At 60.3% G+C, this 112,879-nt stretch carries 108 protein-coding genes and 2 tRNA genes (2 of these 110 cut by a window edge); 64 read left to right on the top strand and 46 right to left on the bottom strand.

Annotated features, from left to right (window positions below):
• Both BS629_RS10170 and pdeM read left to right on the top strand, forming a co-directional pair.
• Positions 1-538, top strand: partial view of a ligase-associated DNA damage response DEXH box helicase gene (locus BS629_RS10170; protein WP_018244672.1) — the end only. 1,973 nt of this gene lie to the left of the window's left edge; 538 of the gene's 2,511 nt are visible here — the last part of the coding sequence; its start codon lies beyond the left edge, outside the window; the stop codon is at positions 536-538.
• An 89-nt stretch (positions 539-627) separates the two neighbouring features.
• Positions 628-1,353, top strand: coding sequence for a ligase-associated DNA damage response endonuclease PdeM (gene pdeM, locus BS629_RS10165; protein WP_032981568.1), 726 nt, complete (start codon positions 628-630; stop codon positions 1,351-1,353).
• 54 nt (positions 1,354-1,407) lie between these two features.
• On the opposite strand, the gene BS629_RS10160 is transcribed toward pdeM, so the two are convergent.
• From BS629_RS10160 to BS629_RS10120, 8 genes are all read right to left on the bottom strand, one after another.
• Complete coding sequence (locus tag BS629_RS10160; protein WP_018244674.1) at positions 1,408-1,989, bottom strand: transglycosylase SLT domain-containing protein; 582 nt, start codon at positions 1,987-1,989, stop codon at positions 1,408-1,410.
• Positions 1,990-2,153: 164 nt separating this feature from the next.
• The gene (locus tag BS629_RS10155) at positions 2,154-2,711 is read right to left on the bottom strand and encodes a dihydrofolate reductase family protein (RefSeq protein ID WP_026188614.1); all 558 of its coding nucleotides are present in this window, start codon (positions 2,709-2,711) and stop codon (positions 2,154-2,156) included.
• A gap of 225 nt (positions 2,712-2,936) precedes the next feature.
• Positions 2,937-3,737 carry a TIGR02186 family protein gene (locus BS629_RS10150; RefSeq protein ID WP_018244677.1) on the bottom strand — a complete coding sequence of 267 codons (801 nt, stop codon included), beginning with the start codon at positions 3,735-3,737 and terminating at the stop codon, positions 2,937-2,939.
• The gene (locus tag BS629_RS10145; protein ID WP_017966911.1) at positions 3,737-4,660 is read right to left on the bottom strand and encodes a sulfite exporter TauE/SafE family protein; all 924 of its coding nucleotides are present in this window, start codon (positions 4,658-4,660) and stop codon (positions 3,737-3,739) included. The genes BS629_RS10150 and BS629_RS10145 overlap by 1 nt, the downstream gene beginning before the upstream one ends.
• Before the next feature lie 368 nt (positions 4,661-5,028).
• Positions 5,029-8,808: a peptidoglycan-binding protein gene (locus tag BS629_RS10135; protein ID WP_018244678.1), complete on the bottom strand. Its 3,780-nt coding sequence runs from the start codon at positions 8,806-8,808 to the stop codon at positions 5,029-5,031.
• A gap of 330 nt (positions 8,809-9,138) precedes the next feature.
• A complete protein-coding gene (locus BS629_RS10130) occupies positions 9,139-9,504 on the bottom strand; it encodes a VOC family protein (protein WP_018244679.1) in 366 nt (121 codons plus the stop codon).
• An 86-nt stretch (positions 9,505-9,590) separates the two neighbouring features.
• Positions 9,591-10,292, bottom strand: a complete 702-nt coding sequence (locus tag BS629_RS10125) for an SDR family NAD(P)-dependent oxidoreductase (RefSeq protein WP_018244680.1) — start codon at positions 10,290-10,292, stop codon at positions 9,591-9,593.
• A 186-nt stretch (positions 10,293-10,478) separates the two neighbouring features.
• The gene (locus BS629_RS10120) at positions 10,479-10,838 is read right to left on the bottom strand and encodes a hypothetical protein (RefSeq protein WP_018244682.1); all 360 of its coding nucleotides are present in this window, start codon (positions 10,836-10,838) and stop codon (positions 10,479-10,481) included.
• Positions 10,839-11,203: 365 nt separating this feature from the next.
• Between BS629_RS10120 and BS629_RS10115 the strand changes: the two genes are divergently transcribed.
• From BS629_RS10115 to BS629_RS10090, 6 genes are all read left to right on the top strand, one after another.
• Positions 11,204-13,000, top strand: coding sequence for an acyl-CoA dehydrogenase C-terminal domain-containing protein (locus tag BS629_RS10115; RefSeq protein WP_018244683.1), 1,797 nt, complete (start codon positions 11,204-11,206; stop codon positions 12,998-13,000).
• Between the two features lie 159 nt (positions 13,001-13,159).
• The gene (locus BS629_RS10110) at positions 13,160-14,368 is read left to right on the top strand and encodes an acetyl-CoA C-acetyltransferase (RefSeq protein ID WP_018244684.1); all 1,209 of its coding nucleotides are present in this window, start codon (positions 13,160-13,162) and stop codon (positions 14,366-14,368) included.
• A 2-nt stretch (positions 14,369-14,370) separates the two neighbouring features.
• Entirely contained in the window at positions 14,371-14,754 is a 384-nt protein-coding gene (locus BS629_RS10105; RefSeq protein ID WP_017990215.1) for a cupin domain-containing protein, read from the top strand.
• Between the two features lie 16 nt (positions 14,755-14,770).
• Complete coding sequence (locus BS629_RS10100) at positions 14,771-16,984, top strand: FAD-dependent oxidoreductase (RefSeq protein ID WP_018244685.1); 2,214 nt, start codon at positions 14,771-14,773, stop codon at positions 16,982-16,984.
• A gap of 119 nt (positions 16,985-17,103) precedes the next feature.
• Positions 17,104-17,667, top strand: a complete 564-nt coding sequence (locus tag BS629_RS10095; RefSeq protein ID WP_018244686.1) for a YdeI/OmpD-associated family protein — start codon at positions 17,104-17,106, stop codon at positions 17,665-17,667.
• A 279-nt stretch (positions 17,668-17,946) separates the two neighbouring features.
• Positions 17,947-18,156, top strand: coding sequence for a cold-shock protein (locus tag BS629_RS10090; protein WP_003545273.1), 210 nt, complete (start codon positions 17,947-17,949; stop codon positions 18,154-18,156).
• 166 nt (positions 18,157-18,322) lie between these two features.
• On the opposite strand, the gene BS629_RS10085 is transcribed toward BS629_RS10090, so the two are convergent.
• Positions 18,323-18,823, bottom strand: coding sequence for a MarR family winged helix-turn-helix transcriptional regulator (locus BS629_RS10085; RefSeq protein ID WP_018244688.1), 501 nt, complete (start codon positions 18,821-18,823; stop codon positions 18,323-18,325).
• A 58-nt stretch (positions 18,824-18,881) separates the two neighbouring features.
• Here BS629_RS10085 and BS629_RS10080 point away from each other — a divergent pair, with 58 nt between their 5' ends.
• Both BS629_RS10080 and BS629_RS10075 read left to right on the top strand, forming a co-directional pair.
• Positions 18,882-19,286 (top strand): GFA family protein, encoded by a 405-nt coding sequence (locus BS629_RS10080; RefSeq protein ID WP_018244689.1) that lies wholly within the window; start codon positions 18,882-18,884, stop codon positions 19,284-19,286.
• Between the two features lie 118 nt (positions 19,287-19,404).
• The gene (locus BS629_RS10075; RefSeq protein WP_018244690.1) at positions 19,405-19,848 is read left to right on the top strand and encodes a YybH family protein; all 444 of its coding nucleotides are present in this window, start codon (positions 19,405-19,407) and stop codon (positions 19,846-19,848) included.
• Positions 19,849-19,857: 9 nt separating this feature from the next.
• Here BS629_RS10075 and BS629_RS10070 read toward each other — a convergent pair whose 3' ends face one another.
• Entirely contained in the window at positions 19,858-21,060 is a 1,203-nt protein-coding gene (locus tag BS629_RS10070) for an MFS transporter (protein ID WP_018244691.1), read from the bottom strand.
• Between the two features lie 137 nt (positions 21,061-21,197).
• On the opposite strand from BS629_RS10070, the gene BS629_RS10065 reads away from it, so the two are divergent.
• Positions 21,198-21,755 (top strand): TetR/AcrR family transcriptional regulator, encoded by a 558-nt coding sequence (locus tag BS629_RS10065; protein ID WP_018244692.1) that lies wholly within the window; start codon positions 21,198-21,200, stop codon positions 21,753-21,755.
• 8 nt (positions 21,756-21,763) lie between these two features.
• On the opposite strand, the gene BS629_RS10060 is transcribed toward BS629_RS10065, so the two are convergent.
• Positions 21,764-25,288: a hybrid sensor histidine kinase/response regulator gene (locus tag BS629_RS10060; RefSeq protein ID WP_018244693.1), complete on the bottom strand. Its 3,525-nt coding sequence runs from the start codon at positions 25,286-25,288 to the stop codon at positions 21,764-21,766.
• A 206-nt stretch (positions 25,289-25,494) separates the two neighbouring features.
• Here BS629_RS10060 and mscL point away from each other — a divergent pair, with 206 nt between their 5' ends.
• The 5 genes from mscL (at position 25,495) to BS629_RS10035 (ending at position 31,680) form a co-directional block, all read left to right on the top strand.
• Positions 25,495-25,932 carry a large conductance mechanosensitive channel protein MscL gene (mscL, locus tag BS629_RS10055; RefSeq protein ID WP_012755977.1) on the top strand — a complete coding sequence of 146 codons (438 nt, stop codon included), beginning with the start codon at positions 25,495-25,497 and terminating at the stop codon, positions 25,930-25,932.
• A gap of 122 nt (positions 25,933-26,054) precedes the next feature.
• Positions 26,055-27,221, top strand: coding sequence for a pyridoxal phosphate-dependent aminotransferase (locus tag BS629_RS10050; RefSeq protein ID WP_018244694.1), 1,167 nt, complete (start codon positions 26,055-26,057; stop codon positions 27,219-27,221).
• Between the two features lie 220 nt (positions 27,222-27,441).
• A complete protein-coding gene (gene galE, locus BS629_RS10045; protein WP_026188615.1) occupies positions 27,442-28,476 on the top strand; it encodes a UDP-glucose 4-epimerase GalE in 1,035 nt (344 codons plus the stop codon).
• 108 nt (positions 28,477-28,584) lie between these two features.
• Positions 28,585-30,546, top strand: a complete 1,962-nt coding sequence (locus tag BS629_RS10040; protein WP_026188616.1) for a putative bifunctional diguanylate cyclase/phosphodiesterase — start codon at positions 28,585-28,587, stop codon at positions 30,544-30,546.
• 81 nt (positions 30,547-30,627) lie between these two features.
• Positions 30,628-31,680, top strand: coding sequence for an enoyl-CoA hydratase/isomerase family protein (locus tag BS629_RS10035; RefSeq protein ID WP_018244697.1), 1,053 nt, complete (start codon positions 30,628-30,630; stop codon positions 31,678-31,680).
• 11 nt (positions 31,681-31,691) lie between these two features.
• On the opposite strand, the gene BS629_RS10030 is transcribed toward BS629_RS10035, so the two are convergent.
• Positions 31,692-33,752 (bottom strand): ATP-dependent helicase, encoded by a 2,061-nt coding sequence (locus BS629_RS10030; protein ID WP_018244698.1) that lies wholly within the window; start codon positions 33,750-33,752, stop codon positions 31,692-31,694.
• A 107-nt stretch (positions 33,753-33,859) separates the two neighbouring features.
• Positions 33,860-34,126 carry a PQQ-binding-like beta-propeller repeat protein gene (locus tag BS629_RS10025; protein ID WP_026188617.1) on the bottom strand — a complete coding sequence of 89 codons (267 nt, stop codon included), beginning with the start codon at positions 34,124-34,126 and terminating at the stop codon, positions 33,860-33,862.
• A 179-nt stretch (positions 34,127-34,305) separates the two neighbouring features.
• Between BS629_RS10025 and BS629_RS10020 the strand changes: the two genes are divergently transcribed.
• Both BS629_RS10020 and BS629_RS10015 read left to right on the top strand, forming a co-directional pair.
• Entirely contained in the window at positions 34,306-34,566 is a 261-nt protein-coding gene (locus tag BS629_RS10020) for a BON domain-containing protein (RefSeq protein ID WP_018244700.1), read from the top strand.
• A gap of 116 nt (positions 34,567-34,682) precedes the next feature.
• Complete coding sequence (locus BS629_RS10015; RefSeq protein ID WP_018244701.1) at positions 34,683-34,943, top strand: hypothetical protein; 261 nt, start codon at positions 34,683-34,685, stop codon at positions 34,941-34,943.
• Positions 34,944-35,234: 291 nt separating this feature from the next.
• Here the strand turns inward: BS629_RS10015 and BS629_RS10010 are convergent, their stop codons facing one another.
• The gene (locus tag BS629_RS10010; RefSeq protein ID WP_018244702.1) at positions 35,235-35,477 is read right to left on the bottom strand and encodes a DUF982 domain-containing protein; all 243 of its coding nucleotides are present in this window, start codon (positions 35,475-35,477) and stop codon (positions 35,235-35,237) included.
• A gap of 257 nt (positions 35,478-35,734) precedes the next feature.
• A tRNA-Thr gene (locus BS629_RS10005) sits at positions 35,735-35,809 on the bottom strand.
• A gap of 154 nt (positions 35,810-35,963) precedes the next feature.
• On the opposite strand from BS629_RS10005, the gene BS629_RS10000 reads away from it, so the two are divergent.
• The 10 genes from BS629_RS10000 (at position 35,964) to BS629_RS09955 (ending at position 42,185) form a co-directional block, all read left to right on the top strand.
• Positions 35,964-36,158, top strand: coding sequence for a hypothetical protein (locus BS629_RS10000; RefSeq protein ID WP_018244703.1), 195 nt, complete (start codon positions 35,964-35,966; stop codon positions 36,156-36,158).
• Between the two features lie 107 nt (positions 36,159-36,265).
• Positions 36,266-37,558: a UDP-N-acetylglucosamine 1-carboxyvinyltransferase gene (murA, locus tag BS629_RS09995; RefSeq protein ID WP_018244704.1), complete on the top strand. Its 1,293-nt coding sequence runs from the start codon at positions 36,266-36,268 to the stop codon at positions 37,556-37,558.
• Between the two features lie 157 nt (positions 37,559-37,715).
• Positions 37,716-38,147, top strand: coding sequence for a DUF2948 family protein (locus BS629_RS09990; RefSeq protein WP_018244705.1), 432 nt, complete (start codon positions 37,716-37,718; stop codon positions 38,145-38,147).
• 56 nt (positions 38,148-38,203) lie between these two features.
• Positions 38,204-39,502: a histidinol dehydrogenase gene (gene hisD, locus BS629_RS09985; protein ID WP_018244706.1), complete on the top strand. Its 1,299-nt coding sequence runs from the start codon at positions 38,204-38,206 to the stop codon at positions 39,500-39,502.
• Positions 39,503-39,506: 4 nt separating this feature from the next.
• Positions 39,507-39,980 (top strand): UPF0262 family protein, encoded by a 474-nt coding sequence (locus BS629_RS09980; protein ID WP_018244707.1) that lies wholly within the window; start codon positions 39,507-39,509, stop codon positions 39,978-39,980.
• The gene (locus BS629_RS09975) at positions 39,977-40,462 is read left to right on the top strand and encodes an arsenate-mycothiol transferase ArsC (RefSeq protein ID WP_018244708.1); all 486 of its coding nucleotides are present in this window, start codon (positions 39,977-39,979) and stop codon (positions 40,460-40,462) included. Before BS629_RS09980 ends, BS629_RS09975 begins: the two co-directional genes overlap by 4 nt.
• A 123-nt stretch (positions 40,463-40,585) precedes the next feature.
• Positions 40,586-40,804: a translation initiation factor IF-1 gene (infA, locus tag BS629_RS09970; protein WP_003545338.1), complete on the top strand. Its 219-nt coding sequence runs from the start codon at positions 40,586-40,588 to the stop codon at positions 40,802-40,804.
• 57 nt (positions 40,805-40,861) lie between these two features.
• Positions 40,862-41,482, top strand: coding sequence for a Maf-like protein (locus tag BS629_RS09965; protein ID WP_012755992.1), 621 nt, complete (start codon positions 40,862-40,864; stop codon positions 41,480-41,482).
• Between the two features lie 132 nt (positions 41,483-41,614).
• On the top strand, positions 41,615-41,827 hold the full coding sequence (yacG, locus tag BS629_RS09960; protein ID WP_018244709.1) for a DNA gyrase inhibitor YacG: 213 nt from the start codon (positions 41,615-41,617) through the stop codon (positions 41,825-41,827).
• Between the two features lie 282 nt (positions 41,828-42,109).
• A tRNA-Phe gene (locus BS629_RS09955) sits at positions 42,110-42,185 on the top strand.
• A 977-nt stretch (positions 42,186-43,162) separates the two neighbouring features.
• On the opposite strand, the gene BS629_RS09950 is transcribed toward BS629_RS09955, so the two are convergent.
• The 4 genes from BS629_RS09950 to BS629_RS09935 form a co-directional block, all read right to left on the bottom strand.
• Positions 43,163-43,441 (bottom strand): IS3 family transposase, encoded by a 279-nt coding sequence (locus BS629_RS09950; RefSeq protein WP_018244711.1) that lies wholly within the window; start codon positions 43,439-43,441, stop codon positions 43,163-43,165.
• Between the two features lie 7 nt (positions 43,442-43,448).
• A complete protein-coding gene (locus BS629_RS09945) occupies positions 43,449-44,873 on the bottom strand; it encodes an HlyD family type I secretion periplasmic adaptor subunit (protein ID WP_018244712.1) in 1,425 nt (474 codons plus the stop codon).
• 14 nt (positions 44,874-44,887) lie between these two features.
• On the bottom strand, positions 44,888-46,603 hold the full coding sequence (locus tag BS629_RS09940; protein WP_018244713.1) for a type I secretion system permease/ATPase: 1,716 nt from the start codon (positions 46,601-46,603) through the stop codon (positions 44,888-44,890).
• 103 nt (positions 46,604-46,706) lie between these two features.
• Positions 46,707-47,282 carry a hypothetical protein gene (locus BS629_RS09935; RefSeq protein ID WP_018244714.1) on the bottom strand — a complete coding sequence of 192 codons (576 nt, stop codon included), beginning with the start codon at positions 47,280-47,282 and terminating at the stop codon, positions 46,707-46,709.
• Positions 47,283-47,884: 602 nt separating this feature from the next.
• On the opposite strand from BS629_RS09935, the gene BS629_RS09930 reads away from it, so the two are divergent.
• The 4 genes from BS629_RS09930 to BS629_RS09910 all read left to right on the top strand — a co-directional run bounded on the left by BS629_RS09930 (position 47,885) and on the right by BS629_RS09910 (position 52,360).
• The gene (locus BS629_RS09930) at positions 47,885-48,973 is read left to right on the top strand and encodes a hypothetical protein (RefSeq protein WP_018244715.1); all 1,089 of its coding nucleotides are present in this window, start codon (positions 47,885-47,887) and stop codon (positions 48,971-48,973) included.
• Positions 48,974-49,689: 716 nt separating this feature from the next.
• Positions 49,690-50,454 (top strand): LuxR family transcriptional regulator, encoded by a 765-nt coding sequence (locus BS629_RS09920; protein ID WP_018244716.1) that lies wholly within the window; start codon positions 49,690-49,692, stop codon positions 50,452-50,454.
• 424 nt (positions 50,455-50,878) lie between these two features.
• Positions 50,879-51,652, top strand: coding sequence for a fumarylacetoacetate hydrolase family protein (locus BS629_RS09915; RefSeq protein WP_018517297.1), 774 nt, complete (start codon positions 50,879-50,881; stop codon positions 51,650-51,652).
• A 174-nt stretch (positions 51,653-51,826) separates the two neighbouring features.
• Positions 51,827-52,360, top strand: a complete 534-nt coding sequence (locus BS629_RS09910) for a carboxymuconolactone decarboxylase family protein (protein WP_018244718.1) — start codon at positions 51,827-51,829, stop codon at positions 52,358-52,360.
• A gap of 206 nt (positions 52,361-52,566) precedes the next feature.
• On the opposite strand, the gene BS629_RS09905 is transcribed toward BS629_RS09910, so the two are convergent.
• On the bottom strand, positions 52,567-53,568 hold the full coding sequence (locus BS629_RS09905; protein ID WP_018244719.1) for a LacI family DNA-binding transcriptional regulator: 1,002 nt from the start codon (positions 53,566-53,568) through the stop codon (positions 52,567-52,569).
• Between the two features lie 373 nt (positions 53,569-53,941).
• On the opposite strand from BS629_RS09905, the gene BS629_RS09900 reads away from it, so the two are divergent.
• From BS629_RS09900 to BS629_RS09860, 9 genes are all read left to right on the top strand, one after another.
• Positions 53,942-54,793: a branched-chain amino acid ABC transporter permease gene (locus BS629_RS09900; RefSeq protein ID WP_077988127.1), complete on the top strand. Its 852-nt coding sequence runs from the start codon at positions 53,942-53,944 to the stop codon at positions 54,791-54,793.
• Between the two features lie 2 nt (positions 54,794-54,795).
• On the top strand, positions 54,796-56,538 hold the full coding sequence (locus BS629_RS09895; protein ID WP_018244722.1) for a branched-chain amino acid ABC transporter ATP-binding protein/permease: 1,743 nt from the start codon (positions 54,796-54,798) through the stop codon (positions 56,536-56,538).
• Positions 56,528-57,235 (top strand): ABC transporter ATP-binding protein, encoded by a 708-nt coding sequence (locus tag BS629_RS09890; protein WP_018244723.1) that lies wholly within the window; start codon positions 56,528-56,530, stop codon positions 57,233-57,235. Before BS629_RS09895 ends, BS629_RS09890 begins: the two co-directional genes overlap by 11 nt.
• A 139-nt stretch (positions 57,236-57,374) precedes the next feature.
• Positions 57,375-57,818 carry a cupin domain-containing protein gene (locus tag BS629_RS09885; RefSeq protein ID WP_018244724.1) on the top strand — a complete coding sequence of 148 codons (444 nt, stop codon included), beginning with the start codon at positions 57,375-57,377 and terminating at the stop codon, positions 57,816-57,818.
• Positions 57,819-57,863: 45 nt separating this feature from the next.
• Complete coding sequence (gene eno, locus BS629_RS09880) at positions 57,864-59,180, top strand: phosphopyruvate hydratase (protein ID WP_026188619.1); 1,317 nt, start codon at positions 57,864-57,866, stop codon at positions 59,178-59,180.
• 98 nt (positions 59,181-59,278) lie between these two features.
• Positions 59,279-60,280: a VOC family protein gene (locus tag BS629_RS09875; RefSeq protein WP_018244726.1), complete on the top strand. Its 1,002-nt coding sequence runs from the start codon at positions 59,279-59,281 to the stop codon at positions 60,278-60,280.
• 134 nt (positions 60,281-60,414) lie between these two features.
• Positions 60,415-61,554 (top strand): amino acid ABC transporter substrate-binding protein, encoded by a 1,140-nt coding sequence (locus BS629_RS09870; protein ID WP_077988130.1) that lies wholly within the window; start codon positions 60,415-60,417, stop codon positions 61,552-61,554.
• 109 nt (positions 61,555-61,663) lie between these two features.
• On the top strand, positions 61,664-62,782 hold the full coding sequence (locus tag BS629_RS09865; RefSeq protein WP_018244728.1) for an alcohol dehydrogenase catalytic domain-containing protein: 1,119 nt from the start codon (positions 61,664-61,666) through the stop codon (positions 62,780-62,782).
• Between the two features lie 53 nt (positions 62,783-62,835).
• Positions 62,836-63,387, top strand: a complete 552-nt coding sequence (locus tag BS629_RS09860) for an NADPH-dependent FMN reductase (protein ID WP_018244729.1) — start codon at positions 62,836-62,838, stop codon at positions 63,385-63,387.
• 314 nt (positions 63,388-63,701) lie between these two features.
• Here the strand turns inward: BS629_RS09860 and BS629_RS09855 are convergent, their stop codons facing one another.
• The 4 genes from BS629_RS09855 to BS629_RS09840 form a co-directional block, all read right to left on the bottom strand.
• Positions 63,702-64,697 carry a phosphotransferase family protein gene (locus BS629_RS09855; RefSeq protein WP_026188621.1) on the bottom strand — a complete coding sequence of 332 codons (996 nt, stop codon included), beginning with the start codon at positions 64,695-64,697 and terminating at the stop codon, positions 63,702-63,704.
• A gap of 21 nt (positions 64,698-64,718) precedes the next feature.
• Positions 64,719-65,681, bottom strand: coding sequence for a C-terminal binding protein (locus BS629_RS09850; RefSeq protein WP_018244731.1), 963 nt, complete (start codon positions 65,679-65,681; stop codon positions 64,719-64,721).
• A gap of 88 nt (positions 65,682-65,769) precedes the next feature.
• Positions 65,770-68,526, bottom strand: a complete 2,757-nt coding sequence (gene ppc, locus BS629_RS09845) for a phosphoenolpyruvate carboxylase (protein WP_018244732.1) — start codon at positions 68,524-68,526, stop codon at positions 65,770-65,772.
• Positions 68,527-68,719: 193 nt separating this feature from the next.
• Positions 68,720-69,634 (bottom strand): LysR family transcriptional regulator, encoded by a 915-nt coding sequence (locus BS629_RS09840; RefSeq protein ID WP_018244733.1) that lies wholly within the window; start codon positions 69,632-69,634, stop codon positions 68,720-68,722.
• A gap of 117 nt (positions 69,635-69,751) precedes the next feature.
• Here BS629_RS09840 and BS629_RS09835 point away from each other — a divergent pair, with 117 nt between their 5' ends.
• From BS629_RS09835 to BS629_RS09815, 5 genes are all read left to right on the top strand, one after another.
• Positions 69,752-70,927: an acyl-CoA dehydrogenase gene (locus tag BS629_RS09835; RefSeq protein WP_018244734.1), complete on the top strand. Its 1,176-nt coding sequence runs from the start codon at positions 69,752-69,754 to the stop codon at positions 70,925-70,927.
• Positions 70,928-70,988: 61 nt separating this feature from the next.
• The gene (locus tag BS629_RS09830) at positions 70,989-71,876 is read left to right on the top strand and encodes a 3-hydroxybutyryl-CoA dehydrogenase (protein WP_018244735.1); all 888 of its coding nucleotides are present in this window, start codon (positions 70,989-70,991) and stop codon (positions 71,874-71,876) included.
• A gap of 42 nt (positions 71,877-71,918) precedes the next feature.
• On the top strand, positions 71,919-73,583 hold the full coding sequence (locus BS629_RS09825) for an electron transfer flavoprotein-ubiquinone oxidoreductase (protein ID WP_018244736.1): 1,665 nt from the start codon (positions 71,919-71,921) through the stop codon (positions 73,581-73,583).
• A 43-nt stretch (positions 73,584-73,626) separates the two neighbouring features.
• A complete protein-coding gene (locus BS629_RS09820) occupies positions 73,627-74,772 on the top strand; it encodes a CaiB/BaiF CoA transferase family protein (protein ID WP_077988126.1) in 1,146 nt (381 codons plus the stop codon).
• Between the two features lie 174 nt (positions 74,773-74,946).
• Positions 74,947-75,204 (top strand): hypothetical protein, encoded by a 258-nt coding sequence (locus BS629_RS09815; protein WP_018244738.1) that lies wholly within the window; start codon positions 74,947-74,949, stop codon positions 75,202-75,204.
• 3 nt (positions 75,205-75,207) lie between these two features.
• On the opposite strand, the gene BS629_RS09810 is transcribed toward BS629_RS09815, so the two are convergent.
• The 6 genes from BS629_RS09810 to BS629_RS09785 all read right to left on the bottom strand — a co-directional run bounded on the left by BS629_RS09810 (position 75,208) and on the right by BS629_RS09785 (position 80,519).
• Positions 75,208-75,933 carry an SDR family oxidoreductase gene (locus BS629_RS09810; RefSeq protein WP_018244739.1) on the bottom strand — a complete coding sequence of 242 codons (726 nt, stop codon included), beginning with the start codon at positions 75,931-75,933 and terminating at the stop codon, positions 75,208-75,210.
• 11 nt (positions 75,934-75,944) lie between these two features.
• The gene (locus BS629_RS09805; protein ID WP_018244740.1) at positions 75,945-77,006 is read right to left on the bottom strand and encodes an ABC transporter ATP-binding protein; all 1,062 of its coding nucleotides are present in this window, start codon (positions 77,004-77,006) and stop codon (positions 75,945-75,947) included.
• Between the two features lie 55 nt (positions 77,007-77,061).
• The gene (locus BS629_RS09800; RefSeq protein ID WP_018244741.1) at positions 77,062-77,268 is read right to left on the bottom strand and encodes a DUF2160 family membrane protein; all 207 of its coding nucleotides are present in this window, start codon (positions 77,266-77,268) and stop codon (positions 77,062-77,064) included.
• A 4-nt stretch (positions 77,269-77,272) separates the two neighbouring features.
• Complete coding sequence (locus BS629_RS09795) at positions 77,273-78,109, bottom strand: carbohydrate ABC transporter permease (protein ID WP_018244742.1); 837 nt, start codon at positions 78,107-78,109, stop codon at positions 77,273-77,275.
• Between the two features lie 4 nt (positions 78,110-78,113).
• Positions 78,114-78,989 (bottom strand): carbohydrate ABC transporter permease, encoded by an 876-nt coding sequence (locus BS629_RS09790; RefSeq protein WP_017966968.1) that lies wholly within the window; start codon positions 78,987-78,989, stop codon positions 78,114-78,116.
• A gap of 96 nt (positions 78,990-79,085) precedes the next feature.
• Complete coding sequence (locus BS629_RS09785) at positions 79,086-80,519, bottom strand: extracellular solute-binding protein (RefSeq protein WP_018447076.1); 1,434 nt, start codon at positions 80,517-80,519, stop codon at positions 79,086-79,088.
• 297 nt (positions 80,520-80,816) lie between these two features.
• Between BS629_RS09785 and BS629_RS09780 the strand changes: the two genes are divergently transcribed.
• The 12 genes from BS629_RS09780 (at position 80,817) to BS629_RS09725 (ending at position 92,710) form a co-directional block, all read left to right on the top strand.
• Positions 80,817-81,701, top strand: a complete 885-nt coding sequence (locus BS629_RS09780; RefSeq protein ID WP_018244744.1) for a sugar phosphate isomerase/epimerase family protein — start codon at positions 80,817-80,819, stop codon at positions 81,699-81,701.
• A gap of 62 nt (positions 81,702-81,763) precedes the next feature.
• Complete coding sequence (locus BS629_RS09775) at positions 81,764-82,978, top strand: ROK family transcriptional regulator (protein ID WP_018244745.1); 1,215 nt, start codon at positions 81,764-81,766, stop codon at positions 82,976-82,978.
• A 30-nt stretch (positions 82,979-83,008) separates the two neighbouring features.
• A complete protein-coding gene (locus tag BS629_RS09770) occupies positions 83,009-83,986 on the top strand; it encodes a tagatose kinase (RefSeq protein WP_018244746.1) in 978 nt (325 codons plus the stop codon).
• Positions 83,986-85,263, top strand: a complete 1,278-nt coding sequence (locus tag BS629_RS09765) for a D-tagatose-bisphosphate aldolase, class II, non-catalytic subunit (protein WP_026188622.1) — start codon at positions 83,986-83,988, stop codon at positions 85,261-85,263. Before BS629_RS09770 ends, BS629_RS09765 begins: the two co-directional genes overlap by 1 nt.
• A gap of 29 nt (positions 85,264-85,292) precedes the next feature.
• Entirely contained in the window at positions 85,293-86,018 is a 726-nt protein-coding gene (locus tag BS629_RS09760) for an SDR family oxidoreductase (RefSeq protein WP_018244748.1), read from the top strand.
• Between the two features lie 11 nt (positions 86,019-86,029).
• Positions 86,030-86,803 (top strand): SDR family NAD(P)-dependent oxidoreductase, encoded by a 774-nt coding sequence (locus BS629_RS09755; RefSeq protein WP_018244749.1) that lies wholly within the window; start codon positions 86,030-86,032, stop codon positions 86,801-86,803.
• A gap of 157 nt (positions 86,804-86,960) precedes the next feature.
• Entirely contained in the window at positions 86,961-87,785 is an 825-nt protein-coding gene (locus tag BS629_RS09750) for a class I fructose-bisphosphate aldolase (protein ID WP_018516852.1), read from the top strand.
• A gap of 21 nt (positions 87,786-87,806) precedes the next feature.
• A complete protein-coding gene (locus BS629_RS09745; RefSeq protein ID WP_018244751.1) occupies positions 87,807-88,961 on the top strand; it encodes a Gfo/Idh/MocA family protein in 1,155 nt (384 codons plus the stop codon).
• The gene (locus BS629_RS09740) at positions 88,961-89,632 is read left to right on the top strand and encodes a D-lyxose/D-mannose family sugar isomerase (protein WP_018244752.1); all 672 of its coding nucleotides are present in this window, start codon (positions 88,961-88,963) and stop codon (positions 89,630-89,632) included. Before BS629_RS09745 ends, BS629_RS09740 begins: the two co-directional genes overlap by 1 nt.
• Positions 89,632-90,690 carry a carbohydrate kinase family protein gene (locus BS629_RS09735; protein ID WP_018244753.1) on the top strand — a complete coding sequence of 353 codons (1,059 nt, stop codon included), beginning with the start codon at positions 89,632-89,634 and terminating at the stop codon, positions 90,688-90,690. The genes BS629_RS09740 and BS629_RS09735 overlap by 1 nt, the downstream gene beginning before the upstream one ends.
• A gap of 132 nt (positions 90,691-90,822) precedes the next feature.
• On the top strand, positions 90,823-91,611 hold the full coding sequence (locus BS629_RS09730; protein ID WP_018244754.1) for an L-iditol 2-dehydrogenase: 789 nt from the start codon (positions 90,823-90,825) through the stop codon (positions 91,609-91,611).
• 88 nt (positions 91,612-91,699) lie between these two features.
• Positions 91,700-92,710, top strand: a complete 1,011-nt coding sequence (locus tag BS629_RS09725) for a zinc-dependent alcohol dehydrogenase family protein (protein ID WP_018244755.1) — start codon at positions 91,700-91,702, stop codon at positions 92,708-92,710.
• Positions 92,711-92,743: 33 nt separating this feature from the next.
• On the opposite strand, the gene BS629_RS09720 is transcribed toward BS629_RS09725, so the two are convergent.
• From BS629_RS09720 to BS629_RS09675, 10 genes are all read right to left on the bottom strand, one after another.
• Complete coding sequence (locus tag BS629_RS09720; RefSeq protein ID WP_018244756.1) at positions 92,744-93,763, bottom strand: LacI family DNA-binding transcriptional regulator; 1,020 nt, start codon at positions 93,761-93,763, stop codon at positions 92,744-92,746.
• Positions 93,764-93,944: 181 nt separating this feature from the next.
• Positions 93,945-94,805, bottom strand: coding sequence for a Pnap_2097 family protein (locus BS629_RS09715; protein ID WP_018244757.1), 861 nt, complete (start codon positions 94,803-94,805; stop codon positions 93,945-93,947).
• 2 nt (positions 94,806-94,807) lie between these two features.
• Complete coding sequence (locus BS629_RS09710) at positions 94,808-96,082, bottom strand: MSMEG_0569 family flavin-dependent oxidoreductase (RefSeq protein WP_077988125.1); 1,275 nt, start codon at positions 96,080-96,082, stop codon at positions 94,808-94,810.
• 11 nt (positions 96,083-96,093) lie between these two features.
• Positions 96,094-96,381, bottom strand: coding sequence for an MSMEG_0570 family nitrogen starvation response protein (locus BS629_RS09705; protein ID WP_018244759.1), 288 nt, complete (start codon positions 96,379-96,381; stop codon positions 96,094-96,096).
• On the bottom strand, positions 96,374-97,543 hold the full coding sequence (locus tag BS629_RS09700; RefSeq protein ID WP_018244760.1) for an MSMEG_0565 family glycosyltransferase: 1,170 nt from the start codon (positions 97,541-97,543) through the stop codon (positions 96,374-96,376). Before BS629_RS09700 ends, BS629_RS09705 begins: the two co-directional genes overlap by 8 nt.
• Positions 97,540-98,514 (bottom strand): sll0787 family AIR synthase-like protein, encoded by a 975-nt coding sequence (locus tag BS629_RS09695; RefSeq protein WP_018244761.1) that lies wholly within the window; start codon positions 98,512-98,514, stop codon positions 97,540-97,542. Before BS629_RS09695 ends, BS629_RS09700 begins: the two co-directional genes overlap by 4 nt.
• A 2-nt stretch (positions 98,515-98,516) precedes the next feature.
• Positions 98,517-99,059, bottom strand: a complete 543-nt coding sequence (locus BS629_RS09690; protein ID WP_018244762.1) for an MSMEG_0567/Sll0786 family nitrogen starvation N-acetyltransferase — start codon at positions 99,057-99,059, stop codon at positions 98,517-98,519.
• The gene (locus BS629_RS09685; protein ID WP_018244763.1) at positions 99,056-100,174 is read right to left on the bottom strand and encodes an MSMEG_0568 family radical SAM protein; all 1,119 of its coding nucleotides are present in this window, start codon (positions 100,172-100,174) and stop codon (positions 99,056-99,058) included. Before BS629_RS09685 ends, BS629_RS09690 begins: the two co-directional genes overlap by 4 nt.
• Positions 100,101-101,147 carry a Nit6803 family nitrilase gene (locus tag BS629_RS09680; RefSeq protein ID WP_018244764.1) on the bottom strand — a complete coding sequence of 349 codons (1,047 nt, stop codon included), beginning with the start codon at positions 101,145-101,147 and terminating at the stop codon, positions 100,101-100,103. The genes BS629_RS09685 and BS629_RS09680 overlap by 74 nt, the downstream gene beginning before the upstream one ends.
• A 75-nt stretch (positions 101,148-101,222) precedes the next feature.
• On the bottom strand, positions 101,223-101,705 hold the full coding sequence (locus BS629_RS09675) for an MSMEG_0572/Sll0783 family nitrogen starvation response protein (protein WP_018244765.1): 483 nt from the start codon (positions 101,703-101,705) through the stop codon (positions 101,223-101,225).
• Between the two features lie 520 nt (positions 101,706-102,225).
• Here BS629_RS09675 and BS629_RS09670 point away from each other — a divergent pair.
• From BS629_RS09670 to BS629_RS09660, 3 genes are all read left to right on the top strand, one after another.
• Positions 102,226-102,921: an alpha/beta hydrolase gene (locus BS629_RS09670; protein ID WP_018244766.1), complete on the top strand. Its 696-nt coding sequence runs from the start codon at positions 102,226-102,228 to the stop codon at positions 102,919-102,921.
• Positions 102,922-103,103: 182 nt separating this feature from the next.
• Positions 103,104-103,748 (top strand): lipase family alpha/beta hydrolase, encoded by a 645-nt coding sequence (locus BS629_RS09665; RefSeq protein WP_077988124.1) that lies wholly within the window; start codon positions 103,104-103,106, stop codon positions 103,746-103,748.
• Between the two features lie 74 nt (positions 103,749-103,822).
• The gene (locus BS629_RS09660; protein ID WP_018244768.1) at positions 103,823-104,968 is read left to right on the top strand and encodes a right-handed parallel beta-helix repeat-containing protein; all 1,146 of its coding nucleotides are present in this window, start codon (positions 103,823-103,825) and stop codon (positions 104,966-104,968) included.
• 34 nt (positions 104,969-105,002) lie between these two features.
• On the opposite strand, the gene BS629_RS09655 is transcribed toward BS629_RS09660, so the two are convergent.
• From BS629_RS09655 to BS629_RS09645, 3 genes are read right to left on the bottom strand one after another with little or no spacing between them, the layout of a single operon-like run.
• Positions 105,003-106,109, bottom strand: coding sequence for an acyltransferase family protein (locus tag BS629_RS09655; RefSeq protein WP_018244769.1), 1,107 nt, complete (start codon positions 106,107-106,109; stop codon positions 105,003-105,005).
• Positions 106,096-107,451, bottom strand: a complete 1,356-nt coding sequence (locus BS629_RS09650) for an O-antigen ligase family protein (RefSeq protein ID WP_077988123.1) — start codon at positions 107,449-107,451, stop codon at positions 106,096-106,098. The genes BS629_RS09655 and BS629_RS09650 overlap by 14 nt, the downstream gene beginning before the upstream one ends.
• Before the next feature lie 43 nt (positions 107,452-107,494).
• Positions 107,495-108,229 carry an SGNH/GDSL hydrolase family protein gene (locus BS629_RS09645; RefSeq protein ID WP_018244771.1) on the bottom strand — a complete coding sequence of 245 codons (735 nt, stop codon included), beginning with the start codon at positions 108,227-108,229 and terminating at the stop codon, positions 107,495-107,497.
• Positions 108,230-108,466: 237 nt separating this feature from the next.
• Here BS629_RS09645 and ku (BS629_RS09635) point away from each other — a divergent pair, with 237 nt between their 5' ends.
• On the top strand, positions 108,467-109,273 hold the full coding sequence (gene ku / locus BS629_RS09635; protein WP_018244773.1) for a non-homologous end joining protein Ku: 807 nt from the start codon (positions 108,467-108,469) through the stop codon (positions 109,271-109,273).
• A 177-nt stretch (positions 109,274-109,450) separates the two neighbouring features.
• Here ku (BS629_RS09635) and ku (BS629_RS09630) read toward each other — a convergent pair whose 3' ends face one another.
• From ku (BS629_RS09630) to BS629_RS09620, 3 genes are read right to left on the bottom strand one after another with little or no spacing between them, the layout of a single operon-like run.
• A complete protein-coding gene (gene ku, locus BS629_RS09630) occupies positions 109,451-110,305 on the bottom strand; it encodes a non-homologous end joining protein Ku (protein ID WP_018244774.1) in 855 nt (284 codons plus the stop codon).
• A gap of 18 nt (positions 110,306-110,323) precedes the next feature.
• Positions 110,324-110,557, bottom strand: a complete 234-nt coding sequence (locus BS629_RS09625; protein ID WP_018244775.1) for a DUF2188 domain-containing protein — start codon at positions 110,555-110,557, stop codon at positions 110,324-110,326.
• A 46-nt stretch (positions 110,558-110,603) separates the two neighbouring features.
• Entirely contained in the window at positions 110,604-110,864 is a 261-nt protein-coding gene (locus BS629_RS09620) for a hypothetical protein (RefSeq protein ID WP_018244776.1), read from the bottom strand.
• A 143-nt stretch (positions 110,865-111,007) separates the two neighbouring features.
• Here BS629_RS09620 and BS629_RS09615 point away from each other — a divergent pair, with 143 nt between their 5' ends.
• Both BS629_RS09615 and BS629_RS09610 read left to right on the top strand, forming a co-directional pair.
• Positions 111,008-111,436 carry an OsmC family protein gene (locus BS629_RS09615; protein WP_018244777.1) on the top strand — a complete coding sequence of 143 codons (429 nt, stop codon included), beginning with the start codon at positions 111,008-111,010 and terminating at the stop codon, positions 111,434-111,436.
• A gap of 54 nt (positions 111,437-111,490) precedes the next feature.
• Positions 111,491-112,879 carry the 5' portion of an FAD/NAD(P)-binding protein gene (locus BS629_RS09610; RefSeq protein WP_018244778.1) on the top strand. Its footprint extends 96 nt past the window's final position, so only the first 1,389 of its 1,485 coding nucleotides appear in the window; its start codon is at positions 111,491-111,493; its stop codon lies beyond the right edge, outside the window.

The raw sequence follows: 112,879 nt of genomic DNA, 5'->3' as shown, positions 1-112,879 counted from the left end.
CGCCAAGCCGCTCGGTTTCGTCGCCACCGATTATTCGCTTGCCATCTGGGGCCTCGAGGATATGGGGCTGATGATCCGCAATGGCCGGCTCAGCCTCTCCGACCTCTTCGACGAAGACATGCTCGGCGACGATCTCGAAGCCTGGCTGGACGAATCCTTCCTGTTGAAGCGCACCTTCCGCAATTGCGCCGTGATTGCCGGCTTGATCGAGCGCCGTCATCCGGGCAAGGAAAAGAGCGGCCGTCAGATCACCGTCTCCGCCGATCTGATCTACGACGTGCTGCGCAGCCACGAGCCGGATCACATCCTCTTGCAGGCGACGCGGCAGGATGCGGCGACGGGACTTTTGGATATTGGCCGTCTTGGCGATATGCTGAGACGAATCAGGGGCCACATCACCCACCGCGCTCTCGACCATATTTCCCCGCTCGCCGTGCCGGTGATGCTGGAAATCGGACGCGAGGCGGTGCCGGGCGAGGCCCATGACGCGCTGCTCGCCGAAGCGGCGGACGATCTGATCGCCGAAGCGCTCGCTTGACGAGAATCGGGCCTGATGAGAATTAGGGCCCGACGATTTAGGCCTGACGACGATTTAGGCCCGACGACGATTTGGGAATGACGACCGTGATGAACCGCCTGGCGCTGGCGCGCGACATATCAGGACTGGCCGTCATGCCGGGCATCGAGACATCGGTCCATGGCATTGCCGCTGTCTGCGATCCGCTCGGCGCGCTTTATCTGCCCGATGCCGGCCTGCTCGTCGTCTCCGACCTGCATCTGGAAAAGGGCGCAGCTTTCGCCCGCCGCGGCATGATGCTGCCGCCTTACGATACGCTGGCGACGCTGACCGTCCTTGCCGCCGTCATCTCGCGTTATGATCCGAAGCTCGTCATCTCGCTCGGCGATAATTTCCACGACCGCATCGGCTCGAAGCATTTGCCGGAGAATTTCCGCACGCTGATCGTCAATATGGCCCGCGGCCGCGAATGGATCTGGATCAATGGCAACCATGATCCGGATGGCATCGTCGATCTGCCGGGCACATCCGCTGACGAGATGCATTATGCCGGCCTGACCTTCCGGCACGAGCCGAAGAACGGCTTGCAGAGTGGTGAGATCGCCGGCCACCTGCATCCGTCGGCGACCGTCCGCCGCCGCGAGAAATCCGTCCGCCGCCCCTGCTTTGCCACCGACGGCGCCCGCCTGCTGATGCCGGCCTTCGGCCTCATGAGCGGCGGTCTCGACCTTCGCCACAAGGCGATGCACGGTCTTTTCGACCGGGGGTCGCTGATCGCGCATCTGCTCGGCAAGGACCGGATTTATTCTGTCAGATACGGCAATTTGTGGGGATAGCGCCTGTTATTTGAGGGCAGAGGGGGGCGGACATGGCACGCCCTCAAACTATCCTCAATCGCACTCCTGCAACTGCCGCTGATACGTCCCGGCCATCCGCGCAAACTTCTGCGCCGTCTGCTGCAGCTGCCCGTTCGAGCGCCAGTCGCCGCGTTTGTATCCAGTCGGCCCGGAGTAATAGGCGAGATAGAGATTATAGGCATCGTTCAGCGGAATGCCGGTCTCCACGCTGTTCTGGTAGTGATACCAGCCGATGAAATCGATCGCGTCAGCGAAGTTCGCCCGCCGCGCGGTCCAGTTCCCCGTCTGCGACTGATAGTGATCCCAGGTACCGTCGAGCGCCTGCGAATAGCCGTAGGCCGTCGAAGGCCGGGTCCAGGGAATGAAGCCGAACAGCTTGGTGCGCGGCGGCCGCGCATAGGGCTGGAAGCCGGATTCGGTATACATCGTCGCCATCAGGATCGGTACGGGCACGCCGTATTTCTTCTCCGTCCGCTCGGCGGCACTCTGCCAGCTGGAGAAAAGCCCGTCGCGCTCGTCGAAGACGGCACAGATGTTTCTCGTCTGCTTCGGCGCCGTCGCGCAGCTGGCAAGCAGCGCGAGACCCATGGCCGTCAGAACGATACGAGTACGCATGACAAAACCTCTCGTTTCCGAGAGATTACTAACTCGTAAATGTTAAAAACCGGTTTTTAGTCGAATGCGAACGTCCCAGGCTGCTCTCTTGTGCGGCCAGGGATCGATACCCTGGCCTGACCACCGGGACGGCATCGTGTCAAAATCTCAATGGGTGAGCGCCGCTAAGCCTTGACGGGTTCGTAGCGCAGGATTACCGCGCCGCCTTCCGTCGTCGAGGATTCGATGAGCTTCAGCGGCACCTGGCCCTCTGCCTGTTTGAAAAGCGGGTTGCCGCCGCCGAGAATGACAGGCACCAGGCAAACCCTGATTTCATCGATAAGCCCTGCTTTCAGCAGGCTGTCGGCAAGCTCGGCGCTGCCGAAGATGAAGATCGTCTTGCCGTCCTCCTGCTTCAGCCTCGTCAGTTCGGGGATCGGATCGCTGACGACACGGGCATTGTTCCAACCGGGCTCGGTCATCGTCCGCGACACGGCGATCTTGGCGATGCCGTTCATATAGGCTTTGATCTCACCTTCGCCCTCGGCGGTCGGCCAGTAGGAGGCCATGCCCTCATAGGTCTTGCGGCCGAATACCAGCAGATCGCCTTCCTTCCCGAACTGTTCGGCAACGCGCTGCAATTCAGGTCCCCAGGCGAGATTGTGGAAGTCGATATCCCACGGCTTCGTGCCTTCGAAATAACCATCGAGCGTCATCAGGTTCCAGACAACAAGCTTTCTCATTTCCATCCTCCTTCTGAATTGCCAACCGAGATAAAACCGATTGCGAATAGCAACTAGTTGAAAACTAGATAGACTGATTGCGAAATGCAAGCGGTTTTTGGAGGCATGGATGAACTGCCGCCAAAACATCCGGGCAAGCAGCTGCCGCCGGGCAGGCTCTTCGTGCCCGGTTGTCTTGCCGAGCCTATTTTCAGGAAGAAATCCGCTTGAGCGCCTTGCGGCGGATCAGTCCTTACGGAAGATCAGGCTGGCACCCCAGCCGGTGATCACGGCGAGCAGCACCGCCGCACAGCCGTAGAGGATCGGCTGATCATGCGCCGCATCGGTGATCGTCTGCTCGATGCCGGTCTTGATGACCCGCAACGGCAGCGATTTCTCGGTCACAAAAATGCCGCTCTTGAACAGATAGGCGCGCACGCTGTGCACCCCGTTCGGAATGTTTGCCGGCAGGCGCAGGCTCGCCTTGAAGAGGTTGGAGGAAACGAACCGCACGCCGCTCGGATTGCGGTCATAGAGCCCGCCGCCCTGCTGCAGTCGCCGGAAGGCCTCGCGGAACTCGCCGAGATTGCTGCCGTCGCCGACGAAGCCGACCGGCGTCAGCGGAATGTGGTCGATGCCGATCCCCTGATCGATCAGGTCAAGCGGCGTCACGATGTCGTCGATCATGCGCGAGCTCGACATCGAATAGGAATGCGGCACCGCTTCGAAGGTCATCGAGCGGGTGTTCACCCAGATGCCGAAGACGCGTTCCTTCTTGCGCACCGTCGCATCCTCGCGCGGGCCTTCCAGCACCACGACCACGTCATATTGGCCGACGGCGAGCAGCAGCTGGTCGGTATTCGAGAGCGCTCCGAAGATGGTCAGATCCGCGCCGTGGAAATCCGAGGTGATGGCGATTTCGCTGGTCGACGTGCCGATTTCCAACCCTTCACGGACCGCCTCCGTTGCCTGCCCCGGCAGCCACTGGGCTCCGGCAGAGGCCGGCAGCAGGCAAAGCAACGCGATGACGAAAACAGCCAGGCGCATCAGTTGCCCGCTCCCATCACCACCGAATAGACGTCGGCCGGCGCCACCACCAGCGCGATTGCAAGACGCAGGCCGACGGCAAGCACCAGTAGGCCGAGCAGGGCGCGCAGCTGCTCGCCGCGCAGCTTCTGGCCGACCCGCACGCCGTATTGCGCGCCGATGACACCGGCCACCATCAGGATGAAGGCAAGCACGATGTCGACGGAGAAGTTCGTCGCCGCCTGCACGATCGTCGTATAGGCGGTCACGAAGATGATCTGGAACAGCGAGGTGCCGACGACGACATTGGTCGGGATGCGCAGCAGGTAGATCATCGCCGGCACCATGATGAAGCCGCCGCCGACACCCATGATCGAGGTGAGGATGCCGATCGCAAAGCCGAGTGCGACGATTGGAATGACGCTGAGATAGATCTTCGATTTCTTGAAACGCACCTTCAGCGGCAGCTTGTGCACCCAGTGCTGGTGGCCAGGCTTGCGCGGTGCGGGCGGTTCGTTGCGCGCTGCTCGCCGCATGGCATTGATGCTTTCGAGCAGCATCAGTCCGCCGACGGTGCCGAGGAAGACGACATACATCAGCGAAATGATCAGATCGAGCTGGCCGATGGCGCGCAGCAGCGAGAAGATCCAGATGCCGACCGTCGCCCCCGTAAGACCGCCGACCAGCAGCACCGTGCCTAGCTTGACGTCGAGCGAGCCGCGCCGGAAATGCGTGATCGCGCCCGATATCGACGACGCCACCACCTGGTTGGCGCCGGTCGCGACCGCGACGACGGGCGGGATGTTGTAGAAGATCAACAGCGGGGTGATGAGAAAGCCGCCGCCGACGCCGAACATTCCAGACAGGAATCCGACGGCCGCCCCCATGCCGAGAATGATGAAAATGTTCACCGACAATTCTGCGATGGGCAGATAGATTGTCACAGCCGACCCCGAATGATGACCGCTCCTGCCGGGCGGTTTCTTGTCACGTCCCCGTTCGAATGCGCACCATACTGTGAAATCGTTGCCAGAGGCTTTCGATCGGCCCCGTGATTAGCCATAGAGATTGGCGGAGAGATCGGTGGCAGAGGATTCGCCGGATGCGCGGATCGATATGTCCGGGCATAATCCGGCTTTTTTCAGGTTTTGTGACAGGCGACGGCAAAATTGGAAAAAGCCTTGCGGCCTACCGCATAATTTATCCTTAAATCGATTCCGATTGAAGGATAAATTAAGCAGTAATTCAGCGGGTTACAGCGTCAATTGCGCGTCTGAAAAGACGCGCGGCGCTTTAATGCCGCCAGGCCCGTTTAGATCGCCTTGCTGCCCTGCTTGTTGCGTTCGAGCAGCGCCTTCACGGTCGCGTCGGTCACCTTGCCGTCCGGCTCCTGCCCGACGGACTTCTGGAAGTTTTTGATCGCGGTCACGGTCTTCGCACCCATTTCGCCGTCCGGCACTCCGGCGTCGAAGCCGTTATTGTTGAGGATCGCCTGGATGTTGCGGACTGCCTTCTTCATGTCGACGGTCGCCGTCTTCGCGCCGGTGCCTGCCCATTCGTCGGGGATGTCGATGGCGTTCGTGCGGTGGTCGACCGGCTCCGGCTTCCAGAGATCGGCCTTGGCGCGCGCCCGTTCGAGCTGGTCGGGCTTCATGGCTTTGGCCACTTCGTCGCGCTTCTGCGCCGCATCCTTGTCGCCGGCCTTGGCGGCGATCGCAAACCATTTGTAGGACTCTTCGAGATCCGCCGGAACCCCGTTGCCCCTAGCGCAGAGGATCGCCAGGTTGAACTGGCTGTCGGTGATGCCGAGGTTCGCAGCCTTGGTGAACCACGAAGCGGCCGTTGCATAATCCTGCTGGCCCAGCGCGCCGGAGGCGTAGAGGACGGCGAGATTGTGCATGGCGCTGGCATTGCCCTGGTTGGCCGCCTGCTCGTAGAAGCCCTTTGCCTTGGCGATGTCGCGTTCGACGCCGTTGCCCTTCTCGTACATGCTGCCGAGCCGGTATTGTGCAGGTGCAAAGCCCTTGTCGGCCGCAAGCTGGTACCAGTTCGCCGCCTGCTTCTGATCGACCGTCATGCCGTTGCGGCCGTCGGAATAACGCGCGCCGATTTCGAACAGCGCCAGCGCATCGCCGCCACTCGCCGCATCGGCAAGCGATTTCGGCTGGACGGTGTCGGGAATGGTGATGGCGGCCTGCGGTGCGGGTGCGGGAACGAAGCCCGATGTTTCCTGCGCTGCGCCGGACGGACCGGGAGGGGCAAGGGTCGCAGCCCCTTCGCCGTCAAGCGGCGTCATATCGGTCAGATGGTCACCATCGGCCGGTGGGATTGCTTCCGGCTGCGCCTGTTCGGCGGCGGGCGGAACAGCTTCCGTTGCCGGAGTGGTCGTTCCGAGAGCGGCGGCATCCGGCTGGGCAGGTGTCGCTTCAGGCAAGGCCGCCGCCGGGTTTTCCGCAGCACCGGTCAGTGCCGAGACTTCCGCTGGCGGCTGCGGCGCGCGCTCGCCGCTCGTCAGCGTTCGGGCAAGCGGAAAGGCCATGATGGCGAGCAGCACGGCGCCGACCGCCAGCAGAATCGGCCGCCGGTAGCGCGAAAAGGCGCTGGTCTTGCCTGTCTTGTCAGAAGCCTTGCCGGCCTTGTCGGCGGTCGCGCCTTTCTTCTCGGCCTTGACGGCTGGCTGCTTCGGATTGGCATCCACCTCCATCGCGGCCGCCTGCGCCGCACGGCGCGCAGCAGCGATGTAATCGGCGCGATCGGTTTCGCCGGCAGGTTTGCCGCGTGCCGCACTCTGGCTGGCGCGAACCCGCTCAAGGATCTTCTTCACGTCAGGTGCGCCCGAGCCCGGCTCGAGCAATTCGTTCGACGCATCCGTCGGCACCACGTCGGTGGGATCGATCGACGGCGCGGGGTCGATCATCGGACGTTCGCTCGCCCGGCTCTCGGCTTTCTTGCCGGGCAGCAGCCGCTTGCCGAGGCTGGCGAGCAGGCTGGCCTTCGCCGGGACCTGTGCCCGGGCCGCTGTCGCAGCTTCCGTCGTCCTGGTCGCGGCTTCGATGGCGATCGCGCTCGTTCCGCTCATGGCGGTGGCTTGCGTCGGGGCGGCAGGTTCGGCTGCGACCTCGGCCGTGCGGATAACAGGAGAAGCCTTCGCTGTCGGGGCAGCGGCCGGCGTCCGGGCCATCTCCGCTTCGGCCACCATCAGCGCATAGGGATCGACATCGAAATCGACGTCGGCGACCGGCATCTGGGCGACCGGCCGGCCGCGATCTTCCATGCCGTCGAGGCGATCGGCAATATGCACCAGCGTCTCGTGCAGCGCCGTGAAAGTCTTGTGGGTGCGTTCCTCGCTGTCGCGGCTGATATCCTCGAGGTGGCGAAGATCCTCGGCCAGCGCCGTCAGCGCCGACATGTCGGCGGCGGGCATGACACCCTGCGGACCGCCATGGCGCGAATAGGCTTCGACCACGGCCTCTGCCGCCTGGCGTGCCGCCTCGATGATATATTCATCGCTCGTCGCCATATAGTCTTCGATCGCGCCCATGCGCTGGTCGAGTTCGGGGGGTATTACGGCGCTCTCGCGCGGCGCGCTCATCAGTGCCGAAAGATTGGCGATCTGGTCTTCGAGGTTCTTCAGTGCGCGCGGATCGGTCGGCGCTGCCGATGTGCTTTCCTCCAGCCGGGCGGCGATGTCGCTCAGCCGTCCTTCGAGACGACGGAAAGCGCCGTCGTCGGCCACAGCGGCGGGCGCCGGCGCCTGCTGCTGATGGGCCATCTCGTCGATGCGCCGGGCGAGATGGTCGAGCCGCTGCGCCAGCACATCGTTGACGGCGCCGTTCTCAAGCGCGTCGATCTTGCGGGAAATATCGGAAAGCGGGCCGGTGAGGTCGGGCTGCGGCGCCGTCTCCTGCGTGCGCTCCAACAGATAGGAGAGATGTTCCAGCCGTTCGTCGAGCCGCGACGTCGCTTCCGCCTTGGTCAGCTCCTCGACGCGTCCCGTCAGCGCCTCCAGCCGCATCGCCAGCTCGTCGGCCGGGTTCACGCGGTTGGCTGCGTCATGGCTCATCAGGTCGATCTGATCGGCCAGCGCCGAAAGCCGGCTTTCCAACCGCTGCATCAGGCCCGGATCATTGGTGGCGGCCGTGCGCCCGCTTGCCGCGATCGCCCGGCTGATCTCGTCGAGCCGCATATCCATGGCGGCGAACTGTTCGGACATCACCCGGTCGTGCGGCTGGATCATATTGCCGAAATGCTCCATCGCCGTGGCGATCGAGATCAGCTTGTCTTCCAGCGCCCGAACGGCCGGGCTTTCGCCCATGCCGCCGATATGGCGTTTGATGTCGTCGAGCCGATAGGCGAGCGAAACGAGCTCTTCCTGCAGCCCTTCGGTATCGAGCGCCGCAAGCCGGTTTTCGAAACCGTCCCAGCGGTTTTCCATGTGGCGCAGCGAATCCTCGCGCGCCAGCCCGTCCATCAGCGAGCGCAGCTCTTCGAAATCCTCGCGAAGGCCGGTGGCCTCCGGCGCGGCGGAGCGGCCGGTCAGCTGGGTGATGCTCTGGGCAAGGCGGCCCATATCGGCGCGCATGTCGTCGGCGAAACGGCCGTCTCCGGCATTTGTCTTGATTTCGCGCAGCTCGGCGCGCAGCGCGTTCATCTCGCGGGTGACGCCCTCGGAAATGTCGCGCTTCAGGTCCTGGCGCAGGTTGACGAGCGCCTGGGCGATCTCCGTCATCGTGTCGTCGCCGGCGCGAAAGACGGGCGCCGGCACCGGGGCGGCGGCGCGGGGCGTGGGTTCACGAAGCTGCGGGGCCTGTTCGCGTGCGTAGGGCCGTTCGCGGCTGGCTTCGAGCGTGCGCTGGCGTTGACGGATTTCGGCGAGCGGATCCGGCCGCGGCTCTGACGGGGCCTTTGCGGGCCGGGGAGCATGGGATCCGGCATATGGGTCGCGCTCGGCCGTTGCCGTGCGCGGCCGCTGCTCGCGCCCGCTGCCCATCAGCCCTTCGATGCGCGCCTCCAGCCCTTCGATCGTGCGGTTCAGCGCATCGAGCGAGGTCCTGTCGGACTGTCGGGAAGGATTTGATCGCGATCCGTTCATCTTCTTGCTCGCTTCGACTGCTCGACCTCTCGTCAGAGCTCGATCTTTGGCTTTTCCGTCTGCTGCCCGCGTCTTTACGCGGACCGGAGCGCATCATTCATAAGACGATAGTCAATTAGACTTTCCTCAAGCTGAACGATTTAGCGGCATCTCTTAGGAACGCGAGACTGGGGAAAGGAATGCGGATCGCTACTGCTCAATCCGCACCTTTCACGAAACGTGGTAAACAAGCCGTTAATGTCGATGGGAATTTTTTAACGTTTGTGTTCCAAACGCCGTTTTTGGCGGCAATTGCCCCCGAACGCGTCACATCGAATGGCGACGGCGCGCTCAGGCGGGCCGGGGATATTGCAGCTCGATCTTCACGCCTTCGGGCCCGTAAACAAAGACCTGGCCGAGATCGGTGTCGGGAATATCGTAATATTCATAGCGATAGCCGCCCGCCTTGATGCGCTCCAGCGCCGGCCCGAATTCGTAAAGGCTGAAGGCGACATGGTTGAAGATGCCGGGTGGAAAATCGGTGGCGCGCGATGTCAGGCTGAGATGGATGACCGGGCGGTCGTCCAGATAGAGCCAATGGCCGGGCGAGGGAAAGGGCGGCCGATAGCCTTCCCTGACGCCGAGCACGGCTTCCAGGAAGCCGATCATCCCAGGCGCATCGCGGGTCTCGATGGTGACATGGTCGAGGCGCGGCATTGGTATCCTCCCAGCCAGCGTTGACGGCAAAGTCTAGCCTGTTTGAAACCGCCGCGAAAGTTGCCTTGTTCGCCGTTAGCAGGGGCTCAGAAGCTCTCCGTCCAGGGCCGGACTTCCACCTCCAGCGACCACGCACTGCGGTGCTGGCGGAGCACGTCGATATAGGTCTGGGCGATCGCCTCCGGCAGCAGCGTGCCATCCGGCTTCTCCACCCGGTCCGGCCGGATCTGCGAGCGCACGGCGCCGTCGATGACGAAATGGGCAACATGGATACCCATCGGCCCGAGTTCGCGGGCGGCACTCTGGGCAAGGCCGCGCAGCGCGAACTTGCCCATGGCGAAGGGGGCCGATTGCGCAAAGCCCTTCACGCTTGCCGACGCGCCGGTGATCAGGATGGCGCCGCGGCCGCGCGGGATCATTCGCCGCGCTGCCTGCTGCACCACCAGGAAACCGCCGAAGGCGGTGGTCGCGATCGCCTTTTCCACCTCGGCGGGATCGAGTTCGGCGAGCGGGCCGCGCAGGCGGGCGCTGGCATTGAAGATCACCACGTCGGGCCCGCCGATCGCGCCAGCAGCCTCGTCGAACAGCGCCGCGACGCTCTCCGGCTGCGAGACGTCTGTTGTAAAGGCGCTGGCGTCGGTCTCCTCGATGAGCCCTTGCAGTTTCTCGATATTGCGGGCGGCGAGCCCGACCTTGACGCCCTGCGCCGACAATTGCCGGGCAAGCGATGCGCTGATGCCGGAGCCGGCGCCGACGATGAGTGCGCTCTCATAGGGAAAGTCGATCATGATATCTTCCTCGATGGATCGTCCGAAAGACGTAGGAAGCCTGAGCGGCTGGCGCTACAGCCCGATTGAAATTTCAGTCGCCGAATCGATTGAATAGGAACTGATGCGCGTGCGAGGGATCAAGGAAAGACCTGTCTCTCCTGCCGAGTCGTTGAAGGCGTCACAGTCCCTCGCGCAGAGGCGCTATCACGGCTTGTCGATCAAAAGAGGAGCTGCCAACGGCTTTGGTTTGTTGCCCTTGTAAAACATCCGTCGTGTCGCCGAACAGTAGCTCTTCGGGTCGTTTTGGGCTTCTTTCTCAAGCCGGGACATTTCTGATCGGAAATAGGGATCGAGTGGCGGATAGATACCGGTTCCGTACTGATACCCGGCGACGAAATCGGCATTTAGTTCGAGCTTCCCACAATACATAACCGCAACGGCCGCCCCGGCTGCAAAGGTCAGAAACTGCTCTTTCGACAATTTGGGATGGAGCGCCGGTTCCTCCGCAAATGCCGCTGAACAAGTGATCAGCAATCCTATTGTGGCACCAATTATCTGTTTCAAATGATTTCCCGAACGAGCTATTTCATACATTCCGGTATAGCAGCCGGCCACTGAACCATCGCAACCAACTTATCGCGATGGTTAAGACAGCACTACTGACCTACTGCGCTGCAACGGTTTGTTCTCGCCGGCCCTCCGTTCGCGCGGTTACAAACGCTACCGCTTTGACTCCTTTCCGCGGTGGACAAGGAAGATGAGATGGCGTCTCCTCCCAGCGCCGCATGCCCGCGGATTCGTGCTCTCGAATTTTTTCAAGAAAAGACTTCACAACTGCAGAATTTGACGTTTACGCAAACGTCAATATTTTGTAAGACAGTGCCCAAGGCCGGCGCGAGCCGGTCAGCCGAATGGGAGGAATTCGAGAGATGCCAGTCTACAAGGCCCCGGTGAACGATACGCTCTTCGTCCTGAACGACGTGCTGGGCCTCGAACGCTACAACAATCTGCCCGGTTTTGCCGACGCGACCCCCGATATGATCGAAGCGATCCTCGGCGAGGCCGGACGGGTTGCCGAGGAAGTTCTCTTTCCGCTGAACTATTCCGGCGATCAGGAAGGCTGCACGCGCCACGATGATGCCAGCGTCTCGACGCCGAAGGGCTTCAAGGAGGCTTACAAGGCCTATCGCGACGGCGGCTGGATCGGTCTTGCGGTGCCGGAGGAATTCGGCGGGCAGGGGCTTCCCTACACGCTGCATACCGCCGTCGGCGAATATACCTCGGCCGCCAACATGTCGCTGATGATGTATCCCGGCCTGACCCAGGGCGCGATCGCCGCGCTGCTCGTCCACGGCTCCGACGAGCAGAAGGCCACCTATCTGCCGAGGATGGTGGATGGCACGTGGTCCGGCACCATGAACCTCACCGAGCCGCATTGCGGCACCGATCTCGGCATGCTGCGCACCAAGGCAGTGCCGCAGGCTGACGGCAGCTACAAAATATCAGGCCAGAAGATCTTCATCTCCGCCGGCGAGCATGACCTGACCGACAATGTCATCCATCTGGTGCTCGCCCGCATCGAGGGTGCGCCTGAGGGCACCAAGGGCATCTCGCTCTTCATCGTTCCGAAATTCCTCGTCGGCGACGACGGCGCGCCGGGCGCCCGCAACGCTGTCTCTTGCGGCGCGATCGAGCACAAGATGGGCATCCACGCCAACGCCACCTGCGTCATGAATTACGACGAGGCAAAGGGTTTCCTGATTGGCGCCGAAAACCGTGGCCTCAACGCCATGTTTGTGATGATGAATGAGGCTCGCCTGATGGTTGGCCTGCAGGGCATCGCCATTTCCGAGATCGCCTATCAGAACGCCGCCAGCTACGCCCGTGATCGCATCCAGGGCCGCTCGCTGTCCGGCCCCAAGGCGCCGGACAAGAAGGCCGATCCGATCATCGTCCATCCGGATATTCGCCGCACGCTGATGACCATCCGCGCCTTCAACGAGGCCGGCCGCGCCTTCCTGCTCTGGACCGCGCTCAAATCTGATATCGCCCACCGCGCCACCGACGAGAAGGAGCGCCAGACGGCCGACGATATTCTCGGCCTCGTCACCCCGATCCTCAAGGGCGTGATGACCGACAAGGGCTTCGATCATGCCGTCATGGCCCAACAGGTCTTCGGCGGCCACGGCTATATCGAAGAACACGGCATGAGCCAGTATGTGCGCGATGCCCGCATCGCCATGATCTATGAAGGCGCCAACGGCATTCAGGCGCTCGATCTCGTCGGCCGCAAGCTGGCCCTGAACGGCGGCCGCGCCGCCATGGCCCTGTTCAAGGAGATCGGCGATTTCTGCGAGGAGAACCGCAACAATGAAAAGCTCTCCTTCTTCACCAAGCATCTGAAGAAGGGCTTGAACGACGTCCAGGGCGCGACCATGTGGTTCATGCAGAACGCCATGGCCAAGCCCGACAATGCCGGCGCCGGCTCGACCGACTACATGCACCTCTTCGGCCTCGTCATTCTCGGCTATATGTGGGCGAAGATGGCGAAAGCCGCCGAAGATGGCCTTGCATCAGGCGATGCCGCCCGCGAGGATTACCTGAAGAACAAGCTGATCACCGCCCGCTTCTTCATGGAACGTCTGATGCCGGAAACCGCGCTTCGCAAGGCACGCATCGAGGCCGGCGCCGACACGATGATGGAACTGGCCGCCGAAGCGTTTTGATTGTGTCCCTCTTCTCCCCAGCGGGGAGAAGGTGGCCCAAAGGGCCGGATGAGGGCGCGCGCCGCAGGCGCGTCTTTCTTCTAGCTCCGGCTTTGCCGGAGACCCCTCAGGGAAGAACGAAATTCACCGGCGCCGCCGCGCCGTCAGGGAGATGAGACAATGACCGAGGTTTTCATTTACGACCACGTGCGTACGCCGCGCGGCCGCGGCAAGAAGGACGGCGCCCTTCATGAGGTGCCCTCCGTCCGCCTCGCGGCAAAGACGCTGGAGGCAATCCGCGATCGCAACGGGCTGAATACGGAAACGGTCGACGACATCATCATGGGCTGCGTCGATCCGGTGATGGATGCCGGTGCCGTCATCCCCAAGGCCGCCGCCTTCGAAGCCGGTTACTCCACGAAGGCGCCCGGCATGCAGATCTCCCGCTTCTGCGCCTCCGGCCTCGATGCCGTTAATTTCGGTGCGGGCAAGATCGCCCAAGGGGCCGACGACATCGTCATCGCGGGCGGCGTCGAAAGCATGTCCCGCGTCGGCCTCGGCATGTCCGGCGGCGCCTGGTTCATGGATCCTTCCGTGAATTTCCCGGCCTATTTCATGCCGCAGGGCGTCTCGGCCGATCTGATCGCCACCAAATACGGCTTCAGCAGAACCGATGTTGACGCTTACGCGGTCGAAAGCCAGAAGCGTGCCGCCCATGCCTGGGAAAAGGGCTGGTTCGACAAGTCGGTCATCTCGGTCAAGGATCAGAACGGCCTGACGATCCTGGCAAAGGACGAACACATGCGCCCCGGCACGGATATGCAGGCGCTCGCCTCCCTCAATCCGTCCTTCCAGATGCCCGGCGAGATGGGCGGCTTCGAGGCCGTCGGCATCCAGGCCCATCCGGAGATCGAACGCATCAACTATGTCCACCATGCCGGCAATTCCTCCGGCATCGTCGATGGCGCCAGCGTCGTCCTGCTCGGCTCCAAAGCCGGCGGTGAGAGCATGGGCATAAAGCCGCGCGCCCGCATCAAGGCTTTCGCCAATATCGGCTCGGATCCGGCCCTGATGCTGACCGGGCCTGTCGACGTCACCGAGAAACTGTTGAAACGATCAGGCATGAACCTTGCCGACATCGACCTCTTCGAACTCAACGAGGCTTTCGCTGCCGTGGTGCTGCGCTACATGCAGGCCTTCGACATCGATCACAACAGGATCAACGTCAATGGCGGCGCCATCGCCATGGGCCATCCGCTCGGCGCCACCGGCGCGATGATCCTCGGCACGGTGCTGGACGAACTTGAGCGCCGCGACCTCAACACCGCGCTGGTGACGCTCTGCATCGGCGCCGGCATGGGCACGGCAACGGTTATCGAAAGGGTCTGACGATGGGCTTCAACACCGGCACGATCGAAACCGAATATGCCGAGGTCACCGAGCACTGGTCGCCCCGCGTCATCGCCGATCTCAACGGCCAGAGCGTCAAGCTCGCCAAGGTCCAGGGCCAGCTGACCTGGCATTCGCACCGCGACGAAGACGAGCTTTTTCTGATCTGGAAGGGGTCGCTTACCATCGAATATCGCGACCGCCCGCATGTGCATCTGAGCGCCGGTGATTTCCATGTCGTGCCGAGAGGTGTCGAGCATAATCCGGTTGCCGAGGAGGAATGCTGGATCGTGCTTTTCGAGCCGTCGCAGACCAAGCATACCGGCGATGTCGTCACCGAAAAGACGAAGACCTTAGACGCGCAGCGCAGCCATTTGCCGGCCTGATCGGGGAGGAAACCCAATGACCTACACCAATTTCACGCTCGAAACCGACGCCGACGGCATCGCTCTCGTCACCTGGGACATGCCCGGTAAATCGATGAACGTCTTCACCGCGGAGGTGATGGCAGAACTGGACGCCATCATCGACGCCACGACCGCCGATGCCGCCGTCAAGGGTGTCGTCTTCACCTCCGGCAAGTCCTCCTTCTCCGGCGGCGCCGATCTGTCGATGATCAAGTCGATGTTCAGTTCCTACCAGGAGGAGAAGGCAAAGAGTCCAGAGACGGCGGTGCAGAACCTCTTCGGTCTGGTCGGCCGCATGAGCGGCCTGTTCCGCAAACTCGAAACATCGGGCAAGCCCTGGGTGTCCGCCATCAACGGCACCTGCATGGGCGGCGCCTTCGAACTGTCGCTCGCCTGCCACGGCCGCGTCGCCTCCAATGCCAAGAGCGTCAAGATCGCGCTGCCTGAGGTGAAGGTCGGCATCTTCCCCGGCGCTGGCGGCACGCAGCGTGTGCCGCGGTTGGCGAACGCCCAGGATGCGCTGCAGATGATGACGACGGGCCAGTCGCTGACCGGCTCCCGCGCCAAGGCGATGAACCTGGTGCATCAGGTGGTCGAACCGGATCAGCTCATCCCGGCCGCCAAGCAGATGATCAAGGATGGCCTGAAGCCGGTCGCCCCCTGGGACGAGAAGGGCTTCAAGGTACCGGGCGGCGGCATCTGGACGCCGGCTTCCGCCCAGCTCTGGCCGGCGGCGCCTGCGATCCTGCGCAGGGAAACATCGGGCAATTATCCGGCAGCGCTTGCCATCCTGAAATGCGTCTACGAAGGCCTGCAGGTGCCGTTCGACACCGGTCTGAAGATCGAGCAGCGTTATTTCACCGAGGTGCTGCAGACCCGTGAAGCCTTCTCGATGATCCGTTCGCTGTTCATCTCCATGCAGGAGCTCGGCAAGGGCGCCCGCCGCCCGGCCGGTCACCCCAAGACCGAGCTGAAACATATCGGCGTCGTCGGCGCCGGCTTCATGGGTGCCTCGATCGCTTATGTCACCGCCGCCGCCGGCATTTCCGTGACGTTGATCGACCGCGACATCGAAGCGGCGACCAAGGGCAAGACCGTCTCGGAAGGTCTGGTCAAGGATTCAGTCGGTAAGGGGCGTCTTACGCAGGATGAAGCAGCCGCACTGCTCTCCCGCATCACGCCGTCGGCCGACTATGCCGACCTCGCCAACGCCGATCTCGTCATCGAGGCGGTGTTCGAGGACCGGGAGGTGAAGAAATCGGTCATCGAGGCGGTCGAAGCCGTGCTGCCCGATGGCGCGATCTTTGCCTCCAATACCTCGACTCTGCCGATATCGGGTCTCGCCAAGAATTCGAAACGCCCGGCCGATTTCATCGGCATCCACTTCTTCTCGCCTGTCGAGAAGATGATGCTGACTGAGGTCATCTTGGGAAGCGACACCGGCGACAGGGCGCTGGCCGTCGCTCTTGATTATGTCGCAGCCATCAAGAAGACGCCGATCGTCGTCAACGACACCCGCGGCTTCTTCGTCAATCGCTGCGTGCTGCGCTACATGTCGGAAAGCTACGACATGTTGATCGAGGGCGTGCCGCCTGTCATGATCGAGAATGCCGCCAAGATGGCCGGCATGCCGGTTGGCCCCCTGGCGCTCAACGACGAGGTCGCCATCGACCTCTCGCTGAAAATCCTCAAAGCGACGGTCTCCGATCTCGGCGAAAAAGCCATCGACCCCAGGCATATGGAGCTCATCTCCCGCATGGTGGAAAAGGAAGGTCGCTTCGGCCGCAAGAATTCCAAGGGCTTCTACGACTATCCACCGAAACCGGCGAAGAAGTCCCTCTGGCCCGACCTCAAGACCTTCTACCCGCAGAAGCAGGCGGACGAGGTTGACGTCAACGTCCTGAAGCAACGCTTCCTCGTGACCATCGCGCTGGAAGCCGCCCGCACCGTGGAGGAAGGCATCGTCACCGATCCGCGCGAAGCGGATGTCGGGTCGATCCTGGGCTTTGGCTTCGCGCCCTACACCGGCGGAGCGCTGAGCTATATCGACGGGATGGGCGCGAAGGCTTTCGTGGAACTGGCTGAGAAGTTAGCAAGTACTTACGGAAGTCACTTCAAGCCGACGCCGCTGCTGAAGGACATGGCCGCCAAGGGCGAGACCTTTTACGGTCGGTTCGACCCCTATGCAAAGGTGGGGAAGGCGGCTTAGGCCGCCTTTTAAGCTGTGCCGCTCTTGCCGGGTTTCAAATGTTGAATGGGGCAGGGGGTGACGGCAATCCGTAATCGCCAAGCAACACACGCCTCGCTGTCACCCGGATCGGACCGCCCATGCAACCATCCACCGACATCCTCGCCTTCGCCGATCCATTGGAGTGGGAATATTGGCTCTGCGTGCATCACGCAGCATCGACCGGCGCCTGGCTGAAGATTGGTAAGAAAAATCCGAAACGAACTCTCATCAGCATCGATGAGGCGCTGGATGCGGCGCTCTGTTACGGCTGGATTGACAGCCAGCGCAAGGGGTTTGACGCGAACTCCTACCTGCAGCGTTATTCGCCCCGGCGCGCCAAAAGTCCGTGGTCCAAGCTCAATGTCGATCGGGTCACAGCACTCGCAGAAACCGGGCGCATGCGGCCCGCGGGGCTTGCCGAAGTCGCTGCCGCCAAAGCCGACGGACGCTGGGCTGTCGCCTACGCTCCACAACGCGATACCGGCCTACCGGACGATCTGGCGGCGGCGCTCGCTGAGAACGCTGCCGCTGGCGCTGCCTTTGCTCGGCTCGACAAGACCGGCCAATATGCAATCGTCCTGCCACTCCTGAAGGCAACGAGCCCGGAAGTGCGGGTCGCCCGCCTCGGCAAGGCGATCACCAGGTTGGCGCAGGCCGAATAGACGGTATTTCAGTTTCTGCAAAAAAATCGCCCCCGGTTTTCCGCGCCACGCGGCAGGGAAAGACCTGTCCGCGGTGTCTGAAACGTCACCGATTTCCCTTGGTGCGGCCTTGTCACGGACACAATTTCCGATTACATATCCGCGCATCGATCTTGCTAGATGAACTTTGAAACGGCCTCGCGTCGTTCCTGGCGAACTTCCTCCAAAATCGGTTTTCATCGCCGCTCGGCATTTGTTCGAGCTGCATTCTTCTATGAACGATTCGAAAAGGATATCGTCATGAGCACAGGTACCGTAAAGTGGTTCAACGCAACCAAGGGCTTCGGCTTCATTCAGCCGGATGACGGCGCAGCCGACGTTTTCGTCCACATCTCCGCCGTTGAACGCGCTGGCATGCGCGATCTCAAGGATGGCCAGAAGCTGTCTTACGAGCTCGTCCGCGACAACAAGTCCGGCAAGATGTCGGCAGACCGCCTCCAGGCGGCCTGAGCCTTCAAGGCTTTGAATATCATCTCCGGATCGTGACCACGGATGTACTGGCACGGTTCGTTGAGATAGCAGGGAAGGTCGGGTTAACCCGGCCTTTTTTTGTGTCTGGCAGGCGGATGCCGTGCCTTATCCGCTCGGTTTCCCAAGACATGCCGTGGTGAGTTATTCAGCCGCGGGACGCCTCATCCGCCTCCAGCATCTCCATGACCCGCGCCATCACCGCCCGCGCCGCATCGAGTTCGGCTGACGTGAAGGCGCCGCCCAGCCTGTCGGCCCATCCGGCTTGCGCGATCTCGATGACGCCGAGCCGCGCCGCCCCTTCTTCCGTCAGCCGCACCAGTTTGGCGCGCTGGTGCTGCGGATTGTCGGCATAGGCGATCAGCCCTTCACCCTCCAGTACATCGGCGAGCCGCTGCACGCCCTGGCGGGCGACGCCGAGCGCACGGGCGATCTGCGCCACCGACATGTTGCCGCGCCGCGCCGCGGCCAGCACCTGCCAGCGCGCGCTGGTTTGCCCTGCCGGCTTTGCCAAATGGTCGCCCGCCGCCGTCAGATGGCCGGCGAGGCGAAGGGCGGTGATCGCAAAAGCGGAAAAGGCATCCCCCTCCATCGTCCGCTCCGGTCGATTTTGTTTGACAACATGTTGTCTATTTTGTATCTCATCCATAATGACAATATATTGTCATATTCGGAGACTGAAGACAACGCCGAAGGAGGAGAGCGCCGTGAAGAAAACCTACAGAGGAAGCTGCCATTGCGGCAAAGTGCACTACGAGGTGGACATGGACCTCGACGAGGGCACCGGCCGCTGCAATTGTTCGATCTGCGCCAAGCGGCGCTATTGGGGCGCCAACGTCAAGCCGGAGGATTTCCGGCTGATGTGCGAAGAGGCGGAAACGGCCGACTATCAGTTCAACACCAGGAGCGGCCATCATCGCTTCTGCCGCACCTGCGGTGTATCAGCCTATGGCGACGGTTATGTCGAAGCGATTGGTGGCGCCTATGTCTCGATCAACATCGCCTGCCTTGACGATATCACCCCTGAGGAACTGGCAGCACTGCCTGTCCGTTACTCCGACGGCAGGCACGATGCCTGGTGGAACGAACCGGCGGTGACGAGTTATCTTTGAGGCAATTCCAGCAAAGCTGCGCAGCAGTCTTGCTGGAATTGCGCAAACGGAAATGCATCCCTGTCGGATCGTCCTCCTCCCCTTCGTCCTCTGTCCATAACGGAGAAGGAGAACGACCGTGAAAGATGAAGCGAATGCCAGGATCGAGGAAGAGGCAATCATCGCCATGCTGATGATGCGGGCAAAGGCGCTGGGTGAGAAGAACGCCAGCGACGCGCTTTCCTATGAGGCCGAGGATTCCGTCGAATTTTCGCTGGCGCCGCCGCTCGTCTATTGCGGCCAGGACGAGGCGGGTCTGCAAGCCTGGTTCGATACGTGGGAAGGCCCGATCGGCGGCGAGGTGCGCGATGCCAGACTGACGGCCGGAGAGGATGTCGCTTTCTGGAGCGGCCTCATGCGCATGACCGGGACCAAGACCGATGGCACCGAGGTCGATCTCTGGTTCCGCCAGACCCTCGGTCTCGTCAAGCAGGACGGCCGCTGGTTGGTTGCCCACCAGCACGCCTCGGTGCCCTTCGCCATGGATGGCAGCGGCCGGGCGCTGCTTGATCTGAAGCCGTGAACTGCATCCTCAGGCAGCGCTCTCCGCCACCCTGCGCCGGTCGGCGCGAATGCTCATCATCCCGACGCCCATCAACAGCAGGATCGCCGTCGCATAGATATCGGTCGTCAGCGCGTAGCCGGCCGATTTTGCCAGGAACCCGGCCAGGATCGCCGGCAGGCTGAAGGCGAGGTAGCTCTGGACGTAGAAGGCCGACAGCAGCCCGGCGCGCTCATCCGGTTTGGCGAGCGGCATGATCGTGCCGATCGAACCGAGGAAATTGGTGCCGAAACCGGCGCCGGTAAAAATCGTGCCGACGAGCAGCAGCGGCACATTGGCGAGATGTACGCCGGCAACGACGGTCAGGATGCCGAGCGTCTTGGCCGACACGCCGAAAGCCAGATTGGCCGATGCCGTCTTGCTGCGCCTGAGATAGACGGCGATCGCCCCGCTTACCATCAATGCGGTGACGACGGCCCCGCCGGTCAGCGGCGCCCGGCTGCCGGTCGTGGTGGCGACCAAGGACGGGACCAGCGAGAGATAGAAACCGGCAAGCGTCCAGTTGGCGATGTTGATCGGCGTCACCAGCGACAGCGGCCGCTTCACCTGCGGCGGAACGGTGACCCGCGGTATCAGCGAGCCGAGCGCGCCCGGCCGCGTGCCGCCGGTCTCGCCTATCAGCCAGATGGCGGCCGCCTGCAGCGTGAAGGCGACGAGCAGCAGCGCATAGATCAGATGCATCGGGAAGGGGCCGTATTGGATCAAGGCGCTGGTGCCGACCGCACCCACCGCCATGCCGGAAAGCGGCGCGATCGAGTTGACGATCTGTCCCTTTGCCCGGTCGACATCGACGAGCGCTGCTCCGAGCGAGGCGCCGGCGATTCCCGTTGCCAGCCCCTGCACGATCCGTGCTGCGATCAGCCAACCGGGACCGCTGGCGACAACGAAGAGCGCCATGGCGACGATTTCGAGCACGAGGGCGAAAAAGATCACCGGCTTGCGGCCGAGATGATCTGAGATCGAACCGGCGGTCAGCAGCGCCGCCAGCAGCGCGAAGGCATAGACCGCAAAGATCACCGTGATCAGCACCGGCGAGACGGAAAAGTTTTCCTGATAGATCCGGTAGAGCGGCGTCGGCGCCGCGGAGGCGCCGAAGAAGGTCGCGAGCGTCAGCGCATGAAAGCCGATCGAGGGGCGTGGCGAATTCTCGGTGGATTTGGCTGCGGCGAACATATATAAGCCCCTTAAAGCTAAGCCGTTGCGTTAGCTTATGTAGAGCTGGCGCCTCATAAAAGCAAATTATTTGCGTTAATAATTCTATCAAAGATTTTGAACCAACGGTGTCAAGGGGCGAAAGTCGGGTTGCAGGCATGACAGTCAAAGAGAACCTCCGTCCGGGCGGCAGAAGCGCCCGGGTTCAGGCATCGGTGCACAAGGCAGTCCGTGAGCTGCTGGCGGAGATGAGCCGCGCCGAGGTCACGATCCCGCTGATCGCCGGCAAGGCGGGGGTGACGCCGTCGACCATCTATCGCCGCTGGGGCGACCTGCAACAGCTTCTCGCCGATGTCGCCGTCGATCGGCTGCGGCCGGATATGCAGCCGATCGATGCCGGCAGCGGCAAGGCCGATCTGGAAGCTTGGGCCGAGCAATATGCCGAGGAAATGTCCTCCGGCCCGGGCCGCGAGATGATCCGCGACGTATTGGCGGCGCAAGCGAGCGCAAATGCCTGTAAATGCGCTGAATTTACCCGCCAGCAGGTCGGTCTCATCGCCGAGAGGGCGAAGGCCCGCGGCGAGGCCTTTCCGGATGTCGAGCGCGTCATGGATCAGGTCGTGGCGCCGATCATGTACCGCATCCTGTTCGGCGATGTGCCGGATGCAGCGCGCGTGCGCGATCTCGTCTCGCGCGTCATGGGCGCGCCGCTGTAGGCTGCCTCTTACTCCGCAGCTGCGCGCTTGAGGCCGGAAATCTGGGTGATATAGGCGCGCAGCGCCGCCGGCCGCACCGGCTTGTGCTGAACGGCGATGCCGTATCGCTCGGCCTCGCTGCGCACCTCCGGCGTGCGGTCGGCCGTGATCAGCAAAGCGGGGATATCGGCGCCGAACTGCCGGCGCAGATGCAGGATTGCGGCAATGCCGGTGCCGTCGCCGAGATGATAATCGGCGATGACGATATCAGGCGCTCCCTCCTGGCCATCGACGGCGGTGACGTCGGCGAGGCAATCCAGCGCCTCCACCTCGCAGCCCCAGCCGCTGATCAACAGCCGCATGCCTTCGAGGATCTTCGGCTCATTGTCGATGCAGAGGATCTTCAACCCGCTCAGCGGCTGCCCCGGACGGTCGGCAGGCGTGATTGCCGCTGTGGCCGCGGCCGGGCGCGAGACGTCGAGCGGCATGGCGATACGGAATTCCGTGCCCTTGCCATGTGTCGACTGCAGCTCGACCGGATGGTTGAGGACGCGGGCGATGCGGTCGACAATCGACAGGCCGAGCCCGAGGCCGGAGGCGGTTTTCGCACCTTCGTCCAGCCGCGCGAATTCCTTGAACACGGTGCGGAATTTCGACGGTGGGATGCCGATGCCGGAATCGATCACCTGGATGATCACCTGGTTGCCGCGCCGCCGCGCTCCGACCAGCACCTTGCCTGAGATCGTGTATTTGATGGCGTTGGAAACCAGGTTCTGCACCAGCCGGCGCAGAAGATTGGGGTCGGAGCGGACCCTGAGCGACGTCGGCATCACCACCAGCTTCAGCTGCTTTTCGCGGGCGATCGGCGCGAAATCGGTCTGGATACGCTCCAGCAGGTCGGAGAGCGCGACGGAGGCGAGCCGCGGCCGCATGGCGCCGGTATCGAGCCTGGAGATATCGAGCACCGCCCCGAGAATGGTCTCGACCGATTCCAAAGCGGAATCGATGTTGCGCACGATCGGGCTGTTCTCGGATTGCGCCATGCGTTCGACCAGTGCCGAGGAATAGAGCCTGGCGGCATTGAGCGGCTGCAGGATATCGTGGCCGGCGGCGGCGAAAAAGCGTGTCTTGCCGATATTCGCCTCGTCGGCGGCGGCGCGTGCCTCGCCGAGTTCGCGGTTGACCCGGGTAAGCTCGGCCGTGCGTTCGGCGACGCGCTGTTCCAGCGTCTCATTCGCCTGTTTCAGTGCCTGGTCGGCGCTGACGCGCTGGGTGATATCGGTGAAGGTGGCGACGATGCCCTTGTCCGGCATCGCATTGGAGCGCACCTCGATGATCCGCTCGCCGCCGCCGAGCACCAGTGAAAAGGGTTTGTCGAGCGTCAGGAAATGCCGCACCGTCTGGCTGAGATCGCCGGGCGCGATGTCGCCGCGCTGGCTGAGCGTGGTGACGATATCGGACAAGGGGAAACCAACCTGGCCGGCACTTTCCGGCAGATCCAGCAATTGCCGGAAGCGCCGGTTCCAGATCGTCAGCCGGTTGGAACTGTCGAAGACGGCAATGCCCTGGTCCATCTGCGAAAGCGCCGTCTGCAGCATGTCCTGGTTATATTGCAGCGCCTCGCTCGCCTGATCGAGCAGCCAGGCCGTGTCGGAAGAGGCATCCTCGATCTTCTGCAGGATCAACGACAGCACCAGCCGGGCCGAGGACGAGCCGATGGCGCTGCCGAGCAGCTGTTCGCTGAAATGGATGAGCGCCATGTCGGCCGGCTGCTCATCCTCCAGCTTGCGGCCAGAGCTTTGTTCGTAGGTCGTGAAAGAACGCTGCATGCGTTCCTCGCCGAGATAACGTGAGATCGCCGCCTTGAGATCGCCGACGCTGATGCGGGTCTTCCAGCCGCGTGTGGCAAATTGCGAGCGCGAATGCCGCTTGACGAAGATGCCGGCCTGAATGCGTTCCAGCGGCTTGGCGTTGCGGGTGAGCGAGCCGACGACGAAGAAGGCGGTGTTGACGAGCAGGCTCATCGCCGTCGCATTGACCAGCGGATCGGCGTCGGCTGCGGTGAATAGCGAGGTCCCGGGAAAGATGAAGCCGAGCACGGCGCTCGCCACATAGGAATAATCGGGCCCGCCGAGCGAGGGCAGGAACAGCAGGTAGACCCAGATCACGAAGCCGGAGGTCAGCCCGAGGATCGCGCCGCGCGCGTTCGCCCGTCGCCAGATCAGCCCGCCGAACAGCGCTGGGGCGATTTGCGCGATCGCGGCAAAGGAAAGAAGGCCGATCGAGGCAAGGCCAGCGGTGCTGTCGGTCGAACGGTAATAGGCGTAGCCGAACAGCAGCACGGCGAAGATGGCACTGCGGCGGATGTTGAGCAGCGTCTTGGCAAAATTGTCGCGCTGGCTGGCGCGGCCGGCAAGTTTGTGCCTGAGGAAGATCGGCATGATGATGTCGTTCGACACCATGATCGACAATGCAACGGAATCGACGATGACCATCGCCGTTGCGGCGGAGAAGCCGCCGATGAAGATGATCAGCGACACGACCGGCATCTGACCGGCAAGCGGCAGCGACAGCATGTAGAAATCGGCATTGCCGGTGCCGCCGAAGGTCAGCAGCCCGCCGATCGCCACCGGCAGCACGAAGAGATTGATGGCGATGAGATAGCTGGGAAACAGGAAGCCTGCGAGTTTCAGCTGTTTCGGGGTTCGGTTTTCGACAACCGTCACGTGGAATTGCCGCGGCAGCAGGATGATCGCGAAAGCCGACAAGATGATCAGGGTGATCCAGCGGCTGATCGGCGTATGGTAGCTGAGCGCCGACATGACCAGCTCATTGTCGACGGTCTTGCGCCAGAGATCAGTCGGGCCATCGAAGAGAAACCAGATGACGCAGACGCCCGCCGTCAGGAAGGCGACGAGCTTGACGACGGATTCCATCGAGACGGCGAGGATCAGCCCATCCTGATGCTCCGTCGCATCCGTATGCCGCGTGCCGAACATGATGGCGAAGCAGGCAAGCACCAGCGTTGCGACGAGCGGCAGGTCGAGGAAATAGAGATTGCCGCTGCCGATGCCGTAATCGGACGGATTGACCATGGCGCTGACCGTGCTCGAGATCGCCTTGAGCTGCAGCGCGATATAAGGAATGGCGCCGATCAGCGAGATCAGGGCGACGATCGTGGCAACCGTCGGGTTCTTGCCGTAGCGCGCGGCGACAAAATCGGCGACCGAGGTGAGCTTCTCCGCCTTGGCGAGCTCGATGATGCGGCGAAGCAACGGCATGCCGAGCGTGAAGACCAGGATGGGGCCGATATAGATGCCGGCAAATTCCAGGCCGCGCTGCGCCGCAAGCCCGACGCTGCCGAAATAGGTCCAGGAGGTGCAGTAGATCGCAAGGCTCAGCGCATAGACCACCGGCCATCCGCCTTCCAGCGTGCCGGGGCCGCGGTCGAGCGTGCTCGGGCTGCGGTTCTTGCGGTCGCCATAGCTCGCCACGGCGAAAAGCAGGAGCAGATAGCCGAAGGCAGACGCGAATATGACCCAGCCTGGAAGCATTGACCCTCCGCCGGCGGAAAACCCGCCGGGACCTCCCGCAACGTGGGTCAGCTTAAGTTATTTCAAGCACTTTGAGAATTCCCGCCGGTCTAGGCCTTAAGTCAAAGACCGCACGGGGTATCCCCAAATAATTGCGATTGCCGATTGATTAATTGCAATGAAGATGTAGCTAGTAAAAACAATTGTATCAAAGGGAGACGGATCCGATGCTCAATGAGTTTAAGGCCTTTATCGCCCGCGGCAATGTCATGGATCTTGCAGTCGGCGTCATCATCGGCGGCGCCTTCGGTGGCATCGTCAAATCTTTGGTGGATGACCTCATTATGCCGATCGTCGGCGCCATTTTCGGCGGTTTCGATTTTTCGAATTACTTCCTCCCACTGTCGTCGGCCGTCAACGCACAGTCGCTCGCCGCCGCCCGCGAGCAGGGAGCGGTGTTTGCCTATGGCAGTTTCCTCACCGTGCTCATCAACTTCCTCATTCTCGCCTGGATCATCTTCCTGATGGTCAAGGGCGTAAACACCCTGCGTGCCCAGGTCGAGCGCCAGGAAAAGGTGGCACCGGAAGAGCTGCCAGCGCCGCCGGCAGACGTTCAGCTGCTGACGGAAATCCGCGATCTTCTCGCCACGCGCCCGACGGCTTGATCCGGGCTGGAGCCCGTCCGCTCCGGCCGGGCTCAATCATCACGAAAATAGATATGCTATCACTGGATGTCATGGGATTTGCCGGCCCAAATCCGCTATGAAGGCGGAAACCGGAGATATGCATGTCGATCGTGAGCAGCCTCAGCCCGCGCGCCGTAGCGGCGCCCGAAAGCGGGATCGTCGAAGTCGTCAATTATGCCCGTGGCCGCGAAGGTCTGCTGCCGCTCTGGGTGGGTGAAGGCGATCTGCCGACGCCCGATTTCATCAGCAGGGCGGCGATGGACGCGCTGGCCGCCGGCGAGACCTTCTACACCTGGCAGCGCGGCATTCCGGAGCTTCGCCAGGCGCTTTCGGATTATTACACCAGACATTTCGGAATCCGGCTTCCGATCGAGCATTTCTACGTCACCGGTTCCGGCATGCAGGCGATCCAGATCGCCGTGCAGGCGCTGACCTCGCCGGGTGACGAACTGGTTTACCTCTCGCCTTCCTGGCCGAATATCGCCGCCGCTCTCGAAATATCCGGTGCGCGCTCCGTCGGTGTTGAGCTGCAGTTCGAAGGCGGTAAATGGGTGGTCGACCTTGACCGCATCGAAACCGCGATCACGCCGAAGACCAAAGGCATCTTCATCAACACGCCGTCGAACCCGACGGGTTGGACGGCCACGAAACAGGATCTTCGCGATATCCTGGCGCTTGCCCGCAGGCACGACCTCTGGATCATGGCGGATGAAATCTACGCCCGCTATTACTTTGCCGGTGGCCGCGCGCCCTCTTTCCTCGATGTGATGGAACCTGATGACAAGATCATCTTCGTCAATTCCTTCTCGAAGAACTGGTCGATGACCGGCTGGCGCGTCGGCTGGATTGTCGCGCCGCCGGAGATGGGTCAGGTGCTCGAAAACCTCATCCAATATTCGACATCGGGAGTGGCGCAGTTCATGCAAAAGGGCGCCGTCGCAGCCCTTGATCAAGGCGACGATTTCGTCGCTGCCAATATCGCCAAGGCGGCCCGCTCCCGCGATATTCTCTGCGATGCGCTGATCGCCACCAATCGGGTCGAGACGCTGAAGCCGGACGGCGCAATCTACGCCTTCCTGAAGATCGACGGCGTCGCCGACAGCCGCAGGGCAGCGCTCGACATCGTCGACAAGACAGGCGTTGGCCTTGCCCCCGGAACGGCCTTCGGCCGAGGCGGCGAACTCTTCCTGCGCGCCTGTTTCCTGCGTGACCCCACGCAGGTAGCGACCGCAGCCGAGCGTCTCTGCGACTATATCCTCAAGCTCTGAGAAGCACTGGCCGCAACAGGTATCGTGGCGGGTGCCGGATCGAATTTGTGCCGGAATCGCCGGATCGATAAAACTCTAGCAAAGCCCGAAATCGGCCTCTAACCACAACTCCAAACATACCCGTTCAAAGCCCCTTGAAAGGCCATTCGATAAGAAAATTGGAAAGAAAAACCGGCGCCTGATGCCCCTGCTTATAAAAACGAAAGCAGGGATGCGGGACATGGCGGTTTTGGTGACGGGCGGCGCCGGATATATCGGCAGTCACATGGTGTGGGCGCTGCTGGATGCGGGCGAGGATGTGGTCGTGCTCGATCGCCTCTCCACAGGCTTTCGCTGGGCCGTGGCGCCGGCGGCGCGTTTTTATCTCGGCGACATTGCCGACCCCGACATACTGAAAAAGGTCTTCATTGAAAACGACATCGAGGCGATCATCCATTTCGCCGGCTCCGCCGTCGTCCCGGTCTCGGTCGCCGATCCGCTCTCTTATTACGACAACAATTCCGGCAAGACCCGGGCGCTTCTGAGTGCTTCGGTCAAGGCCGGTATCCGCAACTTCGTCTTCTCCTCGACGGCGGCCGTCTATGGTCAGCAAAAGACCGACCTGCCGGTGAAGGAGACCGCCCCCCTCAATCCGGAAAATCCTTACGGCCAGTCGAAGCTGATGACCGAGTTCATGCTGCGCGATGCCGCCGCCGCCTATGATTTCAACTATGTCGCGCTTCGTTACTTCAACGTCGCCGGCGCCGACCCCCACCACCGTGCCGGCCAGTCGACGTCAGGCGCCACGCACCTCATCAAGGTCGCCTGCGAGGCAGCACTCGGCAGGCGCGACAGCGTCAATGTCTACGGCATCGATTATCCCACCCATGACGGCACCGGCGTGCGCGACTACATCCATGTCAGCGATCTCACGGATGCACATCTGAAAGCGCTGCAGCACCTGCGCAGAGGCAAGGGCTCGCTCGTCGCCAATTGTGGTTACGGCAGCGGCTATTCCGTGCTCGACGTGTTGAACATGGTCACCCGCCTGCATGGGCATTCCTTCAAGATCCATATGGCGCCGCGGCGCGCCGGCGATTCGGCAAGCGTCGTCGCAGACGCTTCGCTCGCTCGGCAAGTGCTCGACTGGAAGCCCAGATACGATTCGCTCGAAACCATCGTTCAGAGCTCGCTCGATTGGGAACTGTTCCTGTCGAACAAGAGCGTCGACGACCTGCACAGCATCCACCGGGCACTCGCCGCCGCTTCTTTCTGATGCTGGAGCCTGTTTACGGTCCCCGCCCATGCGGGGGCCCAATGCCGTTACGTGAATAAGGAAAAATCAAGCTTTCTCTGGCTGGCAATGGCCAACGGAAAAGAGAAGATGAAGAACTTTCTGGCCTCATTGCAGCTGCAAAAAGACAATCCGACGCTTCTGCTGGCGCAGTTCCAGGCCCTGTCGTCGCAGATCCCCATTCTCTATGTCCTGCTGATCATCAACGCCCTTGCGGTGGCGATCACCCACCTCAAATCCGCGCCCCTCTGGCTCTCGCTCTACATTCCCGTGACCTTGAGCGTCGTCTGCGTCTTCCGTCTCTGCTGGTGGGAGATCAGGGGCAAGGAAGACGTGACCGCCGAGCGGGCATACAGGCTGATGAAGATCACCATATCAGGCGCCGCCATCCTGGCCGTCGCTTTCGGCAGCTGGGCAATCGCGCTTTACCAATATGGCGATGCTTCCCAGCAGGGGCAGATCGCCTATTTCCTTGTCGTGACAGGCATTTCCTGCATCTTTTGCCTGATGCATCTGCCGATAGCGGCGGCGCTGACCACTGTGATCACCTTCTCGGCCATGGTTGCGACCTTCATGTTCTCCGGCAATCCCGTTTTCGTCGCGACTGCCGTCAGCGGCCTCTTCCTGATTCTGCCTTTCCTCCGGGTGATCAACAGCTATTTCCAGAATTTCGTCGGTCTCGTGCAATTGACCGAGGAATTGAAGCAGAAGCAGGCGGAAGCCGAGGAGCTGAACCTCGTCAACAGCCGCAACGCGCTGCATGACCAACTGACCGGCCTTGCCAATCGTCGCAGCTTCTTTCTCTCGCTGGAAAAACGGCTGCAGAAGGATCCGTCGACGCCGCCCGTCCTCGGCATTCTCGATCTCGATGGCTTCAAGCCTGTCAACGACGTCTTCGGCCATGCGGCCGGTGATCTCGTGCTCAAGGAGACGGCCCGCCGCTTCGTCACGCTGGTCGGCGAAGAGGGCATCGTCTCTCGTCTCGGCGGTGATGAGTTCGGTATCATCTTCCCCTGCTCGATGACACGCCAGGCGATCGCCGATCTTGGTCAGGCGCTTTGTGCTGCCGTCCGCGATCCCTACGAAATCCCCGACGGCTCGGTCCGCGTCTTTGGCTCCTGTGGCATCGTCTATCCCGATATCGGCGAGTACACGGCCGAGGATCTCTACGAGAAAGCCGACTTCGCTCTTTACCAGGTCAAGAGCAAGCGCAGCAGCGGCGTCGAATTCTTCTCGGCCGAGCACGAGAAGATCCTGACGCAGCGCCACCTGATCGAACTCGAGCTGCAGGCGAACGACTTCGCCCAGGAATTGAAACTCGACTATCAGCCGATCGTCGAATTGAGGAGCGGCCGCGTCGTCGCTTACGAGGCGCTCGCCCGCTGGGACAGCGCCCGCTTCGGCCGGATCAGTCCCGAAGCCTTCATTCCCGCTGCCGAGCGCACGGCAGTCATCGGCCGCATGACCCGCATCCTCTTCGCCAAGGCGCTCGAAGCGCTGGCGATCATTCCACGGCATCTCAGGCTGTCCTTCAATCTCTCGGCACGCGATATCTGCGACCACGAGACCTCGATGGCGCTGCTTGCCATGATCACCCGCTCTCGCATTGATCCCAGGCGCATCGAATTCGAGATCACCGAGACGGCACTGCTCTCCGATTTCGACACCGCCGACCAGGTGATATCAATGCTGCGCGCCGCCGGCATCTCGATTGCCCTTGACGATTTCGGCACCGGCTATTCGAGCCTCAGCCATATTCATCGCCTCGGCTTCGACAAGCTGAAGATCGACAAGTCCTTCGTGATGAATTTCGATCGTGACGCCCGTTGCATGAACATCACCCGCTCGGTCGCCAATCTCTGCCAGAATCTCGGCATTGCCTCCGTCGCCGAAGGCGTCGAAAGCGAAGAGATCGCCGAGGGATTGAAGGCGATGGGCGTTCGTCTGGCGCAGGGCTATCATTTCTCGCGGCCGCTGCCGCTGGAACTTGCCATTGATTACGCCGCCCGGTGCGAGGCCGCAGCCTCCGCCCGCAATTCGCTGTCTGCCTGAACCAATCTTCGACCGGTCTTAAATCGACTGGAGCGATGCTGCATCGTCGGCTATTCATGGTTCAACAGGATGAGGTGAACCATGCAAGACGGCGAAGTCATCATTGAACGGCGGGAGACCGCGGGGGTGATCCGGCTCAACCGGCCGCGGGCGCTGAACAGCCTGACGCTGCCGATGATCCGCACGATCACTGCGGCCCTTCACGATTTTGCCGGGGATTCCGAGGTGGCGAGCGTCGTGATGATGGGGGAGGGCGAACGCGGCTTCTGTGCCGGCGGCGATATCCGCGCCCTGCATGAGAGCGCCCGCGCTGGCGATGGCCTGGCGGCAAGCTTCTGGCGCGAGGAATTCCGCCTCAACCATATGATTGCCTCCTATCCCAAACCCTATGTTGCGCTGATGGATGGCATCACCATGGGCGGCGGCGTCGGCCTGTCGTCGCACGGCCGCCACCGCATCGTCACCGAGCGCACGCGGCTTGCCATGCCCGAAACCGGCATCGGCTATGTCCCGGATGTCGGCGCCACCTGGCTGCTGCCGCGCGCGCCCGGCGAAGCCGGAACATGGCTCGGTCTGACAGGGCTTGATATCGGCGCGGCCGATGCGATCCACGCTAGGCTTGCCGACCTTCAGATCGCGTCGTCGCGGCTGGGTGAGGTGATCGATGCTCTCTCGGGCCTGCCGCGTGGCAGCTCATCCAGTGATGTTGATGCCGTGTTGCAAGCGCTATCCGAGCTCGCGGGAGAAAGCCGGCTCAAGCAGAACGCAGCAATGATCGATCGCGCATTCCGTTTCGACGGCGTCGAGGAAATCCTGGCAGCGCTTGCCGGGGAGGAAGGCGAATTTGCCGCCGAGACACGCCGGGTGATGCTGACGCGTTCACCGACCAGCCTCAAGCTCGCTTTGCGGCTGCTCAGGGCCGGCCGCCGCAGCGCCTCGCTTGCCGAATGCCTCGGCCGCGAACTCGGCGCCTGTCTGCAGATGCTTGATAATCCTGATTTTTTCGAGGGCATCCGCGCCGCCGTCATCGACAAGGATCGCAATCCGCAATGGTCGCCGGCGTCAGTCGAGGCCGTGGAGGCATCAACGGTCGAAAATTTCCTGAAACCGGCCGAACCGCCGCTTTCACTCTGAACGCTATCCAGTTATCGCCACATGCCGCGCATGCGGGCGCCGACATCGATGCGCACCTGCCGCGCCTGCTGTTGGGCGACGCTGCCAGATTTCACCTGCGGCCAACTGCAGGCCTCGAAGAACTGCAGCAGCGTTGCCGGAATGAAGCGGCTGCGTGAGGCATAGACGTGCCGGTCGCCCTGCGAGTTCTGCCCATAGGTGAAGAAGCGTTGCGGCACGACAAGGTCGAGACCATCCCTGGCGCGCGTCATGGCGACATAGAGCAGGCGGCGTTCCTCTTCGATTTCGGCGGTGGTGCCGACGGCGAGATCGCTCGGTATGCAGCCGTCGACGACGTTCAGCATGAAGACCCTCGTCCATTCCTGGCCCTTGGCGGAATGGATGGTCGACAGGATGAGATAGTCTTCGTCGAGATGCGGCACGCCCGCCTGGTCGCTGGTCGCATCCGGCGGATCGAGCGTGAGCTCGGTGAGAAAGCGCTCGCGCGAGGCATAACCACCAGCGATCTGCTCGAGCTGCAACAGGTCGGCCTGCCGCGTCGCTGCGTCCTCGTGCAGCCGTTCCAGATGCGGCGCGTACCATTGCCGCGCCAGGCCGATTTCCGCCGGCCAGCCGGCCTTGCCGGCCTTCAGCTCCTGCAGCATCGAGACGAACATTGTCCAGTCCTCGCCGGAGCGCGGCGGCGCCGGCATGGCTGCGAGAGCAGAAATCGGGCTGGCATCCTCGGCCATCAGGTCGAGCGTCTTCTGCGCCGTCGACGGCCCGACGCCCGGCAGGATCTGCATCAGCCGGAAGCCCGCCACCCGGTCGCGCGGGTTCTGCGCGAAGCGAAGGGCGGCCAGCATGTCCTTCACATGCGCGCTGTCGAGAAACTTCAGCCCGCCGAATTTGACGAAGGGAATGTTGCGCCGGGTCAGCTCGACCTCCAGCGGCCCGCTGTGATGCGAGGCGCGGAAGAGAACGGCCTGCTGCTTGAGCGTGAGGCCTTCCTCGCGATTGTCGAGCACCGTGTCGGCGACGTAGCGCGCCTGCTCGGCCTCATCGCGCACCGTGACGAGGCGCGGCCGCTCGGACGATTGCCGCTCGGTCCAGAGGTTCTTGGTGAAGCGCTCCGAGGCGAGATCGATGACGGCGTTGGCGGCGGCGAGGATCGGCTGCGTCGAGCGGTAGTTGCGGTCGAGCGTGACGATATTGGCGGCCGGGCTGAAGGCGGCGGGAAAATCGAGGATATTGCGCACCGTCGCGGCGCGGAAGGAATAGATCGACTGCGCATCGTCACCGACGACGGTCAGCCCCTGGCCACCGGGCTTCAGCGCCAGCAGGATCGAGGCCTGCAGCCGGTTGGTGTCCTGATATTCATCAACGAGCACATGGTCGAAGCGGCTGCCGATGTCCTCGGCAATGACAGCCTCGCCAACCATCTGTGCCCAGTAGAGCAGCAGATCGTCGTAGTCGAGCACGTTCTGGCTCTGCTTGGCCTCGACATAGCTGGCGAAAAGTTCGCGCAACTGTTTTTCCCACGCCGCGCACCAGGGAAAGACGTCGCGCAGCACGAGGTCGAGCGCGGTTTCCGAATTCACCGCTCTGGAATAAATGGCAAGGCAGGTGCCCTTTGTGGGAAAACGGCTTTCCGTCTTTGAGAAACCGAGGTCGTGCCGGATCAGGTTCATCAGATCGGCGCTGTCTTCGCGGTCGTGGATGGTGAAATCCGGGTCGAGGCCGATCTGTTGGGCATAATCGCGCAACAGCCGCGCGCCGATGCCATGGAAGGTGCCGGACCAGGAAAGCGCATCCGCCATGACGCCGGCATTCGCACCAAGCACATCGCGGCAGATGCGCTCGACGCGCCGCGCCATCTCAGCGGCTGCCCGGCGCGAAAAGGTCATCAGCAGGATGCGGCGGGGATCGGCGCCTTTGACGATCAGATGAGCGACCCGATGCGCCAAGGTATTCGTCTTGCCTGAGCCGGCGCCGGCAATGACCAGCAGCGGCCCGGCAATATGGCTGCCGTCGATGAGCGTGCCGTGCTCGACGGCCATGCGCTGCTGCGGATTGAGCTTTTCGAGATACATCCAGCCGTCCGGTCGGGCTCCCGCAGAATCACTGGGGAAAGATTAGATGTTCCTTGAATGTTCGCGATTGCCGCCTCTGTCAAGCGATCTGGCGTGCGAGCAACATCTCAGTCGGGGAAATCCGGACCGACTACGCGCCGCACCAGCTTCAGGCTGCGGTCGGGCTGAAGGATATAGGTTTCCTCCACGCGCTGTCCCGTCCCGTTGTAGAACTGGTTGTAGACGGCGCTGCCGACCGGCGACTTGGTGAGCTTCGTTCGCGGCTGGCCGCCATAGGTAATGCTGCCGGGAATGGGGTCCAGCGCCGGCGTATCGGCCGAGGAGCAGCCGGCAAGCAATGCCCCGGCAAACAAGGCAGGCAGAAGCGCTTTCATCGTCATCATCCCTCTTTCGACTGCAGCCAGATATGGAAGCCGCCGCACCTTTCGCCAAGGGTAGCCCATGCCGCCCGCGCAGGTATCGCTGTCGAGCAGGCTCTTCTTTTCCGGGGGACGCAACGAAATGCGTACCTGCGGCGTTAACAGACATCAACCAACATCAGGAAACGTTCACGGTGCTCGGCTTTCCAGCATTCACGGGGCATGACGAGCCCGGCCGGCAGGGCCACAGCGATGCCGCGACGCGCGCCTCGGTGGAAAGCGCCCTTCATGCGGCCGCCGATTTCGAAGCCGGCGAAATCACCGTCAGCATATCCGGCTCCTATCTCATCCTGGAGGGTTTCGTGCGCCGGCGGGGCGATGTAGAGCGGGCGATCGAGATCGCCGAGGGCGTCGTCGGGCGAGGCTATGTGCGTGGTCGCCTGCTGCGACGCTGAAGTCTTGAGAATGGGATGCCGCGCCGGTTCGCGCGCTCATGTCTTTGCGATGCATGAAGGGAACCAAAACACCCTCCCACGTGTTGAAAGGCCGGACCTAAACGCTGGAGACCCCCATGCAGTCGCTTCTTCGCATCTCTGCAATGACCTTGATAACAGGCGGTGTCTTTGCCGGATCCGCCCACGCCTCGCTGGAAACCGGCACGAATTATTCCGCTTTGCCGAAGGACCAGATCGCCCTCAACGAATATACCGGGACCGTCGCCTGCACGCCGGCAGATCCTCAGTATTTGCCGTCCTTCATCCGCGCGGCGGATGGCACGATCATTGGTGTCGGTTATGTCGAAGTGGAGAATGAGGGCGGCGCGGACTGCTGAAACAACCGCTTTGCTCGGACGAGGCTCGCCTGCGTTACCGCAGAGGTGACGAGCCTCTAACCATCATCATGATGGCTGGCCATCTTCTATGAATACACCTGTACCAGGCGCAACGCCTGCTGCACCAAAACCCGGCGCGAGTTCGATGCAGGGTTAAGTAAAATTAAAGCATTGTCCCGTTCCGGCACGTTCCGTTTACGAACGACCTGAAGCGGTCTGGAAATCCTGACCGAAGTGCAGCGCATAACCCCGAAAATCGGAATCGATTTTCGGAAAGGATTATGCGCCAGTTCAATGAAGCTTCAGCTTCGCCTCTTCGGCTGCCGCCAGAAACTCGGCTCTCGCCTCTTCCACGCTCTTGCGCCCATCGAGCGCTGCCCGGCAGGTGCTGCGGGCCTTGATATAACGAAGCCCGCGCACACTCGGCCAGAGATCCGCCAGGCACTTCAGCGCATCGAACGGACCATTGACCGTTCGCGCATCGGCATTTTCGAAACCAACCTTGACCGGGCTGTTCCATCTTTCAGTTGCCATCGACGCTCCTCCACGATTTTCGACAGAAATGAGCGCAACATCTCCCAGTTCCTCCGGGGAGACTCTGCGATAGCTAATACTCTAGCGCGATTTTCACCGTCGGCAAATGGGTGGATCGTCACTGATGCCGCGACGAATGGTTTCGCCTCAACCCATGACAGGAAAGCCTATGGACGCCAACTGATGAGAAACGCCACCTTATAAGGTGTTTTCGCCGGGAAGGGTGGAGTCGAGATTGACTGTCTTTTCAAGAAAACTGGTGCTGCCGAGTGGGATTGAACCACCGACCTCACCCTTACCAAGGGTGTGCTCTACCACTGAGCTACGGCAGCAGGACCAGGACCCGTGCGAGCCATGTGGCTCAATCGCGAGAACGGGGGGCTATTGCCACAGCTTGGCGGCCAGTGCAAGCTGCAAATTCCAACTTCGCGTCGATTGCGGCGAAGGGCCTTTTGGATCGGCGCGAATTCAGCTAATCCTGTTCCCATGAACGAAAAGACCGAAACCGGCCAGCAGAGCCGCAAAGAGGCGATCGAGGCACAGGCGAAACTGCGCCGCGAGCGCGCCGCCGACAAGCTCAGGGAAAATCTGGGGCGACGCAAACAGCAGGTCCGCGCCCGCCGTTCGGGCCAGGCCGACGAAACAAATGGGCTGCCCGCCGCAAAAATGGACGAATCGTAATGTTCCGTCCGTCGCGAATTGAAGCGTCTTGAGAAATCCCCTAAACACCTCACTCCTTATTCTAAGGCAGAACTTTCAGGAAAGGCGGGCGCTGCCCGTAAGCGCACATGGATCGTATCAGAATCGTCGGCGGTAATGAGCTGAATGGCATCATTCCGATTTCCGGCGCCAAGAATGCCGCACTGCCGCTGATGATCGCCTCGCTTCTGACCAGCGATACGCTGACGCTCGAAAACGTGCCGCATCTGGCCGATGTCGAATTGCTGATGCGCATTCTCGGCAATCACGGCGTTGATGTCGCCGTCAACGGCCGTCGCGAGCGCCAGGAAGATTCCTATTCGCGCACGATCCATTTCACCTGCCGCACCATCGTCGATACCACAGCATCTTATGAACTGGTCTCGAAGATGCGCGCCTCCTTCTGGGTCATCGGCCCGCTGCTGGCGCGCGAAGGCCATTGCCGCGTGTCGCTGCCGGGCGGCTGTGCCATCGGCACGCGCCCCGTTGATCTCTTCATCGAGGGCCTGACGGCGCTCGGCGCGAGCATGGAGATCGATGCCGGTTATATCAACGCCAAGGCCCCGGCTGGCGGCCTGATCGGCGCGCGCTACACCTTCCCGAAGGTCTCCGTCGGCGCCACCCATGTGATGATGATGGCGGCAACGCTTGCCCGCGGCACGACGGTGATCGGCAATGCCGCCCGCGAGCCTGAGGTCGTCGATCTCGCCAACTGCCTGAACGCCATGGGCGCCAAGATATCGGGCGCCGGCACGGCGACGATCACCATCGAAGGCGTCACCTCGCTCTCCGGCGCCCGCCACCGCGTCCTGCCGGATCGCATCGAGACCGGCACCTATGCCATGGCCGTCGCCATGGCCGGCGGTGACGTCGTGCTCGAGAATACCGATGTGGCGCTGCTCGAAACCGCGGTGGAAACGCTGCGCCGCGCCGGTGCGGAAATCTCGTCGACCAACAATGGCATGCGCATCAAGCGCAATGGCGCCGGCATCAAGCCGGTCGATATCGTCACCGATCCTTTCCCGGGCTTCCCGACCGATCTGCAGGCGCAGTTCATGGCGCTGATGACCCGCTCTTCAGGCGTCTCGCATGTCACCGAGACCATCTTCGAAAACCGTTTCATGCATGTGCAGGAGCTTGCCCGCCTCGGCGCCAGGATCTCACTGTCCGGCCAGACGGCGAAGATCGAGGGTGTCGAGCGCCTGCGCGGCGCGCCTGTCATGGCGACCGATCTGCGCGCTTCCGTCTCGCTGGTCATCGCCGGCCTTGCCGCCGAGGGCGAAACCACGGTGTCCCGCGTCTATCACCTCGACCGCGGTTTCGAGCGGCTCGAGGAGAAGCTGACCCGCTGCGGCGCCATCGTCGAGCGCATCAGCGAGTGAGGAACGGGCGCTGGAGCATAACTCCTTAAATCGGAATCCGGATCTAAGGCGATCCTTATCCCGGTTGCGTAATTGGCCGCAGCGCCTTATTTCCCTTGTCTGACGCATCGCCATTCCGGCGGTGCCCGGCTTCGGCCGGCAATGGGATTGAGACTGAATGACCGACCTGAAGCTTGTTGCGCTCGATGACGAGGATCTTGCGATCATTTCCGCGCATATGCAGGACAGCGTCTTCAAGGTCGGCGACATCGACTGGTCGCCGCGCGACGCGCAGTTCGCGCTTGCCGTCAATCGTTTCGTCTGGGAAGGTGCCGAGCGCAAGCGCAGGGGTTTCGAGCGTCGCCGCGCTGCCCTGGTCTTCAAGCGCGCGCTTGCCGTCCGCTCGCTCGGCATCGACCGTCAGAAGCGGGACGAGGTGCTGTCGCTGCTGGCGTTGCGCTTCGAGAAGAAGGGCGAGGGGCCGGAGGGCACGATCGAGCTGTCGCTGTCGGGCACGGCCTCGATTGCGCTCGATGTCGAATGCATCGAGGTCCAGCTGGCCGATATCGGCGGCGCCTGGGAGGCGTCTTCCAAGCCTCGCCACCTCTAGGGCCTGACGCCTTGAGTTTGAACATCGCAGTTTCGAGTTGAGAAGGAATATCGGCCTTGGCAATCTGGCTGGATCAGGCATCGAAAGGTTTCGAGCAGCATTTTGCCGCCTTTCTGACGACGAAGCGTGAAGTCTCCGAGGATGTGAACATCGTCGTTCGCGCCATCATCGATGACGTGCGCGCCCGTGGCGATGTCGCGCTTGCCGAATATTCGCTGAAATTCGACGGCATCGATTTCGCCACCGTCCCGATGCGCGTCACATCAGAGGAAATCGACGCTGCTGTCGAAGCGGTGCCCTCGGAAGTGCTGGGCGCGCTGAAGCTCGCCGCACTGCGCATCGAATCCCACCATCGCCGGCAACTTCCGAAGGACGATATCTACGAGGACGACCTCGGCGTCGGTCTCGGCTCGCGCTGGACGGCGATCGAAGCGGTCGGGCTCTATGTTCCGGGCGGCACCGCGAGCTATCCGAGCTCGGTGCTGATGAACGCCGTGCCGGCCAAGGTCGCCGGTGTCGATCGCATCGTCATCGCCGTTCCTGCCACTGGCGGCGCCGTCAATCCGGCGGTGCTTGCCGCCGCCAAGCTTGTCGGTGTCACCGAGATTTACCGTGTCGGCGGCGCCCAGGCGATCGCGGCTCTTGCCTATGGCACCGAGACGATCGCCCCGGTCGCCAAGATCACCGGCCCCGGCAATGCCTATGTCGCTGCTGCCAAGCGCCATGTCTTCGGCACCGTCGGCATCGATATGATCGCCGGCCCCTCTGAAGTGCTTGTCATTGCAGACAAGGACAACAATCCGGATTGGATCGCCGCCGACCTCCTGGCGCAGGCCGAGCACGACGTCAGTTCCCAGCCGATCCTGATCACCGACGATGCAGCATTCGGCAAGGCGGTGGAGCAGGCGGTCGAACGCCAGCTGAAGACGTTGAACCGGGCTGAGACGGCGGCAGCAAGCTGGCGCGATTTCGGCGCGGTCATCCTGGTTGCCGATCTGAAACAGGCCATACCTTTGGCAAACCGCATCGCTGCCGAGCATCTGGAGCTCGCCGTCGTCGATCCGGACCGGCTGCTCGACGGCATCCGCAATGCCGGCGCGATCTTCATCGGCGCCCATACACCTGAAGTTATCGGCGATTATGTCGGCGGTTCGAACCATGTGCTTCCGACGGCGCGTTCGGCGCGCTTCTCGTCCGGTCTTTCGGTGCTCGATTTCGTCAAGCGCACCTCGATCCTGCGCCTCGGCCCGCAGCAGCTGCGCACCCTCGGCCCGGCGGCGATCGCCCTTGCCGTTTCCGAAGGCCTCGATGCCCATGCGCGATCGGTCGCGATCCGCCTCAACCTCGAAAGGTGAGGGCATGGCGAAGGGCGAATTCCGGCTTTGCGACGTCGTCCTTGACGATACGATCGGCCGTTCGACGCCCGATGTCGAGCATGAACGCGCCGTCGCCATCTTCGATCTGATCGAGGAGAATAGTTTCGAGCCGCTCGGCCATGTCGGCGGACCTTACCGGCTGAACATCTCGCTGGTCGATTCGAAGCTGGTTTTTGCCATCACCACCGACGAGGGTGGCGGTGTCGCCACCCATATCCTGTCGCTCACGCCCTTCCGGCGGATCGTCAAGGATTACTTCATGATCTGCGAGAGCTATTACGAAGCGATCCGTTCGTCGACGCCAAGCCGCATCGAGGCGATCGACATGGGCCGGCGCGGGATCCACAATGAAGGCTCGCAGACGCTGAAGGATAGGCTGGCCGGCAAGATAGAGGTCGATTTCGACACCGCCCGGCGCCTCTTCACGCTGGTCTGCGTGCTCTACTGGCGCGGATGACGGCAATGGAGCGGCCCGTCGACGTCGAGGAGGGAAAGAGGCCGGGCGCCATCCTCTTCATGTGCGGGATGAATGCCATCCGCTCGCCGATAGCCGAAGCGATCGCCCGTAGCATTCTGCCGGCCAATACCTATATCAGGTCCGCCGGCGTTCGCGCCGGCGAGCGCGATCCCTTCGTGGATGTCGTGCTCGACGAGATCGGTCTTTCCCTCGGGCGCCGCCAGCCGCAGACGCTGGAAGAGCTCGAGGATGATTACTTCGATCTGATCATCACGCTGTCGCCGCAGGCCCATCATGCGGCACTTGAGCTGACCCGGTCGAATGCGGTCGATGTCGTCTACTGGCCGACGATGGATCCGACGGTTGCAATCGGAACGCGCGAGCAGATTCTGGAGAGCTACCGCGAGGTCCGCGATCATCTGGCCGGCCTCATCGAAAGCCGGCTACTCAAACGAAATGGCATTGCTGCGCAATCGGCATGAAAACAAATAAAGGAAAGGCCGTTCAACAAGGTTCACAAACCTGCGTTGATTGTGTAGTTTCCGCCCAAATTTTAAAGGCGCGCGCTGCGCTGCCTATTCAACCCACAGGAAGAAAACACTTATATGCCTAAAGAAGAAGTCCTCGAATTCCCGGGAATCGTCACCGAACTTCTGCCGAATGCGACGTTCCGCGTGAAGCTCGAAAACGAACACGAGATCATCGCCCACACGGCCGGCCGCATGCGCAAGAACCGCATCCGCGTTCTCGCCGGCGACAAGGTGCTTGTGGAAATGACGCCCTACGATCTGACCAAGGGCCGGATTACCTACCGTTTCAAGTAAGCTTGCCCGAAGGTCCTGCAAGGGTTTTTGCTCCCGTCTGCCGATGGTCGAGGTTCCATGGCGCTGAAATACAAGCTCATTCTGGCCTCAGGCTCGCCCCGGCGCGTCGACCTGCTCAACCAGGCCGGTATCGAGCCCTCGCGCCTGATGCCGATGGATATCGACGAGGCGCCGAAGAAGTCGGAGCATCCGCGTTCGCTCGCCCGCAGGCTTTCGGCTGAGAAGGCGGAAGCTGCCCTTGCCGCCATCAAGGGCGATATCACCTGGAAGGGCAGCTATATCCTGTCTGCCGATACGGTGGTCGCCGTTGGCCGGCGCATTCTCGGCAAGGCTGAGTTCGCCGACGAGGCGTTGAGTTCGCTGCATCTCCTCTCGGGACGCAACCATATGGTCTACACCGGCGTTTGCCTGGTGACGCCGGATCGCAAGATCCGTCAGAAGATCGTCGAGACCAAGGTACGCTTCAAGCGTCTCTCTGGCTTCGAGATCGAGAACTACCTGGCCTCCGGCCAGTGGCGCGGCAAGGCAGGCGCCTACGGCATCCAGGGCCTCGCCGGCACCTTCGTGCAGAAGATGGTGGGCTCCTATACCAATGTCGTCGGCCTGCCGCTTTATGAAACCATTCTGCTTTTGACCGGCGAAGGCTTCGATGTGCATAGCCGGTGGCCCGAGGGCTGAGCCCGACGGCCGATGCTTAAAGCGCGTCACGATCCTTCAGATCCCTCGCGCTTTAAGGCTTTGTTTTTACGCATGTCGTTGTCGCAAAAACCGCTGCACACTTTTACGCGACATGCTTTAGGACGGACAGATATGCCTGAAGAGAAGAAAGCGGCCGCCAAGGTCGAACCGCTGCGCAAGACGCGCCCTTGCCCCGAATGCGGCAAACCCTCCCACCGCGAACATTACCCCTTCTGCTGCAACCGCTGCCGCGAGGCCGATCTCTCCCGCTGGCTGACCGGCGCCTATGCCATTCCGGTTGCCGACGACGAGACCAAGGCCGATTATCCCGATGAGGAAAGCTAGTGCATGGCGCACCAACGGTGCACAGCGATTTGGAATAAAGACATGCATCGATCAAAGATCTAAAGCGGGTCATATGAGTCCGCTTTGACGCGACGCTCTTCAGAGAATTCCGCCCGCGAAGGTCTTATTTTTCCTCATGAATCGGCAAAGCCGGCAAGACCGTCAAAAAAGAGTCATTTGACGCTTGCCATGGGCGAACAAGATGCTATAACCCCGCTCGCTTCCGGGGTGAACCAAGGCCCCGCGGTTCTTTTCTTGAAAAGAGCCATCGGAAGCAGGTTAGCCCAGGTAGCTCAGTTGGTAGAGCAGCGGATTGAAAATCCGCGTGTCACTGGTTCGATTCCGGTCCTGGGCACCACTCATAAATCACCGCTTTTGCGCATGTTTTAGTTCCTTATGTTAACGCGGTCCGGCCGCGTCTAGACACTATTTTTGTCTTCTAGACGCTTTTCGTTTTCGTCTGTTCACCTCGGCATCGAGATCGCTGACCGTCTCGCCATCTTCTTGGATGTGTCAGCCAGACGCGAATAGTGCTTGGCCATGGCCTCGGTCTTCTGCCCGAGCATCTCAGCGATCGTTGCGTAGTCCTCGCCCATCTCGCGCAGAATGGTTGCGACGGGTGTGTCTGAGGCCTCAGCCAGAACCAGGTTGACGGTGCGCCCTCGTCATCGCCAAGCCGTGGCCGGATGCCACGAAGCGATAGATAGCCGTTGATACCACGCGCTGCCGGGTTCACCCCTCGCAGCTTTCCGTCCTTGCGGCGGCCGGTACGCTGGCGGAGGGGCTGTGGAGATTGAGTGTGCCCTCCCGGCCCAGTTTAAACTCCGCCCAGGTCGTCGCCGGCCGGGTAGTGGTCATCGAATGGAACCAATCCCGGTCATTGCCGTTGTAAGCAAGGGAGTCCCACCATGAGCAACGCCCGTCGGGCGCGAACGAGATGGTGGTGGTCCCCAAGGAGAACGCACATGGATCTCACAACCCTTCTCATAATCGTTGTGATACTTCTTTTGCTAGGCGGCGGCGGCTGGTACGGCCGAGGACGCTGGTATTAAACGACGGCCTACGTGGCACGCATCACTGGGTTGACGAGCGCTCCGGCTAACTGAGCGCGGCGGGATGGCGATGTCGTTCCAGTCAATTTTTGCGTTCCATCGATTCCATTCTCGATCCGCTATGGGCAGTCCAAGCCGCTAGGTTTGCTTCGGTGCGCCGACGATTTATGCTGTCGATGCAAACTTCTAGCATCACCTGACCGGAGACGACGGCAACAGATAGACCCCAGTCGCGTTGATACAGGGCCTGAAGGCGGCCAACACAAACCCCTCTGTTTAGAGGCTAGTGTCGCCCTTTCGATGTCTTCGCCAGCATCTCGCTCAGTGTTGCCGCCGAGAGCATGGATTCGGCCAAAAGCTTCTTGAGCTTCTGGTTCTCTTCCTCCAGTGCTCTCAATCTTTTGGCATGGAGACCGACATTTCCGGACTGCAAGGATTGCCACCGATAAAAGGTCGGCTCGCTGATGCCGTACCTGTGGCAAACATCTGCCACCGTCACCCCGGCTTGGTGCTCCTTCAGAATACCGGTAATCTGGTTGTCGTCGAATTTTCTCTTGCCCATCACCGCCTCAGTCCTCGCGAAATGCTCTGTTGAAACTGTCGAGGAGTGGTCTGATGGCATAGAGCGCCACGCTGCTTTCGCCCGTTTCGATTAGTGTCTGTGCGGGCATGCCCGCGACCAGTTCGACATCTCTCATTTTCGCCAGCCGCTCGTCCGTTACACGGATCGTCGCGGCAAAGTAGGGCTGGCCGTTCTGCGTATCGATGAGACGGTCCGCTGAAACATACTCGACCCGGCCTTTCAGGAGTGGAACGCGCCGCTGATTGTATGGAAGGAGGTGAACCTGTGCCTCGAGCCCCGCATGGACGAGATTGATGTCTTCCGGCCTGACATGGGCAGACACGACAAGGCGATCGGCGCCTGGCAGAAGATCGACCAGCGGTTCACCCGCGCCGATCACCCCACCAGCGGTGTGGACGCGCAGGTTCATGATCGTTCCATCTTCGGGAGCGCGGATATAAGTCCTTGAAAGCTGGTCGTCGATCGCCCGCAAGCGCTCGCGCAGTTGCATGATCCGGCTTTCCGTCTCGCGCATGCCTTGTGCGACTTCGCTCAACCGGTCGCTCTCAAGCTTTGCGAGATCGGCCTGTGACCCGCTGATCACCTGGTAGGCGCGGGAGATCTGCGCCTCCACTTCACCCTGCTGGCCATCAAGGTCTGCCCTTTCCCGCTGGAGGTTGAGAAGCCTGCCTTTTGTTTCCAGTCCTTTGGCGTTAAGGGTCGTAACCTGATCCAGTTCCTGCCGAGAGATCGCGGCTCTGTCGGCCAGCGCCGCCTTCTGCGCGCCAAGTCCGACAATTTCCTGCCGCACCTGCGCGATTTTTTCATTGGCGATCTGAATTTCCGCCTGCATGACCCGGCGACGGGCTTCGAAAATTTTCTGTTGCCCAATCAGAATCGCGCCGACCAAGGGATATTTGGCCATTGCTGCCCTGAGATTCCCAGGATAGGCGACATGGTCGCCGCCCGTTTGCTCCGCAAGCAGGCGAGCGCGGCTTCCTTCGGCCTCCCAAAGTTGCCCTTGAATGCTGTCGCGCTCCGAGCGAGACTTCGTATCGTCGATCTCGATGACGATTTGCCCGGCCATGACAGCATCGCCGTTTTTGACGAGGATCCGCCGCACGATCCCGCCTTCCAGATGCTGAATGGTCTTGCGGCTGGATTCCGGTTCGATGACGCCCGATGCGACCGCAGCGCTTTTCAGCGGCGCCAGAACCGACCAGATCCCCAATCCGACGATGAAGACCAGGATCAACAGGTTGCCCGTCCAGACAACGCCTCTGAGCCCCGGCATGGGCGAGGAGGGCGCGGGTCCGCGTTGTTTCGCCTCGATCACCGGCAAATAGGCCGTCTGTTGCTTGGCCAACCGCCGACCCGTCCTTGGCGAATTTGAAAATTTCGCCGGCGTTGCGTCCAGTTGAACAAGGGTCATGGCGGCGTTTCTCCCTACGTTCCTGTTCGAGACGGTGGTTGAAGATAAGTTTCATAAATTCGCTCACTGTCGCCGACGGCAGCCACAGTCCCGTTACGCATGATGGCAATCTTGTTGGTGACTGGCAGGATCCCCATCCGGTGAGTTATGATCACGACGGTCATCCCCCTGGATTTCATGCGCTCGATTGCCGCAAACAGCATCCGTTCGCCGTCATAATCCAGGCTCGAATTCGGATCGTCGAGAACGATCAGAGACGGATTTCCATAGGCCGCCCGTGCCAGTCCCAGCTGTTGGCGCTGCGCTCGAAGGAGCAGGTTTCCACCTTCACCGATATCGGTCTCGTAGCCCTGGGGCAGCCGCATGATCGCGTCGTGCAACCCAACCAGCTTCGCGGCATCGATCGCTTTGCCGGGATCTCCTCCGTCCAGCCGGCCGATCACATCCTTGATCGCTCCTCCGAAAAGTTCGATGTCTTGCGGCAGATATCCGACGTGGCGAGTCCCCCCGCAAAGGCGCAGAGCCGAAATATCTACCCCGCCGAGAAGAGCGCATCCGCTCGTTGCTTGCACAACGCCTGCTATGATGCGACCCAGTGTCGATTTCCCTGATCCCGACGGACCGATGAGCGCTATGCAATCGCCGGGCGCGAGGCGCAATGTGATGCCTGTCAATATCGGCCGATCGGCGAATGGCTTGATATAGCTGACGTTATCGAGAACGAGGCCGTTGGGTTCCGGTATCGGCACCATTCGGCCGTCGCGTTCCGATGCAACTGCTATCAGCATTCTGTTCAAGCGACGGAAGGCATTGCGCGCAAACGTAAAGGAGCGCCATGCACCTATTGCCCCCTCGATTGGTGCAAGCCCGCGCCCGAGCAGCAGGCTCGCAACGAAGATGATCCCGGGACTGCCGCTGTTTATGAGCACCAGCCATGTCGCCGATCCCATCATGAGGATCTGCGCGAGCGTGCGGATCGATTTGGAGAAACCAATAATGATCTCCGTGCGATGCATCGCGATGTCCTGCGCCCTTCTGGCCATTTCTGCATCGCGATAGACGATCTGCGCTGCGCCATCCTGCATGCCCATTGCCCTGATGACCTCGATGTTTTTGAGGGCGGTCGCAAATCTGAGATAGCTCATCGAAAGGGCAAGATTGGCGTGGGCAAGCGGCTCTCGCGTCGCCAGTTCCGTCAGGAACGCAAACAGCAGAAGTGCAACGGCGCTCAGAAGACCGATGGTCCCAAGCAGCGGATGAACGAGAAAGAGCAGGAGCAGGAAGACCGGCGCCCAGGGAACGTCAAAAAAAAGCGAGCTGGCCGGTGAATCGAGAAACTGGCGTAATGCGGCCAGGTCCCTGTAGCACTCCGTGGCGGCTCCCGTATCGGCGCGAGTGGCATATTCGAATGATGCGGTGAGCACCAGGGGCCGCAGCCTGTGGTCCAGCCAGCTGCCGATGCGCGAAAGAGCTGCCCTGCGCACGATATCCAGCGTGGACCCGACCAGCACGGCGATGGCGATGATCATCGTCAGCATCAGGAGCGTGTCGGCGCTTCTGCTCGACAGGACCCTGTCATAGATCTGCAGAAGATAGATGGACGGCGCCAGAAGAAAGAGATTGTAGCCGCAGCTATAGAGGAAGACCAACCCGAAGGCTCCGGCACAGGCTCGGAGCGCGACAACGAGCTGTGTCTGCGGGCGCAATGGCTTTATGGAAATCGTTGTCATTATCAGCTCTCGCTGGATTTGATACTGACGAGAAAAGACTGCGTGCTGGTTCAGCAATTCAGGAGGGTCGCCAGCCGAAACCGGCGACCCTCAGAGTTTGAGTTCATGAGCCGAGATGGTCGACGTCGATATGGCCGAAGGCGTTTATGAAGTGATCGAGAGAATTGTTCACCGTCGTCGTTTCAGGATCCGAGTGAACCAATGCTGACGAGATGTCGCCGCCGAGAGCGTTGTTCCCATTACCGCCGTTGCCGCCGACGCCGGCGAGGATGGTGGCATGCTGATCGGCCACGAGCTGCGTATATTGTGTCGCGGTCGTAGCCGCATTCACGGAGGCCGTGTCGCCGCCACTCGAGTTTCCTTGGCTGCCGTTGGAGTGGGAATCTCCCCCCGCGCCGCCGTCGCCGCTGTTCGTGATCTTCGCCAGGAAGCCGTTCTTGGCCTGAGCAAAGCCACCGTCTCCGCCACTGCCGGCGTCCCAATCTGCCTTCTGCCAAACGTGATCGCCATTGTGCAGATGGGTATCTGCCCCGTAGACCGTTTGCACGGGGTCTACATATGCAACCGGGTTGTAGTTGATGTTCCCATCGTTGTGGCCATCACCGCCGTTGCCGGCTTTCGCGTCACCGGCATCCGGGTTGTGGAGTTGAATCGTGTCAGATATCTGTGGAATAGGCATTGATGTCACTCCTTCTACTTCGTTTCGTCAACGTTACTTTTACGGCGTGGGTATCCAGCATGTCACCGCCAGCCAATACAACCGCAATCGAATAATGCCTGCGATTTAATCTGTGAACTATCTAGATATTCGGTGATGTCAATTCGGATATATACTTGCAGGCGACGGAACGTTATTTAGGATTAGTACGAAGTGATTTGCGGCCGGATGGCATGGTCATGATCATGTCTGCGACCTCGTCGAAGCGACGCCGTTTTTCGGAGCAACGGCCACCCAAGCGAACCGGCTGCATTCCGGGGTTCTGATCAGGCTGCGCTTGGCGCAGGAGACCCCGCTTGGAGGTGAAACGCTTTCATGACCCGCCGCGAGAACGAGTGTGCAAGATGTAGGGCCTCTAACCCAAACGGGGATTGAGTGCTTGCAAACTCGCGCAACGGGCGCCGCGGCCATGACAGCCAAATGGCTACAGTACTAGCCGATGAGATGTAGACGAATTGCAGGCTCTGCTTTTCCGGCGTTCAGATGCACAATGCCTGAACAATTCAGGCTGCATAGCGCCGCACGCTCGGTGGCCGTGCGGTTGACCGCGAATGGAGACGGTAATGGCGGAAACTCGTTCCTCATTGGAAGACTTGCCCAAGGCGGGCACCGATCAACACCTCGCCTCCAACGTGGCCGCGGGGCATCTGGCGCTGATGCCGACCTGGCTTCCATTGGATGTCGCTTCCGGTCCAAGCTATAATTCCGCCGGCAGCGGTGGCGATGGAATAAGCGAAGGCGTGATCAGCAGCAATTCATTGGCCGTCTTCATGCCGTCCAATGCCGCTATTGCAGGACCTCATTCGGGTGCCGACGCTTTCCAAGGCAACGATGCGCTCATCAATCAGCATCCCACCGAAATGGCTGGGATAGGCGGGAATGGTGGAAGCGGCAATGTTGCCATCGGCAGCGGCGATGGCGTCAATCATGCCGGCACTGGCGGCAACGGGCTCTTCTACGGTGGACTGGTCAGCACCGAAGTCGCGCTGTTTGCCCCCGTCAATACTGCCGTGGCTGCAGGCCCTGGCGCGGAGGCTCACGCCGACCAATCGAACAACGCCCTGTTCCTGCAGGGCGCAACCCAGATCGGCGGCATGGGCGGTTCGGGCGGAGACCATAACGTCGCGGGCCATGGCCCGTCGATAAGCCCGGGAACTGCGCTCACATTGACTGGCGACTTTTATGCGGGTCATGGCGGCGATGGATATTTCGTCGGCAGCATGGTCGACGTCAGTATTGCCATCTTCTCACCGATCAACATCGCCGTGGGCGCCGCAGGCGGCTCGGCGGAGGCTCATCAGACAAACAATGTCATTTTCGATCAGGGCACCGTGCAGATCGCAGGCATCGGCGGCAATGGCGGTGGCTTTAACCTGTCGTCAGATACGATTTTTACCGGCAATCACGCGGGTGGCGGCGGTGGGGACGGATCGTCAACCGGCAGCATGGTCGATGTCAATTTCGGCTATTTCCATCCCATCAACATTGCCGTTCCCGCCGGCGGGACGGCGGACGCCCAGCAGATCGATCATGTTCTCTATGACCAACACGCGCTCCAGTTGGCCGGTATCGCGGGCCACGGCGGAGAGGGGAACCTCACAGACGCCCATTCGGCTCTCGTAAATGACATTCTGGACTTCATGCACAGCTAGCAGATGGACTCCACCTGTAGCAGAGGCTCAACTCCACGAAACCGTTCTTCGTGCGATCTTTCAAGCCATATTGTTTCCGCCGCCCGGCATTCGCATCCTTGGCCGCCATGGTACTGAACGGCGGGCTCACTGAGATGCTGAACCTTCCACCATGACCTCATCAGTATTGCCGCCGATTTCGGCCGCCAGGTGCCCTGACCCTGTCCGGCATCTGGCGGTGCCGGCGCAGTGCTGCCTGAGCGAAACAACTGGTATTAACGCGTCATTAGAGCGCCGTTTTACTAATCATAACGGGTAATCAGCGATCTCAGGCTTTTGTTTCTTTTCGCGGTTGTCATTTTGCTGCCGGGTCTGCGACTGTTTTGAATTGAGATATGGAAACAAAGCCCGGCCGATCGGCAGTTCGTTCTATCCAATGGCTCTTTCCTAAATGGGTCTGTCGCAGATCGGTTGCATTTACAGTACCTTTGAAAGCTTTGTTGACCCCCTTGCCGTACGTGAATTCGGCGAAGGCTGGAAAGTCTGCAGCGACAAGTCGAACCAGCAAGCCTACACGAAAAAGCTCTTAAATGTTCTCTGCAAGCCCAGTTATCTATCGATGAAATCTTATAGACTATAAGAATTATCATGAGAGATCAGACTATTGATATCTGAAATACACTCACTTTTTATCATGACATGTAGTGAGAACAGGAATAATATAATCAGCTGTTGCGTTGCAAATACTCTTGGGGAGCACGCAAGTGTCCGACATTGATAGAACTAGGCGCCGTACGGGGCGCAATGCACCAACTGTGATCATCGTTGAGCATTCTACATTGGCGCGCACCACCGTGGTGAAGCTTCTTGAGCGTGAACTCACCGGGTGGAACGTTATAGATCTGATCTCGACCGAGAGTCTCGATCGAGCTCTTGGAGCTGAGGTGCGTTTGATTGTATTAGGTCTGGCCGGCAGAGGTGTTGAGAGCACCAGCCTGCGGGATGATCTCGCGGCGATTGCGGCACGTTTTCCTGAGGCGCCTGTCACGTTGCTCTCAGGTACGGATGACGCCATCATAGCCCGTCAGGCGCTCAAGATGGGCATCCGCGGCCTTTTCTCGACTTCACTTCCCATTGACATTGCCCTTGCCGGTCTTCGCCTCGTCCTGGCTGGAGGAACATTTTTCCCGCAGCTATTGGGAGCTGGTACAAACGACTCGAGCGAGCATAGTCCGGCCCGAAATGATGCCGAAAAGAGCTTGGATGATAGGACGCAGTACTTGGCGTTTGCTGATTTCACTCCCCGGGAAGCGGATGTCCTCGCAGAGTTGCAATGCGGCTGTTCAAATAAGGTAATTGCAGGAAAACTCAATTTATCGGGGCATACGGTGAAGATGCATTTGCAACACATTATGCGCAAGTTGCAGGCGCAGAACCGCACTGAAGTGGTTGCCCGCTTGATTCAAAGAGCCGCCGGTGGGCCCGACGTCTCGCCGAGTTAGGCAGTGTCCAATTGCTGATTGCCATGTTGGCGTTCTGAGCAACGATCTTCGGCAGGGGCTGCATCAAAGCCTGTCAGCGGATATCCCATAATCTCGCATCAGGGTTTGTCGCCCGCCCTATAGAACCTCAACGAGCCGCATTTCTTGACCCCACACGGTCCATCGTCGGTTGCCAGTTATCAAACCGGTACCGCGTCCGTCTCGGTCGCCCACCGCTGCAGAGAGGACGGGGAGACGCAGAGCAGGCGTATGCCCATTTGCGGTGGAAGATCGATACCAGGAGCGGGCGGCCCCATTCTCGAGGTCGGCGATCGGCGCAGCTGCCCGAACCGCCTTGTTACGGAAGACTTGGCTGAAGACGGAAGGCAAGTATGTTGACGAAATCCCCGTGCTTGCGCTAACGTTAGCAAAAATGGAGGTCCCAATGAAGATTGTACGCTACCAGTCAGCCGATGGAATTCACTACGGGGTCGAAAGCGAGGGCGGGATCGAGCGGATTATTGGCGATCCCTTCCAGGCAATCGAGCGAACCGGGCAGATGGATTATCTTTACGACGTCCGCCTACTATGCCCGGTAGAGCGGCCTCGCATATTTGGGGTCGCGTACAATTACCGGCAGCACACCGACGAGTCCGGAAAAGAGCAGCCGACGCTCCCGGTGCTGTTCATGAAGCCAAGCACGGCAGCGAGCGGCAACGGAGATGCCATTGAATATCCAAGTGATGGCGAAATCGTCCACTACGAGGCGGAACTGGTCGCCATCATAGGCAAAGGCGGACGCCACATCAGCAAGGAACATGCCTTGCAGCACGTCCTCGGCTACACATGTGGCAATGATATCAGTGACCGCATTATACAGCGGCAGGAAAGCAAGTTCGGTTGCCTGCTGGCGGGTAAGGGCTATGATACTTTTGCGCCGATGGGTCCGGCTATTACAACAGATCTCGATCCGACGAACCTTGACGTCATCCTTCGTCAGAACGGCACCGTCAAACAGGCGGGGAATACGCGAGACCTCGTCTACTCGGTTGCTGACATCGTTGCTTACTTGAGTCGCTTCATGACGCTGCTGGCCGGCGATGTGATCATGACCGGTACGCCTGCAGGTGTCGGTCCGATCGTTCCCGGCGACGATCTTGAGGTGGAAATCCCCGGTATCGGTGTTTTGAAGAATCCCGTGGTTCCTGCGCCGCATTAAGTAGTCACGAGCGGCGATTCTTGACAAACAGCTTTGCATTTACGCGGCGAAAATTTCGGTTGACCTTAAGTTTTCGAGTGTTATTAATGCTAACGTTAGCATTTGGCCGAGGGCCGGTTTTGACCATAGACCTTCGGGCAGGAAGATTTGCGAAGACAAGCTGAGGGCGGAGAAATGGCACGAGTAAAATATATCCCGAATACCGAACTGGCCGAGACGCAACCCACGCTCAATGAGCGCCTGCTGAAGGAGAGGAAGGTTCCGACCGGAAATATTTTCCTTGCGCTCGCCAATGCTCCCGCGATCCTCGACGACTTCTTGACCTACGCAAACGCGGTCCGGGCTGCTGACCTCAGCCCGAAGCTGCGTGAGATGGCGATCCTTACTGTCGGATACTGCACAAATTCCGAGTACGAGGTGAAGCATCACCATTCTCATGGCCTCAAGGCAGGCCTGACGGAAGAGCAGTTTCAAGCAATTCCGGACTTCGAGACCTCGAGCCTTTTTAACGAGCAGGAAAAGGCTGTGATGGCCTTTGCCAAGGACTCCACGCTGCACGTCGATGTTTCCGATGAAGTGTGGAACGGGATTGCAAAGTTCCTGTCGGAGAAGCAGCTTGTCGAACTCGCAATCAACGTCGCCTGGTACAATTCCGGTGTTCGTCTCATGGGCGCGTTGAAAATCGACCTTGAGGAAGGGTACCGGTGAGCAAGCGGGCGGCGTGGAAGCGGCGTCCGCCTCGGCTTGCCGCATAGTTTTGGCGGCGTCTCATCAAGATCATTCCAGAGCTTTCAGCGTCCGGCCCGGGGATATGGGATGAATCGCAGCCAATCAAAGAGAGGTGCACGTCGCCGGACGGGCGCCTCTCTCTGATTTGGCGGCTTGCTGCGGGAGATCGACATCCTGCCGGCGTTTCACGGAGCGCTCGTGCTGCCGCGAATGATCAACTGGGGCGGAGAGATGAAGCTGTAGGGCTTGCTTAGGTCGCCCTTGTTCTGAAGATGATGCAGGAACCAGAGCCCACAAGCCGTTGCCAACTCCGAAACAGGCAACTGGACTGTCGTAAGTCCCGGCCCCCACCACCGATACCCAAGTTCATCGCCAAACCCGATGACGGAAATGTCGCGGGGAACGCGCAAAGCCTGGTCCTGTATTTCATCAATGACTCCGGAAGTGTTTTGTACCGCACCGATCACAAGCGCCGTCGGTCGATCCTTTAAGGAAAGAAGGCGACGCACGGCCTCGCGTCCGAATTCGGGTGACGAAGGCGCGCCCAGTTCCTCATGAACGGTGATCGTCTGGCCGGAGCTCTTCACCGCATCCCGGAAACCCTGCACGCGGGCTGCGCCAGTGGGAAGCTCTTCCGTGCCGCCGATATAAGCGATCCGTTTGTGACCTTCATTGATGATATGTTCAGTGCTTTCGTAAAGCGCCCGTCTGTCATCAATCCCAAACCATTGTTCGCCGAGCAGCGGTGCCTTTCGCAGCAGTTGGATGTGAGGCGTCATCTTCAGGATTCGCGCAGAATCCGGATGAGGTTTTGCGCTCGGGACCAGAATGATCCCGGCGACGTTGACGCTTGTGAGTTCCTTGATGTGGCGAAGCTCGTGCATTCTGTCGTCATCGGTTTCACACAAGGTCAGCTGGTAATTCGCTGAAAGAAGGCACCGCGAGAGAGCATGGGCAATAGTTGAATAAAAGCTGTTCCGGATATCTGGGACGATCAGCCCAACGAGATTGCTCTGAACCCCACGCATCATGCGTGCGGAACGATTGGCAACGTACCCCGCTTGAGTTGCAGCTTCGTTCACCTTTCGCTTCATCTCGACGCTGATGCGTCGATCGTCGGCAAGAGCGCGACCTACGGTTGAAGGTGAAACTTGCAGTGTGGCGGCGATATCTTTAATTGTTACCATTGTGCTTGGCTCTAATGATCACTTTCGCCAACGATAGCATTGACGCCCCGGTTGTCAAACTCCGAAATCGCAAACGATTATGCCAAATCAACGTGCTCGAATTTTCGCCCCTGATGCATCGGCGCGATGATCAAGATGCGTTTATAAATTTCTATATTTTCAAACTGTTGATCTAAAAATTTTAGATATTTTACCTGGTGTCCCCGCGCTCGCAGAAGGACCCGCCAACGAATTAACCTGCGGAATGCTGTTGACACAGAGGCTTCGTTGTGGGACGAATATTTGTGCTAACGTTAGCGCAAATGGAGGAGGCATAACGTATGGATGGTCTGGTGCTCCTGGAACCGATCATCGTATCCACAGAAGGACGTGGATGCTGATGACCCTTGCTCTTTTCTTGCAATCCGCTGTTGGTGGCGTCTTGCTGGGTGGGATCTATGGCCTGCTGGCGATGGGTCTCAGCCTGAGCTGGGGCTTGTTGAAGCTGGTGAACCTCAGTCACTTCGCGCTGGCGTTCCTTGGCGCTTACCTGACCTATCAGTTTGGCACCGTTTATGGCGTCCCGGCATATTTGAGCGTTCTGGTGATCGCGCCGCTGTTTTTCGCGCTCGGCGTTGCGCTGCACAGTGTGTTCGTACGCTTTCAGGTGAAGGAATTCGCGTCTCTCCTGGTGACGTTCGGCGTCACGATCCTGATCGAGTCGCTGATCCAATGGATCTGGTCGGCTGACTTCCTTCGTTATGAAACACCCTATGCCCAGACCACCATCCGGCTCGGTCCGATCTTTGTGCCCGTGCTGGATCTTTCCGCTTTTGTTTGCGCCGGGGTGCTTGCTGGAGTGGCTTGGTACGCGTTGAACAAGACCATGCTCGGAAAGGCGCTGCGTGCGGCCGCTCATGACGCCCCCGTAGCGTCAGCCTTCGGCATCAATTCTGCTCGCGTGTCATATATTCTGGCTGGCCTTTGCTCTGCGACAGCGGGTATCGCGGGTGTTTTCATCGCCCTGATCGGAACTTTGGCACCATCTCAAATCGAGGCCTGGATAGGGGTCGTATTTGCCGTCGCCATCATTGGAGGATTGGGCAGCCCCATCGGTGCGCTGGGCGCCGGAATGCTGATTGGCGTGGCCGAAAGCCTTACCATGTCCGTTGTGAATCCCGCTTGGGCGCCGCTCGTAGCATTCAGCGTGCTCATCGTCATCCTCTTGCGCAAACCGGTGATTTGACTATGAAAAAGCTTCTAATCACGGCGCCTATCGTAGCGGTCCTGGCTCTGCTGCCTTACCTGGGAATGGCGGATTACTACCTTTCCTATCTGTACATCATCTTCTTCTGGGTCGTGCTGGCGACGAGCTGGGGCATCCTGAGCGGTTACACGGGTTACTGGAGTTTTGGTCACGCAGCATTTTTCGGGATTGGTGTCTACACAACCGCCACGCTGACGACGCAGTTGTCGTGGCCTTTCGTCGCGACGATACCTGCTGCAGCGCTGCTGGCGGCCGCGATCGCCGCTCTGATTGGCTTGGTTGTCTTTCGTTCCGCAGCTCTGCGCGGTGAGTTCTTCGCGCTGCTGACGCTGTCGGTGACGTTCGTCGTCGCGGCCATTGTGTCAAACACCTCGCTGGACTCGGGCACGGGCGTATTCCTCTCGGGGATCGAAATCCCGATGATCGGTGTGACGGCGTCCGGCTCCCTTTACATGTTCGGGCTTATCGCGGTTCTTGCTTCGCTGGCGACATCCTACTTCATCTTTCACAGTAAATTCGGTCAGGGCCTGCTCGCAATCCACGACGATGAAGACGTTGCAGAGGTCAAAGGCGTTCCGACATTTCGCTATAAGCTGATCTCGTTTGCGATTTCGTCGGCACTTGCAGGCGGAATGGGTGCGATTCACGCCGTATATGTAGGCTACGTCACGGTTGGCGAGACGTTTGCGGTGACCGTTCCTCTCTATGTCGTGCTCATGAGCATCCTCGGCGGCGCTCGCCATTGGGCTGGGCCTGCGATCGGCGCGGTCATCATCACCGTGTTGCAGAGCGCTATCGTCAGCGGCGCTCATGCGGAATTCGGCCGTGCCGGCGTTGCTCTTGCACTGATAGTTGTAATCCTGGTGCTGCCGTCCGGCATCGTCCCCAGCCTTATTCGCAGGTTTGCCGACAGGCGCGGCGGAAGTGGCGCACCGGAGACGGCTGCTCAGGCCGTTACTCAGTTCGCGCCTCTAGCCGCAGCAGGTTCCGGTCCGGTGCTTCTCAAATGCGAGAATGTCACCAAATCGTTCGGTGGTATCCGCGCCTTGACTGGCGTGACGCTGGACGTTTGGCGGGGTGAAATCCTGGCTCTGGTTGGGCCGAATGGCTCCGGCAAGTCCACATTGATCAACATGATCAGCGGCCACTACACCATGACCTCCGGTACGATCACATTGGAAGGCGAGGAGATTTCCGGTCGGTCACCACATCTGATCGCGCAGCAGGGCGTGGCGCGGACATACCAGATCCCGCGCTTGTTCGATAATCTGACCGTCCTCGAAAACGTTCAGCTCTGCGCCAAATTTGGTAGCGCAGATGGCATGGGCGCGGCTGTGGTCGACGCAGTTACCAGGGAGGCGCTCGCCTTTACCGGCCTGGCTGAGAAGGCCGGCGTGCTCCCCGCAGCATTGAACCTGCATGACCGAAAGTTTGTCGAATTCGCGAGAGCGCTGGCCGCAAAACCGCGTCTGCTTCTGCTTGATGAGGTGCTCTGTGGCTTGAATCCGGCCGAGGTCGACCACGCGGTTGAAATGATCAAGCGGATCAAGGCTGGCGGTACGACGATCATCTTCGTTGAACACCTCATGCGGGCGGTTGTCGCCTTGGCGGACCGCGTCGCGGTACTGGATCAAGGCAAGGTCCTGGCGCTTGGGCATCCAAGCGAAACGATGAGAGATCCCGCTGTGGTCAGCGTATACTTGGGGGCCAGTCATGCTGCTTGAGGTCGATAAGATCGAGGTCGGCTACGGAGATGCGATTGCTCTGTGGGACCTGTCTATCAGTGTAAAGCCAGGCGAGATCGTTTCGGTGGTCGGTCCGAACGGCGCAGGGAAGAGCACGCTGGTCAATGCCATCGCCGGAATTCTCCGGCCGCACAAAGGAAAGATCGTTATCGAGGGTAACGACGTTTCCAAGGTGCCGAGCCATCGGGTCTGCGATTACGGCATAGCAGTGGTCCCGGAAGGGCGCCGTCTCTTCACGGCGATGACGGTCCTCGACAATCTGTTGCTCGGTGCCTACCGCTCGGTCGCTCGGGCGGAGCGCGACGCCACGCTCGCTGAGGTGTTTCAGCTTTTCCCTATTCTGAAAGAGCGCCAGGATTCGTTGGCGGGCTCCTTGTCTGGTGGGCAGCAGCAAATGGTTGCGATCGGCCGTGGCCTGATGGCCAAGCCGCGCGTCTTGCTCATGGACGAGCCGTCGCTCGGGCTGTCGCCTTTGATCGTCGGGGAAATGTTCAAAATCATCCAGATGATCAATGAGCGAGGCGTAGCGGTGCTGCTCGTCGAGCAGAACGTGAACAAGGCGCTAGAAATTGCCCATCAGGCCTACGTGATCGAGCAAGGCCGCGTAACGGCCTCCGGAGCGCCGGAGGTTCTCATCAATGATCCAAGCATCAGGGAGGCGTATCTTGGTATCTGAAAATTCGAACGGGAGAGTTCCCTCACATCTCCGGCGCGTCGTGACGGAACACGGCAGTCAGGGTGCTGCCCGGTTCGCCCAGGACGGCGCCGTTCCCCGCACAGACATATTCAGGACGGTCCCTGGATTGGTATCGCGGATGATCTGGTCGACTTCGACGTCCACGGCCATTCCATTCAACGGAACCGATCCAACTCCGCTGGTCACAAGCTTCGTTCCGGAGCCCGGCGAAACCCGCTTCCTAGTGCTAACGTTCCCACCAGATGCCGTTTTTATGTCTCCGGATTTTGATGGTCCGGCGGCACTCGCGGAGAACATGGCGGTCAGTCCAGGTTTGGCCGAGCGCTTCGAGCCGGATGGCAAACATCAAACTCCCACCGTCGATTATGGAATTGTTCTGGACGGCGAGATCTGGATGGAACTCGACGGTGGCAATGAGACCCGTTTGCGCCAATTCGACGCCTTCGTACAGAACGGAACGCGTCACGCCTGGCGAAACAAGAGCGACAAACCGGCAACCATCGCCGTGGTGCTGGTTGGCGCACGGACCCCCGATATGACGGATTACGATGACGGCCTGTGAGGCCCGATGATCCAATTTCAATCTGACCTTGTGGACCAACTGAACATGACCAACACCGAAATCCGAAAAGTGCAGGGCCGTCGCGTCTGGGATTCCCGTGGCAGGCCCACCGTTGAGGTAGAGATCGAGCTGGCCTCTGGTGCGACCGGCCGGGCCATTGCACCCGCTGGTGCATCGACCGGCACTGGCGAGGCGCTCGACCTTCGTGACGGCGGCAGCGCCCTTGCCGGCTTGGGGATCAACAAGGCCCTGACTGCCGTCAACGGAGAAATCGCCAAGTTGCTGGTTGGCCGGAATGCCAATGATCAAGCCGATCTGGACCACGCCATCATCGAGCTGGACGGCACCCCGAACCGGAGCAGACTGGGTGGAAATGCATCGGTGGCAACATCGATGGCGTTGCTTCACGCGGCAGCGGCTGCGGCCGGCCAACCGATCTGGCGGTATCTCGCGGGCTCCGACAGGGGGATCACGATGCCACTGCCGGAAATCCAGATTTTTGGAGGTGGAGCGCATGCAGCACGCCGGGTAGACGTCCAGGATTTCATGGTCATGTGCCCTGCTGCCTCGACTTTCGCGGAGGCTTTGGAGTGGACCGCTGAAGTCTACCGCGCGGCAGGCGACATTATGAAACGTGCCGGAAAGCTCCAGGGCGTGGCGGACGAAGGAGGCTATTGGCCTGCCTTCACCAGCAATGAAGAAGCTCTCGACGCCTTGGTGCGTTCGATCGAGGCCGCCGGTCTGAAGCCGGGCGGCGAAGTCGCCATATCGCTCGACATTGCGGCCTCCGAATTCGGTCGTGAGGGCAAGTATTCGCTGGCATTGGAAGATCGGCAGCTCGATACGGCCGAGATGATCGACATGCTTGGCGGCTGGTTGAAGGCCTATCCAATCGTCTCTATCGAGGATCCGCTCGCTGAGGACGATCCGGCTGGATTCAAGGAGTTTACCGCTCGCTACGGCTCCAAATGCCAAATCATCGGCGACGACTTCTTCGTGACAAACGCGGCGCGGGTAACCGAAGCGATCAAGGATAAAAGCGCCAATGCGGTGCTGATCAAGCCGAACCAAGCGGGCACGATAACAGAGACGTTCGAAGCGCTCTCCGTTGCCAAGAAAGCGGGTTTTCGAACAATTGTTTCGGCCAGGTCCGGTGAGACGGAAGATGTGACGATCGCCCATCTGTCGGTCGGCTGGGATGCCAAGCAGCTCAAGGTCGGATCGTTCTCACGCTCCGAGCGGATGGCCAAGTGGAACGAGGTTCTCCGTATCGAGGAGGCCCTTGGAAAAGAGGCTTCGTTCGCTGGCTGGTCGGCGCTAGACTTGGCTGAAAAGCCAGCCGCGGTTGCTGCTGCAGGTTAGATTCTGGATGGGCCGGTTGCCGGTCGCGCTCAATGACAGGCGTTGACAAAAGAGCCGGCCCTTTTATGCTAACGTTAGCAAAAATAGATGAGGATGACATGCTTCCGGCTGTTAATTTGAAACCTCCCTTCAACATCACGCGCTTCAGCCACGTCGTGCTTGAAGTTAATGATGTGGAGCGTAGCCGAGATTTTTACCTCAATGTCGGCGGACTGATTGAAACAGAATTCGCGGACGGTGTTTCATACCTTCGCGGATTGTCCGAGGCCTGCCATCACAGTCTCGTGCTCGCACCTGCCGTCGGGAAGCCGACGTGCAGGCGGATCGGTTATCGGGTGTTTCTGGAGGAGGACCTCGACAAGGCCAAGTTCTTTTTTGATGAGAAGGGGCTTCCGGCGGAATGGGTTGACGTTCGAAATCAAGGGCGGACCTTGCTCGTCAGCGACCCGTCGGGCGCTCGCATCGAGCTTTGCTCCAGCATGAGTGTCCATCCCCGTAAGTTCCTCGAGGTGCATGAACATCGTGGCGCCCGAGCCCAGGGGCTCGATCATTGCCAGATCATGGTCGCCGATCCGTTGGGTCTAAGCGCGTTCTACGGCGAACTCGGTTTCCGGACTTCGGAATATATCGCGGCTGGCGACAATCTCATTGCGAACTTCATGTATCGCAAAGGTGTCTGCCTCGATCTGGCGTTGGTGCCGGGCATCGGCCCGCAGCTACATCATTTTGCTTATACGGTTCCCGAAAGCAGCGACATCTTCGCCGTGTGCGATTTTGCCAGTCGTTACGGATATGGGGACAGCGTTGAGCGCGGACCTGGACGCCATGGCCCTTCCGGAGTCCTATTCGTCTACCTGCGCGATCCCGATGGACACCGGGTGGAGTTCTTCAACAATCACTACACCACGATAGACGCGGAATTGGAGCCCATTCGTTGGGACGCGGCAGCCCTTAGCACCAATGTCCATTGGGGAATGCCGGCCGTCTCGAAGTGGTTCTTCGAGGCCAGCGAATTTACGGGAGTACCGCTGGAACACCCCGAGAAAATGCCGAACCCCATGACGCTGGAACGCTACGCAGAGGGGCTGGCGAAGAGCTGAGACCTGCCGCCGGCGGCAGAGACTGATGATGACATGCCGGAAGCATCTGGGAGGATGAGATGAGTGCGAATTCCATGATACTGAATAGACGAGCATTCCTCGGGTCTGCGGCCGCAGTAGCAGCTTTCAGCTCGATGCCGAGAGTTTTTGCCCAAGAAGGGCCGGTCCGCGTCGGCGGAACGCTGCCGTTAACGGGTCCGCTTGCGGGCGTAGGCACAATCCACAAGCTCGCCGGAGAAGTGTTCGTCGAGCAGATCAACGCCAAAGGCGGTATTCTTGGACGAAAGGTGGAGTTCGTCCTTCTCGACGACCAATCGCTGCCCGCCAATGCTCGAACGCTCTATGAGCGGCTGGTGACCGCCGATAAGGTCGATCTCCTGATGGGGCCCTATGGCACGTCTTCGATCATCGCAGCAATGGGCGTTGCCGCCCGGTTCAAGAAGATGCTGGTTCAGAGCAGCCTGGGGGACCCCAGTCTCGCCCCATATCCTCTGCAGTTCCCGTCTCTTCCGATCGGGGCCGAGCCGCAATCGACGGATACCGAGGTTGTTCTCGATGCCTATGCGAGCCTGCCGACCCCTCCCAAGACGATCGCGTTCGTCACGAGCAAATTCCCGTCGGCCCTGACGATCGCCAAGGGCGGCCAGCAAGTTGCTGAGAAGCGTGGCATCAAGAACGTGCTGGGCCTTGAATACGAGTTCGGCACGAAGGACTTCGGCGCAATCGCGAACCGCATCAAAGCGGCTGATCCGGACCTGCTGTGGTCCGGTGCGATCGGCATGGAGGCCGTGCAGCTTCTCGATGCAATGAGCCGGATCGACTACCAGCCCAGGAACCAATTCTATCTGTTCCCGGCACCCGGCCCGACCGCAGCTCACCCCAAGGCGAACGGCTTGACCTCTCTGACCTGGTTTGAAGAGCACGAGCCGTTCCTCACGTATCACGGCGCCCAGGAATTCGTAAGCGCTTATGACAGCAAGGCGAAGGCGGCGGGTTTCCCCTATCCGCGTACGGAGTATCAGGCTGCGGTCGAATATGCTGCGTGGCAAATCCTTGCAGCGGCAGCAGAAGGGGCGGGGAAATTGGACGACGCCGCGATGGCTGCGTGGTTGCGCTCGAATACCGTCGAGACGGTCGTCGGACCAAGGACTTTCGACGGCAAGTTCAATGCCGGGAAGCCATCGACGAAGCTCAAGCAAGTTCAAGGAAAGGATTGGGTGACTGTCTGGCCTGCGGATTTCCGACCGGCTGGGAAGGAGTTCCTGGTCCCCTGACGAATGCCGCTCGGCACTGTGCCGCGCACCTGTCTGAAACTGCAAAAAAATGCATTCGGTCGGGCACGGTCCGACCGATGTCCCTATGGAGGAGTTAATGGTTAAAACTATGATCGCCGCTCGGCTGCATGCTCTGCATCAGCCGATGTCGCTGGATGAGATTCCGATTCCCACGCCCCGGCCCAACGACGTGCTGGTGCAGGTCAGGGCCTGCGGTATCGTGCCCAACATGGCCAACGTCATCAATAATTGGCCAACCTGGTTCCCCCACCAGCCACTGCCGAAGTTTCCGGCGGTGTTTGGTTTGGACCCAGCCGGGGTCGTCGCCGAAGTCGGCGAGGCGGTCACCAATGTCAAGATTGGCGATCGTGTCTATGTAAGCCCTCTCAGATCCTGCGGTTCTTGCAAGGCGTGCCGGTCAGGCAACCGCAGCCAATGCCGCTATTACACCTTGAATGGGTACTTCAGCACCAGCCGCGATGGTCAAAGGATCTTTGATCTTTATCCGTACGGCGGCTTCAGCCAATTCATGACCGCCCCGGAATACTCGCTCGTGTGCCTGCCGGATAACCTCAGCTTCGAGCAGGCCGGCCGCTTCGGTTACCTCGGTACATCCTATGGCGCCCTGAAGAATGCACAGGCTGGACCTGGTCAGGTTTGCCTCATCGACGGGATCACCGGTACGCTTGGTGTCGCGGCAACCAAGCTCGGTCTTGCGATGGGGATCTCCAAAATACTGGGCACCGGCAGAAGCAGGGAATTGCTGGGCCGCGTAAAAGCCATTGCCCCTGACCGCATCGACACCATCGTGCTCGGCGAAGGCTCGACCGGAGAATGGGCGAAGGCCCAAACCGGTGGCGAGGGAGTGGACTTCGTTATCAGTGCGCTGGGCGCGAGAGCCCCCGCCGCGACCGTGGTCGACTCCATGCGCGGAGTTCGTCGGGGCGGCCGCGTGGTTGTCGTTGGTGGCGTCGCAGAAGATGTTCCAGTCGACGTGAAGTGGCTGATGGACGAGCAAGTTCAACTCATCGGCTCGAACTGGTTCAGCGCTGCGCAGGGGCAGGAAATGGCAGACATGGTCCGCACCGGTGTGCTCGACCTGTCGTATCTCGAGCACAAGATCTATCCGCTTGAGCGGGTGAACGAAGCCATATCAGGCATTGGCGAACGCGACGGCGGCTTCAGCAACTATGTGGTCATTCCTCCGGTCCCTGCCTCCTATCAGTAACAATCACCGGCGCCGGCTATCGCCGGCGCATCCCTCGCGCGAGAAGAGAGAACATGTCCAAGAAAGATATCGCGGTCCTGGTCGGAAGCCTTCGTCAGGCTTCGATCAACCTGAAGTTCGCCCGTGCAATGCAGAAAGTGGCGCCCGACGGACTGAACCTGGAAATAGTGCCGATCGGCGAGCTTCCGCTCTATAACCAAGACTTGGAGACGGAGACGCCGCCGACGGAATGGACATCCTTCCGTGAGCGCATCAAGGCTTGCGATGGCGCGATCTTCGTGACGCCTGAATACAATAGATCCGTACCCGCGGCATTGAAGAATGCGATCGAAGTCGGTTCTCGCCCCTTCGGAAAGAGCGTGTGGGATCACAAGCCCGGGGCGGTGACTGGCGCTTCTCCCGGTCTCATCGGCGGCGCAGCCGCGGCACTTCAGCTCAGGGTTATCCTAACCAACATCAACGTGCCGACCATGCCCCAGCCTGAAGTTTACCTGAGCACGGCCGACAAATTAGTGGGCGATCACGGGGTCTTCCTCAATGAAGGAACCCAGAAGTTCATCGAGAGCTTCCTGGTTGCTTTCGAAAGCTGGGTCGCTCGGTTCTGAGCCGAAGCAGATGCAAAGTCTCTATCTGCCATCGCGGCACCAGCGCGATGGCTTATTATACTCTCTTTTAATGAATGCGCCGCTTTCCCGATGGGCTTGGTATTTTCACGGGCGAAACCTCAGCGGTCTATGCTGCTCGACCGCCCGATGTGACGCGCGCGCGCCGCTTCGAGAGTGTAATGTCGGCTTTGTCGTGGTGATGGGAATTCTTGCCCGAAAGTCGTTGTTTCGCTCTTCTGACCATTTCACAAGGGCCGCGCGGTTATCGGTGCAGCGGCAAAGAAAAATGCCGCTGCCTGAGGAGTGGGGTTCCGTTATGGAAACCAGGCCTGCGCTACGTCAGCCAGCTTTTGCCGAGGCGATGCGATCAGCGGGATGGCGGCTTTGCGGACCGTTTCGCGCTGGCATTCGTCGGTTATGTATTCGACGGGCGATTTGCCGTCGACCCGGGCGAGGAAGAGAGCGGGCAACAAGCTTGCTGCCCGAGCCTCGAGGGCGTCCCGATCCTCCCAGTCGACCTGATCCAGGTAGGCTGCCGTCAACGCCGCGAATGACGATGCGAGCTCAGATGCCGCCTGTCCGGCGACGACCTTCTTCAACAATAGATGGTTGAGGCAGAAGGCGAGGTCGAAAGCCGGGTCGCCAAACCAGGCGCATTCGGCGTCCAGGAACACAGGGCCGTTCTTGCCCAGCAGGATGTTCTTCGGGCTGACGTCGCCGTGGACGAGCGCCAGCTTTGTTTCGGCCGTGCGCTGAACCAGCTCTGCCAGGCGATCGCTGACGAAGGGATGTTTGGCGGCGGTCGCCACCAGATAGGGCTCGAGCCGAAGAGCATAGAAATTCGGTCCAGAATCAAACTTTTCCGACAACCCCGATGTGCGGGCGCTGACGGAATGGATCTGTCCAATTCGCCGGCCCGTTAGCTCTGCCGCTTTTCGGTCAACGCTTCCGTGGAGCAGGTCGGTCTTCCACAGCGGATATTGATCGCCGGGAAGAAACGTCATGGCGAAGATGCCAGACGACGCGTCGTGTGCGAGAGGCGTCGGAACGGCAGAAGGGAAGTGTTGCGCTACGAAGGATATCCAGTTCCATTCGTACACATTTCTCGACACCGGCGCCTGCCAATCGGCGGACACCTTGAGCTTGGGAAGTGCGCGTTTCACGCAGATGAGCCGGCCAGGAAGCTCCACACGGTAGATATCTGAAGAAACACCACCCGTCAGAGGCTTGTAGACCGCCTCCTCGGAAGCGCTTCTCAAACCGCTCTTCAGCAAGAACTCATCGAAAATCGTCATCTCATCTACAGACATGAACCCAGTGTCCTTGCGGCATTAGCGGCGGGGGCTGTTGCGGGGTTGTTCAGGCTTCTCTCCGCAGAGAACCCTGACGACTTCCTCCGCCGCCCGGCGACGCAGCTCGATCAGCGAAGCATCCGAGGAGAAGGCGACGTGCGGAGTGATCATCGCGCCGGGATGAGCGATCAGCTCCTGTGGAACGCGTGGTTCATCCTCGAGGACATCAAGGCCGACGCCGCTCAGAATGCCGGATTCCAAACCCTCGATCACCGCGGCCGTATCGACAACGCCGCCTCGGCTGACGTTGATCAGCAGGCTTCCGCGACGCATCTTCGAGATGGCGTCCCTGTTGATCAGATGACGCGTCGCCGGCGAGAGCGGCGCATGGACGATGACGATATCGCTCGAGGCCAGAAGTCTATCGAAGTCGGCAAGCTCCACATCCACAGGAACATTCGAGGCATGGGGATCATGTGCTCTAACCCGGCATCCGAGCGCCTGCATTTTTGCTGCCGTCGCACGGCCGATACGACCAAACCCAACGATGCCGCAGGTCAGCTCCGAAAGCCTGCGGAGATTTGCCGAAGCCGGGTCCCAGCGCCCGCAGCGAACCTCGCGGTCGAAGTGGATCAGCCCGCGGGCCCAGGCAATCGCAAAACCCACGGCGTGGTCAGACACTTCTGCAACGCAATAATCGGGAACATTCGTCACCCATATCCCCCGCTCCGTCGCTGCATCGACTGCAATATTGTCCAGGCCAACTCCGAGACGAGCGACGATCTTGAGGTTAGGAGACGCAGCGATTGCCGTCTCGCTAACTTGAGCCCAGCAGGTCAGAATCGCGTCCGGCTGATGCTTTGCAGCCAAAGCGTCGATCTCAGCAGGCGGAGACGGCTCGGCCGGACCGCTGACGAGGGTAAGCCCGGCCCGCTCGATTACTTCCCGCTCCACTTTGTCATCCGGCCAGGCGTAGTCCGTCAACAGCACGGTTCGTGTCATGAATATCCTCCCGGTTTATGCGAACGTTAGCGCAGCAGCTTTGTCGAGGTCAAGAAAAATAGGCTTACGCCATCCACATTGGCGCTCTTTACCCGCTGTTTCGTAGCCCTGCTGCAATTCCGTTGATGGTCAGATGCAGCGCCTCTTCAGTGTCCTGATCGCCTTCTCCGGCACGGTGGCGACGAAGAAGGTCGATCTGCATGTGGTTAAGCGGGTCGAGGCAGGGAAAGCGATGATGGATCGACTGCTTGAGTGCCGGATTATTCGCGAGCAGCGAGGCCTGATCCGTTATGCCGAATAGCGCAGTTGTCGTCGCTTCCCATTCGTCTTTTATGCGTGCAAAAATCTTCTCATGGGTGGATGCATCAGGGGTGAGGCCCACATACCGCGCCGCGATCGCCATGTTGGTCTTGGCCAACACCATCTCCATGTTCGCAATCAGTGTCTGGAAGAAAGGCCAGTCCCGGTGCATTCCCTGAAGAATTTGCAATCCGTCGGGGTGTCCGGCCAGCCATTGTCGCACGGCCGAACCGAATCCAAACCAACCCGGTAACATCATGCGGCTCTGCGACCAGCCGAACACCCAGGGTATCGCACGCAGGTCTTCGATGCGACATGAGGAACTGCGTGAGGCTGGGCGGCTGCCAATGTTCAGTTTTGCGATTTCGCCGATGATCGTTGCTTCCCAGAAGAACCGTTCAAACCCCTCGGTCTCGTAAACCAAACGGCGATAGGCGCCAAAGGCCAGGTCGGACAGTTCCTCCATGGCGCCAAGATATTCGGGATCCGGCTCTTGTGCGTCGGAAGGCAGCAAGGACGCTTCCAGCGTCGCGGCTATAAGAAGTTCGAGATTCCGACGACCCAGTGCCGGATTGGAATATTTCGCCGCAATGACTTCACCTTGCTCCGTCAGCCGTATCGATCCGGCAACCGCGCCAGGGGGCAGGGCGGTGATGGCTTCATAGCTTGGGCCGCCACCGCGGCCCACGGAACCGCCGCGACCGTGAAACAGGCTGAGGCGAACGCCTTCACGCTCAAAGAGCTGGATGAAGGCCGTTTCTGCCTTATACAGTTCCCATCCCGAAGTCAGATAACCGCCATCCTTGTTGCTGTCCGAATAGCCGAGCATAATTTCCTGTTTGCCGCCGAGCGCTTCCACATATGTCCGGTAGGCTTCGACGGCCAAAACTGTTTGCATCACGTCATGCGACCTTCGTAGATCCGAGATCGTCTCGAAAAGAGGTATGATGTTCATTGACGCCGCTTCGGGCTCATCGGGCCGGAACAGCCCCGCCTCACGGAACAGGACCATGACCTCCAGAAGGTCGGAAGGGCTACCGGCCTTCGAAATGATGTAGTTGGGGACGCTGACGCGGCCATAGTGCTTATGGGCTTGGGCAGCTTCACGCAGAACGGAAAGCTCCGACACCGTCTCGGCCGAATAAGTCCTGAGCGGTGTAATCAGCAACTGGGAAGACCGCAGTTCCTCGGTGAGCAAGCGGATCTTGTCACTCTCGGCTAACGCCTCGTAACGTGTGCCAGGCCGCACGTTCTCGAAAAGCTCATGAACAACCCGTTGATGAACCTCGGAATTCTGTCTTAAATCCAGACTGGCAAGGTGAAAACCGAAGACGTCCACGGCACGTTGGAGCCTGCGAAGTTTTCCAGTGGCGATCTTTTCTGCGCCATTGGCTATCAGGGATTTGCTGATCGTCGCCAAGTCTTTGGCGAATTCGGCAGGGCACAGGTAGGAAGGGGCGGTCGCCACAGGTTCGCGAACCAGTTCCGTGCTGCCGAACTTACGTGCCGTGGCCGCCAGGCAAGCATACATGCCCGAGATCGCCAGGCGATATGGCTCGTGTCGGCGCCGCTCCGATCTGTCGGGGGAGTCGGTCGCGAGGCGCTGAAGCTCCTGCGAGACTTTCACATACCGGTCATCCAAGGAAAGTTCGGCGCCAAGGCTGTGCAGTTCGCCGAGATAGAACGAGAAAACTCTTTCACTCTGCAACCGGAGCGCCTCCCTCAGGGTTTCGCCGTTGACATAGGGATTGCCATCCCGGTCGCCACCGATCCAGGAACCCATGCGCAGGAATGGCGGCAGCGCGTCCTCGCCGATACTCCAGGGTGAGTCTCGAAGCTGATCTTCGAGAATCTCGTATACCTCCGGGATCACCCGGAAAATGGTGCTGTCGTAATAGGACAAGCCATTGAGGATTTCATCCACGACCTGAAGTCGCCTTCCCCGAAGGCTATTCGTTTGCCAAAGCGTCGTCGTCGCCCTTTCCAAGTCCTCTTGATACCGACCTATCTCCTGCTCAATCAGGCCGGCTTGGTCGAGCTGCGTCAGGCATCGTGCAAGCTCCTGCTCGATTTCGATAACGCTCTTGCGCCGAACCTCAGTCGGGTGCGCTGTGAAAACGGGCGAGACGACTGCTTCAAGAAGCAGTTTGCGGATATCTTTCGCCTCTACCCCGGCCGCAGCCAGAACGGAAAGCGATCTGGCAATTGTTCCCGGCATGGCAGGTTCACGATCGGCGATGCTGAAGCGCTGCATCCTGGCTTGGTGTGCGTCTTCGGCAATGTTCACGAGTTGAGAAAACTGGCTGAACGCGCGGATCACACGCTTGAGGGTTTGGGGAGGCATGGTCGCACAAAAGGGGGCGAGCTCTTCGTTTAGGTGCGGGCCGGTCCTTCTGTGACCGGTAACCGAGAGGCTGCGGACCTGTTCCACGACCTCACGGGCTTCTTTGCCGTCGCTTGCTTCAATAGCCTCGCACAACAGGCGGCCGAGCAGCCGAACGTCCTTCACCAGAGCCTTGCTGGTCGTGAGGCGTTTCGCCTGCATGCATGCTTTCTTCAATTGAAGGTGCAAATGCGCATTCCTTGTGCTAACGTTAGCATAAATTGACAGGATTTAGCCGAGGAGTCAAGCGACGCTCGCAACGAACAGGAGCGAAAGGCCGCACAGATGGCGAAGCCCTGGCGACATTCCAGATTTATCGAAGGTGTCTTAGGTATGGTTTCATCGGCTCCCGCTATCAGCCGATAATGCCTTCCTGGTAACGAGCGACCTCTTCCAGCAACCATGCGCGGAACGCAACGACAGGCCGGAAGTCCTTCCTGCTCAGCGGCGCGACCGCATAATAGGCGCTGGTGCTTTTGACCTGATGGGGAAAGGCTTGAACGAGCTGGCCATTTGCGAGCTCGGAGTCGATGAGGAAAAGCGGCATCAACGCGAGCCCCAATCCAGCAATGCAGGCTTGGGCCACATTGCTGAACTGTTCGAACCGCATGGCCTGCGACGGGGTGCCGTTGACCTGGAGGCTTTCGAAAAAATGGCTCCAGGCCCCGGGACGGGACGCCATCTGCAGCAGCGGCAGGCGAAGCAGATCTTCAACCTTCACGATGGGATGTGAACTGAGAAAAAGTGGCGACGCGATCGGTGCTACCATCTCTTCCATAAGAAATGTGCTTTCCGCACCGGGCCAATCGGGCTGGCCGATATGAATCGCCATATCTATGTCGTCGCGATCGAAATCGAACACGCCAATGCGTGTGGCGAAGTTCAACGTGATCTCGGGGTGTCTGGCGACAAATCGCGGAATGCGCGGCATCAACCAGCGGGTGCCGAATGTCGGCAAGATGGCAAGATTGAGTTGATCGCTATGTTGTTGGGTCATGGCCTGCAGTGAAGCGGAACGAATTTCCGCAAGAGCGTTGGCAATTGCACGGGCATAGTTTGTGCCCGCCTCTGTGAGGTTGACACCACGGCTGGTGCGCTCGAACAGTAAAACGCCGAGTTGTTCCTCCAGCGACGCGATCTGCCGGCTGATGGCTCCCTGTGTCAGGGAAAGCTCCTCCGCTGCCGCAGAGAAGGTGCCCATCCGCGCGACGGAATCGAACGCCGCGAGAGCCGAGGTGGAGGGAAGGAGCCTTCGCGAGAGGTTTGCCATGAGCTATTACTATAGCTCATGGGCCGATGAGTAAACCTCGCTTTCTCAGTTGCGAAAAAGCGGCTTTAATTCCGTCAAATTCGAACTGCCAAAAACCTCAATGGGAGGACGACCATCTTGGCCTTTACTTGGAACGACCCGTTTCTGCTCGACGACCAGCTGACCGAAGATGAACGGATGATCCGCGAGTCCGCTGCGGCTTTCGCAGAATCCGAACTCTTGCCGCGCGTCCAGGACGCCTATCTCGAAGAAGCGACCGACCCAGAGCTGTTCAGGTTGATGGGGCAGACTGGCCTTCTTGGGGTGACGCTGCCTGAAGAGTACGGGGCCGCGAACGCATCCTATGTTGCCTATGGTCTGGTCGCTCGCGAGGTCGAGCGCATCGACTCCGGATATCGCTCGATGATGAGTGTGCAGTCCTCGCTGGTCATTTATCCGATCTACGCCTACGGCTCTGGCGAGCAGAAGAAGAAGTACCTGCCGGGCCTTGTTTCGGGTGAACTGATTGGCTGTTTCGGCCTGACTGAGCCTGACGCAGGCTCAGATCCCGGCGGTATGAAAACCCGCGCCGAGAAAATTGAGGGCGGCTACCGATTGCGCGGCTCGAAGATGTGGATCTCGAACTCGCCGATTGCCGATGTCTTCGTCGTATGGGCCAAGTCCGAGGCTCACAACAATGAAATACGCGGCTTCGTTCTCGAAAAGGGCATGAAGGGCCTTTCGGCCCCGAAGATTGGTGGCAAGCTTTCGCTGCGTGCCTCGATCACAGGCGAAATCGTAATGGACGGTGTCGAAGTCACAGAGGATGCGCTTCTGCCCGGCGTTTCCGGCCTCAAGGGGCCGTTTGGCTGCCTCAACCGCGCCCGCTACGGCATCTCCTGGGGCGTTATGGGAGCCGCGGAGGACTGCTGGTTCCGCGCTCGTCAATACGGCCTGGACCGCAAACAGTTCGGGAAGCCGCTTGCAGGGATGCAGCTTTATCAAAAGAAGCTCGCCGATATGATGACCGAAATCACGCTCGGACTGCAGGGTTCGCTTCGCGTTGGCCGGCTGATGGATGAGCACAAGATGGCCCCGGAAATGGTCTCGCTCGTCAAGCGTAACAACTGCGGAAAGGCGCTGGATATCGCTCGGCAAGCCCGGGATATGCATGGCGGCAACGGCATTCAGATCGAATATCACGTCATGCGCCACGCGCAGAACTTGGAGACGGTCAACACTTACGAAGGGACCCACGACGTCCATGCCCTGATCCTTGGGCGTGCCCAGACGGACCTCCAGGCGTTCTCCTAATTCCCCGATAGCCTATTCGGCACAGATCCGTCCTTCAACCTCCGGATTAGCGAGAGGCAGCATGCCTGTAGTGAATAAGATTTCTACCGTCGCCGTCATCGGTGCCGGACAAATGGGTACTGGGATCGTGGAGGTCGTGACGAGACACGGGTATGAGGCGCTGATTTACGATCTCGACAAAAGTCGAATTCGCGCGAGCATCGAAGCGAGCGCCGGATATTTCGGGCGCCAGGCGGAAACCGGCAAAATGCCGGCCGAGGCGGCTGAGCAGGCGATCTCCCGAATAAAGGGAGCGTTCTCCCTTTCGGATCTGGCGACTGCCGATTTGGTCGTCGAAGCGGTCAGCGAGAATGAAGACATCAAGAGGAAAGTCTTTACGGATGTGTGCACCGTGCTGAAGCCTGACGCGATCTTGGCGACGAACACATCGTCGCTCTCCATAACGCGGCTCGCGGCGTCAACCGACAGGCCCAATCGTTTTATAGGGATACACTTCATGAATCCCGTACCGGTTATGAAGCTCGTCGAGCTGGTTCGCGGCATCGGAACTGATCAAGAGACATTTGCCATAGCCAAGGATTTCGCCGAATCCATCGGCAAAACGGTCACCGTCTCCGAAGATTTTCCGGCTTTCATCGTAAATCGTATCCTCATCCCTATGATCAACGAAGCGATCTACACTCTGTATGAGGGTGTTGGAAACGTAGAAGCCATAGACACCGGCATGAAGCTCGGCGCCAATCATCCGATGGGGCCACTCGAACTGGCAGATTTTATCGGTTTGGACACATGCCTCTCCATCATGCAGGTCCTTCACGAAGGGTTGGCTGATAGCAAATACCGTCCATGCCCGCTGCTGGTCAAATATGTCGAAGCTGGCTGGCTCGGTCGCAAGACACAACGCGGGTTCTACGACTACGGATACGTTCCAGCTCGACCAACTCGCTGACCCCCATCTCATCCCAACATCGAGATTTGTCAGGCATTTATCATGACCGAAGAACACGCAGACGAAAGTCGCGAGAGCATGGAATTCGACGTGGTGATCGTCGGCGCCGGTCCTGCCGGTCTTGCGGCGGCGATCCGGTTGAAGCAGGTCAATCCGGAACTCTCCGTCGTCGTGCTGGAGAAGGGCGCGGAAGTCGGCGCGCATATCCTCTCGGGCGCCGTGGTCGACCCGATCGGCATCGACCGGCTGTTGCCCGGCTGGCGCGACGAGGCCGATCATCCGTTCAAGACCAAGGTCACATCAGATCACTTCCTGCTGCTCGGTCCGGCCGGCTCTGTTCGCCTGCCGAATGTGCTGATGCCGCCCCTGATGAACAATCACGGCAACTACATCGTCTCGCTTGGGCTCGTCTGTCGCTGGCTGGCGACCAAGGCCGAAGAACTCGGCGTCGAAATCTATCCGGGTTTTGCAGCAACCGAGGTGCTCTACAATGACGAGGGTGCCGTCATCGGGGTCGCCACCGGCGACATGGGCATCGAGAAGAACGGCGAACCCGGCCCGAACTATACCCGCGGCATGGAACTGCTCGGCAAATATGTGCTGATCGGCGAGGGTGTGCGCGGCTCGCTCGCCAAGCAGCTGATCGCCAAGTTCGATCTGCAGAAAGACCGTGAACCGCAAAAGTTCGGTATCGGCATCAAGGAGCTCTGGCAGGTGAAGTCCGAGAACCATCGGCCGGGCCTGGTGCAGCACTCCTTCGGCTGGCCGCTCGGCATGAAGACCGGCGGCGGCTCTTTCCTCTATCACCTGGAAGACAATCTGGTGGCGGTCGGCTTCGTCGTCCACCTCAATTACAAGAACCCCTATCTCTATCCCTTCGAGGAATTCCAGCGCTTCAAGACCCATCCGGCGATCCGCACCACCTTCGAGGGCGGCAAGCGGCTGTCTTATGGCGCTCGTGCCATCACCGAGGGCGGCTACCAGTCGGTGCCGAAGCTTTCCTTCCCCGGCGGCGCGCTGATCGGCTGTTCGGCCGGTCTCGTCAACGTGCCGCGCATCAAGGGCAGCCACAACGCGGTGCTGTCGGGCATGCTGGCGGCCGAGAAGATCGCCGCCGCGATTATATCAGGCCGCAGCCATGACGAAGTGACCGAGATCGAGACTGAATGGCGCAAGGGCGACATCGGCAAGGATTTGAAACGGGTGCGCAACGTCAAGCCGCTATGGTCGAAGTTCGGCACCGCACTTGGCGTAGCGCTCGGCGGCTTCGACATGTGGACCAACACGCTGTTCGGCCTTTCCGTCTTCGGCACGCTGAAACATGGCAAGACCGATGCGCAGTCGCTCGAACCTGCCTCGATGCACAAGCCGATCGCCTATCCGAAACCCGATGGCGTCTTGACCTTCGATCGGCTGTCCTCGGTGTTCCTGTCGAACACCAATCACGAGGAAGACCAGCCGGTGCATCTGCAGGTCAAGGACATGGCGCTGCAGAAGAGTTCGGAACACGACATCTATGGCGGCCCGTCGACGCGCTACTGTCCGGCCGGCGTTTATGAATGGGTGGAAAAGGATGGCAAGGACGTCTTCGTCATCAACGCCCAGAACTGCGTGCACTGCAAGACCTGCGACATCAAGGACCCCAACCAGAACATCAACTGGGTGCCGCCGCAGGGCGGCGAGGGGCCGGTCTATCCGAATATGTAGCCTACATTGATCCGCGGACTTAGGAATGATTAGGGAGTTATCGATGCAATCTCCACTTGAAGGCGTTCGGGTCGTGGAATTGGCGCGTATCCTGGCTGGTCCATGGGCTGGACAGACACTTGCCGACCTTGGAGCGACCGTCATCAAGGTGGAAAGCCCGGAGGGCGACGACACGCGCCGTTGGGGGCCTCCTTTCATTCGGGATGGCGATGACGTCGCTGCGGCCTACTTCCATAGCTGCAACCGCGGAAAACTGAGCATCACGGCGGATTTCAATTCGGCGGAAGACGTCGAAAAGCTTCGTGCACTGATCGCGAACGCGGATGTCGTCGTCGAGAACTTCAAGGTAGGCGCGTTGAAGAAGTTCGGTCTTGATTACGAGAGCCTGAAGGCGATCAATTCAAAGCTGATTTACTGCTCGATTACCGGCTTTGGCCAAACCGGCCCATATGCCGAACGTGCGGGATACGATTTCATCGTCCAAGGCATGGCGGGCATCATGGATTTGACCGGTGAACCAGATCGGGAGCCGCAGAAGATTGGCGTGGCGTTCGGCGATATTTTCACAGGGCTCTATTCGGTCGTCGCTATCCAGGCCGCTTTGACCCTCCGGAACAGCACAGGTGAAGGACAGCATATCGATATGGCGCTGCTGGACAGCACAGTGGGCGTGTTGGCCAACCAGGCGATGAATTTCCTGGCCTCGGGAAAGGCACCGACGAGACTCGGCAATGCGCATCCCAACATCGCACCATACCAGGTATTTCCGGTATCCGACGGCAATATCATTATCGCCTGCGGGAACGATGGTCAGTTCGAGAGGCTATGCGAAATCCTCCGGCTATCCGCTGTGGCGGACGACGTCCGCTTCAAGACCAACGCGGACAGAGTGCGACATCGAGAAGAACTGACATCCATGATGGAAGCGAGCACGAGGCTCTTCAAGCGGACGGATCTGCTGGCCGACCTCGCGTGTGTGGGCGTTCCCGCCGGGCCGATCAACACCGTGAAGGATGTATTCGCGGACCCGCAAGTCGCGCATCGGAAGATGGCGGTGGAGAATGAAGGGATACCGGGCATCCGGACGCCAATCATCTTTTCAGGGGCGATGTTGATTCAGCATCGTAAGTCGCCAAAGCTTGGCGAGCACAATGGCAAAGTGCAGTCAGACTGGTCTTCGATGGACTGATGCCTTGAGCTTGTGCCATCGAACAGGAATTCGCCAATTTTCGTGAGGGGCCAAAAACAGCGCGGCCCGCGCGGCCGTGTATCGGCGGACGCTCGTTTCAGCCAGTCTCATATCGTGATGCCTTGATCGGAACCGCGACTCCGCCTGTCCGTTACCCTTTGAGGAACGGAGGACATGGACATGCGCAAGAGAAAAGCCATCGTCGAGGCGGCACTCGAATCCGAGTACGAGCGCCAGGCACTGGGGATCATGAATACGGAGCAAGCTCTGAAGCTTGAGGATTCCGACGGTCTAGTCTTCAGTCATCCGGATAAAGAGGCCGGCGTGACCGATCATTTTATCGATCAGGATGAGCTACGCCGGTTGGTGCGGCGGTCAACGTCGCCGCTTCCCGTATTGCAATCGCGGGCTCGTACCACGCGGCAGTCCTGAACTTCAAGCAATCATGTAGCCACCGTCCACCGGCATCGATATCCCGTTCACCATCGCAGCCTCGTCGGAGAGCAGGAAAAGAACAACCTCGGCAATGTCTGCTGGCTCGGCGAAGCGACCGACGGGAATTCGTTTCATCATCCCCGCGGCCTTCTCGGGATCGCTCCATGCCTTCACCGCCATCGGGGTCAGCGTCACCGTGGGATGGATTCCGTTCGCGCGGATGCCGTGAGGTGCAAGCTCCCTTGCCATGACCCGCGTCAAGCCATCCAATCCACCCTTCGACGCGCAATAGGCAGCGTGGTCGGCGAGGCCGACGAAGGAGGCGACCGACGAGACATTGACGATGGCGCCTTTGCGGCCCTGCTTGATCAGCGAACGGGCATATTCCTGGGCGACGATCATCGGAGCACGCGTGTTGACCGCGACAAGACGGTCGAATGCTTCGACGGTTGTCTCCAGGAACGGTTGGAGCTCGGTCGTGCCGGCGCAGTTGACGAGCAAATCGGCGGGAAGGGCAGCGATGGCAGCCTCTCTGGTCGCATCGGCGTCCGCAAGATCGACCTGTATAGCCCGGCAGCCGGATTCCCCTCGCAGCGCTTCGACATCGGCAGCACTCCGGGTCAGGGCGACGACTTGCGCTCCCCGTTCGGCGAGCATCCTTACAATTTCGCGTCCGATGCCTTTGCCGGCGCCGGTCACGATGACCGTCTTTTCTTTGAAGTCCATGGGCCGTCCTCCTACAGTCTCTGGCCTGTTTCCCGATCGAAGATGTGTGCACGCCGGGGATCGATATGGAAGTACATTGTCCGTCCGGGATCTACCTCGATGCGCTCGCGGATCAGCGCGTCGATCGGCACGCCTCCCGTGCGGCCGAAGATCAATGTCTCCGAACCCGTGGGCTCGAACACCGACACCTCCACAGGTACGCCTTCATCGCCGATCGTGATGTGCTCCGGTCGGATGCCGTAGGTAACGGCTCTTCCCTCATCCGCATTTGTGTCTGCCATCGGAAGGGTGATGCCCTGGTCGGTGACGACGACCTTCCTGCCGTCGCGTGTGGCGATGCGGCCCTGAAGGAAGTTCATCGATGGGCTGCCGATGAAGCCGGCAACGAAGAGGTTTACCGGGAAGTCGTAGAGATCGAGAGGCTTGCCGATCTGCTCGACCCTGCCGTCGCGCATGACCACGATCTTGTTGGCCATCGTCATGGCCTCGATCTGATCGTGCGTGACGTAGACGGTGGTGGTCTTCAGCCGCTGGTGAAGCTCCTTGATCTCGACACGCATGGTGACGCGGAGTTTAGCGTCCAGGTTCGACAATGGCTCGTCGAACAGGAAGACCTTCGGATCTCGGACGATGGCACGACCCATCGCCACGCGTTGACGCTGTCCGCCCGACAGTTGCTTCGGATAGCGGTCGAGATAACGCGTCAGGTCGAGGATCTCGGCTGCCTTGCCGACCTTCTCGTCGATCTCCGCCTTCGGACGCTTGGCCATCCTCAGCGGAAAGCCCATGTTTTCGGCGACCGTCTTGTGGGGATAGAGCGCGTAGCTCTGGAAAACCATCGCGATGTCACGCTCCTTTGGAGGAGCGTCGGTGACGACACGGCCGCCGATCCGGATGTCTCCGCTGCTGACCGTCTCAAGACCTGCGATCATGCGGAGCAGGGTGGATTTGCCGCAGCCGGATGGACCGACCAGCACGACGAATTCGCCGTCCTCGATGTCGACGCTGACGCCGTGCATGACTTGAAGAGAGCCATATTTCTTGGTGACGTCGCTAACCTGTACGTTTGCCAATGTCGTTCCTCCCTAAAGCAGCACGGCTTTGATGTTGTTGATGGAATTCATCGGCTCACCCCTTCCAGACGATGTAGGCGCCAAGGACTGCCGAGATCGCCGCCGCGAACCATACGGAAAGCCCGAACGGCTCGATGAACCGCATCCAGAACAGGGAGAGTGCGACCCAGACAACGATCGAGATGAAGAGCCGGTCGAACCAGTTCGTTTCGATCGGCAGAAACCCCGGCTTGGGTTCGTTATTTCCTGATTGAGACGTCATCGTTTCATCCTTTCACGGCACCGAAGGTCAGGCCGGCGACGATGTGACGCTGGACCACCGAAAAGACGATGAGCGCCGGAACCAATGTCAGCATTGAGATCGCGGCCATGATGCCCCAGGCCGTTCCCGTCGTCGTCACATATTCCGACAAGCCGGTGGTCAGAGTCCGCGCATGGAAGTTGGTGAGCGTCGCCGCGAGCAGGTATTCGTTCCACGCGAAAACCCAGGTCAGGATCAGCGTCACCGCAAGTCCGGGCCGTGCCAAGGGAAAGATGATATCATAGAGGACGGTCCATGGGCTCGCGCCGTCCATATAGGCCGCCTCGTCCAATTCCTTCGGAATGCCTTCCACGGTCGGGCGCAGCGTCCAGATGGCAAAAGGAAGGTTGAAGGAGCAATAGACCAAGATCATGCCCAGCTTGGAATCGGCGAGCGAGAAGTCGCCGATCCTGTAGACCTGCGTCAGCAGCAGGAAAAGCGGCAGGAGGAAGACCGCCGGCGGCGCCATGCGGTTGGTGATCGTCCAGAAGAAGATGCTTTCCTTGCCGGCGAGGTCGAAGCGCGTCAGGGCGTAGCAGGCAAGGAAGCCGAGCGTGGTGACGAGCAGCGCATTGCCTGACGAAATGATCAGCGAGTTGAGCATGTATCCGCGCAAGGTCGGATTGGTCAGCACGTCCTGGTAATTCTTCCAGAAGAAGCTCCGGAGAATGACATCGGGCGTCGAGAACAGGTCGAAGGGCTGTTTCACCGATATGACGAAGAGCCAATAGATCGGGAAAAGGGTCACGAAGCTTATCAAGGTCCACAGGAGGACCGGAAGCCAGGGTTTTTTGGTCTTCATCGCTTCAACCTCTCTTCACGCGGGGCGCAATCAAGCCGACATAGAGCAGCCAGCAGACGACGATGGTGAGGTAGAGGACGATGACGGAGATCGCCGAACCGTAGCCGTAATTCGTCTTGGGAAAAACTTCCCTGAAGATATGGACGCCGATGTAGCGCGTCGATGAGCCCGGGCCGCCTCCGGTCAGCATCAGGACTTCGTCGACGGTGCGCAGCGCGTCCATGAGCCTGATGAACACAGTGGCCAGCATGGCCGGGCGGATCAAGGGGAGCGTGATGTGCCAGAAGATCTGGCTCTTGCCGGCGCCGTCGATCTGCGCCTGCTCGAACGGGTCTGATGGAAGCGAGACGAGTGCGGCGATCAGCGAGAGGGTGACGAGCGGCGTCCAGTGCCAGATGTCCATGATGACAGTGACGGTGAAGGCCGCGACGGCGCTCTGGCCGATATTCAGATCGTACCCGAACCAGCTCCTGAGGAGATAGGGAATGATGCCGATGGACGGGGTGGTCATCAGCTTCCAGACTGAGCCGACGATGATGGGGGCCATGATCAGGGGCAGAGTATGGATCGTGCGAAACACCGCTTTTCCGGGAAAGTCCTTGAGCAGCGCCTGGGCGAGGATGTAGCCGAGGACCAGCTCCGACACGACCGCGAAGAAGACGAATGCCAGGGTTATACCGAGCGATGCCAGGAACTGCGGGTCGAAGACGAGCCGCCGATAGTTCTCAGCCCAGTTGAAGATCATGCCCGGATTGGCCGCGAACGGGTTCCATGAATGGAAAGAGACCCAGAGGACGTAGATGAAAGGAAAGATCCCGAACAGTCCGAGGATCACTATGGTCGGTGACAGCAACAGCCACCCGAGCTTCTGCGAATGCATCGCCTATCCCCCATTGAACGCTGTGTGGACGTCCGCTCCATCAGGGAGCGAAAGATGACGGGTCGTCGGAACGACCCGTCAGTTGGGGAGGATATTTTATTTGCGATAGCCGAGCGAGGTGAGCTCCTCTTCGGCCTTGGCCGCCATCTGGTCGAGGCCTTCATCGGGAGCGATCTTGCCGGTCAGGATGTCGTAGAAGATGGGAGCGGTCGCTTCACGCACCTGCGCGTGGAAGGGGTAGGGAGGAGCGCCGGCGAAGAGCTTGCCCTCGTCCTTCAGCATCGTGTAGAAGCCGCCGAGCTTGACGTCCATTTCCTTCACTTTTGGATCATCGAATGTCGCCGTGTTGGTGATGCGCGGTGCGGCGATGGCCCAATCGGGCTGCACTTCGTTCTGACCGATGAATTCGAGGAAGAGCAGCGACGCTTCCTTGTTCTTGGACGTAACCGGCACGCCGAAAGCACCGCCATCATAGTAGCCGATATAGCCCTTTCCGGCTTTCGCGTCGTCCAGCACGCCCGGCTCGAGCGGCGGAAGAGCGAATCCGACCTGACCGACCACCTTCGACTGCGCTGGATCGCTTGCGATCCACGCGGCGTTCTCACCGTAGATCAGCCCCTGGGCGACACGGCCGGCGGCGAAGGTCGTTGCGGTTTCCGTCCAGGTTGACTGCGTCGATTCCGGAGGAGCGATGTCGCGCAGGTGCAGCCAATACTTCAACGCCGCCTTCGCCTTGTCGCTGTTCATCGCGCCGCCATGTTCGACCGTCGCGGCATAGTTGTTCTTGGCGTCGATGCCCCAATTGTAGACGCCGAAGGTCGGCACGATGGACTCGAAGAATTCATACCAGGACGCCGCATGGCCTGTATGTGCCTGAGCGGTCGTGCCCCAGAGCTCCATGCCATTGTCCTTGCCGTACTTCGTGAAGAAGTCGGCGATCTCGGTGTATTCCGCGTGTGTGGTCGCCGGCTTCAAGTCCTTGCCGGTTTCCTTCTTGAAGGCTTCCTTGATCTTCGGATCGTCGAAGAGGTCCTTGCGATAGAGATACGTCTTCAGGAAGGCTTCCATCGGAACGCCGAACAGATCGCCGCTCGCGTCCTTGAAGTAGTTGGCAAAGCTGGTGAAGTTCGCATCGTCGTAGGTCGGCGCCTTCAGATCCGGCTGGTCTTTCAGCGTCTTCGTGATGTCGACGAGGAAATTCCTGGCCAGATAGGAATAGATGATGTCCTGCTCGATGTAGACCATGTCATAGATGCCGGTCTTGGCTTCCATGTCCTTGATGGCCTTGTCGTACATCTGATCCCAGGATGTCGTCTCGATGTCGACCTTGATGCCGGTCTTCTTTTCGAATTCCGGAGCGAGCACGTTCCTGATGTAGTTCGATGGCGGGGTGCTCTCGGTGACGCCGTGCAGTGTCACGCCCTTGAATTTGGCTCCAGCGTCGGACCAGAAGTCAGCCCAGGCCGGCGAAGCGGCAGTGGCGAGGCTGAGCGTCAGCGCAAGCGCGCTAGCCTTCAAAGCATAGTTCATTTTCAATCCTCCCAAAGTGCAGCGAGATCATTTCGCCGGTCTTTTGTGTAGGCCAAAAAAACTGCCAGCGCAACATTTGTTGTCTAAACATGCAAATCACGGATCTATCCCATTGATTTTTGCAGAAACTAATTTCTGGCAGAGAGCGGAATGCAATGGTGAGAAGGATAAAATATTGCATTGCAAGGTAATTTTGCAAAGCAGCAAAAAAATCGCATCCAAAATTATTTGTTGTCTTGCCAAACTAAATGGCATAGCACTGTGCGCAGCCAAGGGCATTTTTTGGAGGAAAAGGCTATGCGTCGATTGGGTATCCATTCATTTGTATGGACAGGCGGCCAAACGCAGGAAGGGCTGGAGATGGCCCTCAACAAAACGGCTGAACACGGATATCGCACCATCGAATTTGCCTATCTGCGCCCCGAGAAATTCAACCTCGATAGACTGGCAAAGCTTGCGCAGTCGCTTGACGTCGAGATTGGCGTGACGATGGGCCTGCCGCTCGACAAGGACGTATCGAGCGAGGACATGTCTGCGGTATCCGCTGGCAAGCAGACACTGGCCGACGCCGTTCGTGCGGTCCGTGATATCGGCGGCAACAAGCTCGGCGGGATTCTTTATTCCGCGCACACCAAGTACAATCGCCAGCCGACGAAGAAGGGCTGGGACAACAGCGTCGCTGCGATCGCCGCGACCGGCGAAGTCGCCAGGCAGGCGAACGTCGACCTCGTGCTGGAGGTTGTCAACCGGTTCGAGACGAACCTGCTGAATACCGCGGCGCAGGGGTTGAAGTTCATCGCCGAGACCGGATCGGAGCATGTCCGTCTCCACCTCGACACGTTCCATATGAACATTGAGGAAGCCAATCCGGCCGCCGCGATCCGTCTGGCCGGCGACAAGATCGGCTACTTCCACATCGGCGAGAGCAATCGCGGCTATCTCGGCGACGGCGTCATCAACTTCGATCTGATCTTCGACGCCCTGCTCGACATCGACTACAAGCGCGACATCGTGTTCGAGAGCTTCTCGACGACGGTCGTCGACGAAGGCCTGTCACTCGCCTGCGCGATCTGGCGCGACACCTGGGAGGATAATGATCCGCTTGCCGCGCACGCGAAGCGCTACATCGAGCTGAAATATGACGAGGCCAAGCGTCGCCGCGCCACAAACGCGCGGCCCTAATTATCCTTCTGACAGCCTGTTCCAGTCGTGTAAGGGTTGGGCCGACTGAAGGGAATTGAAATATGAACGACACCGTCTCCATCGGAAGTTCGCCGCGCAGGATCCGACAGAACAATATCGTCGCCGCCTTGCAGACGATCTACGCCCACCGAAGCCTCAGCCGGGCGGATCTCGCCCGGAAGCTCGGGATGAATCGCTCATCTTCGGGAGAGATCGTCGCCGAACTGACGGAAGGCGGGTTCGTTCAGGAGTCGGACGAGAGCGGCAAGCAGCGCCTGGAGCATTCCCGCGCCGGTCGTCCGGGCATCATGCTCGAACTGGTCCCCGATGCCGCATTCTTCGTCGGAATCGAGATTGGCGTCGAACATATATCGGCTGCAGTTGTCGATCTCTCTGCCGACGTCCGGGCATGTCGGAAAATAGCGTTCGACACACCGTCTTCGACGGTGGAGGAGGCCGTATCGCAGGGCGTTGAGCTGATTGTCGGCGCGATGGCGAAAGGGATGATCGGACGGTGCAAGGGTCTGGGCATTTCGGCGCCGGCCCACATTCGGCCGGACGGAATTGTCACGCTTGCCCCCATCATCGGCTGGCGAGACGTGTCGTTGAAGGAGATCGGGCGGTCCGCCTTCCCGGCGGCCGTTCCGATCGCGGTCGAAAACGACGCCAACGCCTTTGCGATCGGTGACAGCTATCGTCACGGTGCCGCAGGCGTGACCCTGTTCCTGCTGATGGAGACGGGCGTCGGCGGCGGCATCATGATCGATGGCAAGTTGTTCAGGGGCGGCCACGGTCTGGCGGGAGAGATCGGCCACACTCTGGTGCCGGGAAGCGGCGGGCAGAAGTTTGAACAGCTGATCGGTCGCGAGGTGCTCATCCGGCAGTATCGTGAGGCTGTTGGCCGTAAGCACGCGGATCTGCAGGAATTCCTCGGCGGCGTTCGTGACCGTGTCCCGGCTGCGGTCAATATAGCCGAAACCTGGTCGCGCCATCTCGCATATGCATTGCTGCAGGCCTGTCGTCTGCTCGACCCCGACAGGATCGTGCTGGGTGGCTCCGTCGCATCCCTCTACCCGATGGTCGCCGCCCGCGTGGCGGTCCACATGTCGGAGGGCCAGAATATACCTTTCCCCACGCCTGAGATCGTCGTGGACGATGATGCGGAGTTCGGTTCCGCCTTCGGGGCGGCATGCATGTTGCACCAGCGCTTTCTGTCATTGGAGAGCGAGGAGTTCGGCAGCGAGGATGGCGCGCCGGTCCAATCGGCGACGAGTTGACGACAAGAACGATCGAAAGCAGGATTGCAAATGACTTCAGTACTGGCTCCGGACCAGCTTGGTCCCACGGTTTGCGTAGGAGAGATCCTCGTCGAGATCGTCGCCACGACGGTGGGAGACGGTTTTCTCGAAGCCCAGCCGCTCGTCGGTCCGTTCGCGAGCGGGGCGCCGGCGATCTTCATCTCGCAGTGCGGCCGCCTGGGCGGCAAGGCCGCCATGGTCGGCGCCGTCGGCGATGACGATTTCGGTCGTGTCAATACCGATCGCCTCAAACGTGACGGCGTCGATGTTTCGACGATCTCGATCGATCCGGACTATCCCACAGGAAGCGCGTTTGTTCGCTACCGCAAGGATGGCTCCCGGGATTTCGTCTACAACATCGCCACATCAGCAGCTGCGCGCTTCGACTGGTCTCAAGCGGTCGCCGATCTCATCAATCGGAGCGGCCATCTTCACGTGATGGGTTCGGCGCTGTCGGTTCCCAGTGCGCGCGCGGTGATCGACAAGGCGGTCGACATCGTCAAGGCACGCGGGGGAACGCTCTCGGTGGATCCGAACATTCGCAAAGAATTGAAGCTGGACGCGGACACCGAGCGCCGGTTTTCCAAGCTTGTCGCTGCCGCCGATCTGCTTCTGCCGTCGGGAGAAGAGCTTGAGCGTGCCGCAGGTGTCGAAGGCGAGGCAGGGGCGATCCGCCGCTTGTTCGAGATTGGCGTCAAGGAGGTCGTGCTGAAGCGCGGAGCCGAAGGCGCGACCTATTTCGGCAGGGAGGGAGACCGCATCGACGCGCCGGCATTTGTCGTTCAGCAGGTCGACCCCACGGGCGCCGGCGATTGCTTCGGCGGCGCCTATCTCACCTGCCGGCGGCTCGGAATGTCTCAGAAGGAAGCGCTTACCTATGCCTCGGCCGCTGGCGCCCGCAACGTGACGGTCCTCGGTCCGATGGAAGGTGCCGGCACTCAGCAAGAACTCGATGCGTTTATCGCTTCAACGGAAAGGCGCCGGTGATGCAGGTGCATCTCAACGAACTGGCCAAGCTGAGGAGCGAAGGCCACCCGAGAGGTGTGACCTCCGTCTGCTCCGCCCATCCGATCGTGCTTCGAGCAGCACTCCGACACGGGCGGCAACACGAGAGCACCGTCCTGATCGAAGCGACCTGCAATCAGGTCAATCACCTCGGCGGCTACACCGGAATGACGCCAAGCGACTTCGCGTCCCTGGTGATGAAGATCGCGGCGGAGGAGGGGTGCCCCGAAAAACTTATCGTTCTCGGCGGCGATCACCTCGGCCCCAATCCTTGGCGCGACCGCCCGGCGGAAGAGGCCATGGCCGAGGCCGAGAAGATGGTTGCCGCCTATGTCGACGCCGGATTCCGCAAGATTCACCTCGATGCTTCGATGGGCTGCAAGGACGAGCCGGTGGCGCTCGACGACGAAACCACGGCCCATCGTGCCGCCCGGCTGGCGGCGGTCGCCGAGGCGTCGGCGAAGAAGAGCGGCGGCGCAATGCCGGTTTATGTCATCGGCACCGAAGTGCCGCCGCCTGGCGGGGCCGATCATGCCCTCACATCAATCGAACCGACGGCCGCCGCAGCGGCGCTGAAGACGATCGAAGTCCACCGCCGGATCTTTGCGGAGGCAGGACTCGGGCAAGCGTTTGGACGGGCCATCGGGCTGGTCGTTCAGCCGGGCGTCGAGTTCGGCAATCACAATGTCATCCTTTATGATCGCAGCAAGATAGACGCGCTGAAATCGGTGCTGACCGACGAGCCGCAATTCGTCTTCGAGGCTCACTCGACGGATTATCAGGGGACACGGCCGTTGACCGCGCTGGTGGAGGACGGGTTTCCCCTTCTCAAGGTCGGTCCCGAGCTGACCTTCGTCCTGCGCGAGGCGCTCTATGCGCTGGATGCGATCGCGTCGGACCTCTTGCCCGATTATGGCCAGCGTCCGCTCTATGCGGCGATGGAAGCGCTGATGCTCGATCAGCCAGGCAATTGGAGCCGCCACTACCACGGGACGAACGCCGAGATGCGCTGGCTGCGGCACTATTCGCTGTCTGACCGCATCCGCTATTATTGGGCGTCAGCTGAAGCACAAGAGGCCGTCCGGCGGCTATGCGAGGCCCTTCGAGGCCAATCCGTACCGCTGCCATTGCTTTGGCAGCATATGCCGGCCGCGCAGGATTTCGCAGATGCGCCGCTCGATCCGGAACAGGTTTTGATCTGGAGAGTGACGAAGAGTCTCTCGGACTATCACGCCGCCTGCGGCGTCGGGAAGAATTGACAATCAGGATCAAGCAGGAGGAGAAATCGATGACGGAATTGAATGGGAAGATCGCGGCGGTCACGGGCGCAGCATCCGGAATAGGACTCGCTTCGACGGAGGCAATGCTCGCCGCTGGCGCGACGGTCGTGCTGGTGGACCGCGATGAGAAGGCCCTTGAGAGAGTTTGCGACCGGCTTGGCGAGCGCGCTATTCCGCTCAAGATCAACTTGCTGGATCCGGGCGAGTGTGCGGGATTACTCGAGGGCATTCTGTCCAAGACCGGCAAACTCGACATCCTGCATGCCAATGCAGGCACCTATATCGGCGGTGACCTGGTGGAAACCGACCTCGATACCATCGATCGGATGCTCAATCTCAACGTCAACGTCGTCATCAAGAACGTTCGAAACGTCATTCCGCACATGATCGAACGTGGCACGGGCGACATTGTCGTCACCAGCTCGGTCGCTGGACATTCGGCGATTCCATGGGAACCGGTCTATTCGTCATCGAAGTGGGCGATGACGTGCTTCGTCCAGACGATGCGACGCCAGCTTCTGAAAAGCGGCATTCGTGTGGGGTCGGTTTCTCCGGGGCCGGTGATCAGCGCTTTGCTTGCGGATTGGCCGGAGGAAAATCTTCGCAAGGCCAAGGAGGCCGGCGCCCTGATCGAGCCCAAGGAAGTCGCCGACGCGATCATTTTCATGCTGACCCGTCCGCGCAACGTCACCATCCGCGATATCGTGGTGCTTCCAAGCGCCTTTGACATCTGAAGGAGCCGAACATGAGTTACCAGCAGAAATTTCGCCTCGACGGCGAACGGGCGGTGGTCACGGGCGGAGGGCGCGCGATCGGGCTGTGCTGCAGCGAGGCGCTGGCGGAGGCGGGCGCCGTCGTCGTCGTTATCGAACGCAACGAGGCCGACGCTGAGCAAGCGCTTGCGCTGCGCGACAAGGGGTACGACGTCGAAGTCCGGGTCGGCGACGTCACCGACGCAGCCCGAATGGATGCGATCGCAACCGAGCTTGCCGATGGCGGCCGGCCGGCAACGATCCTCGTGAACAATGCCGGAATTGGCCAGAGTGGCATCCCAGCGGAAGAGCTCACCGACGCGGATTGGCTGCGCATGATGGACGTCAATCTCAACGGCGTATTCTGGTGCTCGCGCGCGTTCGGTCGTCCCATGATTTCGATGAAACGCGGCGCCATCGTGAATCTCGGCTCGATGTCGGGTCACATCTGCAACCGGCCCCAGCCTCAGACGGCCTATAACGTCTCCAAGGCGGCAGTCCATCACCTCACGCGTTCGTTGGCCGCCGAGTGGGCGCACCACGGCGTCAGGGTAAATGCTGTCGCGCCCACCTATATCGAGACGCCGATGGTGGTGGCCGTCGAAGCCAATCGCGAGCGTATTCCGCTCTGGCTCGCCGACACGCCGATGGGCAGGATGGGAACGCCGGAAGAGGTTGCAAGCGCCGTCCTCTTCCTCGCGTCGGGCGCCGCCAGCCTGATGACCGGATCAATCGTCAACGTCGATGCAGGCTTCACCTGCTGGTAGTGCTTGCGCGGGCGAGGCGCGAGCGGCGCCTCGTCCGCATGGGAAGGCCGGCTACGGACAAATCAACGAATGTGGAAACGTTACCACATTTTCTTGACTCGCAATTCTGCTCTGTTTATTCGAATGTGGAAACGTTGCCATATCTGGGAGGAGCATGATGAAATCCGCGCGGTTGAACCGACTCTTCGGCGTGTCTGGAAATTGTTTTGACGTTGCTATCGATCACGGCATGTTCAATGAGCGGACTTTCCTTGCCGGCATCGAGAACATGAAGACTGCCATCGAGGTGATCGCGGAAGCGGCGCCGGATGCCATTCAGCTGCCGCCGGGGACGGCACCCATTCTGCAGGCTATTCCCGGCAAGCAGCGCCCGGCACTGGTGCTTCGCACCGACATCGCCAACATCTATGGCAATCCCCTGCCGTCTCAGCTGTTTTCCGAAATGATCGACAGGGCGGTGGAACAGGGCGTTGCATTGGATGCGGCCTGTGTCGTCGTCAATCTCTTGATGCTGCCGGGCCAGCCGGACGTCTACCGCGCCTGTGTGCGCAATGTGAACAGCTTGAAACGCGAATGCGAGATCTACGGCATGCCGCTGATGGTCGAGCCGCTTGTCATGCAGGACAATTCCAAGGGCGCCTACATGGTCGACGGCGCGATCGACAAGATCCTGCCGCTTGTGCGCCAGGCCGCCGAACTCGGCGCCGATATCATCAAGGCCGACCCCTGCGACAATGTCGAGGAATATCACCGCGTGGTCGAGATCGCTCAGGGCCTGCCGGTGCTCGTGCGCGGCGGCGGCCGCGTTTCGGATCAGGAAATCCTGATCCGCACCAAGCAGTTGATGGAGCAAGGCGCCCGTGGCATCGTCTATGGCCGCAACGTCATTCAACACAACAATCCCGGCGGCATGACGCGGGCCTTGATGGCGATCGTCCATGACAAGGCTTCCGTCGAGCAAGCCTCGCTGCATATTGGCTGACGCGCCTGGGGAGGAGATGTCATGACGAAAATATTCCGCTTCGGCGTCATCGGCTGCGGTCTGATGGGGCGCGAATTCGCGAGTGCTGCGGCGCGCTGGCTGCATCTGGCCGATGTGAAGGCGCGACCGGAAATCGTCGCCGTCTGTGATACCAATGCGACGCTGCTCGACTGGTTCAGGGACAATGTGCCGACGGTTCGGCAGTTCACTGCCGACTATAAGGAGCTTCTGGCCAATCCCGAGGTCGATGCGGTCTATTGCGCCGTCCCGCATGTGCTGCACCAGCAATTCTACATCGACGTCCTGAAGGCCGGAAAGCATCTTCTCGGCGAAAAGCCCTTCGGCATGGACGCCGCGCAGAACCGGGAAATCATGGCGGTTCTGGCCGAGCATCCCGAACTCCTGGTCCGCTGCTCGTCGGAAATGCCTTTCTTCCCCGGCGCACAGAAGGTCATCGCGCTCGCAAAAAGCGGCGAGATGGGGGATATAATCGAAGTCGAGGCGGGTTTCCTGCACTCTTCGGATATCGACCGGCAGAAGCCGATCAACTGGAAGCGTATGGCCGAGATCAATGGCGACTATGGCTGTATGGGTGATCTCGGCATCCATGTGCTGCACGTGCCGCTGCGTCTCGGCTGGCGCCCGACGACCCTGCATGCGCAATTGGTCAAGAAGGTTACCGAACGTCCCGACGGCAAGGGCGGCATGCTGCCCTGCACCACCTGGGACAATGCCACGATCAGCAGCCGCGTACGCACCGGGGATCAGGATTTCCCGATGGTGCTGAAAACCTGGCGCATCGCGCCCGGCGAATCCAACACCTGGTACATCAGGGTTCTCGGCATGAAGAAAAGCGCATTCTTTAGCACGAAGTCGCCGCGCCAGTGGCAGTGGATGGATTATAATGGCGGAGCGCAGGCCTGGAGCACCGAGGATCTCGGCTATGGCTCGCTGTTTCCGGCCATCACAGGCAAGATCTTTGAATTCGGTTTTGCCGACGCCATACAGCAGATGTGGGCGGCCTTCGTCGATGAGCTTGCCGGCGGGGATGCGAACGGTTTCGGCTGTGCGACGCCGGCGGAGGCGCAGGCGCATCATGCGGTCCTGACGGCAGCCCTCAAATCCGGTCGCGAGGACGTCGTGGTACCGGTGGCGTATGACGGGGTGTCCGTCTGATGCAGCGCTCTGCGATCAACGCCGCGTTGCTGCGGGCAACCGAGACCCTCGAGCGCTGGCATTGGTCCCTGCCGGCATGGGGGTATTGGACGGCGGCGGATTTTGCCTCTCATCCGGAGGCATCGGCCTATTTGCGCGCCCATCAGCTGGGTTGGGATGTCACCGATTTCGGCTCGAACCGGTTTGCCGAATGCGGCCTCGTGTTGTTCTGCCTGCGCAATGGCATCGTTGATGTCGAGGGGGAGCGGACCTATGCCGAAAAGCTGCTCTTCGTCGAAGAAGGCCAGGTCACGCCGACGCACCGCCATGCGGCGAAGATGGAAGACATCATCAATCGCGCCGGCGGCGATCTCGTCATCGAATTCGCCGCAACCGATGCCGATGGCAATGTGCTGACGGAGGATGTGACGGTTCCGGTCGACGGGCTGCCGCGCCGGCTCGCTGCATGGGAGCCGCTGATTCTTGAGCCTGGCCAAAGCGTGACGATCCGCACCGGGCTCTACCATCGCTTCTACGGCAGGAAAGGGGGCGGACCTGTCCTTGTCGGCGAGGTCAGCCAGGTCAACGACGACAACAACGACAATTTCTTTCTGGAGCCGATCGGGCGCTTTGCCGCGATCGAGGAAGATGAGCCGCCGCTGAGACCCTTGTGGAATGAAGGGGTCAGCTGATGCGGGTCGGGGAGGAGGTTTGCGATCGCGACAGTCAGAAGCAGGGCGGCATCGTCTGCGCGGGAAACTTCATCGTCGATCGCGTCCACACCCTGTCCTATTGGCCAGAACAGGGCAATCTCGCGCATATCCTGCACCAGGATCTGGGCGTGGGGGGCGGGGCGGCCAATGTCGTCACCGATCTGGCCTCGCTCGGATTTCCCGGAAAGCTGGCGGCGGCCGGATGCATCGGCGCTGATCAGGACGGAGAGATCGTCAAGGCCCGCCTTACGGTTGCCGGCGTCGATGTCGGTGGTTTGACGGCGCTTGCCGACCGGGTGACGGCGCATACGCATGTCATGAATGTGCCCGGCCAGAACCGGACCTTCTTCTATCATGGCGGCGCCAACGATGCCGTCACGGATGAGCTTGTCTCACCCGCAGCCTTCGCCAAGGCCGGCTATCGGCTGTTCTATCTCGGTTATCTCATGCTGTTGCCGGGTCTCGACCGCATCAGCCCCGACGGTCGTTCGGGAGCATCGCGCCTGCTGGAAGCCGCACGCCGCGCGGGGCTGACGACCTGCGTGGATTTCGTATCGAGCGAAGACCCGGAATTTGCGGCCAAGGTCGGCGTCGCTCTGCCCTTCTGCGATTTCCTTATTATCAACGAGATGGAGGCGGGTCGGGCAACCGGCGTCATCGTTCGCGATGCGAAGGGAGATTTGATCGAGGCGGGGCTTTTGGAAGCGGGCGAGCGCCTGCTTGCCGCAGGCGTCACCAAAGGCGCGATCATCCATGCGCCGGAAATCTGCTTCTGGTTTACGCCCGGCGCCTCCCCGATCATGACGCGTTCACGACCCGTCGATCCCGATGACATCGTCAGTACGGTCGGCGCAGGAGACGCCTTCTGTGCCGCCGTGCTCTACGGCCTGCATGAGAACTGGCCGGTCGAGCATATCTGCGCCGTCGCCCATGCTGCGGCTGCGCATTGCCTCGCGGGTGCGACGGCCACCGACGGCATCCCCGACATGTCTGTGCTCCTTCGGGAGGCGCAGGAGACGAGCCCGCAATCCGCTTAGCCCATTGGCGTCGCCTCAGGAGGGCGGCTACGATTATAGTTCAGTCAAGGGAGGAGCAAACATGAAACTATTCATTATGGCAGCCGCGCACGGCACCCTTGCCGGCGCAGGTCCGACCGGGGAGGCAGTGCGATGACATATGCGGAAACGGCGCGGCTCTCCGGCAAGGTGGCATTGGTCACAGGAGGAGCTAGCGGCATCGGCAAGGCCGTATGCGAACGCTTCTCCGCCGAAGGCGCCAGGGTTGTCGTGGCGGATCTCGACGGTGAACGATGCGCGCGGGTGGCGGAAGCGATCGGCCCTGGTGCCTGGGGTGTGGCCCTTGACGTGACCAGCCAGGACAGCATCGAAGAAGCGACGCGCTTTTCCATAGCCACCGCCGGTCAGATCGACATCCTGGTCAACGCCGCAGGCATTTACGAGGTCGAGTCCATTCTGGAAATATCCCGGGAGCGCACCGCTAGGGTATTTCAGGTCAATATCGAAGGCGTGATTTTCATGACACAGGCCGTTGCCCGGCACATGGTGGAGAGAGGGGAAGGTGGACGCATCATCAACTTCTCGTCCCAGGCGGGGCGTCGGGGCGAAGGTCCTGCTGTGGCTTACTGCGCATCCAAGGCGGCGGTCATCAGCATCACGCAAAGCTGCGCTCTGGAGCTGATCCGGTACGGCATCAACGTCAACGCCATCGCTCCCGGCGTCGTCGATACGCCGATGTGGGACGTCGTCGATGCAAAACTCGGCAGCCGGGAAGGTTTGAAACCCGGTGACGTCAAGCGCCGCGTGGCTGCCGCCGTTCCCGCCGGACGATTTGGCGCGCCCCAAGAACAAGCTGCCATGGCGGCCTTCCTGGCCGGGCCTGATGCAGCATACATCGTGGCGCAGTGCTACAATGTCGACGGCGGCAATGTCATGAGCTGAGCGCTTGAGCCGCGTCGCGGGTGCATCATCCTGCAAGGCGGCTTCATCAGCACGATCGGCAATCGAACTTGAGGTCTGGAGGAGTGGAATGAAGGCTGTACGCTTGGAGTCGATCGGGTCTTTGACCATGCGCAACGTTGAGAAACCGGTTGCCGGGCCAGGCGAACTGCTTGTCAGGGTGGCAGCAGCCGGCATCTGCGGTTCCGATCGCCACATGTACAAGGGCGAATATCCGACAGCGATCCCCGTCACGCTGGGCCACGAATTCTGCGGCATCGTGGAAGATATCGGCGATGGTGTGACACGGTTTAGCGGTGGGGAACTCGTGACGGTCGACCCCAATATCGCCTGCGGCATCTGTCCGGCTTGCACGCAGGCCCGGCCGAACCTGTGCGAGAGCCTGACTGCCATCGGCGTGACACGGGATGGCGGCTTTGCGGAATATGTGGCGGTGCCGCACGCGCAGGCCTTCAGGCTGCCGGCCGACCTCGATCCCGTTCACGGCGCCTTCAGTGAACCGCTGGCCTGCTGCATCCACGCCATCGATAAGGCAAGGATCCGTCCGGGCGACAGCGTCGCGATCCTCGGCGGCGGCGTGATCGGTCTGCTGATGGTGCAATTGGCCCGCCTGGCGGGGGCGAGCGAGATCATTTTGATCACGCGCCAGCAGTCGCGACGCCAAACCGCTCTGCGCCTGGGGGCGACGCACGCATTCGACCCGGCCTCCTCGGACACGATCGCTTCCGTGCGAGAGGTTACCAAAGGCGGCACAGACGTGGTCATCGAGTGCGCCGGCGTGCCCGACACGCTTCAAAGCGGTCTGAGGATGGCGCGGCGCGGTGGCACATTCGTGCTTTTCGGGGTGACGCCGGCAGGTGTCGAGGTGCCGGTTCTGCCCTTCGATCTGCTGGTGAACGAAGTCGATATCAGGCCGGCCTACCTCAATCCTTTCACCCATTCGCGCGCTGCGGCAATGGTAGCAAACGGGGCATTGGAGCTGGACGCGCTGGTCACCAAAACCATCGGTCTCGAGGAGGTCGCCGACGTGGTGGGCAACGCGCCATTACCGGGCGAGATCAAGGTCATCGTCCGACCCTAGCTTTGCCGAGCCACCCTGATCCGCACCGCCTGCTCAGCTGCGGACGGGGCCGGTGGAATCGCGCTCGATCAGCGTGACCGGCACCTTTACGATCGCACCCTGCCGAGATGCGTCCCCTGTCTGGTGCTCTTCGATCAGCGCTTCCAGCAGCCGTGCTGCCTGCCGCCCGACATCGCGGATCGGCTGTGCGACCGTTGTCAGCCGTGGAAAGACGTAGGCTGCCTCCGGCAGGTCGTCGAAGCCGACGACCGAATAGTCGTTCGGAACGGAAAATCCGCGATCCTGGATGGCATGGATTGCGGCAATCGCCGAAACGTCGGTTGTGCCGATGATCGCGGTGACCTCAGGTCGAGACGCCAGCAATTCTCGCGCCAGCCGGTAGGTCTCTGCAAAACTGTGCTCTTCTGCCATCGCCACGATGGCAGGTGCGATGCCATCCTTGGCCATTTCCGCCGTGATGCCCTGAAGGCGAAGCTGGATAGGTTGGCTGTGTGCCGGCGCGCCGACGATGGCGATCGCCCGGTGGCCGAGGTCGATCAGATGGCGCGCCATCAGCCGTCCGCCTTCCGCATGATCGGCCATGACAGCGTCGTCTGCGATGCCGTTCAGCTCGCGGTCAATGGCGATGATCGGAATACGGGCGTCCCTGAGCACCCCGAAATGCTCGATACTGCCGAAGGCGCTCGCCACGATGACGCCATCGACGCGCTGGGCGAGCAGCATCGAGATATAGCGCACCTCGTGGTCCATGTTTTCCGCCGTGCTGCAGATCAACGTCTGATAGCCGTGCTGGAACAGTTCCTGTTCGATGGCATGGGCCAGGATGCCGAAGAAAGGCACTTCAATCGACGGTAGCATCAGTCCGATCATCCGGCTTGGTGCACCCCGCAGCATACGTGCACCCTTGCTGGGTGTGTAGTTCAGTGTTCGGATTGCCGCCTCGACCCGGTCCCTGAGCTCAGGCGAGGCATAACCGCTGTTGTTGAGAACACGCGAGACCGAAGAGACTGACGTTCCTGCAAGCTTAGCGATATGTCTGATGCTGGTCGTCACGTGCTCGCATTTCTTTCTCTACGGCGCCGCGCGTCTTTTCAGGCGCGCATAGGACGCTAGCACAGGAGCGGTCGATTCATCAGGCGGGCTGCTGAAGTTCACCTCCATTTGTCATTCCACTAGATCATTAGCGGGACGCCGCATCAAGCACACGCCGAACGTGTGGGCTCCCCTCCATGCCTCAGCGAAGAAACGTCCATATACCGAATATTTTGGCAATCACTTTCCCGTTTTCGCGTCGTAGCTGCCCATGGACAGTTTTTTGGTCGTCGGAAAAATCAACAAGGTCGAAGAAAACGCTTTCATTTCGTTCGATATTTCCCAGGAAGAAGACGTCCTTACGGACGACCGGCCCCTTGCAGGGAAACCAGTTTTCCAAGGCGCGATCGGCGAGAGCCTGATACTCGGCAAAGTAAAACAGTCCCGCGCCGTTGAACTCCTGCGAGGCGCTGGGATCAAACCGAAAAGTTCGGAGCGCTTTGTTGGCGAGTACAGGAAACCCGAAATGCGTTGCTAACCGCCCATTCCGGATGTCTGCAGCATTCTGGGCCAGAAGACTAGGCTGGAACCGCTGTTCCTGCGGCTCAGGCAACGTCACACGCGCTATCGAGTGATTGTTGTCTTTGATCGTTCTGTAAACGAAGGTTGAGATGAGTTCGACGGCGCCGACGCTTCGTCCGTGGACATACAATTCGTGTCGGGTCGAAGTCCGGGTTCGCGAGACTGCGGACAGTCTCGAATGGATGGTCAAAATATTGTTCGCCTGCACGAGGTCGAAACGTGCATCCGTAAGTGACGTTGCACAGATCGCGGCATAGGCCTCCTCTCCATCGGCCGTTCTGAAATCCGCATTGTCGAGCCCGAGATGACAGGCGAGCATCAGCCAGTGACGATGACCGAGTTCCTTCATCAGCCAGGTCTCCGACAGCCCGTTTCCATTCAAATGTGGCATGCCCAGCAGTATGTGCGGATCAAGGGCACGTTCCATCAGGTCGCGTGCCGAAGGTCCTGCGGGCGGAAAATCGAGAAGGGCCGCGCTCATGATCAGGCGCTGACCGATTGCTTGAGAGACGATGTCTGCGCCGAACGTCGAGCTGCGAGATGCTCGACCACATGTTCGGCATCCCTGCCGACGCTGAGGAACCGGCCCGAGCCCCAGGTCCAGAGCCAGGGAAGTCCCAGCACGTAGACGCCATCGACGACGGTGACGCCGCGGCGATGAACGGGATAGGTATTGCCATCGAAGATCGGCAGTCCGACGAAGGACCAATCTGGACTGAATCCCGTGGCCCAGATGAGCGAGGTGATCCCCTCCGCCTTCAGGTCGAGTTCGGCGATCTCCGCCTCGGGCTCCCAGACGGGGCTATAGGGGGATCCGGCCGGAGCCTCGATGCCCTTTTCGGCGATGTGCCGGTCAATCAGGGCATTGATGCCGTTGTAGACACGGTCGGCGCCGTCGAGATTGGCCTTCAGGTTCGGCTCGAACAGCATCCGGCCGGCGGCCACGCCGGACATACGGCCATAAAGCGCCATGCCCTCCAGCGCGAACTTGCGCAGATCGATATCGCGTCCGCCGTCGCGGCCTGTCAGATAATGGTTGGTGTCGTGCTTCTTCTTCGTCATGCCATCATGTTCGACCGTGACATCGTACTGGCCGATATCGGAAAGCCAGTCGACCACATCGCGGCCGCGATAGAACCGGGCGCAGCGTGGCGCATTGCCGGTGACGAGATGCACCTTGCGGCCGGCCAGATACAGATCCTCTGCAATCTGGCAGCCGGACTGGCCCGAGCCGACCACGATGACGCCGCCGTCCGGCAGGAGATCGGCGCTGCGGTAGGCGGCGGTATGGATCTGCATGATGTCCTCGGGCAGGCGCTCGGCAGCACGCGGAATGGCCGGATCTGCATAGAGGCTGGTGGCGATCACCACGGCATCGGCGGTCACCGCGCCAGCCGAAGTCGCCAGCCGGAAGAGGTCGCCATGTTTTTCGAGCGACGTCACGCTGGTTTGCTCGAAGACCGGCGCATCGACCTTTTTCACGAAGCGATCGACATAGGCGAGAATCTCGTCCTTGACCATAAAACCGTGCGGATCCGCGCCGTCATAGGGATGGTCGGGAAGCTGGCATTGCCAGTTCGGCGTCACCAGGCAGAAGGCGTCCCAGCGTTCGTTCTTCCACTTATGCGCAACGGTCTGCTTCTCGAAGACCACGTGATCGATGCCGTGCCCCTTCAGATAATGAGAGGCCGAGAGCCCGGCCTGGCCACCGCCGATGACGACTGCACTGTAATGGCTCTTGAGGGATGGTGTGGTCATGGTGGGTCCTTTCAAAGGATGAAGCTTTCGCAGCGGACTTCGGCCCCTGCGTCGGTGAGATAGGAAGTGGCGGCCTGTTCGATGCGCGACAGCTGGCCGAGCGCCAGCGAGCAGGGATAGCCGTATTTCGCCTTGACCCTGTCGCTGGCGATGGTCAGCGCCGTGCGGCTGCGATCGAGAAAGTCGGACAGCGGATAGCTTCGGCCCTCGGCAAAATAGTCCCTGATCACCAGGGAGGGCGAGTAACAGGTCTCCTTGCGGCCATCCGGCCAGGCAATGACGAACCGCATTTCAGGCATGGTTGGGCTCCAACAGACTGTGATAGCGGGCAAGATGGGCTATTGCGGTTTGGTGCCAGCCATGGCGGGCGGCAACCTCGAGACCACGGGGAATGATCTGCTCGCGGATCGGTGCGACCAGCGCCAGCGCCATGCCCTCGGCAATGGAGACGGGATGGTGCGGATCGCACCAGATCGCATCGCCGGGACCCAGATATTCGGTGAAGGGCGCAATCGAGGATGTCACGACTGGAATGCCGCTGGCCATGGCTTCGAGAACGACGAGGCCGAAACCTTCCTTGAACGAGGGAAATACCAGCGCATCCGCCAGCCGGTAGAGGCTGGGCATGTCGGCATCCGCGATCGCACCGGTGATATGCACCGCCGCGGCGTCCCGACCGAGGCAGGCGAGGCAAGAACGGAACTCTTCCTGATAGTCGCTATGGTCCAGGAGCGAGGCGCCCCCGGCAATGACGAGCTGGGCATCCGGCCGGATGGCGCGGACCTGACGAAAGGCTTCGAGAATACCAAGGGTGTTCTTTCGCGCCTCGATGCCGCCGACACTGAGGAAGATCGGCCCGCTTCCCAGCTGCAGCCTGTCGCTGAGAGCGACCTGCTCCCCGCTCCAGGCAGGCGAGAAGCAGTTGGTGTCGACACCATTGCCGACTACCACCGCATCAATGCCGCGATCCTCTCTCAGCTTGTCCCGCCAGAGGCGGCTGACGGCGAAGAAGATATCGGCCGCGTCGATCGCGCGATCTTGCAGAGCCGTCAGACGCGGATCGGCGAACTGGTCGATGTGGTGGACAGTGCGGGCAAAATTCGGGATCAGGCCCTCCAGCTTGAGGGTTGCCAGCGCATTGCCGGAAATGCCGTCATGGGCGTGGAACAGGTCGAAGCCATTGGTTCCGGTTCTCCGGAAATAACCGACATAGTCAGCAATCCGCTGCTCGACCATTTGCGTCATGTCCGCGGGTGCCGGCCGCACGGCAATGCAGGCCGTGCCGCAGGAGGGCTGACGAAAGAAGCCCGCCCCCTTGGCATCAGGCGCATGCAGGACCACCTCATGGCCAAGCGAGGTCAGCGCTTCCGAAAGCTGCATGGCATGAACCACGCCGCCACGCGGGTTGGTGGAATGGGTCAGCATGGCAATGCGCAGGGTTCGGTGCGGCGGGAGGCTCATGCGGCGACATCCTGCCGACCGAGCTGCAAAAGGGGTGTTTCGGCATGATCGCGCACCGCTGCACGGCTCTCGCCATCGACCAGTGCGACCTCGGCACCAGCCACGACTGCGCCGATGACCGCAGCGCTGATGCCGCGCGCGGTGAAGCGGGTGACGACATCGGCCGCATGTTCCGGCGCGACCGAGAGCAGATAGCCGAAGCTCGGAAAGGTGACGAGCCAGCGGTCGAGGCTCACACCGGCGGGCAGGGGAATGGCGGTGACGTCGATATCGATGCCGACATGCGAACATTCGGCCAGCATGATGGCCGTGCCGATGATGCCGCCCTGGCTGATATCCTTCGCAGACAGCGCCAGCCCCGCCTCGGCGATCTCGGGTAGCAACTGGAGGTCGCCGCGCAGGCGCGCCGGCGCGGCATCGGTGGCGGCTTCCCAGTTGTTGAAGGGTTCGCGGTAACGGCCGCGATGGTCGATCGCTGCAACCAGCACATCGCCCGGCTTTGCATCGAAGCTCGTCAGCAGCTTCTTGGCACGACCGAGAATGGCGACCGACAATTGGCCGCGTTCGGTGCGGATATTGGTGTGCCCGCCGACGATCGGCACGCCAAAGGCGCTGGATGCCGCCCGCATGCCTTCGAGAACGGGTGTCGCGCCAGCCTCGCCATTGGCCCAGACGGCATCAACCACGGCGATTGGCCGGCCGCCCATAGCAACGACGTCGGAGATATTGACCATGACGCCGCACCAGCCGGCGAACCAGGGGTCGGCGGCGACGAACTCGTTCATGAACCCTTCGATGGCAAAAAGCAGATAACCGTCGCCATCGCGCAGCGCGGCGCAATCGTCGCCGACGGCAATCTGCTGCCCCTGCAGGCCGAGCCTTGCCGCGATCGTGCCGATATCCTGCTTGGCGGCGATGCCGCTGCTGGTCGAGAGTTTTGCCGCCAGGGTCTTGATGTCGATCGCGACCATTCTCACGCCGCCTTTCTGGAAAGGGCGGTGAAGCCTGCCTCGGGTGTGACGCAGGGCGGATAATAAGCAAGGTCGGCCTTCATCCTGAGATGCGGCTTGCCGTAGACCTCGAACTCCTCGATCACATCCCAGTGCAACCTGCGGAACAGCAGACCGTTCTGAACCTGCACATTGGCGAGAAATGTGTGGCATCCGATCGCATTGGCGGAGGATACGGCGAGCTTGATCAGGGTCGCCCCCAGGGCGCCGATCTTGCGAAAATCCGGATGGACCGCCAGTCGCGAGCCCCACCAGAGGCCGGGTTCTGCCTGATGGATGCGCACCGTTCCGACCAACTGGTCGGCGGCAATGCCGAGCATGGAGAGAGCCACGATCGGGATGGCGTCGTCGTCGATCGCGTCGCGGTCATCGCCTTCGAAGATCCGCTGTTCCTCGCAGAAGACGGCACGACGCAGCGCATGCGCTTGGCTGCGCTCCCAGGCGGAGGTTGCGAACTTCACCTGGAATTCGCTCGAGCGATAGGGAGCAAAGGCTTCGAGCATCATTTGGTGAGCATCCTTTCATAGGTGGAAAGGGCGGAGCAGGCGCCGCATTTGCCGCAGCCGGCCTTGATGTCGACGGCCTTCAAGCCGCTGGCGACCAGCATCCTGGACAAGGGTCCGAGGATCGAGTGCATGAAGTCGGGCCGCGGCGCCGGGTGGCTTTCGAGCGGCGTGCCGGAGATCGGTACGAAGGGCACGACGAAGGGATAGACGCCGAGTGCAACCAGCTTTTCGCAGATGTCTAGAATGGCTTCACGGCTGTCGCCGAGACCCGCCAGAATATAGGTCGAGACCTGGCCGCGCCCGAAAACCTCCACTGCGGCCCTGAACGAGGCCATATATTTGGCGATCGAGACCTGCGCCTTGCCCGGCATGACGCGGGCGCGCACCTCCGGCGTCACGGCTTCCAGATGCATCCCGAGTGCATCGACGCCGGCCTCCTTCATGCGGGTGAACCATATATCGTCTTCCGGCGGTTCGCATTGCGCCTGGATGGGAATATTGACGGCCGCCTTGATGGCCCGGGCGCTGTCGGCGAGGATCGCAGCACCGCGGTCGTCACCTTTCGGCGTGCCGGTGGTCATCACCATATGTTTGACGCCGTCCAGTTCGACAGCGGCCTTGGCGACTTCCGCGAGCTGCTCTGGCGTCTTGTGGGCGATGGTGCGGCCGGCTGCCAGCGATTGGCCGATGGCGCAGAACTGACAGGTCTTGGTGCGGCTCTGATAGCGGATGCAGGTCTGCAGCACGGTGGTAGCGAGCACATCCTTGCCGTGCAGAACGGCGATCTGCGAATAGGGAATGCCGTCGGTGGTCGAGCGCTCGTAGAAGCGCGGGCGCAGGGGAAAGGAGACCTCGCCCAGCACCGTGCCGTCTCGGCTGATACGGCTGCGGCCCATATCGTCCGGCTTTTCCACCAGATAGGGGCTCTCGAATGCAGGTGCGGTGTGAACCGGCACCATCACCGTCATGCCGTCAATGGTCAGTGCCTTATGGTCGGAAGGTCCAGCACCACCACGGCGGCTTTCATGCCCGGCCTTGGGGTCAACGAGCCGGGCTCCGTAGGACTGCAATTCGTTGATCAGAATCTCGGTCGGCAGACGTGTCGTATTCTCCATCAGAAAGGGTCCTTGTTTCGGCTGTGGGGAGGGATGGCTGGGTGGTGGTGACCATCGGCGCCGTGGCGCGGCCATCCATGACAAGATGCAGCAGCTCGGGTCGGGCATAATGGCCGACCGAATCCATCATCCGCTTGCGTTTCACGATCAGGCTCATGTCGAGATCGGCGATCAGGATGCCTTCGCCTTCGGTCAGCGGCGGCACGACATGTTTGCCTTCGGGCGAGATGATCGCGGTCATGCAGCCGCCGCGCAGGGCCTTCTGCAGGCCGGCGTCGGACGTGATGGAGGCAATCTGCTCGCCGGTCAGCCAGCCTGTGGCATTGACCACGAAGCAGCCGCTTTCCAGCGCATGGTGGCGGATGGTGACCTCCATCTGGTCGGCAAAAATCGGCCCGACCATCGAGCCCGGAAACTGGGCGATATGGATATCCTCGTGCTGCGCCATCAGGGCGTAGCGGGCCAGAGGATTGTAATGCTCCCAGCAGGCCAGCGCCCCCAGGCGTCCGACGGCGCTGTCGACCACCTTCAGGCCGGAGGCGTCACCCTGGCCCCAGATCATTCGCTCATGAAAGGTTGGGGTGATCTTGCGACGCTTGAGGAGGAGCGTGCCATCGGCATCAAACAGCAGCTGGGCATTATAGAGCGATCCGTGGTCACGCTCGTTGACGCCAAGCGCCACGACGATGCCATGCTCGCGGGCGGCTGCCGAGACGGCATCGGTGGCAGCACTCGGCACCGTGACGGCTTCCTCATAAAGTCGCACATGCTCCTTGCCGGAAAGAACCGGCGGCAACACGAAAGAAAAATAGGGGTACCAGGGGACGAAGGTTTCGGGAAAGATGATCAGCTCGGCGCCTTTGGCTGCGGCTTCACGAATTGCATCCAGCACCCGGGCCAGTGTTTTCTCGCGCGAGGTCAGATCCGGCGCGATCTGCGCGGCGGCAACCCGGACGCTCGGTTTTTTCTCCATGACGAAATCCTCGATTGACGGGTGGGGAGGCGGAGCGCCAAGGCTCCGCCCTTTATTTTTTTGGGCGCCTGATGCTCAGAGCGTCCAGGTATCAAGGATGAAGGCGCCGTCGCGGCGATGGATCAGGATCAGGTCGAGAACGTCGAGTGGACTGATCGGCGTGATGCCGGGGATCAGCGCGCCTTCGCCATGGCCGTAAAGCGCCTGAAGGGCAAAACGGCACGCATAGACTTTGCCGCCTTCTTCCATGAACTTGACGATCTGGTTGTTGAAATTCAGATGGCCGGGAAAGGCCTCCGCCCCGAGCGTCGGAAAACCGCGCTGGACGCCGAGCGTGACGCCCGGGCCGTAGAGAAGGACCGAGGTCTCGAACCCCTTCCGCTTCAGGCGCGTCGCCTGCAGCAGGTTGACGAATCCGATCGATCCTTCGAAGGCCACTGTATGGAAGGTGACGAGGGCCTTTTCGCCTTCGCCGGCCTGTACGTCCTCAAAAACCTTGTCCTCGTAATCGACAAGAAAGTCGCCTTTTTGATTGGCTGGCTTGGTCACTGCGGGCATGGATGGCTCCTTGATTGAAATCCGATCCCCATCCGGGGAGCATCCATCCAATTGCAAGCGCTATGCCAGATTGATTATGCACAAATAGCAGTCAAATCTGCCGATAATGCATTCAATTATGCTATCAATAACGAAAGCGAAAATTTTAGAGCTAATTTTCTGAGCGACGGCGTGCAAAAATAGAATGCACGAAAGCTCAAATCAGGTGCATTCAATTGGTCGTCAATCATTGCAGGAAGCATTGATACTGGCGCGGCGCGGGGCCAGGATTGAAGCCGTTGTCCGAGTTGAGGCCGCCTTTCCGGCGGCGTCGCAATGCAATGGATGCGTCTCGGTCCGAAGAAGGCTAGGCGTCAATATGCATTAATCGCTTCAATCGAAAAAATCTAGCTATATTGAATGCAATCAATTAAGGCGGTTGGATGTGTGCGTGAGACCGTTCTTCCGCCGGCAGAGGATATTTGGAGTCCGTTCTCGCCGATCACGGTCGTATCGCTCTTTTCAGAAAACAGGAGAAACTATGAGTCATAAACCCACGATCATTCTGGTGCACGGCTTTTGGGGTGGTGCCGCCCATTGGGGAAAGGTGATACTCGAGCTGGCGCATAGGGGCTATCAGTCCGTTCGCGCGGTCGAACTGCCGTTGACTTCGCTAGCCGAGGATGCCGAACGGACACGCAAGATGGTGGCCCAGCAGAAAGGGCCGGTCGTGCTCGTCGGTCATTCCTACGGCGGTGCGGTCATCACCGAAGCCGGAGATCAACCGAATGTAGCCGGCCTTGTCTATATCGCCGCATTCGCCCCCGATGCAGGCGAAAGTCCAGGCAGCATCACCCAACAGCATCCTCCTGCGGCACTGGCCAATATCGAGCCGGACAGCGACAACTATCTCTGGCTCAAGGCCGACAAATTCCATGAAAGCTTCTGCGAGGATCTGCCTCCCGAAGAAGGTGTCGTTCTGGCGGCTACCCAAAAAGCGCCGCTTGCCGGTACCTTTGGTGACGTCATCACCGCGCCCGCCTGGCGGAAGAAGCCATCCTGGTATCAAATAGCAAGTGAAGACAGGATGATTGCTCCTGAAAACCAGGCAGCAATGTCGGCTCGTCTCGGTGCTCGGAGAGTCATGACCTTGGAGGCAAGTCATGCCTTGCCGCAATCAAAGCCTCTGGAGGTCGCGGCTTTTATCGATGAGGCGGCCATGGCAGTCTCAAAGTAAGAACAAGGCGCTTGTGGCGGGGGCGTGAGAATAAGCGCACCCCTGCTTTCAGGCCTTGCATGCTCCGGCTTAGAGAAACGAAACTGTTCGGATGTCTGGCTATTCGGCATTAATCGACACGGTTCACCTTGAGAGCTACAGGATAGGTGCATGAGCGACAGCGGCACGTTGAGCGGACAGTGATGAACGACACAGTTCTCCTCTTTCACGGCATTGCCCGGACGAAGAAAAGCATGGAGAAGCTCGCCGGCTCCCTGTCCGGCCACGGTTATCGGGTTGTGAATGTCGGATACCTCTCCACCAGGTTTTCGATCAGCGACCTCGTCGACATCATTCGACCGGAGATCGACGACGCCGTGAAGAAAGCAGGCGATGGCCGGGTCCATTTCGTCGGTTATTCGATGGGTGGGCTGGTCATCCGTGCTTTTCTCGCGCGCTATCGTCCAGCCAAGCTGGGCAGAGTAGTCATGGTCGGAACGCCGAACAACGGCAGACAGATTGCCGATTTCCTCAAGAGCTGGCCCTTATATAGGAAGGTCTATGGACCGGCAGGACAACAGCTGATTACCGATCAAACCGCCATGACCGAGCTGTTCGGCACGGTCGAACTTGGCATCATCGCCGGGAATCGGACCATCGACCCGGTCTCTTCCCTTATCATCGGCCTCAGGGTTCCGAATGATGGGAAGGTTTCAGTGGAGAGCACCCGTCTCGACGGCGCGGCGGCGCATATCGTCGTCCCGGCAAACCACACTTTCCTACCCGTCAACAAGACGATGTGGAACCAGACCCTGTCGTTTTTGAAGGATGGGCGGTTTACAAGCTGAATGTCCAAATATTCAAACATCCGCCACATGCCCTCTGCTTAATTCCCCGCGGCACCGGTATCGAAGGAAATGCAATGACCGCCATCCTGCGAAAGAAAGTTCACGGCGCGTCTACACGCGGACAGGTCATCGATGGTGCGCCCGATGTCGGCGTCGCCTATCAGGTGTTTTCCGATACGGTGATCGAAGACGTTATAGTGAAGAATTCTCCTCGAGGCTTCAAATTTCACAATGGCAAGAATCTCACCGTCAGGCGCTGTGAAACGGAGAATGTGAACGGCGACGGCATCTACCTGACGAAGACGACGCACGTGTTGCTGGAGAACAATCGCATCGGCGCGGCACCGGGCGAGGGAGCAGACTGCTGCCAGTTCGCCTATCAAAACAGCGACGACAATATCAGCTCCGATATCGTAATCCGCGGCAACCTCTTCCTGCAGTCGCCGGCGAGCGCATCGAACAAGGGTGCGCTGGTCTGCGACAAAACTCGAAAATACCTGGTCGAGTACAATTTCATCGGCGGCAAGAATTTCTCCTTTTCGTCGATCGGGGATGACGCCGTGGTGCGCAGCAACATCATGCGCGACGGCAGGATGAATGATTATTCCTTCGGCTACGGCATTGGCGACAAGGCCGACCACGCCGGGCATCACGTTTATGACAACTGGATTGAGAACACCAATCGTGGCGTCAGCCTGAGTGGCTTTTCGGATCAGGAGCTGGCATTTCGCAAAGACATCGATATCCACGACAACGTCATTAGCCAATGCGACATCGCATTCTTCGCCAACCGTCGGTGGTCCGGCAGCTTTCGGCGCAACATATTTCTGCGGTGCGAACAGGACATCGTTCTCAAGGGAAACGGCAAAGCGACTGCGGGTGATATCGATGGCAACTATCGCAACGATGGCAGCTTTCTGAATGTCACCCCGCCGCCGCTTCGCTTGAAGCCTGACGGCAAGGCTTCGGTTTCCTCCGGCGAATGGACATCCGAGCCCGACGAAATCCGCATCCAGTGGCGTGACAAGGGGATCGATATCGCAGGCGCCAACCGACCCTCCATCGCGGTTGAGCCTGGCATGGAATTGTCATGCGTCTTGCTGGCCCGCAAGGAGCAGAATTGGATGCTGGCGATCGCCGAGACTGCCTATGACGACTTCACACCGCGCGCCTGGCAGGAACACAGGCTGCCTTGGCAGAAGCGCTATCTCTCGATTTAAGCGGTGCGACGGGGGGGCCAGGATCGCGCCAAAATCAGGATCGACGCCAGCCAAGCCTCATGGCCTTTCGAGCGCTGAGCGCTTTGCGAACCGGCTCATCGTAAAGGCGGGTGACGATAATCGCCAATAGGACGATCAGCGGAAGAACGATGGCAAAGATTGCCCAAGCCGGCGGTTGCCCCAGGCCGGCGGCTTTCCAGGCTCCCAACAGCAAGCCCAGCAGCGGAACATGAATTGCATAGAGCGCGTAAGACGCCTCTCCCGCGATAAGAAGCGGCTGCCGCAGCACGCCATCGAAGTTGGCTGTGTAAAGGACAAGCACTGCGATGGGAAATAAAGCGGTGATGACAATCAGGTCCTTAATGCCAACCAAGGCGGCTGGCGCCTGAAAGACAAGAAGAGCAGTCGCGACGACGATTGTTGTCACTGCGGCTGCTTTTCCGATGCCTGAAGGAGAAAGCCGCGCGCGGTAGCGGTACATCAAGATGCCGAGGGTGAAGGAAAAGAGAACGCGGGGAAATCCGGAGAGCAAAGCGCCGTCGAGCGGGATCAGGTCGGCGCTTCCATGGGCCAGCGTTTGCGCCGCCAACCAAACCCATGACGCAAGCAGGATGATAACGAGCACGCCGCTGGACAGCATTCGTGCTGCATAGCCGTAGGCCAGGTTGATCACGATCTCCAGGAATAGCGACCATGACGGACCGTTGAAGGGGAACAGGTTCGGCGCCTTCAGCGATGTTCCACCGATCGCCGGCAGAAAGAACATCGAGGCAATCAGGGAGGTGGCAAACAGCATGGGATCGATTTGCTGATTTCTGCTGAGCGACATGCCCGCATATGCGAGTACGCCGAGCAACAAGCCGAACAAATACATCGGATACAAGCGGATGAGGCGCTTGATGGCGAAATCGTTCGCAGAAAGTGAAGACTCTTGAATGAGTTTCCGCTCATAAGCGTGACCGATCACGAAGCCGCTGAGACAAAAGAACAGGTCGACGGCGAGGTAGGCAGCGGGTGCTGCATCGAAACCGACAAAGCCTTCGGTATGATGCACGGCCACACAAATGGCCGCCAGTCCGCGAATCCCATCGAGGCCGACCAGTCTGCGATTCTTGGAACTCACATTTTTAGCCTGATGCATGTTGGTCGCCAGCCTTGGTCGGTTTGCGGAAACGAGAGAGAAACTCTGGCCCAAGGCCCGTCAGTGCGATCACGGTATGGGGCCACAAGATGAAGGGGGCGAGCATCATTCCGGCTTCGGTGAACGCGCCGATCAGGATCAGGAGGATAATGACAACCTCTTTCCTCTTCGTGATGGCCAGCGCTTGACTTAGGGGCGACGAGGTCATCTTCGCCACGAGCCGCACCACCACGAACGAGGTCCAGATTATGGTGGCGGGTATGCCCATGTTCAGCGCGAGTTCGATATAGGTGTTGTGCGTGGATTGAGCATCCCAGGTTAGGCGAACATATTGCTCCATGATTTCGGGCTGTCGGAACAAGGCAAATCCCCAGCCCGTAAGCGGCCGCTCGGAAATCAGCGGCAGCAACTGTTCCCAAACATTCGTACGTCCGCTGAGCGTAAGGTCTTTCCCGAAGGATTCGGCAATCGCCTGGGCCACACCCATCAAGGCGACGGAGACGACAAAGCCCAGCAGGGCGAATGCAAGGAGAACGACGAAGGATCTGAAGATGCGGCCTGGAAAGCGCTGAATCCAGCTCATTCCGTAGTATACGGCTATTCCGATCGAAAGCAGGATGATGGTCGTTGACGATTTCGCCAGCACGATGAGCACGAGGTAGAGCAGCATTGCCGCCCATCTGAGGAGATCATAGTAGCGCAGACGCCACATCGGCAGGGCCGGCAGCAGCAAGATGAAGTTGGTTGCCGAAAACTGGCCGAGCATGTTTTTGTGGTAAAATGCCCCTTTCACCATCCCGGCATAACTGCCTCTCATGACAGCGAAGCGTGGAAAAGCTGCGGTGTAAAGAATATTGATGAAAGCCGTCGCAATCGCAAATTTCGCCAGGCTTTCAAATGTGTCGACGGCTCCATAACGGGCCCGGTAAAGAAGGGGTCCAGCTGTCAGCAATGCGACGGCCACTAAGGACCGGAGCGAGGATCCTACGCTGACGGAGAAAGCAATCGAGAGAAAGACGCATAGGAAGACTATGCCGACCAGCGGCGAAGCGCTGCGAATCAATTCAAAGACTCGCCTGGGCTCCAGCACACAGTAAAGGCCGATGAGCGGAACGAGCGACATTAGCAGCAGTCGCATCGGCATGGGGTCTTTGCCGACACCCTCCTGGAAGTCGGCCGGCAGCCCATACCACATGCCGGTCGCTCTCCAGAGGGAAATATAAAATATTGCCGAGAGGACGATCCGCACGAAGGTTTCACGCCGAATGCGATATTGCGCGCGAGCTCTGGGTCTATGTCTTTGCAGGCCAATCGGTTGGTAGCTGTCAAATGAGGTGCTCATGACACTCCGCCTTACGTTTTGGTAACCACCTGAGCGGCAAAAATCAAAGCTGTAGACCCGCTGCGGCGAGGAAGCTCGTGATCAGCTTGTATGCCCCTTCATTGAAATGAAGATGGTCAGGCTTGTAGTTGGAACATTCCTTATCGCTTGGCTTGCCGCACCGCAACATATCATCGTTCATTTGAGCGAACGTGACACCCGGCATTTCAGCCAATGACGATGCTACAAGGTGGTTGGCCGGAATTCGTACATCCTCGTAGAAGGCATAGCGCTTGCCTCGAGGCGGTATGGACAACGCATAAATATGGGCGCCTGGCCAAAGAGCGCGAACCTTGCTGACAACAGCCACGACACCAGCTGCCACGGCGCATGGCGCAGTTTTCACACCCAGGTTGTTCGTGCCGATAAGCACGACGACATCGGCGGGATGGAAATCCGGAAGGTTTAGACCATCGAGGCGGTACAATGCATTTTGCGTGGTATCCCCTGCGACCGCGAGGTTCATCACGGGGCGCGTCGGAAAGCTGTCCTTGATCCAGGGCTGCCAGAGTTCGACGAGCGAATCGCCGACAAGAGCCAGATTGTATCGGCCCGATTTGTCGCGATAGCTGGGAAGAGCGCGATCATATCTCTTGCTCGGCGGCTTTTGTTGCGCCAGCGCATTCGACACTTTTGCAGGGTCCGGGCATTCCTGTCCGAAGGACGGGCCAGCATTGCTGACGATGAGAAGGAAATTCAATGCGAGGATAGTGATGAGGTTGGCGAAAAGTCGCAACATTCAGATTACCGATATCCTGACGTCCTGGGAGCTTTCATTATTGAAGAGGAAAATGGCCGTGGCAAGGACAGACTGGCTCTGGTCTCTCCACCCGCAATGCTCGGCCCATTGGCAGCCGATCCATGAAATGAAAATACACTGACCGCATCTGATCGACGAAATCTTCAATTGCCGGAACCAAAGACCGAACCCGCCGTTGATAGCCATGCCCAACCGTGTCCGGGAGGCAGGACAGACATGGCACGTCAGACATTCTGGAAAGGTTATCTCAAGCTCTCGCTCGTCACCGCCGCCGTCTCGCTGACGCCGGCGACGACCGAAAGCAACAAGGTCCGTTTCCATGTCCTCAATCGCCAGACGAAGAACCGCGTCGAAAGCCGTTATGTCGACAGCGTCACCCACAAACCTGTGGCCGAGAGGGACCAGGTGAAGGGCTATCCGCGCGGCGAGGACGACTATGTTCTTCTCGAAGACGAGGAGATCGAGGAGGTCGGGCTCGAAAGTACCCGCACCATCGAGATCGACAGTTTCGTGCCGCGCGGCTCGATCGATTGGATCTGGTACGACAAACCGCATTTTCTGGCGCCCGAGGACAAGGTCGGGGTGGAAGCCTTCTGCGTCATCCGCGAGGCGATGAAGGCGAATGAGGTCGTCGGCATCGCCCGTCTTGTCCTTTATCGTCGCGAGCGCGCCGTGCTGCTGGAGCCGCAAGGCAAAGGCATCATTCTCTGGACCCTGCGCTACGGCGACGAGGTGCGTGATCCCATAGCCGAACTCGACGATAAGACCGAGATCGACAGCAAGCTGCTGACGCTGATGACGCAACTGGTGAAGGAAGAGACGAAGGATTGGAGCCCGACCATGGTGCAGGACCCGATCCAGACACGCCTGAAGTCGATGATCCGCGGCAAACAGAAGAGCCTGAAGAAGGCAGCGCCCGTGGCAAAACCCGCACCGGTGAAATCGACCGGCAACGTCATCAATATCATGGATGCGCTGAAGAAGAGCCTGGCAGCGGAAGGCGGCCAGAAGCCGCGCCAATGAAAAAGTGGCCAGCGATTTTGGGAAACGATATACATAAATCAAAGACTTAAAGCATCGCGGGAATCCACTTTGACGCGCTTCAGGTCCCGCGGCTTCGCCGGCGCGACAAACCGTTGTATTCGCGCGAGGTGGGGTGCGCTTGAGATTGCCCATCGCCCGCCAGGGGGCGAGGCCATCTCAGCTTGCCTTCTTGCTGCGGCTGTCGCCGCGCGCCGGCGCCTTCTTCTTCGCCAGGGCCTTCTTTGCTGGCGCCTTGCCGCTCATCTTGGCACTCTGGCGCAGTGCCTCCATCAGGTCGACGACCTTGCGTTCCGGCGCCTGTTTCTTCTTCGGTGGCGCCCGGCCTTCGATCTTCGCCTTCACCAGTTCGACGAGGGCAGCCTCGTAGCGATCCTCGTACTCGCTCGGTTCGAAGCTGCCTTGTTTAGTGCCAATGATATGGCCGGCAAGCTCGATCATTTCCTTGTCGAACTTGATGTCGGGGATATCCTTGAAGACCGTATCGGCAGAACGCACCTCGTGGTCGAAATTCAGCATCGTCGCGACGATGTAGTCGTCATGCGGACGGATCAGCAGCGTCCGGATCCGCCGGAAAAGCACGGCTTCGGCCAGAGCCGCGACCTTGCCGTCACGCATGCCCCTGGCGATCAGCGACAGCGCCTCCTCGTCATGTTCGTCGACGGGCGCGAGATAGTAAGGGCGGTCGAAATATAGCTTGTCGATATCGTCGAAGGCGATGAAAGCCTTGATATTGAGGACCTTGTCGCTTTCCGGCATGATTTCGGCGATCTCGTCACCCTCGATGACGATGTAGTCGCCATTCTCCATCTGGTAGCCCTTGACCTGGTCGCCCCGCTCGACCGGTTTACCGGTCTCGCTGTCGACGAATTGTCGTTCCACCCGGTGGCCGGTCCTGCGGTTGATAATGTTGAAGGAGACGCGGTCGGAGGAAGAAACGGCGGTGTAGAGCCCGACCGCGCAGGCAAGGTCGCCCACCTTCAGATGACCCTTCCAGCTTGCCCGAGCGGTCATTCCATCCTCCGTCGCAAATCAGAGCCGGCTGCCGCTCTTGTCGGTTTCGAGTTCCTGAAATGCCCAGCCGCGGCCGTCGGGTGCGGGATAGGCGAGCAGCGCATCGCCATTGCCGATCTTCTGGCGCGATGCGGCGTCCTTGGCATGGACAATCGCTTCGTCAGCTGTCGCATAGGTTTCCGAAAGTGTGTCGCCGAGCTTATAGGCCCAGCCATTGTCATGCGGCACGACCTGATAGGTGATATCGGCCATTTCGGATCTCCTCTTCTCAACTAAATAGGGTGCATGATGTCGTCGGCTAGTTCCGCTTTGATTTGCGCCGTTCATCGAGCGCAATGATCTTCTCCAGCGATGCGATGTCCTCGCTGGTGACGACGGGAACCGGATCGGCAGCGATGGCTTCCAGCACCGCCTGTGAGACAGCGCCATTTCGGATCGCCCATTCCAGCGTTTCGCGGGTTTCCCGCTCGGCCTTCAGCTGCGCATAGAGCGCAACGATCAGCCGATCGCGAGCATCCATCCGCCGGCCTTGGTTATCCATGCTGCGGACGTCAGGCATCGCAATCCACCTTTGTCACTGATTTCGTTCAGGTGTATTCAACTGATGACGGATGGAAAGGTTCCGAAACCCATGGCGGCGTTTGCCATTGCCGCCTCAGGCGGAAATCACCATCTGCAAGATATTCGCAAGAGGATTTCAACATGGCCGATCTCAAGGCTCGTCCCCGCCCGACCGGCGCCACCGCCGTTCTCGGCCGTACCGGTTTCCCGCACGTCACCTCCGCCACCAAGGGCGAGATCGATATCGTCACCGCGCCGTCGCAGCCAGGTTTCAATCCGCTCGATCTGCTCTATTCCTCGCTCTCCGCTTGCCTGGTGCTCAGCGCCCGCATCGCCGCCAGCCAGATGGGCATTCTCGACAAGATCAGCGAGATCACTGCCGAGGTCACCGGCGAGAAGGCCGCGGAAGGCCTTTCGCGCGTCGCCAAGTTCAACATCGCCTTTTCGATCAAGGGCGATATCGACGAGGAAACCCGGCAGAAAATCGCCCATGCCGCCGAAGACGAGATCTGCACGGTGAGCAACACCATCCGCGGCAATCCCGAGTTCTCGACGACGATATCGGGGTAATTCTGTATCTACATAAAAATTATAGACAATCGAGAGCGGAGGATTGCGTGACCAATGTCCGGCTTCTATGCTCGTGCGTCAAAAGCAACGATCCCGGCCACCATGCAGCCCAAGCCTCTCCCGACGTCTGAACAGCCCGTCGTCGCCATCATCGGCGGCGGTGTCTCCGGCGCTGGCGTCGCCTATCATCTCGCGAGAGCCGACTGCGGCAAGCGCCCTGCCATCGTGGTCTTCGAGCCGCGCGCCGAGCTCGGCCGCGGCCTTGCCTACGACACGGCCGATCCGGCCCACCGCATCAATGTTCCAGCCGCCAAGATGAGCCTGCAGCCCGATGACCTGGGCGAATTCCTGGCCTGGATCGAAGCCCGCGACGCCGTCGCCGGCGACCCTGAGGCCAGGCAGCCCGATGGCTCGCTCTTCCCCCGGCGTCGGCTCTTCGGCGAATATGTCGCCTCGCTGCTGAAGCCGCTGCTGGAAGACGGTAGCGTGCGTCATTACCGCGCTGCGGTGACGGCTGTCGAAGCCCGTGCCGGCCGTTGGTCGATCCTCGACGACAGAGGCGGCGTGACGGAGGCCGATATCGTCGCGATCGCCACCAGCCATCCGCCGCCGGCAGCCCCCGGCCGGCTTGCGACCCGGCTTGCTGCCCATCCCCGTTTCGTCGCCGATACCACCAAGCCGGGCGCGCTCGACGTGGTCCGCCCGCATGACCGGGTGCTGGTCATCGGCAATGGCCTGACGGCTGCCGATGTCATTGCCTCGCTTGCTGACCGCGGGCATGACGGCCCGGTGACCGCGATCTCGCGCCGCGGCCTGCGGTCTCGCGGGCATGCGCCGGTGCCGCAGCCGCTCTTCGGCGATTTCGTCTCCAATGCCGCCCATTCCGCCATATCGTTGTTGGCAGCGATCCGCACTGCCATAAAAGCGGCGAAGGCTGAGGGCATAAGCTGGCATGGCGTGATCGATCAGGTGCGGGCACAGGGATACGATCTCTGGCAGGCGCTGCCGGTTGCCGAGCGACGCCGTCTCATCCGCCATCTGCGTCCCTATTGGGATGTTCACCGCTTTCGCATTGCCCCGCAGGTCGAGGCCGTGCTCGACACAGCGATTGCCTCGGGCCGCCTGGATATCCTGGCCGGCTCGGTTGCCGATGCGCGCATCGAAGACGAACTGATCCTTTGCACCCTGCAGCCGCGTCATCAGCGCCAGCCGCTGGAGCGGCGCTATGACGCCGTCGTCGTCACCACCGGCCCGGCGCATGGTGGCATTCTCGAAACCCAGCCCTGGCTCGCGGCACTTGCCGCAAGCGGCCACCTATCGCTCGATCCGACCGGCCTTGGCCTTGCCTGTAACCAGCATTCGCAAGCGATCGGCCCGTCCGGACATGCAGATCCTTCGCTGCTGATCTCCGGCCCGTTGGCACGCGGCACGTTCGGCGAGCTG

The sequence above is a fragment of the Rhizobium leguminosarum bv. viciae USDA 2370 genome (genome assembly GCF_002008365.1).
GTDB classification, from domain to species: domain Bacteria; phylum Pseudomonadota; class Alphaproteobacteria; order Rhizobiales; family Rhizobiaceae; genus Rhizobium; species Rhizobium leguminosarum.
The sequence above is the reverse complement of the archived record's forward strand: the minus strand, read 5'-3'. Positions and strand labels throughout refer to the sequence as shown.

What these genes read in the sequence shown, in the direction of transcription:
- pdeM (WP_032981568.1), top strand. Translation starts at nt 628, where the DNA reads ATGAACCGCCTGGCGCTGGCGCGCGACATATCAGGACTGGCCGTCATG.
- BS629_RS10160 (WP_018244674.1), bottom strand. Translation starts at nt 1,989, where the DNA reads ATGCGTACTCGTATCGTTCTGACGGCCATGGGTCTCGCGCTGCTTGCC.
- BS629_RS10155 (WP_026188614.1), bottom strand. Translation starts at nt 2,711, where the DNA reads ATGAGAAAGCTTGTTGTCTGGAACCTGATGACGCTCGATGGTTATTTC.
- BS629_RS10150 (WP_018244677.1), bottom strand. Translation starts at nt 3,737, where the DNA reads ATGCGCCTGGCTGTTTTCGTCATCGCGTTGCTTTGCCTGCTGCCGGCC.
- BS629_RS10135 (WP_018244678.1), bottom strand. Translation starts at nt 8,808, where the DNA reads ATGAACGGATCGCGATCAAATCCTTCCCGACAGTCCGACAGGACCTCG.
- BS629_RS10130 (WP_018244679.1), bottom strand. Translation starts at nt 9,504, where the DNA reads ATGCCGCGCCTCGACCATGTCACCATCGAGACCCGCGATGCGCCTGGG.
- BS629_RS10125 (WP_018244680.1), bottom strand. Translation starts at nt 10,292, where the DNA reads ATGATCGACTTTCCCTATGAGAGCGCACTCATCGTCGGCGCCGGCTCC.
- BS629_RS10115 (WP_018244683.1), top strand. Translation starts at nt 11,204, where the DNA reads ATGCCAGTCTACAAGGCCCCGGTGAACGATACGCTCTTCGTCCTGAAC.
- BS629_RS10110 (WP_018244684.1), top strand. Translation starts at nt 13,160, where the DNA reads ATGACCGAGGTTTTCATTTACGACCACGTGCGTACGCCGCGCGGCCGC.
- BS629_RS10105 (WP_017990215.1), top strand. Translation starts at nt 14,371, where the DNA reads ATGGGCTTCAACACCGGCACGATCGAAACCGAATATGCCGAGGTCACC.
- BS629_RS10100 (WP_018244685.1), top strand. Translation starts at nt 14,771, where the DNA reads ATGACCTACACCAATTTCACGCTCGAAACCGACGCCGACGGCATCGCT.
- BS629_RS10095 (WP_018244686.1), top strand. Translation starts at nt 17,104, where the DNA reads ATGCAACCATCCACCGACATCCTCGCCTTCGCCGATCCATTGGAGTGG.
- BS629_RS10090 (WP_003545273.1), top strand. Translation starts at nt 17,947, where the DNA reads ATGAGCACAGGTACCGTAAAGTGGTTCAACGCAACCAAGGGCTTCGGC.
- BS629_RS10085 (WP_018244688.1), bottom strand. Translation starts at nt 18,823, where the DNA reads ATGGATGAGATACAAAATAGACAACATGTTGTCAAACAAAATCGACCG.
- BS629_RS10070 (WP_018244691.1), bottom strand. Translation starts at nt 21,060, where the DNA reads ATGTTCGCCGCAGCCAAATCCACCGAGAATTCGCCACGCCCCTCGATC.
- BS629_RS10065 (WP_018244692.1), top strand. Translation starts at nt 21,198, where the DNA reads ATGACAGTCAAAGAGAACCTCCGTCCGGGCGGCAGAAGCGCCCGGGTT.
- BS629_RS10060 (WP_018244693.1), bottom strand. Translation starts at nt 25,288, where the DNA reads ATGCTTCCAGGCTGGGTCATATTCGCGTCTGCCTTCGGCTATCTGCTC.
- mscL (WP_012755977.1), top strand. Translation starts at nt 25,495, where the DNA reads ATGCTCAATGAGTTTAAGGCCTTTATCGCCCGCGGCAATGTCATGGAT.
- BS629_RS10050 (WP_018244694.1), top strand. Translation starts at nt 26,055, where the DNA reads ATGTCGATCGTGAGCAGCCTCAGCCCGCGCGCCGTAGCGGCGCCCGAA.
- galE (WP_026188615.1), top strand. Translation starts at nt 27,442, where the DNA reads ATGGCGGTTTTGGTGACGGGCGGCGCCGGATATATCGGCAGTCACATG.
- BS629_RS10040 (WP_026188616.1), top strand. Translation starts at nt 28,585, where the DNA reads ATGAAGAACTTTCTGGCCTCATTGCAGCTGCAAAAAGACAATCCGACG.
- BS629_RS10035 (WP_018244697.1), top strand. Translation starts at nt 30,628, where the DNA reads ATGCAAGACGGCGAAGTCATCATTGAACGGCGGGAGACCGCGGGGGTG.
- BS629_RS10030 (WP_018244698.1), bottom strand. Translation starts at nt 33,752, where the DNA reads ATGTATCTCGAAAAGCTCAATCCGCAGCAGCGCATGGCCGTCGAGCAC.
- BS629_RS10025 (WP_026188617.1), bottom strand. Translation starts at nt 34,126, where the DNA reads ATGAAAGCGCTTCTGCCTGCCTTGTTTGCCGGGGCATTGCTTGCCGGC.
- BS629_RS10015 (WP_018244701.1), top strand. Translation starts at nt 34,683, where the DNA reads ATGCAGTCGCTTCTTCGCATCTCTGCAATGACCTTGATAACAGGCGGT.
- BS629_RS10010 (WP_018244702.1), bottom strand. Translation starts at nt 35,477, where the DNA reads ATGGCAACTGAAAGATGGAACAGCCCGGTCAAGGTTGGTTTCGAAAAT.
- BS629_RS10000 (WP_018244703.1), top strand. Translation starts at nt 35,964, where the DNA reads ATGAACGAAAAGACCGAAACCGGCCAGCAGAGCCGCAAAGAGGCGATC.
- murA (WP_018244704.1), top strand. Translation starts at nt 36,266, where the DNA reads ATGGATCGTATCAGAATCGTCGGCGGTAATGAGCTGAATGGCATCATT.
- BS629_RS09990 (WP_018244705.1), top strand. Translation starts at nt 37,716, where the DNA reads ATGACCGACCTGAAGCTTGTTGCGCTCGATGACGAGGATCTTGCGATC.
- BS629_RS09980 (WP_018244707.1), top strand. Translation starts at nt 39,507, where the DNA reads ATGGCGAAGGGCGAATTCCGGCTTTGCGACGTCGTCCTTGACGATACG.
- BS629_RS09975 (WP_018244708.1), top strand. Translation starts at nt 39,977, where the DNA reads ATGACGGCAATGGAGCGGCCCGTCGACGTCGAGGAGGGAAAGAGGCCG.
- infA (WP_003545338.1), top strand. Translation starts at nt 40,586, where the DNA reads ATGCCTAAAGAAGAAGTCCTCGAATTCCCGGGAATCGTCACCGAACTT.
- BS629_RS09965 (WP_012755992.1), top strand. Translation starts at nt 40,862, where the DNA reads ATGGCGCTGAAATACAAGCTCATTCTGGCCTCAGGCTCGCCCCGGCGC.
- yacG (WP_018244709.1), top strand. Translation starts at nt 41,615, where the DNA reads ATGCCTGAAGAGAAGAAAGCGGCCGCCAAGGTCGAACCGCTGCGCAAG.
- BS629_RS09950 (WP_018244711.1), bottom strand. Translation starts at nt 43,441, where the DNA reads ATGGGCAAGAGAAAATTCGACGACAACCAGATTACCGGTATTCTGAAG.
- BS629_RS09945 (WP_018244712.1), bottom strand. Translation starts at nt 44,873, where the DNA reads ATGACCCTTGTTCAACTGGACGCAACGCCGGCGAAATTTTCAAATTCG.
- BS629_RS09940 (WP_018244713.1), bottom strand. Translation starts at nt 46,603, where the DNA reads ATGACAACGATTTCCATAAAGCCATTGCGCCCGCAGACACAGCTCGTT.
- BS629_RS09935 (WP_018244714.1), bottom strand. Translation starts at nt 47,282, where the DNA reads ATGCCTATTCCACAGATATCTGACACGATTCAACTCCACAACCCGGAT.
- BS629_RS09930 (WP_018244715.1), top strand. Translation starts at nt 47,885, where the DNA reads ATGGCGGAAACTCGTTCCTCATTGGAAGACTTGCCCAAGGCGGGCACC.
- BS629_RS09915 (WP_018517297.1), top strand. Translation starts at nt 50,879, where the DNA reads ATGAAGATTGTACGCTACCAGTCAGCCGATGGAATTCACTACGGGGTC.
- BS629_RS09910 (WP_018244718.1), top strand. Translation starts at nt 51,827, where the DNA reads ATGGCACGAGTAAAATATATCCCGAATACCGAACTGGCCGAGACGCAA.
- BS629_RS09905 (WP_018244719.1), bottom strand. Translation starts at nt 53,568, where the DNA reads ATGGTAACAATTAAAGATATCGCCGCCACACTGCAAGTTTCACCTTCA.
- BS629_RS09900 (WP_077988127.1), top strand. Translation starts at nt 53,942, where the DNA reads ATGCTGATGACCCTTGCTCTTTTCTTGCAATCCGCTGTTGGTGGCGTC.
- BS629_RS09895 (WP_018244722.1), top strand. Translation starts at nt 54,796, where the DNA reads ATGAAAAAGCTTCTAATCACGGCGCCTATCGTAGCGGTCCTGGCTCTG.
- BS629_RS09890 (WP_018244723.1), top strand. Translation starts at nt 56,528, where the DNA reads ATGCTGCTTGAGGTCGATAAGATCGAGGTCGGCTACGGAGATGCGATT.
- BS629_RS09885 (WP_018244724.1), top strand. Translation starts at nt 57,375, where the DNA reads ATGATCTGGTCGACTTCGACGTCCACGGCCATTCCATTCAACGGAACC.
- eno (WP_026188619.1), top strand. Translation starts at nt 57,864, where the DNA reads ATGACCAACACCGAAATCCGAAAAGTGCAGGGCCGTCGCGTCTGGGAT.
- BS629_RS09875 (WP_018244726.1), top strand. Translation starts at nt 59,279, where the DNA reads ATGCTTCCGGCTGTTAATTTGAAACCTCCCTTCAACATCACGCGCTTC.
- BS629_RS09870 (WP_077988130.1), top strand. Translation starts at nt 60,415, where the DNA reads ATGCCGAGAGTTTTTGCCCAAGAAGGGCCGGTCCGCGTCGGCGGAACG.
- BS629_RS09865 (WP_018244728.1), top strand. Translation starts at nt 61,664, where the DNA reads ATGATCGCCGCTCGGCTGCATGCTCTGCATCAGCCGATGTCGCTGGAT.
- BS629_RS09860 (WP_018244729.1), top strand. Translation starts at nt 62,836, where the DNA reads ATGTCCAAGAAAGATATCGCGGTCCTGGTCGGAAGCCTTCGTCAGGCT.
- BS629_RS09855 (WP_026188621.1), bottom strand. Translation starts at nt 64,697, where the DNA reads ATGTCTGTAGATGAGATGACGATTTTCGATGAGTTCTTGCTGAAGAGC.
- BS629_RS09850 (WP_018244731.1), bottom strand. Translation starts at nt 65,681, where the DNA reads ATGACACGAACCGTGCTGTTGACGGACTACGCCTGGCCGGATGACAAA.
- ppc (WP_018244732.1), bottom strand. Translation starts at nt 68,526, where the DNA reads ATGCAGGCGAAACGCCTCACGACCAGCAAGGCTCTGGTGAAGGACGTT.
- BS629_RS09840 (WP_018244733.1), bottom strand. Translation starts at nt 69,634, where the DNA reads ATGGCAAACCTCTCGCGAAGGCTCCTTCCCTCCACCTCGGCTCTCGCG.
- BS629_RS09830 (WP_018244735.1), top strand. Translation starts at nt 70,989, where the DNA reads ATGCCTGTAGTGAATAAGATTTCTACCGTCGCCGTCATCGGTGCCGGA.
- BS629_RS09825 (WP_018244736.1), top strand. Translation starts at nt 71,919, where the DNA reads ATGACCGAAGAACACGCAGACGAAAGTCGCGAGAGCATGGAATTCGAC.
- BS629_RS09820 (WP_077988126.1), top strand. Translation starts at nt 73,627, where the DNA reads ATGCAATCTCCACTTGAAGGCGTTCGGGTCGTGGAATTGGCGCGTATC.
- BS629_RS09815 (WP_018244738.1), top strand. Translation starts at nt 74,947, where the DNA reads ATGGACATGCGCAAGAGAAAAGCCATCGTCGAGGCGGCACTCGAATCC.
- BS629_RS09810 (WP_018244739.1), bottom strand. Translation starts at nt 75,933, where the DNA reads ATGGACTTCAAAGAAAAGACGGTCATCGTGACCGGCGCCGGCAAAGGC.
- BS629_RS09800 (WP_018244741.1), bottom strand. Translation starts at nt 77,268, where the DNA reads ATGACGTCTCAATCAGGAAATAACGAACCCAAGCCGGGGTTTCTGCCG.
- BS629_RS09795 (WP_018244742.1), bottom strand. Translation starts at nt 78,109, where the DNA reads ATGAAGACCAAAAAACCCTGGCTTCCGGTCCTCCTGTGGACCTTGATA.
- BS629_RS09790 (WP_017966968.1), bottom strand. Translation starts at nt 78,989, where the DNA reads ATGCATTCGCAGAAGCTCGGGTGGCTGTTGCTGTCACCGACCATAGTG.
- BS629_RS09785 (WP_018447076.1), bottom strand. Translation starts at nt 80,519, where the DNA reads ATGAACTATGCTTTGAAGGCTAGCGCGCTTGCGCTGACGCTCAGCCTC.
- BS629_RS09780 (WP_018244744.1), top strand. Translation starts at nt 80,817, where the DNA reads ATGCGTCGATTGGGTATCCATTCATTTGTATGGACAGGCGGCCAAACG.
- BS629_RS09775 (WP_018244745.1), top strand. Translation starts at nt 81,764, where the DNA reads ATGAACGACACCGTCTCCATCGGAAGTTCGCCGCGCAGGATCCGACAG.
- BS629_RS09770 (WP_018244746.1), top strand. Translation starts at nt 83,009, where the DNA reads ATGACTTCAGTACTGGCTCCGGACCAGCTTGGTCCCACGGTTTGCGTA.
- BS629_RS09765 (WP_026188622.1), top strand. Translation starts at nt 83,986, where the DNA reads ATGCAGGTGCATCTCAACGAACTGGCCAAGCTGAGGAGCGAAGGCCAC.
- BS629_RS09760 (WP_018244748.1), top strand. Translation starts at nt 85,293, where the DNA reads ATGACGGAATTGAATGGGAAGATCGCGGCGGTCACGGGCGCAGCATCC.
- BS629_RS09755 (WP_018244749.1), top strand. Translation starts at nt 86,030, where the DNA reads ATGAGTTACCAGCAGAAATTTCGCCTCGACGGCGAACGGGCGGTGGTC.
- BS629_RS09750 (WP_018516852.1), top strand. Translation starts at nt 86,961, where the DNA reads ATGAAATCCGCGCGGTTGAACCGACTCTTCGGCGTGTCTGGAAATTGT.
- BS629_RS09745 (WP_018244751.1), top strand. Translation starts at nt 87,807, where the DNA reads ATGACGAAAATATTCCGCTTCGGCGTCATCGGCTGCGGTCTGATGGGG.
- BS629_RS09740 (WP_018244752.1), top strand. Translation starts at nt 88,961, where the DNA reads ATGCAGCGCTCTGCGATCAACGCCGCGTTGCTGCGGGCAACCGAGACC.
- BS629_RS09735 (WP_018244753.1), top strand. Translation starts at nt 89,632, where the DNA reads ATGCGGGTCGGGGAGGAGGTTTGCGATCGCGACAGTCAGAAGCAGGGC.
- BS629_RS09730 (WP_018244754.1), top strand. Translation starts at nt 90,823, where the DNA reads ATGACATATGCGGAAACGGCGCGGCTCTCCGGCAAGGTGGCATTGGTC.
- BS629_RS09725 (WP_018244755.1), top strand. Translation starts at nt 91,700, where the DNA reads ATGAAGGCTGTACGCTTGGAGTCGATCGGGTCTTTGACCATGCGCAAC.
- BS629_RS09715 (WP_018244757.1), bottom strand. Translation starts at nt 94,805, where the DNA reads ATGAGCGCGGCCCTTCTCGATTTTCCGCCCGCAGGACCTTCGGCACGC.
- BS629_RS09710 (WP_077988125.1), bottom strand. Translation starts at nt 96,082, where the DNA reads ATGACCACACCATCCCTCAAGAGCCATTACAGTGCAGTCGTCATCGGC.
- BS629_RS09705 (WP_018244759.1), bottom strand. Translation starts at nt 96,381, where the DNA reads ATGCCTGAAATGCGGTTCGTCATTGCCTGGCCGGATGGCCGCAAGGAG.
- BS629_RS09700 (WP_018244760.1), bottom strand. Translation starts at nt 97,543, where the DNA reads ATGAGCCTCCCGCCGCACCGAACCCTGCGCATTGCCATGCTGACCCAT.
- BS629_RS09695 (WP_018244761.1), bottom strand. Translation starts at nt 98,514, where the DNA reads ATGGTCGCGATCGACATCAAGACCCTGGCGGCAAAACTCTCGACCAGC.
- BS629_RS09690 (WP_018244762.1), bottom strand. Translation starts at nt 99,059, where the DNA reads ATGATGCTCGAAGCCTTTGCTCCCTATCGCTCGAGCGAATTCCAGGTG.
- BS629_RS09685 (WP_018244763.1), bottom strand. Translation starts at nt 100,174, where the DNA reads ATGGAGAATACGACACGTCTGCCGACCGAGATTCTGATCAACGAATTG.
- BS629_RS09680 (WP_018244764.1), bottom strand. Translation starts at nt 101,147, where the DNA reads ATGGAGAAAAAACCGAGCGTCCGGGTTGCCGCCGCGCAGATCGCGCCG.
- BS629_RS09675 (WP_018244765.1), bottom strand. Translation starts at nt 101,705, where the DNA reads ATGCCCGCAGTGACCAAGCCAGCCAATCAAAAAGGCGACTTTCTTGTC.
- BS629_RS09670 (WP_018244766.1), top strand. Translation starts at nt 102,226, where the DNA reads ATGAGTCATAAACCCACGATCATTCTGGTGCACGGCTTTTGGGGTGGT.
- BS629_RS09665 (WP_077988124.1), top strand. Translation starts at nt 103,104, where the DNA reads ATGAACGACACAGTTCTCCTCTTTCACGGCATTGCCCGGACGAAGAAA.
- BS629_RS09660 (WP_018244768.1), top strand. Translation starts at nt 103,823, where the DNA reads ATGACCGCCATCCTGCGAAAGAAAGTTCACGGCGCGTCTACACGCGGA.
- BS629_RS09655 (WP_018244769.1), bottom strand. Translation starts at nt 106,109, where the DNA reads ATGCATCAGGCTAAAAATGTGAGTTCCAAGAATCGCAGACTGGTCGGC.
- BS629_RS09650 (WP_077988123.1), bottom strand. Translation starts at nt 107,451, where the DNA reads ATGAGCACCTCATTTGACAGCTACCAACCGATTGGCCTGCAAAGACAT.
- BS629_RS09645 (WP_018244771.1), bottom strand. Translation starts at nt 108,229, where the DNA reads ATGTTGCGACTTTTCGCCAACCTCATCACTATCCTCGCATTGAATTTC.
- ku (WP_018244773.1), top strand. Translation starts at nt 108,467, where the DNA reads ATGGCACGTCAGACATTCTGGAAAGGTTATCTCAAGCTCTCGCTCGTC.
- ku (WP_018244774.1), bottom strand. Translation starts at nt 110,305, where the DNA reads ATGACCGCTCGGGCAAGCTGGAAGGGTCATCTGAAGGTGGGCGACCTT.
- BS629_RS09625 (WP_018244775.1), bottom strand. Translation starts at nt 110,557, where the DNA reads ATGGCCGATATCACCTATCAGGTCGTGCCGCATGACAATGGCTGGGCC.
- BS629_RS09620 (WP_018244776.1), bottom strand. Translation starts at nt 110,864, where the DNA reads ATGCCTGACGTCCGCAGCATGGATAACCAAGGCCGGCGGATGGATGCT.
- BS629_RS09615 (WP_018244777.1), top strand. Translation starts at nt 111,008, where the DNA reads ATGGCCGATCTCAAGGCTCGTCCCCGCCCGACCGGCGCCACCGCCGTT.